The following is a 115,343-nucleotide window of genomic DNA, read 5'->3' as shown; positions in this document are numbered from 1 at the left end:
TGATAAGCATATAAAAGATTGTTGAATGATGAGAGAATATAGGGACTATGAGTAGTGATAATTATTTGATTATTATAAACATTTGCGAATAAACCAATCAGTTCTACAATATCGCTTTGAGTTTCAGGATAAAGGTGTGCTTCTGGTTCTTCAAAAACCATAAATACACTCGTTTTATCTAAAATATATCTAAAGATCAACAATAAAATCCAAACTGATTCTTGTTGTCCTGAAGAAGCATATTGTAGTTTAACATACTGATTATTTTTAAAATAAATTCTTTCTTTATCAATATCAGCATTAAATCTATATTCACCTTTGAGGATTTTTTTTACTAACTTTTGCAACAACTCTGTTAAATCAGAATCTAGATTTTTAGCAATGTTTTGATTTTGAATCAGAATATTTATGTCATCATTAAAGTAAGTTTTTAATAAATTAATTCTCTCTACAAAAGATTTGGTAAAATAGTCTAATGTATCTGGATTTTTTATTTCCTGAAGTTGATCTGTTAATGTAGACATCAAACTTCTACCCGCAGGAATAAATACATGAGAGTGTTTTTCTTCAAATATTGGGTCAATGCGGGATTTAAAATCATTAAACTGTAATCGTCTGTTTGATTCTAATTCTCGTAATTCTTCCAATGACTTACATTTATGCTGTTGTTCTTTGAAAAGAATTTTGTAATTTAAAATTTCTGTAATTAGAAAATTTAATTCATTTTCAAGCAAAAAACTCAATTTTATATCTATATTGTATACATTGTAAACAGATTTATAAATAGTTATATGTTTTTCAGTTGAATATTGATATTTTACGCTAAATTTTTCACAATCTGGTTTAAGTCCAAAATATTTGAGAAAATTATATTTGATATGATTTAATAACACATACATAGGATATTGAAATTTATCTAAACTATTAGCATAAATATGATCAAGTATTTCATCTTTCAGAGATTTAAATATAAAAATTGTCTTGCTAATTGTACTTTTCCCGCTTGCTTGGGGACCGATTAACAACATTACATCTGTTACATCAGCCTCAAATTTTTTAACTGTCCCAAAATTTTCTATAGATATTCTTTGCATAATTCTGATATTTAGATTTAAAATCCAACCATAAATCACTATTAACAGTGTAGCAAAGTATCTCTTGTGTATGGATATTTATATTAATGAAGTTGCTACTCAAATAGGAATAATTTTATTGCTGAAAAGTGAACATCCGTAAATCATTTAATCAGGAAATCAGTGAACACAGTATATCACCAGAATAGAAATTGTATTGAATAAATCCATAAAGTGCTTAATTTGTCAATACTTAAGTTTGAGTAGAAAATTTAAGTCTTTACTAGATGTAAAGATTTATATATTTTTATGAAAATAAACCTAAACTAAATGTAACATTCAATAAAAGAAGATAATTAACAAGGAATTGCTTCATGCCCTATACCAACGAAGAAGGCGGTCTGATCAACAATTTTGCCCGTGAACCCAAGGTTTATCAAGCCGAACCTCCTACGGATGGGCAGAAGCGTACTTATGTTATTTTAGGACTTGCTGCTGCGCTTTTGGTCGGTGGATTGATTTTTGTTGCCTTCGCCGTGTCAAACATTAGTTAAACTCAAACTATTTTAATAAAATTTAATTTTTTGGCATCTCAGGTTCTCATATTAGGTTGAGCCTGATTTTTTTATTTTTTGTTAAAATTAAAGAGTTTATAAGTATAATTCAATACAAATTGTCTTGTCAAGCTTTGAAAACTCGATTTATCCTGAGCAGAAAACATTTACTTGAAAATCAGAAATATGAGATTTTCCAGTTAAGTTTATTTGCCTGACTTTAGAATCTATAGTGTATTTCGGCTTTTGTAGCCACCATGAGAGTGAATGAAACCCTACCTCCAGATATTTTTGCTTGGAATCGGCAAGTATATCAACGCCTAAAATTTGCCCTGAGTATTGGCTTGCGACGACAGATATTTTTTGCTGTATGTGATGACTTACATTTAAGAAATCAAATAGCTACTCGGTTGCATTCAACCTTGGCTTATCCCGTGGGACAAGTGCTATATCAACCAGCAGAGACTGGGGGAATTAGCACTCCAGCTTATCCAAGGTTAGTAACATTGCGGTTGAATTTAAATGATCCCAATCCCATAGCGCAGATCAATCAATGGTTAGCTAATTATCCTCCACCGATTGTTGGGGAATCAAAAGATACTCCTGGCCGTCCCTTACCAATACCAGCATTTCAGATTGTTGGTGTGGAGTTGCTAACTAAACAATCTGTAGCGGTACAGCGTTTATTTCTGCACTATCTTCGTTTAAGCGAGCAGTATTTTGCTACCCAAGAACCTAGTTCATTTCTAGAATCCAGCCTATTATTTTGGATTCCCCGTCCTTGGCTGTCTGCTATCCAGCAATCAGCACCAAAATTTTGGCAGTGTCGAACAGGTCTATTTATCTTTGTTGGAGAACCGACACCAACTGTTGATAATCGAGAGCATCACAATTTCTCTAGTTTACGAAGTGTAGATTTAGGAAATCTGGAAAAATCTATTCTTGATGAATCAATTCCTTCAGATGAATTCCTAGACAAAACTGTTCAAGAATTTCATTTTATTGAAGATGATGATTTTCTGAATGAGACATCAGAAGGTTTTGAAAATAAATCACCGAATGCAACAATAATATCTTCTGAGAAAAATAGTATTCCTCAGATTTCATCTTTTTCACATATTAACAATGAGTTAATTTCTTTAGTCAAATCAACATTTGACAAAAATATTGCTGAAGATGCAGATGAGAATTTGCAACCACAACAACTTCTGTGGGAAATTGAGCAATTACAAATACAAAAGGCTAGTGGGGAAGAATTAGCAACAGCTTATAATAATTTAGGGAATTTATATCGGCTTCGCATTGAGCAAGGACAGTCAAGTCTGGAAAACTTAATGGTGGCCATTATTGCCTATCAGGAAGCTGTTAGCTATGATGACACTTCACCGCAACTCCCAGATACTTTAAATGATTTGGGAACACTTTACTGGATGCTGCACCGCACACCAGGAAGTGGTGATGATGGCAAAACGTATATCGAGCAAGGAATAGAATTTTATCACTTGGCAATTAAGCTGATTTCACCTGATAGTCAATCGGAAATTTATGCTCGTGTGCAGAACAATTTAGCGACAGCTTATGGTGATTTAGCGAGGTTTTCTAACCCGGTTGAGAATTGGCAGCAAGCGGTTACAGCTTACAATGAAGCACTTTTATACCGAACAGAGGAAACTGATCCTTTGAAATATGCTGCTTGTCAAAATAATTTGGGTACTGCCTATTGGCATTTAGGGCAACATATCCAGCCAGTGGAACATCTCAAACAAGCGATCGCAGCTTATAATTCAGCACTTACTTACTATCAACCTGCTGATGAACCTCTCAAGTATGGCATGATTCAAAATAACATTGGTACTGCTTATTGGAATTTATCCCAATATGAAACACCATTGGAAAACTTACAATTGGCGGTTGATTTTTACCTGGAAGCTTTAAAATATCGGACATCGGCTCATGTTCCCAATGCTTGTGCAGCAACTCGCAATAATTTGGGTACTGCTTACTGGCACATAGCTAACCTGCCACAAGTAACTAAAGAAATTCGCCAAAATTTCCTGCAACTATGTATCAAAACATATCAAGAAACTTTGAAAATTGCTGATTCTCTGAGTCGTAAAAATCTCAGTTTTGATGTGTTAGCAACACAGAATAATTTGGGTTTAGCTCATTATCAATTAGTCACAGATCCATCTTTTACTGGTGATAAAAAAACTCTTTCTCAGCATTTAGAAACCTCTTTGGATAATCATGTTCAATCATTAAATAGCTTAGATAAAAACACAGAAGCTTATTACACAACTTTTACTCACATAGTCAAAATTATTCGGACTTTCCATAATGAATTAGGTATTCAAGGACAGAATCTGGCTTTATCGAAAGTTCCCGGTCATTTAATTCCAGAGATTTTACCTAAGTTATAGGGAGCAGGGGAGCAGGGGAGCAAGGGAGTAGGGGAGCAGGGGAGCAGGGGAGCAGGGGGGCAGAGTAGCAGGGGACTGAGTAATCAATTTTATATTTCCCAATCAACTGTCACCTGTCACCTGTCACCTGTCACCTGTCAACTATCAACTATCAACTATCTAAAATCGTGTAACAATCGGTAAAATTACCGCTAGAGGTTAACAAAAGCGGAAAAAATCTTTTGTTATAGCAACAGACAAGGTAGTTAGGACATGAGCAAATTCTAAAAACCAGACACAAACAGACTTTCAACTCTGTCACCTGTTACCTGTCACCTGTCACCTGCTATATCTGTTCCCTGTTCCCTGTAACTACTACCCCAGACCTATGAAAGAAACTATCTTAGAGGTTCGCAATCTACAAGTTGAATTTTCCGGTGATGAGAGTGCAGTTAAAGCTGTAGATGGGATTAGCTTTGAATTAAATCGAGGTGAGACTTTAGGAATAGTGGGAGAGTCTGGGAGTGGTAAATCAGTAACGGCTTTAGCTGTGATGGGTTTGTTGCAATATCCTGGTAAAGCTAATCAAGGGCAAATCTGGTTTCGTCCCCAAGAAAATGCCGAACCGCTGGATTTATTGGCTTTATCTGCTCAGGAAATGCAGCTTTACCGGGGTGGTGATATTGCTATGATTTTTCAAGAACCGATGAGTTCTCTCAACCCGGTTTATGATATTGGGTTTCAACTGACAGAAGCAATTATGCGTCATCAAAATGTCAGTGTGGTTGAAGCCAAGAGAATTGCGATCGCAGGTCTACAAGAAGTTAAACTTTTACCTAGTGATGAAGAAATTCAACAGCAATATCTCGATAGTAGCCAGTTAACTGACTCTAAATTCTCTTCCAGCAGTGATTATCAAATAGCGCAGTTGGTGAAAGAACACAAAGAAGCCATGCTGAAACGCTATCCCCATGAACTTTCTGGAGGTCAGTTACAACGGGTGATGATTGCAATGGCAATTTCTTGTAACCCATCACTGTTAATTGCTGATGAACCAACCACAGCTTTAGATGTGACAGTACAAGCAACTATTATTGATTTGATGCGGGAATTGCAGCAAAAACGCGACATGGGGATGATTTTTATTAGTCATGATTTGGGTTTAATCGCGCAAATTGCTGACCAAGTAGCGGTGATGTACAAAGGTAAAATTGTGGAATACGGTGCAGTATCGCAAATTTTTAGTAATCCCCAACATCCCTATACTAAAGGTTTGGTAGCTTGTCGTCCTACTCTACATCGTCGTCCGCACAAACTCCTCACAGTTTCTGATTACATGACTGTTCAGGAAGATCAAGGTGGAAAGGTAGTAATTCAAGCAAAAGAACCAGCACAACCACCGCAAGTTACTAAGGAAGAATTTAACCAAAGATTAATAAATTTGCAAGAGAAATCACCCCTTTTACAAATTCATCATCTCAAAGTAGGGTTTCCTGTGCGGGGAGTGTTTGGCGGGACAAAACGCTACAATATAGCAGTGAATTCTGTTTCCTTTGATGTTTATCCAGGGGAGACTTTGGGATTGGTAGGAGAATCTGGTTGTGGTAAAACTACCTTGGGTAGAACTCTGCTCAGATTAATTGAACCAATGAGCGGTAAAATTACTTTTAAAGGGCAAAATATCACTAATTTGAAAGGAGAATCGTTGCAAAAATTGCGGCGAGAAATGCAAATTGTTTTTCAAAATCCTTTTAGTTCCCTTGACCCCCGGATGAAAATTGGTGATGCGGTCATGGAACCATTGTTGATTCATGGTGTGGGTAAATCAAAACAACAGCGAAAAGAAAGAACTATTGAACTTTTAGAACGGGTGGGATTGAGTGCGGATGATATGAAACGCTATCCCCATCAGTTTTCTGGTGGTCAACGTCAACGGATTTGTATTGCGCGGTCGTTGGCGTTAAATCCTCAGTTTATTATTTGTGATGAGTCGGTTTCGGCTTTGGATGTTTCGGTACAAGCGCAAGTTTTAAATTTGTTAAAAGAGTTGCAAGCGGATTTTAATTTGACTTATATTTTCATTTCCCATGATTTAAGTGTGGTCAAATTTATGAGCGATCGCATTTTGGTGATGAATCAAGGGAAAATAGTGGAAGAAGGAACAGCAGAAAGCATTTATCTTCAACCTAAAGAAGAATATACGCAGAAATTAATTGCAGCTATTCCGACAGGTGACAGGTGACAGGTGACAGTGAAGAAAGCAGGGGAGCGGGGGAGCAGGGGAGCAGGGGAGCAGAGGGGCAGGGGAGCAGGGTAAAAATTAATTCGTTCTTCGTTCTTCGTTCTTCTGACTTCTGACTCCTGACTCCTGACTCCTGTAACTCCTGACTTAATCGGCTTTTATATTGAGTGCGTATTCTTTGAATCTCTCCAAATCTGCTTGAATTGTGGATTCTACAACTTTTCCTAGAAATAAATTATCCATCAGTTTGCCCAAAAAACCAGGGATAGCGTAAGAAATGGTCATTTTTACAATACTCCCAGCATGACGATCATAAAAGCGAATTGCACCTTGATTTGGCAAACCATCCACAGATTCCCATTGGATAATTTGGTTAGGAACAACTTTGAGAATTTTGGATTTCCATTTAAATTCCAAACCTCCTGTACTCAACTTCCACAGAGAAATATCTGGATCATCGGGTGAAATTTTCACTGAATCAATCCATTTCATCCACTTAGGCATTTGTTCCAAATCAGACCACAGGCTCCATACTAATTCCATAGGAGCCGCCACTTCTACCTGTACGCTATGTTCTAACCATTCAGCCATTGGATTTTTGATAGTTGATAGTTGATAGTTGATTGGGAAACATAAAAATTGATTACCCAGTCCCCAGTCCCCAGTCCCCAGTTCCTATTTCTTCACACTTTCCAGAATCACTTTAGCCGCACGTCTTCCAGAAATAGTTGCACCTTCCATGCTGTCAATGTAGTCTTGCTGAGTATAACTACCAGCTAGGAAGAAGTTGGGTATAGGTGTTTTTTGATCAGGACGGTAAGCGTCCATTCCTGGTGCTTCTCTATACAAGGATTGAGCCAGTTTAACTACACTGTACCAGGTCATGTTCAATTCTCTTGACGATGGGAACAGTTCATGGACTTGTTTGAGGACGTGCTGTGCGATCGCTTCATTACTTTCTTTAATAAAAGGATCTCCCGGTGTCAATACCAGTTGCAACAAGGAACCCTCCCCAGGACGATAATAATCTGCTGGACTGGTTAAAGCTAAATCAGCAAAACAAGAAAAATCTGCATCGGCGGTATATAACAAATTATCTATCCCTTCGGCTTGATTTAACTGTTTCCGTTTTTCCTCATCTTCCAGTTCTGTCACCCAGCCATCAAATCGTAGCTGCACTGTAGCGACTGGGACAGCATCAAGTTTATAAATGTTATCAAATTCTGACCATTTCCGCCATGCTTGCGGTAAAACGCGCTGAATTCCAGGTACGTCACAAGCACAAACGTAAGCGTCAGCGGTAATTATTTCTTCTGTATCGCCTTGGGCAACAACTATACCAGTAACGCGGGTTTCTGCTTCTGCTTCAGCAAACTGAATTTCCCGGACTTGACGACGAGTATATATTTTCGTGCCTCTGGCTTCAAGATATTCAATAATTGGCTTGTGTAAATATTCGTGGGGTGAACCTTCCAGCATTCGCAGAATAGAAGCTTCTGTTTTGACTGCAAAAAACTGAAAAATTGTCAACATACAACGGGCAGAAATATGATCGCAGTCGATAAAACCGAGAGCATAGGCGATAGGATTCCACATCCGTTTGATGCTGCCTTTACTGCCTCCGTGACGATAGAACCAGTCAGAAAAACTGATGTTATCCAAATCGCGGATATTTCTCATTGCTCCCTCAAAGTCTACTAAACCCCTAACTATGGGGCTAGTTCCCAATGCGATCGCATTTTGTAATTTATCCTGTAGGGAAAGTTGGGAAGTGGTGAAAAATGCCTTTAAGCCATTAAAAGGCGCACCAGTGATGAAACGAAAATCTAAAGCCCCAGTTTTTCCACCTTTGTTGATAAAAGTGTGGGAATGTTCCTTCAGACGTAAATTGTCACCTGCTCCTACCTTTTCCATCAACTCAAACAGATTGTAGTAGCAGCCAAAAAATACATGCAACCCCATTTCAATGTGGTTGCCATCACCATCTACCCAACTACCGACTTTACCACCAACAAACGGACGAGATTCAAAAATTTGTACCTCACAACCCGCATCAGCTAAATCTACAGCAGTGGACAGTCCAGCCAGTCCCGCACCTACAATTGCAACACGCATTACCTAATTCCTTTATGGCTTACGCCACTCCGAGCTATCAGTTTCTTTACAAATTGTAACTGAGTTGATGTCGGAATTTGCGGTTGATTGGGGATGGGGAGATGGGGAGATGGGGAGATGGGGAGATGGGGAGGATGAGGGAGATGGGGGAGATGGGGAGATGGGGAGGATGAGGGAGATGGGGGAGATGGGGGAGATGGGGAGGATGAGGGAGATGGGAGGAGGGGAGAAATTTTTCTAATAATGCCCAATGCCCAAAGCCCAAAATCAGAATTTTTCCCACCCTAATCCCTAAACCCTAACCCCTATTCATTTTTGATCACCTATCACTTATCACCTCTTCTGCCACGGGTAAACTTCTAATCAGTTCTCGAATCACATCAGTAGCAGGTCTACCTGTCTGCTGACAATATTTTTCTAGTTTTTCCGCTTCTTGCGTTGCTAGATTAACAGTTATACGTTTAACAGCCCATTTTTTATTTGTCATTATCATGCAATTTGCTGTATTTTAATAGGTTCACACGAATCGGTCTACAAAATGAAAAAATGATAATATCAGAGTTAGCTTCCAGAAAATAGCAAGGTCATAAATAAATACAGTTCATTGTAGAAAAATTATCTGTTGAAGTAGAATGTAGAAACACAGGGTACAGGACTAAAAAAAGCTTTTTTCCTGTCATCAACTTACTGAAGTTAGTAGGCTGGATTACCTATCTTAGAATATAAGCAGTATCAAAATACCAATCTACTACTCTAAGTTACTAGAACCTAGATAATAACATTTTGGATTTTAAATTTTGAATTGTTTGATAAAGTCTCTCATTTACTTCAAGTAAATTTTCTTTACGTTCCTTGCATCTGGATGTCTATGCTTTACTCCTCATTATGGGTATTCATCTGGATGCAATATACAGAATTCACTGCTCATCGCATACAGGATTGTTTTTGTGGCAATCATTTTTTTGATTAACATTACTCTCTTTAAAAAAATTATGCAGCAAGAAACCCTCTAATGTAATTGTAGAAATCCACAGATAAATCTAAAGTATTGATGTAGTGATAGATATTACTCTGTGGTAATTACATAGACTACAAAACTACTACGATTCAGGGAATTCACAACAAATCAGAGGGAAAATTTTTAATATTCTCCATGTTAATAACAAGCAACTTGCCTGGTTACTCAAATTCTAGTTGAGGCATAAGTTGGAGTGTACCAAGACCTAAATCTTGAGGAGAAAGCGATCGCGCTTCAAACAGAGCCATCATATCTTTTAACTGTGGATTACCACGTGAAGCTCCCGTTAATCCCTTAGCGATAATCACACCGCAATAACCATTGGTATTTTGACACCGCTGAGTCCATTTTTTTCTGGCTTCTAAATGGATGGGGTCATTATCTAAAAATTCTCCAAATATGAACAGTTCGCCATTTTCAGTTTGTAATAGCCCTAAATCGTATTTTTCACCATCCAAGGGATTTGCACCTGGATTAAAGCAAATAGCGTTTAATCCACCAGCATCCTGAATATTTTCAATGACAGTTTTGGCCTTGGGACGGGAAGTTTGAATTAAAATCACGGGTAAACCATCACCAACTTCCTCAATTTCCTGTTCTGTGTGGTAATTCACTTCCTGACGTAGCGACTTCAACATTTCCCAAGAAATTACACCCAAACTGAGAAAAGAATCTTCAGGGATGAGGTCATCTCGCAAAGACCGAAACTCTGTAGTATCAAACTCATCTTCATCGGAGATATCAAAACCTGCCATTTCTTCCAACTCTGCTGCTAATTCGGGCATAGTGGAGACAGTCACAGATACTGATTTGGTGGCTTCATCTGCATTTGGTACAGAAATCCGATAACGACGGTTGATAGCAGGGAAGTCTTCTTCATATATCTGATGACGGTAATCTCGGATAAAGCGAAGCAAACTTTCCAAAGCCACAAACATTACTAAAGCTTCATCTTCATACAAAACCGATCGCAGTCCTTCCAAGGGATGAATATTCCCAAAGGTGGGTTCAATTTCCGATAACGGTAATTCTGCTAAATCTTCATCTTCGTCTTCATCTTCGTCAACTTGCTCAAAGGTCAGAAATAAGCAGTCTTGCTTGAGAAAAGCCTCTTCTAAGCCTTTATTTGATTCTTCATCATCCTGTAACACATCTGCGCGAAAACGCTTAAGAGAATCCTCAGACCGATACAACAAAATCCCATACTCCATCCCCAGCATTCCCATGACTGAAGCGTAGAGTGTGCCTACATCCCATTTATTAATTTCTATGGACAAAATTTGCTGTTCTTCCAGAAAATTCCAAGGTGCTGCTTCCCAGGTAGCAAAAGCCTTCTGGTGGAGGAGTTCTGCATACTGTGGCGGTAAATTGGGAACTTGGCTATCAATAATATCTGCAAAAGAGCGAAATAGCTCATCAATTAAAGGTAGTTCTGATACATAGTCAATGGCAATATCCAAATCTTGCAATACCCCGCGCAGGTAAAATTGGATTTCTCTATCTCTGACTACAATTCTTTGTGGTCTAGCTGGTTTAGCTGGACTGTGAGGATGCTCAATTGCTCGCATTAAGGTGCGAACTATGGCTTCTGGTCCGAGTTCTGGAGATACCATGTCCATAGCTCTAACAATACCTTGAGAGCCATCCACCCATAAAATACATTCTCCCTGGGATTCTTGGGAGTCTCTGGTTTCAGTTTGTGATGATAATAACGGACGGCGATCGCCCTCCCATATAGAAGGAATTTGGGGTAATTTCTTCAAACGACGACTGGTAGAGCGATTAAAACTTGTCATAGAGTAAGTTAATCAAAAAAAATCTATTTAGAAGTTAACTGTAGGGAATGGCTAAAATTCGGATTCCCTGCTGTACGTTAAGAGTGGTTGCGGCTCAGACTGCTTGTGGCTGAAACTGGAAATATACCCCATCTCTCAATACACCGAACCTCTCAATTCTAGAATAAAAATCCTTAGCTGCTGTTGACAAAGTGTTGAGAATTTAGGTCTATACCTATCAATGCAGTTAGAATAGAACAAAATATTCAAAGAGCAGCCCCAAAGCTAATAACAGCATATACAGGGTATTGTTTAAAATAATTTAGGAGTGGAAACAGCAGATGACACAAGCAACTCAAACTCAAGAACGTGGCATTTTGTTGAGTGAAGCAGCATTACGCCAGGTAAAATCTCTCCAAGCCAGTCAAGGCCAAGACCTATGTTTACGGGTGGGAGTTCGTCAAGGTGGTTGTTCTGGGATGTCTTACATGATGGATTTTGAGGACATTAGTAAGATCACCCCACAGGATGAAGTTTTTGATTATGATGGCTTCAAAATTGTGTGCGATCGCAAGAGCTTATTATATCTCTATGGCTTAATGCTCGATTACAGCAATGCCATGATTGGTGGGGGTTTTCAATTCACTAACCCCAATGCTTCCCAAACCTGCGGTTGCGGCAAATCCTTCGGAGTGTAATATATCAATGGTCAGATGTCAGTTAACAGGTGACAGGTGACAGGTGACAGGTGACAAGTGACAGGTTACAGGTGACAGGTTACAGGTTACAGGTGACAGGTTACAGGTGACAGGTTACAGGAAATAATTTATCCCAATTACCAATGACCAATTACCCATCACCTATTAGCACTGACTAATGACCAACGACCAATGACTAATGACTAATGACTAATGACTATCACAATTGAAGAACTGTTTGATACAGGTTTAGAACGCTATAAAGCCGGAGAATCACCCGAAAGCCTCATCCCTGTATTTAAAGAGGTGTGCGATCGCTCTCCCAAAGCCAGTTCAGCTTGGATTTGTCTAGCGTGGTTGTATCTACTAGACAACAAAGGCAAATTAGCTTACACAGCCGCAAACAAAGCAGTAAAATTAAACCCCCAAGACCCACAAGCCAGAATTAATCTCGCTTTAGCTATGCTGGAAACCGGTCAAAAGGGTTTGCGCGAACACATTGATTTTGCACAACAGTTGATTTTTGTCAACGAAGAATGGAAAGAAGAAGTTAAAAACAGCATTGAAGATGGTTTAGCCAGAAAACCCGATTGGAAAAGTTTGGCTAAAGTTAAAAAATGGCTGTTTGAAGAATAATTGGTAATGGGTAATGGGTAATGGGTAATGGGTAAGTCATTATTCCCTATTCCCTATTCCCTGACTCACCAAAAAATTCATAAATCAAATCAGATTAATCTATGAAAGATAAACTATTAAATTGGCTCAACTTAATTTTAGTTGCTGATGTTTTCCTGGTGATTTTAGGTTTTATTTGGTTTGCTGTAGCCGTTGCTGGTAATGCTTCAGGAATCAACTTGGGTTTAGATTTATGGCATAAACTGTGGATACCCGTATTTAACCCAGCTATTGGCATCCTGATGGGTGGGGCGCTTTTGAGTGGGATTACCAGTTGGGTTTCTAAGAAATTTATGAAAAATTAGTTAGGATAAAAACTGATCCATTTCTTGTAATAACATTTGACTGTCTTTCCAAAGACTTATAAGGTAATTGATTGAGGTTCGGTCATGCAACAGCAGGTAGCTCACAGCGGATAGCTTCTTCAATCTTAAGGCGATCGCAGTCATAATCATAGGCCAGATCCTCAATTGACTCACCAGCCTGATAACGTTCTGCCAAAACGCTGGTAGCAATTCCTGTCTCAGCAATCACAAGACGACCAAAAGCTATTCGAGGATCAATTACGACAATGCGGGGGTTATCTTCTTCATGAGAGCGAGTAAAGGGAAAAAGTTTAATAGCAAGTCCCTTGTCGTCAGGTTCAATTCTTTCAAGATGAGCATTAAAAGCATCTTTCATGTCTGTTTGCCCGCATTGTGAGGCATTAATCAGAGAACCATACCGCTCAATAAATAGATCAACTCCATCAGTTCGGAATCGTTCACGCGCTAATGGGTGTGGTACTTGAAACTGCTCATCAATGTAGTCAAGAGCCATTCTTACCTTATCTAGTTGAATTTTGTGATGTTTGCGAATCGCCCTAAGAATATGAATTTCAACCAGGTTGGTAAATGAAAGCAATCTGGGTTTAAGGTCTTTAGTTAAAATAAGTGGTTTGAAGAAGTTAGAACCATTTGAGATTGGGTAGTACCGCCCAATTGTCCAAGAACGAATAGTCCCTGGTGGAATGCGTAAGTATTTAGCAGCATCACTAATGGAGTAAGTGGGAATATCTCTAGGATCAGTTCTTCCATAAAGTTTGTTCATAATGGTGTCTGTCAGAGACGTTCTTCTTTATTATTAAGTATATTGGACATTCAAACCAAATAGCCTGGGGAGCATCCAAACTTGATCATCAGCCCGGAAATCAATTTCCATCTGCGTAGAGGAGTTATGAGGATGCTCCTGGAGACTGTGTTAAGAAGGCGGTTTGATAAGAATTACCAATTAATTCAAAATTTGCGTCAATGCTGATTGTAAATTAGGATACTGATACTGAAAACCTGACGCTTGAGTGCGTTGAGGGATAACTTTTTGACCCTCTAAAACCACAATTGCCCCATCTCCCAACATCGCTTCTAAGGCAAAGGAAGGTACAGGCAACCAAGAAGGACGATTCATCACCTGTCCCATTGTATTGCTTAAATCTGCCATCCGCACAGGATTAGGGGCAGTAGCATTATATGTGCCTTGCATATTAGGCTTGGTTAAAGCTTGCAGAATCAAATTAACGATATCATCTATGTGAATCCAAGAGAACCATTGCCGACCACTACCAATTGGACCACCTGCAAAAAGTTTGAAGGGAGTAATCATTTTTCCTAGCGCACCACCGTGACCCAAAACAATACCAAAGCGCAAAATTACCAAGCGCACATTAGCATCTGTTACTTTTTGTGCTTCTGCTTCCCACTCTTGACAAACTTGGGCTAGAAAATCTTGACCTGAAGGGCTATTTTCATCAAAAGTAGCAGTTTCACTAGTTCCATAGTAGCCAATAGCTGAAGCGTTGACTAGCACAGTGGGTTTAGGGTTAGCCTTGGCTATTGCTTCGACAATTTTTTGTGTACCCAGTTTGCGGCTGTTGAGAATGGCTTGCTTGCGTTCTGGTGTCCAACGTTCCTCAGCAATAGGTTCTCCTGCCAAATTTACCACACCATCACAACCTGCGATCGTATCTTGCCAAGCACCAGATACACCCGGTGTATAACCCATAATTTCTACATTTGGGAAAGCCTGAGAGGGAAAAACCTTGTGGGCAGAATTGGTATTCCGGCTTAACACTAATACTCTATTCCCTTCATCTTGCAGCCGTTTTACCAAACGACTACCGACGAATCCTGTTGCTCCCGTGATTGCTACTTTCATTTTTAACTTAAGCTAAAGCACATTGTACAGTCTTAACTGTTAACTTAATTTAACAATTTTTGGGTCTGTACTGTCTTCCTGTTAAGTTAATTTCTCTTCTGTCACCTGTCACCTGTATTTTATTAACTAGCGTGTTCCCAGTCACTGAGTGATTCACGTTCTTGCTTTTTGGCTTTGCTTTTGCGGACTGGCACTTTAGGAGTACCAATATCAACAGGAGGAAAAGACTGTTTTGTCTTTTTACCAGATTTGTTTTCTTGTGTGTTTGTCATGGTTCGATACCTTGGAGAAAAACTTCAGTTCTAATTTATAACATCAATTTTGGATAGACACATTCCGGAAGAAAGATTTTATTTTTTTGGATAAATGCCTCAATTTCCAGAATGTGGAGAAATGGTGGGATTGGCTACAGAAAAACCTTGTCTTGTTGGTTGAATAGTTCCTACTTCGACTTGAAATTTTATTTGCTGATGAGTCTTACCACTTCTGGCTTCCAGCGTCCAATTTCCAGGGCGTAATTGCCAAAATATCTCATTGTCTGATTGTGTATTTGATTGTGCAGATAATTTTTTCCCATTTAGCCACCACTCTATAGACTGATGAGAATTACCAGCGACTTTAAATTTTAGTTTTTGCTGTCCTTCTGCACTGGGGGAAAGCAGAAATAAATCGCCGTTACGGGGAGATAAAATCCTTAATTCATCAGATGAAAAATTTGCTTGTGGCTGTTTTGCTAACCATTGATCATACACAGGAGATAAATGAAAATCCGTAGAATTTTCGTAAGCAAGTTTATCTTCTAAGGAAAAATATTCCTGCACTACTGAACTACAATCAGGTGTAGGCTTTAACCCTGTGTTAGCACAAATGGGTAACTGCACTAATCCCTTTGGTGGTGCAAAATCTGCGGGTGGTTGATTTTCATGCAGATGTAACATGATGCGGTTCCATAAAGGTGCAGCCCCGGTAACACCAGATACTTGACGCATTAGTTCACCGTTGAAATTACCCACCCAAGTAGCGACAGTATAATCTGTGGTAAAGCCGACAGTCCAAGTATCCCGGTAATTTGAGGAAGTGCCAGTTTTAACAGCGACAGGGAAGGGCAAGTTTAATACTGAGTCTACACCAAAAGCAGTTGCACGGGCATAGCGATCGCTCAACATATCAATAATTAATTGCCAGTTTATGGGATTAGGGACTGGAAACTGAGGACTGGAGACTGGGGAATGATTTAATCTCGTTACCAATGGTGTACTTTTCCCCAACCTAGCCATAGTTAAATAAGCCCTTGCAAGTTCCCATAAACTCACCTCACCACTACCCAAAGTTAAACCCAAACCGTAAAATTCAGCACTTTGATTGAGATGAGTAAACCCTAACTCATGCAACCGATTTAAGAAAGTTTGGACACCAACTTTTTCTAACACCTTTACAGCAGGTACATTTAAGGAATTTGCTAAAGCAACTCTTACCCGCACAGGACCGAGAAAACTGTTAGTATAATCTCTAGGGCTATATAATTTCGCCCCCGGAATTGCATAATGAGAAGGAACATCAGCCAAAATGGAATTAGGTTTAATTACACCTTTTTCCAAAGCTAATTCATAAAGAAACGGCTTCAACGTAGAACCAGGTTGACGCAAAGCTTGAACTCCATCATTTCGCCCTAATTTCACATCATTAAAATAATCAGGGGAACCGACATAAGCTAAAACCTCCCCAGAGTAGTTGTCAATTACCACAGCAGCTGCATCATGGACATTGTTATCAGCAAGAGAAGCAATAACCTGCTGTACCTGTGCCTCCACAAATTCCTGTAAAGGTCTATTTATCGTAGTTTGAATAGTCAAAGATTCCAGTTCCTCTCCTTGCTTGCGGGTTGAAGTGCTTTGCTTTGCTAACCAAAACAAAAAATGTGGTGCAGCAACAATTCCCTGTTTACGAGATTGAAAAACAACCTTTTCTTTATATATACGTTCAGCTTCTGAACTAGAAATATATCCATCTTTTATCATTTGATTTAAAACATAATTCTGCCTTTGTTTTAATCTTTCCCAATGTTGATAAGGGTTAAAATAATTAGGATTATTAGGAATAGCTGCTAACAGCGAAGCTTGGGCAAGATTTAAATCACTCGCAGAAGTAGAAAAATAAATTTGTGCCGCTGCTTCTACACCATAAATATTTCCTCCCATGGGCAGACGATTAATATAAGCAGCAAGAATTTCATTTTTATTCATGCCAGCAGTTAAACGCCAAGATAACCAAACTTCATGTAATTTTCCAGATAAAGTTCGTGGTGAATTATCCAACATTCTGGCTAACTGCATGGTAATTGTTGAAGCACCAGAAATAATTTTTTTCTGTTCGACTGCATCTTTGATAGCGCGAACAATGGCTTTTAAATCTAAAGCACCATGAGCATAAAAATTGCCATCTTCAGCCGCTAAAATGGCGTTAATAAATTGCTGTGAAACTTGATTTAATGGTACAATTGATGTATGCTCTTGGTCGTGAGTGAGGATAGTTCCTAATGGTAAACCATGACGATCTGTAAATTGCATTGCTAACTGTTGTTGGGCAATATCTTGACTATGAATTGGTGCGAAGTAGGGCAATAATCGCACAATTAGACAGACAATGATTACAGTCAGAATATATTTATTGAGATAACGGAAATAAGATTTTATCTGACGCAGATTCCTAAAGACGCGGAAAGTCAAAGTTTTGAGTTTCATAGATTTATGTTTCAATTGCTGTTAAAGAGATTTCGCAAACAATCAATATTTCTTAATCATTAAGAATTGTATTCATTTTGGGAACACATCATACCTGATTGGTTATCTATATAAGTAGCTTGGTTTCTGTAGGTTGGGTTGACGTAAGGAAACCCAACATTGTGTACATTTTCTTGGGTTGTAATATTGCTTAACCCAACCTACAAATTTAAAGTTTTTTATTTATTTAACAATATGAACAGCAAATTAGGAAAATTCCTATTGATCATTATCTTAATATTAGGTATAGCCGGTTGTAATTTTGTTGGTATCACCCCAGGTAAGGAAAAATTACCCACAGTGGCACAACTTACACCACCAAAGTTACCAGACTGGATAGAACAAATTAGTCCTTTAGGAGATGCAAATACTCTTAGTCAAGTTCGTGTTCGTTTTAAGGAAGCTTTAATTCCCGTTGAAAGTCTTGATAGTCCAGAACAACAGAATTTATTAACTAAATTTGCCATTTGGCCACCTTTACCGGGTAAGTTTCGGTTTTTAACACCACGTATGGTAGGTTTTCAAGCTGATAAAGCTTTACCTAAAGCCACGCGAGTGCAAGTTACTCTTAAAGCGGGTCTAGCAGATTTAAAAAATCATCGTTTAGTAGAAGATTTAGCTTGGACTTTCGATACAGAAGCAATTAAAATCACAAATTTACCTGGTGTTAACCCAATTGAAAAAGCGGAAATTGAACCGATAGATTTACAGCCTAAGTTACAATTTACATCAAATTTAGAGTTAGATTTAGGTTCGGTAGAACAGCATTTACAACTAATCCCTGATGGGAAAACACAAGGGGTAGGATTTAAGGTAGAGTTAGCAAAATCAGAACAACCAGAAAATTTAGATCCTTTAGAAAAATTTGACCCTTCGGCACGGAATTGGATTTATAATATTACTCCTCGTCAAAATCTAGAAAAAGCAAAATCCTATCGTTTAACTTTTTATCCTGGTATTCTTCCTGCTGATGGAAATTTACCCAGTAATAAAGAATTTGTGAGTAAATTAGCGACTTATTCACCATTAGCATTTCAAGGAATTAAAGCTTACGGAGAACCAGATGCTGGGGGAACTTATGGGAGATTTGTTAAAGGGAGTCCTCAGCTAGAATTTAATAACATCTTATTACCAGAATCTGCAAAAGCACATATTAAAATTAATCCAGCACCCAAAGACATTGATAGAGTCTTGCAAATTTATGATGAAGATAGAATTGTGAGTATTAATCCCTATGCTTTAGAACCAGCTAAAACTTATACAATTAATATTGACAAAAATCTCAAAGATAAATTTGGGCAAACTTTAGGTAAACCACAGAAAATTACATACAATACTGGTGATTTAGCTGGGGATATTTCTGTTCCTGCTGATTTAAATATTTTTCCGACGAATCAAGATTTACAGTTAAATATTAATACTGTCAATTTACCAGAATCTAAATATCAAGCAGATTATCGTGTTGTTAAACCTACGGATTTGGTTTATACAAATAATGCTAATGATTTATTACCAAAACCAGAAACATGGAAAAGTTTCAAAGTATCGGGTAGAAAAAATCAATTAGTTAATGTAACTGTTCCCCTGAAAGAAAAATTGAAAAATAATCAGGGAATGTTAGCTTATGGTGTGCAAGCAAGAACTAATAAATATCAAGAAAATAATAAACAATTATGGAGAGAAGCAAAGACTTATGGAATGGTGCAATTAACCAATTTAGGTGTATTTAGTCAATGGTTTCCAGAATCAGGTTTAATTCGTGTACATCATTTGAGTGATGGTTCACCAGTTAAAGCAGCTAATATTGAAATTTATCAATCAAAATTATCGGAGAAATCAGTTTCTGACCCTATACCCTGTGCAACAGGTAAAACTGATAAAAGTGGAATGTGGAAAATAGAAAATGATCAATTACGACAATGTTATAGTCAGGATGAAAAACTGCCAAAATTATTAGTAATTGTCCGTGAAAATAAAGATTGGGCTTTTGCAAGGACTCAAGAATATAGTGGTAGTTATGGTTATGGTATTGATGCAGGTTGGGATGATGGTAAACCGATATCACGGGGTGTAATTTTTTCCGATAGACAGTTATATCAACCAGGTGAAAAAGCTGCATTTACGGCTTTTGCAGATTATTTAGAAACAGGGGAAATTCAGCAAGATCAAGATGCAGTTTACAAATTGACTTTGGTAAATCCTAATGGGAATAAGTTGGATTTAGGGACACAAACTACAAACGAATTTGGTACATTTTCTCTAGAATTACCAATTCAAAAAAATCAACCTTTAGGATATTACAGAATCGAAGCTAAAGGTAAAAATGGACAAGAAATTTCTGGTGAATTTCGGGTTGCGGAATTTAAACCACCGAATTTTAAAGTTGATTTACGGCTAAATAAAGAATTTGCGTTAATTGGTGATCAAATCAATGCTGATGTAACTAGTAATTATTTATTTGGTTCACCAGTAGAAGGGGGAGAAGCCAAATATTTTGTGACTCGTCAGCAAACTAATTTTATTCCCAAAGGTTGGGAGGAATTTGGTTTTGGTAGACAGTGGTTTTGGCCTGAAGAAAGTCCAAATGTTTCTAGTGATGTTTTACAAACTAAGACCCAATTAGATGTTGGTGGTAAAAATAGTCAAGTGGTAAAGGTAGCAAAAGATTTACCCTATCCGATGATTTATCGTGTAGACGTACAAGTTGCGGATATTTCTAATTTATCGGTTGCTAATTCTCAAACTTTCACGGCTTTACCTAGTAACCGACTTATCGGTTTAAAAAGTAATTTTGTAGCTGATGCTGGAAAGGCTTTCCCTGTAGAATTTATGGTGACTGACGCAACAGGAAAACCGTTAGAAAATGAACGAGTAAGTTTGGAATTACAACAGATCAAATATAGTAGTGTTACTCAAGTAGTTGAAGGTAGCAGAACTCCCAAAGATCAAATTGAATATCAGACAGTTGCTAAAACTGAAGCTACATCTGCTAGTAGTCCCCAAACAGTAAATTTGACAGCAAAAGAATCAGGTTCATATCGCATTCGTGCTAATTTTAGCGGAAGTAGAAATGAAATCACGGCTACAGATTTACAAATTTGGGTAACGGGAGACAATCAAGTTTTTTGGGGTGGAGATGAAAAAGATAAATTGGAAGTTAAGTTAAATAAAAAAGAATTCAAAGTTGGGGAAATTGCAACTGCTTTAATTCAATCTCCTTATTCAGAAGGTGAATTATATTTTGCGGTGATTAAAGATAAACCTCTCTATCAACAAGTTAGTCAAATTAAGGGTGGTGCGCCCCAAATTCAGTTTACAATTACACCAGAGATGTTACCTAATGCTGCTGTAGAAGCGGTGTTAGTCAGACAAGGAAAACCAATAAACCAAGTAGAACCACAAAATTTAGCAAGCTTAGATAAGTTAGCGCGGATTGGTTTTGCACCTTTTAAAGTTAATTTGTCAGATAAATATTTGCAAGTGCAAATTAAGCCAAATCAAACTTCCTTAGAACCTGGGAAAGAAGAAACTTTGCAACTGGAATTAAAAGATCATCAAGGAAACCCCACTTCAGGACAATTTACTGTCATGGTGGTAAATGAAGCGGTGTTACAACTTAGTGGTTATCGTCCTCCCAATTTGGTGGATACTGTTTATGCAGAACAACCAATTTCTACGCGGTTTAGCGATAACCGTCCTGATGTGAGATTAAGCCAAACTGCTGCAATGTTACCCAAAGGTTGGGGTTATGGTGGTGGTTTATCCAGTGCTTTAGCAAATACTCGCATTCGCAAAGATTTTCAAGCTTTAGCTTATTACAATGGTTCTGTAATTAGTAATGAAAATGGCCAAGCTACAGTTACTTTTAAATTACCAGATGATTTAAGCACTTGGCGGGTGATGGTTGTCGCTACTGACGGAAATTTGCGTTTTGGGAATGGTGAAGAGACATTTGTTACCACCAAACCATTAATAACTAATGCTATTCTGCCACAATTTGTCCGGTCAGGCGATCGCATTTTTGCAGGTTTATCCGTCACCAACACCACTGGAAACACTGGAACTCTCAATATTAATGGTGAACTTAGCGGTTCTCTCAAATTTGCAGAGAACAACCCGACAACGAAAACCCTACAAACTCAAGCTGAGTCAGCAACCCAAGCTTATCGTTTTCCAATGGTTGCAGGAAGCGTCGGAGAAAGTAAAGTTACCTTTGCAACTGGGTTAAATAATCTCACTGACGCTTTTACAGTACCTTTGGAAATTAAACCTTTAGAAATTACAGAACAAGTTGTAGAAACTGGAGTTAGTGAAAAACAGGTAAAAATTCCCCTCAATGTTGATAAAAATACCTTCCCAGAAACCGGAGGTTTAGAAATTCAATTAGCTAGTACCTTAATTCCCGAAATTAAAGCACCAGCAAAACAAGTTTTAGCGGATAATGATTTACCCTTCGCAGAACCAGCAGCGAGTCAATTATTAATTGCTGCAAATTTACAAAACCTCAGTCAAAAATATAATCAAACCTTTGCAGAATTTAATCCTCAAAAACAAGCTAACCTATCCATAGAAGAACTGCAAAAACTACAAATTGCTGATGGTGGTTTTGCAGCTTTTCCCGGACAAGAAAAATCTGATCCTTGGGTTTCTGCTTATGCTGCGGAATCCTTATTCAAAGCAAATCAAGCTTACCCCAATTTAGTCGATAACAAAATCCTATCTCGACTGAAAACTTACTTACAAAAAGTTCTGGCTAACCCTGGACAATATGATTTTTGTAAATCCAAACTTTGTAAATCCCAACTGCAACTTAACTCTTTAATTGCCTTAGCACAATTAGGCGACAAACGCAATAGTTTTCTTTCCGATATCTATCAACAACGTGACGCTTTTGATCTAGTCACACAAATTAAATTAGCACGATATTTATACCAGTTTCCCGAATGGCAAGATGAAGCGCAAATTATGCGAATTCAGTTACAAAAAAACATCTATGAAACTGGACGTACAGCAACTGTAAACTTACCACGCAGTTGGAGTTGGATGAATTCACCGACAACCACCCAAGCCCAAGCATTACGATTATTTATTGACCAAAACACACCACCAGAAATTATTGATAAACTCTTCCAAAGTCTGCTGAATCTACGTCAAAATGGTACATGGACAACAACTTATAATAACGCCCAAGCCTTAACAGCTTTGGTTGAATATAGTCAACTCCAACCCACACCACCTAATTTTGTCGCCACTGTCAAATTAGCAGGTAAAAAATTAGGAGAAACCAGATTTAATGGTTATCAAAATCCGAGTTTACAAGTAAATGTAGCAATGAATAAATTACCGCGTGGTCGTCATGATTTGGTTTTACAGAAATCTGGAAAAGGTAATTTACATTATTTAGCTGCTTATAGTTATCGCTTGCAAGGAACTCAACCAGGCAGATTTAACGGTTTAAGAGTGACGCGAGAAATTAGCAAAGTAAATTCAGAAAAAGTGATTCAAAAAACGGGAATGTATGCTTTTGATAAACCTTTGACTTTAGCACCAGGAGAAGTGTTTGATATTGGTTTAGAAATCATTACAGATCATCCTATAGATCATCTGGTGATTAAAGACCCATTACCCGCAGGATTTGAAGCAATAGATCAGAGTTTTCAAACTGCCACACCAGCATTACAAGCAAAAGCTGATAGTTGGCAATTAGGATATAAAACAATCTATAAAGATACAATTATTTCCTATGCAGATCATCTGGAAGCAGGAGTTTACAGTTTGCATTATTTAGTCCGTTCCGTGACTCCGGGAACTTTCCTTTGGCCTGGTGCAGAAGCACAACTTCAATATGCACCAGAAGAGTTTGGACGTAGTGCAGATTCGATTTTGATTTTAATGGAGTAACACAAAGAATGGTTTTATTCAAACAGAAATTATTAACATTTTATACAGGGAGAAAATGTCTAATTTCCTTAGAGGGTTGTATGGTCAATAAAATCACATTTATTCCCGACATGGAAGGAGAATATTTTGAAACTAATTATTTGCATGACCAAGCTGAAGCTGATAACTTATACTTGGCAATTCTTCGTAAATCTGAACCTGTTTGTGTTTCTTCTACAGAGGAAATTTCTATAATCCCTCCCATAACAGAAGCACTATTAACACAGAAAGTATATCTGGAATTTTCTGACAGTAAATCTCACAAGTTTTATGAAGTCGTCGTTAAGCAAACAGAAGTAGTCATTAACTATGGTCGAATTGGCACAGCAGGACAGTCTTTAACTAGCACTTATCCTACTGTAGAAAAAGCACGGTTAGCAGCATCTAAAAAAATTCATGAGAAACTAAAAAAAGGATATGTGCAAACAGTAAAGAATAAACGAGATCTTGCTGAAAATAAAGATTTAGATATATCTCAATTCATACGTCCAGCTTGGAAACCTCTAGTCAAGTCAGGAGATGATTCGCTACTATCCTCTAAATTCGGGGGTCGTCCTTGGTTAGCTGAAAATGAATCTTGGCCGACTTGCCCTTGTTGTGGTCAATCATCATCTATGCAACTCTTTCTTCAATTGAATTTGAGTAAATTGCCAGAAGCAGTAACAAGGGAATATGGTAATGGATTAATACAAATGTTTGAGTGTACATCTTTTGACTGTCAAGGAATGGTCAAACCTGCTCAAGTGTCCTATGGTAGAGTCGCATATCTTGTCTCCAATGTGCTGATTCGGATGATTTCACCAACTTCAGAAGCAGCTATGCCACCTTTGCCACAAGTTTATGACGAATATGAAGATTTTTTTCCTGCTACAACTATTCTCGGTTGGCAAGAAGTTGAAGATTATCCTGAGTTTGAAGACCTTGTAGCCTTGATTTATGGTTGGGATCAAGTGGGAAATGAGACACTGAAAGATGAAGTGGTGGAACGATTAGGTTTTGAGTATTTGGATGATTTGCGGGATTTCTTCCCAACTGTACTTGGATGTAAACTAGGGGGTTATCCAGGTTGGGCGCAGGGAATGGAATGTCCTGGCTGTCCTATCTGTCAAGAACCTATGCGTCAGGTTTTTCAACTAGCTATTGAGAATGACTCTAGTATACCTGATATGTTTGGAGACGGTATTGGACATATTCTTCAGTGCCAGTCACACAAGCATGAGTTTGTCTTTGTTTGGGCTTGCTGAATAAAGCTAAAAGCATCACAGGGAGAAGATTTTAGCCTTTTTTATCCTCAAAAAGTGCCAAGTCTTTTTCTCGTTCCCATATTCTGTATGGGAATGACTTTTAGAAGGCTCTACTTTCTAGTAAAACAGAGGCCGAGCCTCTATAATCGTATTCCCAGTCAAAGACCGGGAACAAGATAATAGTATATTTTTACCATCTTACGAAAAATCTACTGATAAAGAAAAATTAATAATGCACAAAAATCACAATACAAAATTATTAGGTTCACCATTCAACAAGAAAAATGGACTGATTCTGTATTAACCGAAGTATTTCTAAAAACAATGTATTAAAAGATTCACTAAAATATTACAAATTATTTTATCAAAAATCGGCAGATGCGTGTTAAGGTTTTAATCTCGTTGTCTTCCCACATCTCTTTTTGAGTGCTTCTGCCCATGATTGTGGATTATTTACACCCCCAACACCTTGAAGAACTTGTCAAGGATAGTTGTATAGATTTACACTTAGCGCGATTAAATTTTAGATCGTTGCAAGGTGCGATCGCATATCAGTATCTACTCATTTCTGAACAGCTGCCGCGCACCAATACGGGCATGATCAAAAGTTCATGGTTGCAGCGTTACAGCCATATTACAGCAGGTGGTTGGTGGTGTTCTGGAAGAGATCCTCTAAATAATTGGCAGATGATGGAATGGGGATGTTTTAAACCAACCCAACCGCGACAAAATAAAAATGGTAAGTCTATTAAATATGAACATCCCCCCAGCACAGCAACAAGGGTATTTTGTTTGCGGGTAACTTTGCAAATTTGGCAGCAAGTTTCCCAACGTTATAACATTCCCATGCCTGAAAATATCATCATTTCTGAAGATGGTGAAGCAGAAGGTTTTTGGCAATGGATAATGGAATGTAATCTTTCAATTATTATTTGTGAAGGTGCGAAAAAAGCGGCTGCTTTATTAACACAAGGTTATGTGGCTATTGCTATTCCTGGAATTACTAGCGGTTATCGAGTTGTGAAAGATGCGTTTGGTAAAGTTACCCGTCGTCAACTCATTCCAGATTTAGAAGTTTTTACTAGCAAAAATAGAAATTTTTATATATGTTTTGATTTTGAAACTCAAGCAAAAACAATTGCTGCTGTTAGTAATGCAATTTCTCAACTGGGTTGTTTGTTACAACAACAAAATTGTGCTGTAAAAGTTGTGGAGTTACCGGGAAAAGAAAAAGGTGTTGATGAGTTTATTGTTGCTAAAGGTGCGGCTAGTTTTGAAAAAATTTATCGTCAAAGTGTAGATTTAGAAATTTACCTTGCTCAAACTAAACCTCACACGGAATTAACAATTACTCCGGCACTGATTGTTAACCAGCCTTATTTAGAAAAAATCCCCTTTCCTACTTCTGGTTTGGTAGGAGTTAAATCTGCTAAAGGTACAGGTAAAACTACGGGACTGCAAGCCGTTGTCAATCAAGCTAAAAGTCGAAATCAACCAGTTTTATTAATTACTCATCGCATCTTGCTAGGAAGATTTTTATGTGAGAAAATTGGCATTCAATGGGGTATTACCCATGAAGCATGGAGTATTGAAGAAGAACCAAAATTACCAATACATAACTATCAATTATCCATCAATAAATCTTTTGGTTTGTGCATTGATTCTATTTGGAAACTGAATCCAGAAGATTGGCATGGAGGCATAGTTATATTAGATGAAGTAGAACAATCTTTATGGCATTTACTTAATAGTAATACTTGTAAACAGAAGCGGGTTAGAATTCTCAGAGTTTTTCAGGAACTAATTGCTAAAGTTCTCACCACTGGGGGTTTAGTAATTGCCCAAGATGCAGATTTAACAGATATTTCTTTAGAATATTTACAAGGTTTAGCAGGAACTAAAATCACGCCTTGGGTAGTTCTTAATCAATGGAAACCCCAGCAAGGTTGGGATGTAACTTTTTATGATTCACCTAACCCAACACCTTTGATTCATCAATTAGAATTAGATTTAATTGCTGGACGTAAATGTTATGTAACTACTGATAGCCGCACTGGACGTTATAGTTGTGAAACTATTGAACATTACCTCAAAGAACGATTGCAGAAATTAAGACAGCAATTTCCTGATACTTTGGTTGTTAGCAGCCAAACTACTAATACACCTGGTCATGCAGCGGTTGATTTTATCACGGCTATTAATCAAAAAATTACAGATTATAATACTGTATTTGTTACTCCTAGTTTGGGTACAGGAATTAGTATTGATGTCCGACATTTTGACCGCGTTTATGGGATTTTTCAAGGGGTAATTACTGACTCCGAAGCCCGTCAAGCATTAGCACGAGTGCGGGATGATATACCTCGTGTGGTTTGGTGTGCTAAACGCGGTATTGGTTTAATTGGTAGTGGTAGTACAAATTATCAGTTGCTATCTCATTGGTATCAAGAAAATCAAAAAGAAAATTTAGCTTTGTTGAGTCCTTTACACAAAATAGATGTAGATTTACCTATGGTATATGACCCGGTGCATTTACGCACTTGGGCTAAATTATCAGCTAGGGTAAATGCTTCTATTCGTCTTTATCGGCAATCTTTGCAAGATGGTTTGATTGCTGATGGACATCAAGTGATGATGCGGAGTAATACGGTTCAGAATAATATTATTCGGGATTTACGTTTGGCTTTCTTCGCAACTGATGCTAGTGATTCAGAAACTAGAAAAAGGTTGATTATGGAAATTGTGAAAGTGCAGAAAGATTGGGCGCAAAGTCGTCAAAAAGCTAAAGATATTAAGCGCAAAATTAAGGAAATTAAACAACAAAATCAATTATTAGCTGCGAAGGCTGTAGCTAATGCTAGTGATATTGATTATTGTGAATATAATCAATTATTAAATAAACATTCTCTCAGTGATGAGGAACGTGATCAAATGAATAAATATTTGCTCAGAGATATGTATGGAATTGAAGTCACACCTACGCTAAAATTGCGCGATGATAAGGGTTATTATGGACAATTATTAACTCACTATTATCTGACCCATGAAAGTGAATATTTCCATGTCAGAGATCAACAGGAGTGGCATCAACAATTATATTGGGGTGAAGGAAAGGTTTTTTTACCAGATTTAAGAACTTATACTCTCAAAGTTGAAGCGATGCGAGCATTGGGTATGTTACAATTCTTGGAAAATGGAAGAGTATTTAAAGAAAATGATGCTGATTTGATTTGGTTGAAAAATGTGGCTATGCAAAGTAATAAACATATTAAACGAGCGTTGGGTATTGATGTGGTGAACGGGAAGGAAGTTGTTTCTGGTATGAAAATATTGGGCAGACTTTTAAATTTATTAGGTTTGAAGTTACAGCAGGTAAATGATGTTTATCAAATTGATTCAGCAACTTTAAATGATGGGAGAGAAGATATATTTAATGTTTGGCAACAACGTGATGAGTTGCGGTTGTACCATTTGTATGGTGATAATAGTACAATTTTTGATGATTCTTTAAATTCGCGGTCAATGGCACTGCAAGAGGTCTAATTTATATGTTGGTAGCAAGGTTAGAAAAGTACAAATGCTATGAATGGTGATGAGTTGATAAAACAGGGGGTACAGAAAAATTTATATGGAGATTATGAAGGGGCAATTGCAGTTTTTAATGAAGCTATACAGCTAAATTCTAACTTGGCTGAAGCTTATTATCACCGTGGTTACTCTTTCTTGGAGTTGGCAGAATTTGACCAAGCGATCGCAGACTATCAAAAAGTAGTAGAATTTCTCGATAGTTCCCCTGATTTACCTGAAGGTATCAATTTTAATATTGCCAAAGCATTCCATAATCGGGGTTTGGCTGCTTTTCAACGCGGAGATAATCAAGCCGCTGTTACAGATATCAACCAAGCCTTAAAATTCTATCCTGAATTTATCGCTGCTTATAGCAATCGTGGTAATATTCTGCACATTCTTGGCAAGTATACAGAAGCAATTGCTGACTATAACCAAGCAATACGACTAAATCCTGATCTGGCAGCAGCTTATCATAATCGGGGTAATAGTCGCTATGCTCTCCAGGATGATGAAGGTGCGATCGCAGATTATAATCAGGCATTAGCAATCAATCCTAACTTTGGTGAAGCTTTTTATAATCGTGGTTTAGTAATGTCTCATCGTCAAGATTATCCCAAAGCGATCGCAGATTTTACCCAAGCAATCCGACACAATCCTGAAGATATTCAAGCATACTACGAAAGAGGTTTAATTTACAGCACATTACAAGACTATGAAAGCGCCATTCAAGACTATAATCGAGTATTACAAATAAATCCCACCTTGCCCACAGTTTACGGCTTACGGGCTAATGCACGTCGTCACCAGAGAGATTATCACGGTGCAATTGCAGATATCAATAAATTATTACAACTTAATCCTAGTCTAGTAGAAGGATATTGCGATCGCGCAGTCTCTCGGCGTTTTGTAGGAGACTATGAAGGTGCCATTCAAGACTATAACCACGCATTACAAATAAATCCCAACCTAGCAGCCGCTTACTATGCTAGAGGCGAAATTTACCAACATCTAGGAGACATTCAAACCGCCATTGACGATTTCCAAAAATCTGCTCATCTCTTTTCTCAACAAGGAAATAAATTATACTATCAAGAAATTATCAATTTAATTGCCAAAATTCGGAAATAGGGTATAAGAGTGCAGAGGTAAAAGTAATAATTAAGAAGGGTGTGGAATATGGGGTATAGACTGTAAAGTATGGAGTAATATGCAGCATATAGCGTGAGAATTTTAGATGAAAGTAGCAGTTTTCAGCACAAAAACTTACGATAGGCAGTTTTTAGAAGCTGCAAATTCTCCGATTCAACATGAATTGGTATTTTTTGAACCTCTTCTGAATCGAGATACCGCTATCTTAGCCGCTGGATTTCCCTGTGTTTGTGTATTTGTTCATGATCAAGTAGATGCTGCCACCTTAGAAATTCTGGCTGCTGGGGGAACTCATTTGATCGCTTTACGTTGTGCAGGTTTCAATAATGTAGACTTAGCAACCGCAGCCAAATTAGGAATTACTATTGTTCGTGTTCCAGCTTATTCACCTTATGGGGTAGCAGAACACGCTGTAGGATTAATTTTAAGCCTAAATCGCAAAATTCACCGTGCCTATAACCGTGTACGAGAAGGTAATTTTTCTCTGAATGGACTGTTAGGATTTAACTTGAATGATCGGACAGTGGGAATTATCGGTACAGGTAAAATTGGTCTAATTTTGGGACAGATTATGAAAGGTTTTGGCTGTCATCTATTAGCCTATGATGTTTATCACAACCCAGAATTAGAAGCATTGGGTGGAAAGTATGTAGAACTGCCAGAAATCTTCGCCAAGTCTGATATTATATCCTTGCATTGTCCCCTGATGCCGCAAACTCATCATTTGATCAACAGCAGTGCGATCGCTCAAATGAAACCAGGTATGATGATCATCAACACTAGCCGGGGTGCATTGATTGATACCCAAGCAGTAATTGAAGGATTAAAATCAGGTCAAATTGGCTATCTCGGCGTAGATGTTTACGAACAAGAATCAGAATTATTTTTTGAAGACTTGTCTGGCGAAATAATTCAAGATGACGTTTTTCAACGCTTGACAACCTTTCCAAATGTCCTCATTACCGGACATCAAGCTTTCTTTACAGAAGAGGCTTTACGGAACATAGCCGAAACCACTTTTGCCAACATAACTGACATAGAACAAAGTCGTTCCTGCAACAACGAAATCCGTCATCAACCCGAAAAAACCTTAGTTGCTTAATATTTAGAAATGGAAATACGATGGCTACACACAGCGCAGCCATCGTTGTTAAAATTAGTTTTTACTCAATTAATTGGCGTTGCATAAATGCGGGATGTTTTTTGAGTGTAGAGACGTTCCATGGAACGTCTCTACAAGGGTTTTGAATATATGCAAAATTGTTTTCATCCCCAAAATCAGCAACGCCAATTAATTTTCATCCCTACCATGAACCTGAGCCGGCGGACTAGTAGCCTCAATTGCTGTAAATGTTTCCAGAATTTTATAAGAGTGTCTAGCACCCTTTGGTACTAACCAAGAATTTCCCTTTTCTAGCAAAATCTTTTGCCCCTCAATGTCCAACTCTGCGCGGCCATTAATTACAAAACCAACAGTTTCATATTCTCTTTGTGTTGGCTGCTTATCTTCCTCTGGTGGTTCATTTTCCCATAATCGCATCGCCACATTTTTACCAGATGCAAGATACTTTTGACCCAGTTGACCAGTTGGTGAATAACTAGAATCAACTTTTTTAACACTCGTATCACTCATAATATTTTCACTCCTATCACCTGCTATAACTATCTGTTATTTCTAACCGGACTTTCTGGGATATTGTCTTGGTAATACCCACGGTTACTACCAGTAATTGGCTTAACAGTTTTTTCAATATTTGTTTGTACATCCTGTAAAAACTCTTTTGTGGAATCAGGAATTGGTTCATCAAGATTGAGTTTTTCTTTCACATTTTCAGTAGTTTCTTTAAGTCTTTCCTGAGCATTTTCTAGCTGTTGATTATTTCTAATTCTTCCCGTATCAGGAGTACCTTTGTAATAAATACCTTCTGGAGTCCTCACCGTATCAGCTTGTGCAACTGGCATAAATTTACCAATGTTCACAGATTGGATACCAAAGAAAGTCAAAACTAACAGAGAAATAATCACTATCTGACGGAAAATATTCTTCATAAAAAACCTCAAATCAATTATACAAAAGCAATACGAGCATGGGAACTGCTCTAAACTTGAGTTACAGCCGCCCTAGAAGTTGGTTTAGGAGGCTTCACACCAGCAGTAATCCGCGCTCGATAAAGCTCAATCAATCGCTGTTCATATTTACCCAAATCGTTGTGAATTTGTTTAAAAATTGCCGTTGCTACTGGGTCAGTAAACATTGCAGACAAATTGCTGATATCACCAATTCCGGTTTGTAGATCACCCAATGCACAACGAATTTGATAAATATCATCACTACCCGTCAAAGCCGTTTTGACCTTAGCATATTGATTAGCAATATTTGCAGTCAAAGATGGTTTTTCATGCAAACGATGAAGATAACTTTCCAGCTTTTCAACGTGCTGATGTTTATTAATTATCATCTCTTGAAACAGATTTTTTACTTCCTGATCTGATTCTTTTTCTAAATATTTTTCTAAAGCTTCTAACGAATAACGCTCACCACTTAAAGCCGTATTCAAACCTTTAACAATTTCGTTTTTTGTTGAACCACCCCAAGCATCAGCTAATTTCCACCATTCAGCACCAGTATCTTTTTCATTAGGTAAGGCAGCATCTTTACCACCATAACCTAAACGATTTAACAGTGCAGTTGTAAAAATTGCCAAGTCTCCAGGTTCACGGGATGTAATCAAATTACCATCCACAACTACTGGTTCATCTAGATAATTTGCACCAGCATTAGTTATATCTTTGCAAATAGCAGCAAATCCTGTTACTTGTTTACCTTTGAGTAAATCACCTTCAATTAAAACCTGTGGACCGTGGCATACTGCGGCTATTAATTTACCTTGCTTCATAGCCTCCATGACAAAGCAAACTGTATTACAATTGCGGCGCATTTTATCAGGAGCCATACCACCAGGAATTACCACCGCTGCGAATTCATCAGCCACAACTTCCGTTGTCGTTGCATCAGCTTGAATGCTGAGTTTACCTCGTTTACCTTTATATTTTTCATTCATCCGTGAACCAAGCACTATCACCTCTATTCCTGCTTGTTTCAAACCATTAAAAGGAACAAGAAATTCTAAATCTTCTACTCCTTGTTCAATCAGGATAGCGACTTTTTTATTTCCAGAAACATGATGATTGTTTCTCATTGCTTTTCTTCCCCTGGTTAATTTTTACTGGTTAATTTTTAAACTCAAGTTGCCAAATATTGGATTAAGCAATCCTCAAGCATTAAACAAGCATTTAATTTGTTGGTGATACGGCAAACAATTCTTCATAATCATGTGAAAAATAAGCATGAAATTTTTTAAATTTCTCAGGAGTAACCGCATTTTGTAAGACTGCAAACACCGCTCGGACGTGCATTGCTGCTGTCGTAGGTTCTATGTTTTCTTTATGACTGGCACGTTCAATAAATTCTTGCAAATGGAAAGATTGACTAGCTTCAATTTCTCTTCCTTGCAAACATCCGCTTAATTCTGGAGGTATTTGTGCTGCTAATTCTTGTGCTTGATGTTTAGGTATAAGTTCTTTTAGGGTTTCTAATGTTGCACGAGTAGCCATTTCTGCTTCTTCACGGGAATTTGATTGAGCTAGACTTTGTACATGGGTAATAAATTCTGTATATTCCACTTTATTTACCTCCTTGGTTTTAATTCAAAATTAAGAGTCATTATTAATGATTAATTAGATTAGATAATTCCAGAAATTACGCAACTGGCAAAAATTTATTGATATTGACCAATTTATAGGTCTGACTTACCCTGGAATTTAAACTTTACTTTATAAACCTTCTCTAAAAATCATTTTTATGAATTACCACTTACCAGCCTAATCTTTAATAATTGAATTCTCTTCGTTCGCTGGGGATAGATTTCTTCTAACTTAAGTTATAAATCGCTAGTTAGAGCAAGATATTTTAGTCAAGCGTTATAATCAAAATACTGAAAGTGGCTATTCTCATGAATAAAAAACAAGAGCAACATGAAAATAAATCAGATGATTTACCACAGCAAATTACTGAATCCTATAGTACGGGTGTAAAAGATTTACCCGGTTATAATTTTGGTGAATGTTCCCGACAAGAATATACAGAAAGCAGTCCTGAATTTCCTGTTGAATTCACCATTGCTGATAATGGAATTGATACTTATTGGCAAGAAACTGTAGGAGATGAAGCAGTTGGAGGTACTGTTGCTACTCCTGACAAAAATGTAACTGAAGAATTAGCGAAAGCAGTCGGTTTAGAAATGAATGATTATGCCTTTCTTCGCACCAACGAGATTTTAGAACATCGTGATGAGGCTCGTTGGGAACTAGACCCAACTTCCGCTGAAGATTATCAAGAAAGACAGGAATAATATAGCGGTTTTCAGTTCAATAAGAACAGATAAGGTCTTGATATTTAGATACAAAAAATTTTCAAACCTATGCCCTATTCTTTCCTATATCAACTTTGGATTGGATGGGGAATAAATCTATCTGAACAGCCACAATAATTCTTTAATAATTATTTTTAGGTACAATCAATCCACTTCCCCGGATTTATCCGTGGTGTAAATCCAAAATAGGATAACTCCTCCACCTTGCCCAGCATTATTTATGCTTTAAAAAGTATCTCTTTAAGCAATTAAAAATGCTAATATTTTGGCAATCACTCCGCCCAATTTAATTCCTGTTCTTAGTTTAATTTTTCTCATTTCTAGAAAAAATATATCTATCTCCAGTAGGGTTTTAAATAAGTGGAATTTTGTATAAATGAGTAGTATAATTCCTTAATTTTGACAGATTGGAGCAGTAATGACATTTACACAAACAAGTGATCCTGTGATTCGTGAACATATCCAATCTTGGCGTACATTGGATGTGGAACAACAACTAGGTTTGTTTTGGTTTATTTATCAAGAAATGGGTGATTCAATTACACCAGCCGCCCCTTATGCCAGCACTGTTTCTTCAGAAATTGCGGAAGGTTTATTTCATCAAGTTGAACAATTATCACCAGAAGAACAGTTACAAATTCAACGGGATTTAATCAATCAGACAGATAACCTAATTTCTCGTGAATATGGTTCTTTGAGTGATACCACTAAGTTGTTATTTTGGTATCTCCTAGCGCAAGGAATGGACGCTCAGACGATTATTTCTATTCCTCCTAATTTTCAACTTTCTTCAGCAGCAGAGAATCTACTCAACCGAATTAAAGAATTATCTTTTGAACAACAAATTACTCTTTTCCGCGATTATGTTTCCCCAATGGGTACTGAACCAAAAGCTGGTGCTGATATTTAAACGGAGTTTTGTATGTCAACGCCACGCAAGCTATCAATAATCAAATAGGAGTTCTAATTGCGTAAGTTCTGTAAATAAACACAGAAAAACACAGAGTAAATACTATGCTTATTACTCCGTGTTTTTTATTTTAGTGCTTGAATCAACTGCACCCTTAAATCCTAAACGCCCTTTGCTTATTATTTGCTAATTTAAATTTATTTATATTTGCCTTCATCTGTCCTTTGGCTGGTTTTACTATATTAGATTTAAATTCCTATTTTGCTTTTTTATACTTTACTAGATATTGCTACATCTCCAACTTAAAAATGGTGAAACCTAAAAATATAAGAAGTTTTTAGGTTTCAAATTTGTGTTATTTAGCCTATTTTTTATAAGTAATTAACTTTCCAACTTGCTAAATCTGCCAAAGCGCGATCGCGATAACGTCCATATTTTTCCGGTTTACTCTTGATTTTTACTCCCAAATCTGGCACAATGCCAAAATTAGGAGCCATCGGTTGAAAATGCTTAGGTGCAGCGGATCTGATAAATTCAAACAAAGCCCCCATCATTGTTGTTACAGGCAGAATTAGAGGTTCTTTACCCAAAGCTAATCGCGCTGCATTTGTTCCCGCTAACCAACCACCCGCAGATGCAGCAGTGTAACCTTCTGTGCCGATTAATTGTCCCGCAGCCAGTAAAGTAGGACGTTCTTTAAATTGCAAAGTTGCGGACATTAACTGTGGTGCATTTAAAAAAGTATTGCGGTGCATTACTCCCAATCTGACAAATTCGGCTTTTTCCAAACCAGGTATCATTTGAAAAACTCGTTTTTGTTCACCCCACCGCAGATTTGTTTGAAATCCCACCATATTCCAAAGTTGACCGGCTTTATCTTCTTGTCGCAATTGAATTACCGCATAGTTGCGTTCTCCGGTGCGAGGATCAGATAAACCCACAGGTTTGAGGGGACCGTAACGCATGGTATCCTCCCCTCTTCGTGCCATTTCTTCAATTGGTAAACAAGCTTCAAAAAATTTCGCGGTTTCCTTTTCAAAGTCTTTTAATTCTGTTTGTTCAGCTTGACGTAATTCTTCCCAAAAATGTAAATACTGCTCTTTATTCATAGGACAATTCAGATATGCTGCTTCACCTTTGTCATAACGAGAAGCCATAAAAGCAATATCTTTATTAATAGAATCTCCTAAAATAATCGGACTAGCAGCATCAAAGAAATTGAGATATTCCATCCCCGTAAAACGCTGTAAATCTGCGGATAAATCGGGACTAGTCAGGGGACCACTAGCCAAAACTACAATACCTTCGGGAATTGCTGTCACTTCTCCCCGGCGAAAATCAATTAAAGGATGATTTGCTAAAGTTTGGGTTAAATCTTCGCCAAATTGTCCTCTGTCTACGGCTAAAGCCCCACCAGCGGGTACTGCGTGTTCGTCAGCTTTAGCAATGATGATAGAACCGAGTTGACGTAATTCTTCGTGTAATAATCCTGCCGCGCGATCGCTCGCCATAGCCCCGAAAGAGTTACTACAGACCAATTCAGCCAAATTTTCCGTATGATGGGCAGGGCTGAAGCGTTTAGGGCGCATCTCGTGGAGAATTACAGGAACACCGGCTTGGGCTATTTGCCATGCTGCTTCTGTTCCCGCCAGTCCACCGCCTATTACTTGTATTGGTTGTTGTGTCATAGTGATTTTTTTTAATTACTTGGTTTGGTTAAAGATAATTTTCTATTTTATCAATAAATTATATTATCATTTAAATTCACTTAACTTAACCGCATTCTACCTTAATTGCTTTTTTATCACCTATAAATCATCTGCGGGAATTTCTTTTAATTGAATTCTCGTTTTATTATTAGAACAGACATCTGGGTTATTTTTACAAATTTCTTCCACCGAATCAAATCTATTTTCAGAACAAAAAACAAATCTATTACTGCCATACACTTGCAACTGATTATAGAAATTTACATCATTTAATGTAAGTGGAAAAAGATTACTATCTAGTTTCGTAAACTTATCAAAATGGCTTTTTTCTTTCATAATTAATATGGCTTTGCTATTAATCGGAAATGCTATTTCTATACCTGGAGAATTAATACCTTTCAATCCTAGATGTGAGTATTGTACAACAGGATGATCAGATGTAAATAGTGGTTGATCTGTATCATTAATACCTATTAAGTAAATGTGTTTTCGTAGAATTTGAGATGCTGGTTCATAGTAACTGAACATAAAATTAGAGTGTATTGCAGATAGTCCTTCTTTATACATAAAACTTAATTTATCATCTGTTATCTCAAAAAGCATAGATTTGATTTCAGATGCAGATTCTTCATTAAGTGGAATAGAGTATTCCGCTGCAAATTGAGTAATAATTTCATTCATTTCTTGCTTTATCAATTTATCGAATAAAGGTTTATTTACCTCACGCATCTCTAACAAAAAATTTCTAAATTCTCTGGTTCTAAACCACTGAAATGCTACAACGTAGGATAAATCTATCTTTTGGCTTTGATTTAAAACTTTTTTCGAGTAAGCGTTACTTTTTTTTCTTAGGCTAAAGATCCAATCAATCTTTTTTTGAATATGTTTAAGTAATTTCTTTTGCTCGCCTTCTATCTCGGTGAATAAATTTTCTACTATTTGCGGGTCTTCTCCTGGTGATACGAGAATTTCATGAAAATCATAAAAATATCTTTCTAAGGGAATATTTTTTATATTAGTAGAGAATTTCGTTTGGTTAAATTTGTCAAAAACAAAAATCTGCTTTTCCTTTTTCTTTGGGTCAAGGCTAAAATTTTCTAGATAAGATTGAGGAACATAGTGTTGATTTTTTTTAGGTTTTTCCATTTTTAATAACTCGCTTGTATTATCCAAATATGGTGATAATATTTTTAAACTTTTGCAGAACTTCCGTTACAATAGACTGATTTAAATCAGCATCGGCTTGATAGCGAATATTCACAATCTCACCTGCTGTCTTGCTGTTTTCGCTGCCTTGAGTTTGTCATATAAAATAGGATCACTGGTTTCTAGTGGTTGAGGCATAGCATCAAAAGCCGCTTCCTCATCTGCCAAGTAAGTATCAATCTCAGCGCGGTTAGCTAGATAAAACGTGATTCCTCCATAAACCTGTTCTAGCGTTAGCAGCGGAAAAGATTGAACGATACTTTCAGGTGATAAGCCTTTTCGGAAAGCATAGACAATCGAATCTAGAGAAATCCGTGTTCCTTCCACCCAATATCCATCGTTCCGATACTCTACGTAAGTTTTAGCTGCGATAACTGACATAAATTTACTCGCTTGTCTAGCTATTTATAATCATAATATGATTTGTTTTCTTAAACTTTCAGAAATATATGTAGACACAAGAATTTAAGGATTTGGTAAACTATATCCTCGCCAACGAAGTAAAACTGCGGCTGGGGCTTTACGTAACATAAAGAGATCAGATTCGTGTCGGAGAGATATTAAATTTAATCTTTCTGTTTCTGTCAATGTACCACTAGAATTTTTCTCTAGTAAAGTATTATATTCTTCCATATCTCCTGATGTTTTCTGGCTATGGAAAATTTGCCAGAGAGTATTATCATCTAATTTATCTAAAGCCGCAAGTTCGGCTTGAAATTCCTCTGGTACATCATCCCATGCTGGTGGACTACCCACTTGTAAAGCATGAAGCATGACTTCTTCTAAAGGGCGTTGAGTAGCATGGGCAGTATTGACTAACCGTTGATAGATAATTTCGGGTATTTGTAGTGTAACAGTTTCACTAGGCATATTAAATTACTACTTTTAAGGACATATCATAATTTTAAATCCTCTACCCTGAATTAAGAAACAGCGTATTCTGAATATTGTCTCAGTGCAGGATAGTGAAAACCACCGACAATCTCTTTTTTAGCAATTCCCATTTCTTCTAGTTCTTCACCTACATCAATATCTGTGTTATTTTCCTGAAGCCATATTTTACCATCTTTGATATCAAAATGAAATATACAGGAGTGAACTCGGCGTTTTTTATCCCAACCAGTTCGCAGTAAAAGATAATGATCATTTTCTGTATCAAAGATCAATTGGGTTTCCATATTTTGATCTTTTGAACCATATTGAGCATATTGGGTGAGAAATTCTCGCAAACATTGGCGATAGTAGTTTAGTTTATCCATGATTTAAGTACCTCCGTTATTTCATAATCAATTGTATATTTATTTTTTACCATATCTCCGTTTTATATATTTAATTTCTTCTCGTAAACCATCAGCATGAATAAGACCCACATAACCGCGAAACTGACATTTATATGTGGGATCATAAACAGTAACATGAGGAGTTTGAGCGAGATTATCCCTTAATCTTAATCTCCCACTACCATCTAAAAATGTAAAATCTTCTGTAATTTGGTGGACAGAATTAAACAAATCCATAATATTTTTTGTCCCTGGAAAAGTTTTTCCTATGTTTTCTGTTACCCCATGAAAAACACTTGTCATACCCGGAACTTTCTCTAGTCGCTTAATTACTAAATTAATGATTTTTTCCTGATCATCTAAAATATGTTCTGTAATCAGTTTAGCTGTTTGCAGACAATTCCAGTAACCAATATGAGCGTCTGCTGCACCAGCAGCAACAGCACCTAAATCAAGAACTTTATTTATAGAAGTTATATCACTTAATGTTTTAATAGCAGGTAAATTCATTATTTGACGCACAGAACTTTCTAAATTATTTGCATTATCAACAATAAATTTATCTGTGACAGAGAGATTAGAATCTGCTTTGATTTCCAAACTGGAACTAATCGGATAAGCAATCATATCTGAAGAATGAATAATATTTAACCATTTCAAAGGATATTTTTGTGATTTACACCTTAATTTTACTTGTTCAGATTGAATATCTAAAAGCATATTAAATAAAATAATTGGTGAACCCATTGTTGTAATACTTTTTAATTTTACTCTTTCATTAATTAATGACCTAAACTTCAAAGCTGCATCGCTGGGTTCAAATTTGTCTGAAAACAACATATCCCATAAAATTACAGTTCCCATTGAATGGGCAATTATATGTAACTCTGTTTCTTGTGAGTGATTTTTAATAAAATCTTCTAAATGTTCAGTAATTGATTTTCTGATTTTCGCTCCTTTTTCATGATTCAAATAAGTAAAAGCATCGCCTACAAAATCAGATATAAAACCTTGTCTTAATTCTTGACCACGTAAGATATCCTCAGTATTAATATAGGGATTTTCTTTTTTAAATTTTTCTAAGTCCTCATGAATTAAATTCCAGATTTTACCTTTATTATTTATAATATCTGCATAAAATCCAGAATGAAAATGAGGTAATTTTTGTCTTCTTTGGGAGAACTCTTTTTGAATTAACGTTTTGAGAGGTTCAGCAAATTTAACCTGATATTCTGCAACACCGTGGATAAAAAGTATAAGCATTGTTATAATAACGGAAAAACAAAAATATTATAAGTTAATGGGTAAGAATTTATGAATATATGTATAAATAAATTAATAGATAATAGGACTTATGCACTGTACAAACTTTTTCCTCGTTCCCAGTCTCAGACTGGGAATGCAAAATTGAGGCTCTGCCTCAGCATTTACATTTTACACGCTTATATATTTTCTTCCCAATCCTCAAGTTGTAAATTTTCTACTCTTTCAAACTCCCTAACATTATGAGTGACTAAAATAAGATTATTAGATAATGCAATAGCAGCAATTTGGAAATCATAAGCACCGATAGGAGTCCCTAGTTTGGATAACTCAGCGCGAATTGCACCATAAATTTTAGCTGAATTTCCATCAAAAGGTAAGCTAACATATTGAGAAAAAAATAACTCATATAAAGCTAAGTTTTTTTCTTTTTTGCTACTGCGACAAGCTCCATAGTATAATTCTGCTTTAACAACATCACACAAACAAATGTTTTGACGAGGAGTAGTTTTAAATTTATTAATTACGTTTTCACTACGTCCGGTTAAATATTGAATACAGGTATTAGTATCTAATAAATAAATCATTATTCAATATCCCAAATTCTTTGATCACAATCAACTAGATTTTCCCTAACTAAAATTTCACCTTCCCATTTTCCCGCAGTTTTATCAAAAAAATCAGCAGGATAACCTAATTCTTCTGGTGTTGGTATTGTATCTTCAGAAACATCACTAATAATAATGACTAATTCTTGATTAGCTAAATGTTGAGGAAGTTGTAACAACAATTTACCATCAGCGTCAACTTTTGATTTCAGTGTTAATTTCATAAAATTACCTTCTTAACATCTGTAATTATTATATTTTAGACCTTTACTCTAACAACCACCCAAACAAATCACGAACCGTCAATTGTAAATCACTAGCAAAAGACGGTACAGGAATCAACATATCTAATTCATCAAATACTTCAATTTGCTGATTTGCATGATAAACAAAAATAGTCCTTTCACCTGGATCAATTAACCAACCCATTTGAGTACAATATTTTAAACAATGCAAAATATTTTTAGTTACCTTGGTCTGATTTTGATCAGGTGATAAAATTTCAATTGTCCAATCAGGATAGGAGAGAAATGTATTAGCAACTTCTCCATTTTCGTCACGGGGAATTCTATCCCAAACAAAAACCGCAAGATCCGGTACTATTGAACGTCCACCAAAGGTACAAAGTAACTCAGGAAATGTACGAGCGATTTTTCGAGGTTTAACAATAACATTAATTACAGGTACAAGTTCACCTTGAAGTGTACTATGTTTTCCCTGTGGCATGGGTTTCTGAATAATTTGACCTTCAATATACTCACTAGCTGGTTTCGTTTCTGGTAGTTGCAGAAACTCATCTAAGGTGAGAGTTTTTTGTATTGCGTGTACCATTTTAGTTAATTTCTAGAAAATATTTGTCTTTCAATCTTAAATTTAAGAATTTTTCTACTTAAATAAACTACCTACAACACAACTAAAACCAGGCAATAAAGGCGATATTAAATCATCATTAGCAAACAGAGTTTCTACTAATACTAACATTGCCCTTTCTCTGCGATAAACTTCTATTTGTTGTAATCGCCAATTCATGATCCAATATTCCTGTACACCTCTAGAAGCATAAAGTTTTAATTTCACTTCTTTATCTCGGCGTTCATTTTCCACACCAGCAGAAAGCACTTCAATTACTAATTCTGGCGCACCTGTTAAATGTCCATCATCATCTAATAAAGTTGCTAATCTTTCATTACTTGCCCAAACCACATCAGGAATAACATTATCAGCATCAGTAAAAATAATACCGGGAGCAATTACAGCTTCTCCTAATCCTGTTGATAGTGACCAAGTATCCAGTACGTTAGCAATTCTAGTACCAGCTTTTTGATGTTTCCAATGTGGCGCTCTTGTCACAAATAATTCTCCATTAATTATCTCATAACGGTTGCCGTTATCTGGCAATAGTTCAAGGTCTGAGCTTGTCCAGCGTACTCCCTCATATATCTGGGTCATACGGACTCCTGTGGTGGTGTTCAATAATTATATTATAGACTCTGTAGCAATTTTGTTATTATTTCAATTTCAAGAATTTTGGCAGTTAAGAATTGCGTGATTAGGGGTAGGTAAAACACTACCCTCAAAAATTTAATTTCTAAGCACAAAAATTTGAGCATTATCCATACCATGCAATGCTGTTAACTCATGTCCAATTATGTGCGTTATGTTTATTTTCTATAGTTAGTAAATATTGAGGATTCAGCCATCAAGATAATTCACTAACAAATGGAGATATTGCCGCTACAAAATCAACGGTTGATTCATAAGGTAAAACATTTCTACCCTGGATTTTTATTCCTCTTCCTTGCGGTAAACAAGCCAGATAATCAGCTATTCTTTCATCTGGAGTTTCTGTTTTGCTTTCTTTGCTAATAGCTGATGCTGTATTGCCCAGAATTACTAATGTTGGTTGTGCGATCGCCGCAATATCACTACTATAATCCCGTTGCCAAAATCTAGCTAAAAAGGAAAACACCGCATAGCGTCCACCCATATTTTTAGCATCTGCTAATAATGTATTTAGCCATTCTTCATCTACATTCTCACTGGATGCAAACAGTCTTTCTTGGGAAAAAGAAATTAAAAATTTACGGGTGCGTGCATAGCGAAAAAAAGCATTTCCTATGGGTGAATCAAAGATATTCCAAAGCAGCTTTTGTCGCCATTTAGCTGAATTTTTAGTGGTTACATTCCAAGCGGTTGGACCAGAAAGTATCAGTCCAGTAATTAAATTTGGTGCTAATTTAACTAATTCAATAGCCACTGGTGATAAAGCACCTTGCGCTATTAAAATTACAGGTTTTTTAACTACTGTTTGTAAAAAGTATTGTAACTGTTCTGCCCAATCAATTGGATGATAAGCTTTTCGGGGTGTATCACTTTCACCACATCCCAATAAATCGGGATTGTAAATGATATTGCTATGATTGGTATGATACCATTCGCGGCAAAATCGCTGCCAAAATTGACGTGATAATCCTACCCCAATGGGATGGATTAACAGTAAGGGGGTTCCTTGTGGATCAGAGTTGATCGGTTGATGTACTTCATAAGCACAACGATAATTTTGCCAAGTATAAAACTGGGTGGGTGATGCTGTTAAAACAGAGGAATTATTTAAAATTGGCGATCGCATAAGCCTAAATTTCCATAGCTGCTAAAAAATGATATGGGGATGGAGAAACTCATATCCTGCGTCTTTTAGCTTTTGGTTAGACACCCACGTATTATAAGGGCGGTTACTCTTGATTGTTACATCCCAAATCACATTAGGTAAATTATTTTTTTTCAGTACATTATCAATTAATTCTCGACTGGTGAGATGGGAATCATCAACTAGGTTATAAATCCCTTGTAAGCGGTGATAGCGAGCAAATTCTATGGCTCTAACAATATCTTCTAAATGCACCCAATTTGATATATCCTCCCCTTTACCAGGACGGGTTGTACCAGCTACTCGTCCAAATATTTTTACCAATTCTCTACCGGGGCCATAAATTCCACCTAACCGCAAAATACAAACTCGGAGGGTTTCATTTTCTGCTGAAAGCAACACATCTTCTGTTTTTCGGAGAATCTGAGCATTTAAATTAGGTGGTGCAGGTGGTGTTTCTTCATCGACCCATACACCATTTCTATCTCCATATACAGAATAACTACTTGTATATATTAATTGCTGAATATTGGGTAATGTCCGCAATACTGAGACTAGATTTTTGGCAGTTTGTAAATAAGTTTCTTCATAAGTAGTTGCTGCTTTTGCCCCTACACTTAAGAGGACAACATCTTGATTTTGTAATACTGATTTTAGTGATTCTAGATCATTTCCTTGGGTAACTATCACTTTTTGAGCTACTGTTTTTAAACCTGGGACACGCTCAGGTGTAGTTGTGGTTGCAGTAATGATAAAGTTTTTATTTTGCTGCCAATATTGAGAAACTGCATAACCGACATAACCACAACCAATTATTGCTATATTCATGATGTTCTAAACAAAAAATTAAATTTCTTATGAGATTCAATGGACAAAAATTGATATCACAAGAGTTTATAACTAATGATTGTTGCTACTTTTTATAGTATTACTTACATAATACCAAGTAGAAAAATTATCATAACAAATGGATGGCGTAAAAGCATTTTTAGTTTATGTTTTACAATTCAAAATCCCCAGTGTAAATTTGTTTGACTGAAGCTCCCGAATTTCTAACATCCAAAATGCTATGATCCCCTTCAAGTAGCTTTCTACAAAATATTGTAGGCATTTGGTTACATAAGATACCATTTTTTCGCAGATTATTCTATCAGGAATATTACCAAGTTTCCCATATTGTAGGTACTCTTGACAGCGTTTTTTATTTTTTATTAAGTCTTGTGTGGTTCAGCGATGAATTGCGCCATCAGGCATAATAGCTCCAGCTAAGTTGGCTCCAATCAGTTTGACTAGCAAGCGATCGCCTGAGCGAATTCTAGCACCTGTCAAGTCAGCACCTCTTAAGTCAGCACCACTTAAATCCGCACCAATCAAATTAGCCGAGCGTAAATTTGCTTCTCGCAAGTCTGCTAACAGCAGGTTTGCTCTAAACAAGTTAGCTTCTGATAAATCCGCACCTCTCAGATTAACTTTGTGCATAAAAGTATCACTGAGATTAGATCCGCTCAAATTGGCATAACTGAGATTTCTACCTGATAAGTCTCTATTACTTAAATTAGCTCGACTAAAATCTTTACCACTCAAGTCTGGATTCTGATTTGGTTGTTGATAGTTTGTTTGTGGTTGTTGATTGTAGCTGGAAGATGGTTTTTTTTGTTGAGTTGGTTTAGAATTATTTGCAGCTTGGGATTTATCCCTTGAGGAACGTAATTTATCACGCGCTTCATTAAAGGCTTTGAGCTTGTCTTGAGCTTTTTGTTGCAAGCGGTGGTTGTCTTTAGGGAGTCTATCAGGATGCCAAACAAACACTAAATCTTTGTAAGCCTGGTTTACCTCTTCTAGTGTCGCTCCAGGCTCTAATTCCAGGACTCTGTAATACCGCTCCAGTTCGCTCATACAATGTTGGGGAAAATCAAATAATCATTAAATTAATTATGAGTGAAAAGCCATCGTTAATGCTCTAACAGGATTTTGGATTGACCCCAAGGACAAATCTGGGAGATGGAGTCATCTGTCGCCTACTATCTCCCTAGAATACTAATATACTGTGTTGATGTATATTAAAATTCCATGCGATCGCTCAAATAATAAATCTTCTATCGATCTAATTTTATAGCCGCCCAAGCTTTTCTCCACGCTTACACGGGTATTTGAACAGCGATCGCACAGACAAAAAACTAAACTGCATCCAGTTCTATTCTGGCATTGAAAATTTTCAAATTCAACAAATCACCTGATTACACCATCTCTCCAGCGATTAATTGCTCGTAAATATGCCCCAATTGGTATCTGATAAACTTCAATAAAAATCCAAATCATAATTGATAAATGTAACAAAAAAGTGAGTATTGTCCAGATATATGGTATCCACGAAAATGGTACATTTCTATCTGGAGGAAAATAATAAGCTCCTATACCAATTAGAGTCGTAGGAAAAATTACAAAAGCAATTGCAGCCACCACATATCCCCAGCCTAATTCCACACCTTCTAATTGAGCTTGAGTCCACTTATAGCCATCCCACCGCCAAACTAGAGGTGGTTGTCGAGAAGGCATTTTAATTTGCTGTAATTCCGAATTGACAGTAAAAATCTCTTGGCAAAAGTCACAAGACATTGCTTCCATTAACGGCATTTGGGAAATTTTACCGACTCGGCAAACAGGACATGGGTAATCTTCTTGATAATTTAAAGATGATGAGAAAATTTTGGCATTGGGCATAATCAAATTATTGCTTATAACTTAATTAATTTAATATTGTTAATAATAAATCACCTAAAAATAATTAATTGTCAGATTTTTCACCATTTAAGTGCAGAGCTTAGAGAAATAATAGCATAGAAACGCATAGATTGAAGAAGGCAGGAGGCAGGAGGCAGAGGGTCTTGTTTAGCAGTTGACTTTTAGAAGAAATATGGCATACTAATATTTAGATAGCCTAATTATTTGAATAAGGAAGTAAATCCTACTCGTGACGAAACTTACGGGAAGAATAGAATTTGCGGAAACACCTGCACAAGTTCCAAAGTCGGTAATATTGCAAACATTGGAACTGACGCGCCGCTTTGAAAAATTTACAGCCGTTGATGCTTTGAATATCTCCGTTGCATCGGGAGAAGTTTTTGGTTTACTCGGTCCTAATGGTGCGGGAAAAAGTACAGTAATTAAGATGTTAACTACCTTGCTACCAGTCAGTAGCGGGAAAGCGTACTTAGCAGGTTATGATGTGACTCGTCAACCTGAAGTAGTCAGAAGAGTAATCGGTTATGTACCCCAGGCTTTATCAGCGGATGGAAGTTTGACGGGTTATGAAAATCTTTTAATATTCTCTAAATTGTATGATATTCCCGCTCGACGCAGAAAACAGCAAATCGCTGAAGTGCTGGAGTTCATGGGTTTGGAGGATGCTGCACATCGCTTAGTAAGCACTTACTCTGGGGGAATGATTCGGAAATTAGAAATTGCCCAAGCTATTTTACATCAACCGCAAATCTTATTTCTGGATGAGCCGACAGTGGGATTAGATCCAGTTGCGCGATCGCAAGTATGGCAGTTAATGGAACAATTGCGAATTGAGTACGGTACAACTATCTTTTTAACCACCCACTTTTTAGAAGAAGCAAATACTCTCTGTAACCGAGTCGTGATTATGAATCAGGGTAAAGAAATTATCACCGGTTCACCGACAGAGTTAAAAGCAGCCATAGGGAAACCAGACGCAACTTTAGACGATGTATTTATCCACTATGCAGGAAATCAATTAGTATCAGGAGTGAGCTACAGTGAAACCGCAAGAACTAGACGTACCACTCAACGGTTGGGCTGAAAAAAGATATAATCGTCCAAAAGGTATTTTTTCTGGCATTAAAGAACTATTTACCAAAACCCTGGTAATTACTGAGTTAGAAGTAAGAAAACTGCGCCATGATCCTAGTGATTTAATAATTCGGGCTGTACAACCGGCTTTATGGCTGCTCATTTTTGGACAGGTTTTTACTCGTACTCGTGCTATACCCACGGGTAATATACCTTATCTGGATTTCATGACACCGGGTATTCTCGCTCAGAGTGCGCTGTTTGTGGCCATTTTTTCTGGGGGGATGACGTTAATATGGGAACGTGATTTAGGTGTTGTCCATAAATTTCTAGCAGCACCTATACCTCGTGCAGCGATTGTGATGGGTAAAGGTGTGGCTTCTGGTGTTCGTTGCTTTTCCCAAGTAGTATTTATTTACCTTTTAGCTTTATTGTTGGGTGTACACCTAAATCTCAGTCCTTTGGCTTTCCTACAAGTTGTGCTGATTGTATTTTTAGGTGCAGGTTGTTTTTGCACTTTTTCATTAATCATTGGCTGTTTGGTGAAATCACGGGAAAGATTTACGGGAATTGGGCAATTAATCACCATGCCGTTGTTTTTTGCTAGTAATGCCATATACCCTATTTCACTGATGCCGGGTTGGTTAAAGCTGATTTCCCACTTAAATCCTTTGACTTATGAAGTCGATGCATTACGGGGTGCGATGCTGGCCAATGGCTCAAGTATTTATGGGTTTGGGTTAGATTGTACAATTCTCTTGCTAACATTAATAGGTTTAACCTACATCTGTGGCCGACTTTATCCACGGGTGGCAATGTAATCTGGAGAAAAACGGTCTTATGAGTTTGGATAAACCCTCTGAAGAATGTGCCGCAAGGGTGATGGAAACAGTTCCCTTATTGATGCGGTTTATCCGAGCCGAAATGCGATCGCACAGTTCTGACTCTTTATCTATACCACAATTGCGATCGCTCGCTTTTCTTAATCGCAATCCTGGTGCTTCCTTATCTGAGGTAGCAGAACATCTCGGAGTTACCTGTGCTACAGCTTCAACAACTATAGAAAGATTAGTCCAACGCAATCTGGTGCAACGCACTGATAACCCTCAAGAACGGCGAAGAGTAGTCCTGAATTTGACGAGAGAGGGAAAGCTGCTTTTAGAGCAATCCCAGGAAAAAACTCGCGCGGAAATTGCGGAGATTCTAGAGGGTTTGACACCAGAGCAAGTATCACATATTGAATCCGGCTTGACTCTACTAAAAAATGTCTTCGAGCAAACAGAAACCAACTCACCATAACAACAAGGCTGCACAACACGATCCTTTGGCAGCCATGAGATTTCGAGATTATCGGCTATTTACCATTGGGCGTGTAGTCCTCTTCACAGGGGGACAAATGCAGACCGTGGCGCTGGGCTGGGAGCTATATGAGCGGACAAATTCAGCGATGGCCTTAGGTGGCATCGGGCTGGCACAAGTTTTACCAATGATTGCCCTAACTTTGATTACGGGACACTTTGCTGATAAAAATGACCGGAAAAAGATTACTTTATTGGCAATGCTGCTATTAATGTTTTGTTCTCTAACTTTAGCGGCTATTTCCTATTATCAAGGTGCAGTTTTTCTAATTTATGCTTGCTTACTGTTAACAGGTGTAGCCAGGGCATTTCTCAAACCTGCGGGTGATGCGCTGATGTGGCAGTTAATACCCACGAGTGCTTTTACTAATGCAGCGACTTGGAATAGTAGCAGCTTTCAATTAGCCTCGGTAATTGGGCCAGCGTTGGGAGGGTTCAGCGTTGCTCTTTTTGGAAATGCGACGGGAGTATATATATTATCTGCGATCGCAGCACTATCATGTTTTTTCCTCACCGCAGCCATCAAACCCCAAAAAACCAACTTTAAAAAAGAACCAATATCTTTAAAAACCCTAGCTGCTGGGGCTGAATTTGTTTGGAATAATCAACTCATTCTCGCAGCCATTACCCTAGATTTATTTGCAGTTTTGCTGGGTGGTGCAGTGGCATTATTACCCGTCTTTGCCAAAGATATTTTGCAAGTCGGTCCTGTGGAATTGGGTTATTTACAAGCAGCCCCATCCATAGGTGCGTTGATTATGGCAGCATTGTTGGTATATTTGCCACCTATCCGCAAAGCTGGGCCAGCATTACTTTGGTCAGTTGTCGGGTTTGGGATTGTGACAATTATCTTTGGTTTATCCCGTTGGGTGTGGTTGTCGTTGTTGATGTTGGCATTAAGCGGGGCATTAGACAGCATTAGCGTGGTCATTCGTCACACTTTGGTGCAAATTCGCACTCCTGACCATTTGCGGGGTCGAGTGGCGGCTATCAACAGTGTATTTATCAGTGCTTCTAATGAATTGGGGGGTTTTGAATCTGGTTTGACTGCGGCTTTATTTGGTCCAGTGTTGTCTGTAGTTGGTGGCGGTATTGGGACAATTTTGGTGGTGGTTGCAACAGCCGCAATTTGGCCGGATATTCGCAAGTTAGGGGCGTTGCATGAGGAGGAATATTAGGAAAAGCTTACCTCTTATGATTTGGCAACTCTTTAATAATTAGTTTGGTACTAGTGAAGTTATTATGCAAAACGATACACAATATCTTTACTAGAATTTCTATCTAAGCATAGTGTAAAATTTAAACTGCTTGTATAGAATCAATGCAATGATATGTCAAAATACTCGTTCGCCCGTATGCAGCCATTAGAATTTGAAGGTATGGCACAAGCACTTCTAGAAAAGACATACCGTATAGGTGGAAACCTAATTCAGTTTGGCGGTGGAAAAGATGGCGGACGAGAAGCGACATGGACACAGCCTCCAGATCATCCTGGATATACCAGACCAGCTAACCAAAATACAGATCTACCAAAGGAATGGGTTTTTCAGGTTAAATACCATGACTCGGATCAACGTGGTTGGTCTGTTGCTAGAGATGCGGTAATTGAGGATTTAGAAAAAGAACTAGAAAAAGTCCATAAAAATAAATTGCCTTGCGATGCCTATGTGATGATTACTAACGTACCATTTACAGGAGCGTTAAATGTTGGTACTCGCGATAAAGTAACAGCTATTGCTAAAAGGTGGAAGAGATATATTCCAGATATCTTTGTGTGGGACGCTGCTGATCTTTCGCGGATGCTAGATGCCAATGAGAGTGTTCGGGTTGCTTACATAGACACAATACTACCAGGAGATACTCTCAAAGCCATATACAAAGACGCTAATTTTAGGGGAGATCGCAGAAAAAGTGCCTTTAAAGCTTATTTAAAATATGTTATAGACCAAGAGGGGGCAGCTAGAGCAGAAGAAGCAGGAGACAAACCTGATCCACTACCATTGGCTGAAGTGTTTATTGATCTAACATTAAAAATTCGGAACAGTAAGCGCGAACGTTCTATTGAATGGCTCAAAGAAGAAAATAGACTCCAAGATTCTTCCGCTCTATTACCAGAAAATTTGATGCAAGTACGTGCATCATTTGCCTTATTCTTTGCAGATGAACCTTATATTTTACTTTTAGGTGGACCAGGATTAGGAAAAAGCACTCTAACTCAGTTTTTGACTCTTTATCAAGCAGCACGTACCTTTACTTCTAATTTAGCTTTACGTCTTGCAGGTCGACTCAAATTACCTGATAGGGTAAGTTGTCAGGATCTCGACGCTTATGTTCGTCCGCGGTTTCCTTTTCGAGTTGAACTTCGTAGCTATGCACGATGGATAAGTCAGCAACAAAAAAATCAAAATACTGCTAATGAAATTGAAATTGCTCGCTATATATCTGAGGTACTCATCAATGCCAATACTTCATCACAACTAGAAATGGATGATGTATTTGATTTAGCATCAAAAGACCCAATTTTGCTAATTCTTGACGGTTTAGATGAAGTTCCTAATCCAGAAACACGACGGCAAATTATAGAAAATTTGCAGATTTTTTTGCGTCGTATTGACTCAGAACAGGGAGACATACAAGTAATACTATCAAGCCGTCCAAAAGGATATTCTGGTGAATTTGACGGATTTGAACCGCTTACATGGGAACTTAACGAACTCGATAGGTCAGATTTTGATGAATACTGTGATCAATGGTTGAAAAAAAGAATTCGTGACGTAGATAAAAGAAACGAGGCAAAAGAGCGAATTAGTCGTGGCATGATGTCTGAAGCAGTTCAGCGTTTAGCTCGGTCACTTTTACAGGCAACAGTAATACTCACTATTGTAGAGAGCAAGATTGAAATTCCCCATCAACGACACTTACTATACAAAAAATATGTTGAAGTCATATTTAATAGAGAAAAAAATAAATCACTGATTGTAGATAAGTGGGAAAAAGAATTACTGCGCCTTCATGAACGAGTTGGTTATGAACTGCATTGCAAGATGGAGAAGACTCGGATTGAGGCTCTAGATCGTGAACTTTTCCGTAGTTATGTTTTAAACGTTTTAGAAGATTATTCTTGTGCTGAACTTGGAAACAAAAAACTGAGAGAAGTAGCACAAGAGATTATTGATGCAGCAGAAGATCGTCTCGGCTTATTAGTTGGAAAAGGTAAAGATCAGAGGGGTGTAGATTTTGTTGTACAACAATTTCGTGAATATTTTGCGGCTGTATATCTTTTTAACCATCCTAATGCTGACCCAGATAAAGTTTTTGCCATGTTGGTTCGTCGCGGTGCTTACTGGGCTTACGTACTTCAGTTTTATGTTGCTCAAGTAAGTCCTAATCAACAACTGGCCTGGGTTAGAAATATCGCCGATCAAGATGATAATGAAAACTTTGTTGAAGCAATTATTGAGGCTACTAGAACTCGTCGATCTGTTCTCAATATTTTACCTGAATTCAGCCTTCAGCAAAATAATAGTTTAGCAAGTATTCTAAAAATAATCTTTAGCAAGAAAACTAGATGGACATGGTTAGAACAGGAATCAGTTATAGAGATTTTACAGCTACGTTCAGATTTTAATCGCAAAATACTTTGGACATTATTTGATAATCTCTCAACAGAAGATAAAGCAACCCTATCTGTAGAACTTTGGCTCTTGGCTAAATTATCTTCTAGTCAACCAGAAGATTTGACAAAACTTTGTAATAGAATTCAAAATCTTTTAGAAAGAGAAGATACACAAGATGTTGCCCTAAGTGTCGCTTTGCAGAATGATTTAAAAGTAAGATTGACCAATTATTGCAGTATATCTGAATTAATAACAGTATTTGAAGAGCATCGCTATAAACAAATAACAAAACTACCTGGTCAAGATCACAACAATTTACAAAAATTATGGTCTAATCAGTCTAAAGAAAAACAATGTGAAATGATGCTGATGCGCGTGGGGTCATGGTATGATAAAAGTTTTACTATTATCACACAAAAAGCATCAAAAATTCTATTTCCAGAAATAGAATTATCATTTTTTAATAGAGAAATAGTTTTAGAAATTAGTCCTTATTTATGTCGAGATTATGAAAAATTAGAAGTTCTAAACTTATTAAACAATCAACTTCGTGAAATTAAAGGTATATATGCAGAGTATTTAAGGCATATCGTGCAAGCATTACAAGATCCAAAAAACAGTGATTTAGATAACAAAACTAGGGAAATAGAGAATCAAATTCGGGAAGAGATTAGTTTTAACTGGAGAACAGAAAGTGTTTTAGGTCCTCCAGTATCAGCATTTCATTCAGTTGAAAAATGGGAGGAATTTAAGGAAGAACTGAGTATTATCTCCAAAGGAGATTCTAAGTGGATTGCTAAAATTTCTCATCTCCAAGAAAAACCATTATTCTGGACAGTTTTGTTCTTTCATCCAGATCACTGGCCATTGCTAGTTGAAGCAGAAATAATTAAAGAAAAGGAATATCAGTACCTTGTTAATACACCACTAAGTCGTCTTCTAAAAATACCCACAATTCCCCTTAGTATTTTTGAAAGTGTAGCTATGGTGTCCTCTAATATACCTGATATTCCCTTGCACAAAATATTGCGCGTGGCTTTCAATATTGTTGAAAGTGAAGGTATTGAACGTATCAGCAAAGCCAGAGCATTACATGGATTCTTATGGAGACGCAAGTTACAATTAGTCACAAGAGAAGAAGTGGAAAAGTTGTTATGTCAAGCAAATAGTTTGCCACCGCTATCCTGTGATTGGGCAGGTGCTACTTTAAAGTTATGTCTTGATACACCTACAATGAATGTAGATATTCTACTTGACTTTTGGGAGAAGAATGAGAAAGTAAAACCGCGTTTCATATACTTCCCAGATAATGAACTCTCAGAAGATCATAATCAGCTTCTAGAAAAACTTTTAAATAGTAGTCGTGCTAGTGCATTAAGACTAGGAATAGCAATTGTTGCTCATGGAAAACCTAACAAGAAGATACAAAACCTTTTAAGAGATCAGTTGTTAGCTGAGTCATCTAGTTATCTAAATAGCGAGGATACACCTTATGCCTTTTATCAAGCACTATTCAACTTAGATCCTAGCCTGGAAGAGTTCTCAATTTGGTTAAAACCAGAGATTGTAAACAGTATATGTAATAAACCTTGGATTTTAGGTCAAATCCGTAGGCGTTTTTCGAGTGCAACGGATTCTAAATACCAACTTGATCATAAGCAACTGCAACAGCATTTATCCTATTGTATTATCCATAGAAGTAAATATCCTGAAACTGTAGTTTTAGGTGCGCTTGAGGCAATTTTAAAGATCGATGAAATTAATCTTCCCCCATTAGATAACACTGTGTGGCAACAGTGTTTAGAAGATGATGAAATTTAAACTTACTTTTAATCCTGACAAATACAAAGAACTATTAACAGCCTATCTTCCCAAAGTTATCAGGACTGAAGCAGAAAATGAACAAGCTTTAGCCATTGTCGAAGATTTAATGCACCGAAAACGCAGTCCAGAAGAAAATGAACTTTATCAATTATTAATTACTTTAATTGAAAAATTTGAACAAGAATATTATCAACCTAATCAGCAAAATAACCCTCAATCTATGTTGTTATTTCTTTTGGAACAATCTGATCAAACTAAAGCTGATTTACAAACTGTGTTAGGTTCAGAAATTCTGGTTGATGACATTTTAAATAGCAATCAGAAAATAAATCCAGAATTAACCCAAAAATTAGCAGAATTTTTCCATGTAGAAGCAAATTTATTTCATAAATAGGATTATTTTGTAGAGACATTCTATAAAACATCTCTACATTAATTAACAGTTACAAAAAATCCCTAACTACCCAACCGCTACCGGAACTTTATAATAAACCGGCTCATTCCCTACTTTCCATTTAATATTACAACCAATACTCGGCTTTTGCTCCCAAGTAATTACTTCATCTGCTAAAACATAATTAATCGCTTTCCGTAAATCTTGTCCAGTCACAGGTAAACCATTTTTTGGACGGCTATCATCTAACTGTCCCCGATAAGCCAACTTTCTGTTTCTATCAAATACAAAAAAATCTGGAGTACAAGCTGCAAAAAAATCTTTAGCCGCTTTTTGACTTTCATCATAAAGCAACGGATAGGATAAATCTATTTCTTGGGCAAAATCTTTAAGCAATTCTGGTGCATCATCAGGATGAGTATTAATATCATTAGAACTAATAGCTACAATACCCACATTTCTATTTTTGTAATCTTGTCCTAATTTTGCTAATTCAAATTTGATATGTTGTACAAAAGGACAATGACGACTCAGAAAAATAACTACTAAAGCTTTTTTATCAGCAAAGTTCGCTAATGAAATCGTTTTACTGGAAACCACATCTGGGAGATTAAAGTTAGGTGCTAAAGTCCCTAAAGGTAACATTGTTGAAGGTGTTAAAGCCATAAAATCCAACTTTTGAAATTTTGAAATTACAGTTAGTGAAATTCCTGAAATGGTGTAACCAAATTAAACTTAAAACCTCTCTCCAAACCTCTCTCCTACAAGGAGAGAGGCTTTAATTTACTTTCTTCCCTCTTAGGGAAGGAGGTTAGGTTAAGCTGCTACAAGATTGGGAATATATGCGGAAGAATCTCCTTTAATGGCTTGACTATATTTACCGTCAATACCTAAAGGAAGATCACCAGCAATAGTTACACGCTGCACACGACGGGGTTGATCTCCATAATCAGCAACGGCATAATGTTGAGTAGCGCGGTTATCCCAAAATGCCACATCCCCAACTTGCCAACGCCAACGCACTGTATTCTCAGGTCGTGTAACATAAGATTGTAATAGTCGAATAATCTCCCCTGATTCAGTTGGATATAAACCCCGAATCTGACGCACAAAACCACCAATAAATAAACCTTTTTCCCCAGATTCAGGATGAATTCTCACCACTGGATGCAAGGTTTCATACACTGTTGAAGTAAACACATCTCGGTAAGATTTGACTTCTTCAGGTATATCAAAGGCTGTGGCATAATCATAAGCATTGCTATGTACAGCCCAAAGTTTATCAGCTAAATTACGCAAATGCTCCGGCAAATCTTGGTATGCAGTCACAGAATTTGCCCAAATAGTATCCCCTCCCGTTGGCGGAATTACCAATGCCCTCAAGACCGAGCCAAGGGGCGGACGATCTACAAATGTAACATCGGTGTGCCAGTTATTTGCACGGGCAACAGTGCGACTATAATCTAAATCCAATACTTCTGGATGTCCAGGAAGTGATGGAACTGTGGGATGTGCGGTGGTGATTTCACCAAAACGACGCGCAAAATCTACTTGTCCATTAGCATCTAGTTCTTGTCCACGGAAGAAAATGACTTTATATTGAACTAAGGCTTTTCTAATTTCGCTGATGATTTCATCACTGAGGTTTTCAGCTAGGTTAACACCTTTAATTTTTGCACCGATGCGTCCAGCAATTGGTTTGATTTCTATGTTTTGATAACTCATAAATCTGTGTTCTCAATTTAGGAATAGTTGAATGCAGCGTTTTACTAAGCAGCCACAGGAACAGGAGTAGCAAATTTAGCATATCGCTCAATATAGAACTCTTTGGAGTGTGCGATCGCTTTCACTGAAGGACGTTCTTTGAGCGCGTGTTTCCACTGTTTCACACGAGTGAATTCAGCAGGGATACCAAAGCCACGATAATGTTTAAGAGCGCCCCATCTTTCAAACCAGGGGAAAAAGGTAAAATCAACCAAACTGATAGATTCACCAAACCAGTAAGGATCATCTCCCGAAAGTTTTCCTAAACCTTCATTTTCAATAAATTCTAGATGTTTGTAGAGTTCTTGTTTAGCTTCTTCTTGTTTTTGGAAATCTGGACTGCGTAACAGCGTAGAAAAAGCTGGAACTAATCTAGTATTAGCAAAATCTATCCAAATTCTAGCCTGAGCTTTTGCAATAGGGTTGCTAGGTAAAAGCGGTGGGTTGGGAAATACTTCATCCAGATATTCATTAATAACTGCTGATTCCCAAACTCGATTTTCTCCATGAGTAATTGCAGGTACTTTTCCATAAGGAGAAACTTCTGTAAAACCTTCTGGTTTATTCTGCAAATCAATTTCAATCAAATCAAAATCAATACCCTTTTCTTGAAGTACCAAGCGGGTACGGTGAGCATAAGGACAAACAACCGCACTATAAATCTTAATGTCAGCCATATTGAAGTTCCTTTGTAAATTAGGACTTGTGCTTGGGAAATGTGTTTAAATCAAAAACCCAAATCTTAAATAGACATCGACCGAATTTAAATATGCGTTTTCCAGAACCCTTGTAGAGACGTTCCATGGAACGTCTCTACATTCTTTTTCACCAGATGTCTAATAGCAAAACTAGCGCAGATATAACTGTTGCCAGTTATCTGTGCATCATCCTTGACGGGGTTGAATAATTTATTGATGACTTGGGACAAAATAAAAACTACAGTTTGTTGACCGATTTATCGGTGATTATGTTAGTAGTATTGCATGACCCCAGGAAAAATTCAAGTGGTTTTACAAAAAAATCTGTGTTTCACTAAATTTATGACTTACAAATGATTAGTATATCTAAATAATTATTGAGTTATACTTATGAGCAACAGAGAAATCAAGAACTATGAATAAAAATACTGATATTACTGGTTTTCATGCACATATTTATTTTGATACCGTCAGTCGTGAAGCTGCTGCTCGTGTAAGAGAAGGTTTAGGTGCTAAATTTGATGTAGGATTGGGACGTTGGCATGAACAACCTATAGGACCACACCCAAAATCAATGTATCAAGTAGCATTTTTACCACATCAGTTTGGTGAAGTTGTGCCTTGGTTAATGGTTAATCGAGAAGGTTTAGATATTTTGGTTCACCCAGAAACGGGAGATGATGTCAAAGATCATACAGATAATTCTCTGTGGTTGGGAGAAAAACTACAGTTGAATATTGAGTTTCTGCAAAGGTTGAAAACTATTTAAACTTACCAAAATGCTTTCTCGCACAGTCCTTTTTGACCTAGATGGAACTCTCACTGATCCTAAACCTGGAATTACTCGCTGTATTCAGTATGCTTTATCGGAACTTGGTTATCAACCACCAGATGCTAATGAATTACTTTGGTGTATTGGACCACCACTGAAAAGCAGTTTTTCCCAGTTATTGCAAACCTCTGATGATACAGTGCTTGAGGAGGCAATTTTACTTTATCGTAGTCGCTTTTCTACAATTGGGTTATTTGAAAATTCCCTTTATCCGCAAATTCCCGAAACCCTAAAAATTATTCGTGCTGCTGGTTATCAAACTTTTGTAGCGACTTCTAAACCTCATCTTTATGCTACGCGCATTATTGAATATTTTGATTTAGCACCTTTGTTTGATGGTGTTTATGGTAGTGAATTGGATGGGAATAGAAGTGTGAAAGGTGAATTAATTTCCTACATTGTAGACAGGGAAAGCCTTTTAGCTTCTACTGTAGTTATGGTAGGCGATCGCTCTCATGATATCATCGGAGCTAAGAAAAATAATATTGCTGCAATTGGTGTGACTTATGGCTATGGAAGTAGGGAAGAATTGGAAACTCATAAAGCTGATTTAATTGCTGATTATCCAGAAGAGATTCCCACATTACTGCATTTGATTTGATTAAAATAGCAAATTTAGACCTATTTAGTAATAGCAAGAAATGAAAACAAATTCATGATTAAGGAACTATTACTAATTCAGCAATTTGATTACTCAATCGTATAAAGTCTTTAGCATTCAAAGTAACTATCTGATCAATATTATGTTTAATAGCAATTTGAGCAATTAAAGCATCATAAATTACACCACCCATAATATTTAACTTCACCATTTGTTCAACGACTTGCTGATAATCTTCCGTAGTTAGAGGAATAATTGCAAAATGTTTTAAGTTAGTATCAATCAGTTGTTTAGTGATTCGAGGAGATAGACGAGGTTTAATAGGAAGACTTGTTAAAACTCGATAAAGTTCTGCTAATGTTTTAGTACAAATTATTCCTTGAATTGCTTGTGTTTGTACTTGTTGTAGCCAAGGCAAACATTTTTGATGTTCTGGATGTTCTAACCATAACCCTGCTACAATCACAGAAGTGTCAAATAATACTTTTACCATCTAATTTTTTAGTATCGTAATTTCTCAATCAGTGTATTAATATCTTCATCAGTAGTTAAAGTAGCAGAAAAAGTTAATATACCGTCTTGTTCTAATAGTTCGACATCTTCCGTAAGAGGTGTTAAAATTAGACTTCCTGCTTCTATTTTTAAAGATAATTTAGACTCTTCATTTAGTCTTAATTGTTGTCTTAAATTTTCAGGAAGAGTGATTTGTCCATTTTTAGTGACTGTTATAACTTCCATTGTTTTGTTTGATTTTTTTTGCTTATTTTAATTATACAATAAATTTATATTATGCCATCATCAATGCCTATATTTTGAATTGTGGTAAATTTACCCTAGATATCATAAATACAAAAAAGCGAATTGATAAGTTTATCAGCGTTTGAATTGTAATATCCTAAACTAAAGTGCGATGCCTATTCTAAAAAAGCAGTAGGTTGAATAATAACCTGGTAATTCATGAGCGAGGAGGAATATTAAATTTGTTTTTTAGGGTTGCTAATGCTTGATCTGCTGGTATTCCTTCACCTTGCTTAAATTCATCTAGTCCTTTACGAATACCTACTATTGTTTCTAAGTAATCAATTCGTTCTAAGAGTTCTTGATATGTGCTTAGTGGCTGTTGTGGAGTTGTTTTCAGTGATTGTAAAAAACTCAGCAGATCCTCTAGAAGTTCGTTGGGGGTGTTGTCAATTTCTTGTAAGAGTAATTCTTTGACAGTCATTACAGTTAACTGTGAAGATTGATGTTTCTATTATAGTGATATCTTTGCTGTGATCGTGTAAGGAATATGGTAAGCGTTCGATAACTGTATAATCCGTAAGTTCTTGTATAATTAAAAAGGCGATTCCATTAAGTTGCCTGTTCTGTGGTATATTCGCTATAGTTCTAAGAGCGTAGCATTTGCTCTGTTATTTATTACAAATGTAGTAATAAATTTAACAATTATGTGTTAAATTTTACAATAGCAAGTATTAATACTGGAGTTACAAAAAAATGGTGAGATTTGTACGCGGGTCTTTAGAAGAACAAGCAAGATGTCCACACTCTCATCTGTCTAAGGAAAGAATTATGGACAATTGACTGGTGAGTATGTATGTGATTATTGTGGTGAAACTTTCATGACAAAAGAAGTTGATGAACCACCTCCAGAATATCGAACACAAATGATTGTCACTACTCACGCATTGTTGATTGCTCTCAAAGTAAATAATAATCTTAAACTTGAAAAAGAAGTCAGTAGCAGTGGATTCATATATGATTGGGCATTAGTAAATAAAGAAACCGGTGAGTTTGTAATAACTGTTGCTTACGATATAGCTACAGATTGTATAGTTAAAGGCTATGTAAAAATAACTTAAAACATATAAAATATACTTACCAAAGTATTAATTAACTGATTTGGTTAGGCTGCATTTTGATATCATAATTTCTGCTTTTTTAATTAGTTATTAAAATAGAACGAGTGTTGATATTAAATATTAAGTTTACATAGCTAGTCTAGGAGAGCCAAATTTATAAACCAAATCTAATCTATCAAATTATTTATAAAAATTACGGATTACTTTATGTATGAATAGTAAAGAATTTCAATATTGGGTTGCGTATTTACTTGATTTAATGCTTGATTTAAAAAATGCTGAAAATTTATTTAATAATAAGGATGATAATTTTTCTCGGAGAACTTATATAAGAACTCTATTTGCTACTATTGATGGTACTTTATATTTACTTAAGCAAATAGTTTTAATAGAAACTTTAGATAAACCAAATGTTTTACAAGAATCAGATAATCATTTTCTAAAAAAGACTAATATAGGCCAAAAAGAAAATTTTAAATCTACTATAGGAATAGTTGAAAAAACTTTTGATATTCAATTAGATATTGAAACTCATAAACATAATGAAGAATGGAGAGATTTTCTTACTGCCATTAATATTAGGAATACCGTAACTCATCCAAAAAGAAAGGAGGAATTTGTAATTACAGATGATAATATTCAACTTATTATTAGAGTTAGCAAATGGTATATATATTTGATATGTCGGGCTTTAGATGCAATAGATTTAGTAAAAAAAATCTCAAAAAATATTTAAGATATTTAAGATCGAAAAATAAAACTTTCGACAATACTTCTACCCAATTAATAATACTGATATAGCATCCATCAATCAACACATTTTCTACAATTTCTGCTCCTGGTTCATCTCTAAGATAAGCTAAAAAGGCAGAAGCATCTAACACAGATTTATTCACTTAAATACTCCTGTCTGCGTTCCTGGATGAGTTCATCTACCAAGTTTTTATCAGGTGATTTATCTTTTAATAAACCTCTTAATTTTTTAACTTGTTGTTTGAGACTTACTAATTGAAGTTTTCCGTTATCTTCCAGAGTTAAAATTAATCTATCTCCAGATTCTAAATTAAGTATTTGTTGGATTTCTTGGGGTAAAGTTAAACGTCCTTCCGGTTCAATATCAAGTGTATAGTGTTGAGGAATTGATAAATTAGGAAGTGTCATAGTTTGATATTTCCTTGTTTTCTACCTATTTCTAGTTTAGCAAAACTCTAAAAGTTAAAAAATAAATCTCAGCTTTTGCTCTATCTTCAACCCCTAATCATCAATCTCCATCGCCAAATCTTCAAAATTAGTAATTGTTACTTCCACATCAGGAAATATTGCCGTTATTTTTAATTCTCCTCCCATTGCTTCAATAACTTGTCGCAGATGACTAACATACATATCAGTACGATTCTCTAATCTAGAAATAGCGGGTTGTTTAACCTGTAATTTTTCAGCTAATTGAGCTTGAGATATTTTTAAAGCTTGGCGTAATTCAGCCAATGCCATTTCTTCTTTTAATTTAGCTGTTTGAGTAGCAATTTTGGCTTTTCTGTCTGCCGAGAAATCTTTAGTAAGATTGCTAAACTTTTTATGTCCTGTCATATTAAACCCTCCCGAATAATTTCTTGAAGATATTCTTCATAAAGACGATCTGCTATAGGGATATATTTTTCATAAAATCGTTTATCTCCTGTTTTATCTCCACCAATAAGTAAGATTGCTACTCGTCGCGGGTCAAAAGCATAAAATATTCTGATTGGTTTACCACCGCTTTGAATACGTAACTCTCTTAGGTGGGAATTTTTTGCACCTTTAACATCGGATGAATAAGGAAAGGGTAATTGAGTTCCTTTTTCTTCCAGTAGTTGAACAACACTGACAATATCATCTTGTTGTTCCTCTCTAAGAGTTTGCCACCAAAGTTCAAACTCATTTGTATATTCTATTTCCCAACTCACTTTCTATTATATTACGTTGATGTAATAAATCATAACTCTAATTTATCAATTTTCACAACGAATAAAAATAAAAATTTTTCCCTATATTGAGTGATTATTTTAACTGGCATACCACTCAGCAAAATAGTACATTGGTTCTGTATATCTGTTCAAATTGAGCATCACACACCCTAGAATCATCAAATGCTTAGAACACCTAACAATTAGCCACAAATAAATTTAGTTAATCAATTTTTTTTCTTAAAAGGTACTTGCTTTTTCATGAGAGTTATGAGATTCTACTATTAATCTACGATAAATCAGTCGAGATACAGTAGTTTTATCAGCAACCCACAACTAACGCTAATGCCTACAGTGGCTAAGGAGTTGAAAAAGTTTTGCTAACAACTAAATATGCAGCGGTTACAGCGGCATAGCTGACAACTGCTATACCAAAAAATCATTATTATCCTATATTGATTTGTAAAAAATATTACTTGGAGTCTAGTATGGGCAAACAACAAAAACAACTAAGACTAGGTGCATTTTTACCCGGTGCAGGTCAGCACGTTGCAGCTTGGCGACATCCCCAAGCACGGAGTAATGGCGCTCTCAACTTTGAGCATTATAAACAAATAGCCCAGACAGCCGAGCGCGGTAAATTCGACGCATTTTTTCTAGCTGATGGTTTAGCCTTACAACAACGGCGTGGTGCAGAAGGACGGACTGCCTTTGGTGGAGACTTTGAACCTCTTACCCTATTTTCAGCCTTGTCTGCGGTGACAGAAAAGATTGGTTTTATCGCCACTGCTTCTACTACTTATGAAGATCCGTATATTCTCGCACGGAAATTTGCTTCCTTAGATCATATTTCTGGGGGAAGAGCAGGCTGGAATGTAGTCACAACTGGTAGTAGTGAAGCTGCTGGAAACTTCGGGTTGGAAAACCATCCTATTCATGCAGAACGCTATATCCGCGCCCACGAATTTATTGATGTGGTGAAAGGTCTTTGGGATAGCTGGGAAGACGATGCTTTTGTCCGTGATAAGGAAACAGCTTTTTACTACGACCCCAATAAAATACACGAACTTAACCATAAAGGCAGATTCTTTTCCGTGCGCGGACCATTGAACATCGCCCGTCCGCCCCAAGGTTATCCTGTAATAGTGCAAGCAGGTTCTTCTGAAGATGGTAAAGAACTTGCTGGTAAAACTGCCGAAGTTATATTTACTGCTCAACAAACCCTAGAAGATGCTCAAGCCTTCTATGCAGATGTTAAAGGTAGATTAGCAAAATATGGACGCACACCAGACCAACTCAAGGTTATGCCCGGTGTCTTTCCCGTAGTTGGCATCACAGAAGCAGAAGCAAAAGCCAAGTATCAGGAATTACAAGATTTAATTCATCCCCAAGTTGGTTTGGCTTTATTACAAGGACTCATAGGTACGGATCTTTCCGCCTATCCTCTGGATGGATCACTACCAGATTTACCAGAAACCAATGACAACAAAAGCCGCCAAGCATTATTAATAGATATTGCTCGCAAACATAATTTTACCATTCGGGAACTTTATCAATGGATTGCGGGAGCGCGTGGACATTGGACAATTATCGGTACACCAGTGCAGATTGCAGATCAACTGGAAAGCTGGTTTCTCAATGACGCTGCTGATGGCTTCAATATTATGCCTCCTTATCTTCCTGGTGGATTAGATGATTTTGTTGATTTAGTAATTCCTGAATTACAACGTCGGGGCTTATTCCGCACTGAGTATGAAGGTACAACTCTGCGGGAAAATCTGGGTTTATCTCGCCCAGTTAATCAATATCAAAAGGTATTAGCAGCAGTTTAATCATTGCCATTACACAAAAAGCGATGACTTACGCAAAATATCTCTCAAAACCTCATTTCTCTGTGAACTCGGTGCCTCTGTGGTATGTATGGCTAACGCCACGCTCCGCGAACGGTTAAAAAAAGATTTTGCGGTTTAACTGAACCGTATTGGGGTCTAAACCATCCCGTCAGCACAGACGTTAAAAGCCTACCGGAGTCCATGCAGACTATCGGAAAGTTAGGCTTGTCCAAAAGACAAGAATCTTCACTCTCACTTTCAAAACTCAAGTCAAAATCAACAGCACGTTCTCCCACAGATCCCTGATTTTTTGAAAATTCATAACTTTTAGATTCTGCAATTGTTTGAGAAGTCAGGGATCTAAATTGTCTTGTAACTTTTCTAAGGAAAATATGAGTAAATATAGCAAGTTGAAAAGCTCTCCCTCCGCCGCAGTCAGAGCCAATCTCGATTATCCTGTCATTGATACTGATGTTCACACTAATGATTTTACTCCTGCCCTTGAGGATTATATTGCTCACTACGGCGGTGTGAAACTGGTGGACGAATTACGAAAAGCCGAATCTTCCCGTCTAAATCCTAAAACAGAAGGTAAAGACTGGTATCAACAAACTCCAGAAGAACGCCAATATAACCGCACATTGCGATCGCCTTGGTGGGCTAGAGTTACCCGTAATACCTTAGATTTGGCTACTTACACCCTTCCGGCACTCCTCTATGAACGTCAAGCGGAGCAAGGCTCAGATTATTCGGTATTATTTCCCAATAATGCCTTAGCTGCGGCTGGTGCAAGTAAGGAGAATCGGCAATTATTGCAACGGGCGATTAATCACTATCATGCTGATATTTACCGTCAATATAGCGATCGCTTGACTGTGGTAGCTGGTATCCCCATGACTACTCCCCAAGAAGCAATTGAGGAGTTAGAGTTTGCAGTCAAAACCTTGGGATTGAAGGTAGCAAATATTCCTGGTGGTGTGAAACGTCCAATTAAAGCGATCGCTGATAAATACCCAGCCGATCAATTCCCTGAAATCGGCAAATATGCCTCTTACATTGACTTTTTCGGACTAGATAGTGAATACGACTATGATCCTTTCTGGGCTAAAGCCGTTGAATTAGGCGTACCTCTCACCACCCATTACGGTAGTCAAGGATGGACTGGACGTTCCTCCATTAGTAACTACATGAACAACCACATCGGTCACTTTGCTGATGGTTCTCAAGCCTTTGCCAAAGCCTTGTTCTTTGGTGGTGTCACCAGACGCTTCCCACAATTGCGTGTTGGGATGCTGGAAGGTGGTGCAGATTGGGGCGCTCATGTCTACATTCATTTAGTAGACCGTTTCTCCAAGCGGAGTTTAGAAGGACTGCAAAATTACAACCCAGATTTAGCTAACCCCGATGAGTTGTTTGAGTTGTTTGAACAGTATGGTGGTGACATTACTCAAGGACATTCTCTCAGCAAAGAAGAGTTAACTAAGAGTGTATTGGGAGCTTCCTTCAACCGTCATAGCCGTTCACCAGTGGGTAGCGAACTAGAAGATTTTGGTGCAGCCGGAATTCAATCAATTGAAGATATACGCGATCGCTGGGTGAACAGTTTCTTCTTTGGTTCTGAATCTGATGATCGTACTATAGCTGCGGCATTTAACGACAAAGCCAACCCCTTGGGAGTCAAGCTTAACGCCATTTACTCCTCCGATGTTGGTCACTGGGATGTACCCGATCTCACCGCACCTTTAGCTGAAAGCTGGGATTTGGTCAGAGAAGGCGTAATTTCCGAAGCTGACTTTAAAGCCTATGTATTCGGCAATCCCCATAAATTCTACACCGAAGCCAACCCCGATTTCTTCAAAGGTACAGCAGTAGAATCCAAACTACCTAAAACCGAATCTCAAGTAGAGAACAAAACCTTGGTAGCTGTGTAAATGACTTTGTGAGTAGCTATAGAGACGTTATATATAACGTCTCTACATTCATTTCCTAATGCTTATGTTTTGCTAACTTCAACGCCGACAACAAGAGGATGATCCCCAAAATTACATATAGGGAAGAACTTGCTATATAGCTCAAAAGATTACTACCAATAAATGCTCCCAATATTGAACCAAAAGCCATAAAAATAATGAATCTTTGCTCTGACTTCACTTCTTTCAATTTTTGCTGACTTCTATATTTATATAGACCCATGATGATTGTGGGAATGCTGATCGCCAGACTCAAACTTCCTGCTAATTTAATGTCAATTGCAAACACCATAATAATTGTTGGGATAATCAATTCACCACCTGCGACACCAAGCATACTGCTGAATATCCCAATCACAATTCCTGCTACAAAACCGATAACAATTCTGAGTAAATTGGGAATTTGCCAACTTGGAATACTGAAAATAAAATTATGTCCAATTAATATAAAACCGAGAAAAAATAGAAAAGATACAACAACTCGATTTAAAGTTTTTTCGTTGATTTTGGTGGCATAGTTAACCCCAATATAAGAACCAATCAGAGATCCTGCCAGAATATTAATGATTACTGTCAGGTTCGCAAAAATATTCTCAAGACCAACAACGCCACTTCTGAAAATGAATGAAAAAGATACAGTGACAAGGCTCACAATCAGATTAATAATGATTGCCTGTAGGGTTCGATAGTTAAAAATGCTAACTAAAACTGGTAAACGAAATTCTGCACCACCCAAACCGATTAATCCACCAAGAATTCCAACCAAAGCACCCCAAATAAACGCCCAAATATTTCGCATTAAATTCTCCACATCTACGAAAACATACGAAAGATTTTATGACATTACCAACAACTAAACTTGGTCAAACCGGACTAACTGTTTCCCGACTCGTTCTCGGTACAATGACCTTTGGACTACAAACCGATGAAGAAACTTCTATAAAAATCCTCGATACCGCAGCCGACGCTGGAATCAACTTTCTGGATACAGCCGATGTTTATCCTCTTGGTGGTGGTTTACCTACTGCTGGACGAACAGAGGAAATTATTGGTCGTTGGTTAAAAGGTAAACGAGAACATTTTATTGTTGCTACTAAAGCCGTCGGTAAAGTTGGTGCTGCACCTTGGGATCAGGGATCTTCACGCAAACATATCTTAGATGCCATTGATGCTTCCCTCAGACGACTGGGAACTGATTATGTTGACCTGTATCAATTGCATTCTGATGATGCTTCAACTCCTCTTGATGAAACCCTAGAAGCACTCGATACAATAGTTCGGGCTGGTAAAGTCCGCTATATCGGGGTTTCCAATTTCTTAGCTTACAGACTTGCCCGCGCTTTAGGTCGTGCGGATGTGCGTCATCTGACTCGTTTCGTCTCCATTCAACCCCGTTATAATCTCTTATTCCGGGAAATTGAACGGGAATTATTACCCTTAGCACAAGAAGAAGGACTGGCTGTAATTCCCTACAATCCTTTAGCGGGGGGACTGCTGACAGGTAAACATAAATTTGCTGAAGGTCCAACATCAGGGACTCGTTTTACCTTGGGGACTGCCGCAGAACGGTATCAAGAAAGATATTGGCGCGATCGCGAGTTCAATACTGTGGAAGAATTACGCACAGTGGCAGATTTGGCGGGATTATCTCTCACAACCCTATCATTGGCTTGGGTTCTGGCTAATCCGATTATTACAGCCCCCATCATTGGTGCTAGTCGTCCAGAACAACTTCTAGACAGTCTCAAGGCTGTAGAAGTCAAACTTGACGACAATTTGAAACAAAAACTAGACGATATCACCGCCGAATATCGCCGGGGAGATTCTCTGCGTTAAAAGAATTTTGGATGATAGACATAGAAGTGAAAAAGAATGTAGAGACGTTCCATGGAACGTCTCTACTATGGTTTGTGGAAAACGCATTATTTAATTTCTAGAAATGTCTATTTTTATTTTTTACAGCAGCTAAAATGATGAAAAAGGTCAGACTTTCCAAATCTTTTCAACGCGCTCCTAATGCGCCAAATTTGCCAGATACTCCTTTCCAATTTATTTGTTATTTCGTTAATCAGTTCCGCTGGTGGTATGTGTTAATGGTATCTCTAGAAATCATACACGCCACCTGTGGGATTATGTTGCCCTATGCGATTGGTGAGATGATCCGCAGCGTGACACGCTCCACAGGAGACAGCAAACTCATTTTTGATAGCTTGAGACAACCTCTAATCCTGTTCACATCTTTGAGTATAGGTGAAGTGGTATTTGGGCGATCGGCTGGACTGTTGCAAACTATTCTCCATCCCGTTCATAGACAGCATATTGTTCGGTCTTTATATGCTTACTTACAGCAACATTCCCATCGCTATCTGAGCAGTAGTTTTGCTGGAGCATTAGCCCATCGCATTGCGGAAACTTCCCTGGGTGTCACCCAAACAATGCAAATGATGATTACTGAATTTATGCCAGTAATTATCGTCTATATCGTCTCTACGGTGTTACTATATCGTGCCTATCCTCCCTTAGCTGCATTTGTGGGAATTTGGGCAGTTTTATTCCTCAGTATTTCCTTCTGGTTGGCGACTCGTTGCCGAATTTATGCCCGGAAAGCCGCAGCCGCTAGAAGTGAAACCACTGGCATTATTGTAGATTCGGTGACAAATCTCACCAGTAGCCGATTATTTGCCCGTTTGGGTTTTGAACGACGCTATTTGAATGACCAATTAAAGCGTGAACTCAAAGAGGTGAGAAAGTCTAATTGGTATTCTGAACGAATTCGCTGGTTTCAGTTTATCTCAGCAGCAATTTTGAAAATCGGTACTCTATATTACTCGCTTTCTCTGTGGAGTCAGGGAAAGATTGCTGCGGCTGATTTCGTTGTTGCCACTAGTTTGTCACTTTTAATCATTAGTGAAGCCCGCAATTTAAGTAAACGGTTTCTAGAATTTTTTGAACATATCGGTAATGTAGCTAATGGTGTTCAGACTATTGTTCAACCCCATGAAATTATTGATCGGGACAATGCCATAAATCACGCCATCACTAAAGGTAGCATTGAGTTTCGCCAGGTGCATTTCAGTTACTCATTAGAGAAGACTGTATTTACTAATCTCTCTGTCACTATTCAACCAGGAGAGCGCGTCGGATTGGTGGGTTTTTCTGGTTCTGGGAAATCTACTTTTGTTAATCTAATTTTGCGTTTATTTGACCCCCAATCAGGACAAATATTAATTGATGGGGTGGATATCAAAGATATGACTCAGGAAGCCCTACATTCGCAAATTAGTTTGATTCCTCAAGATCCCTCTTTGTTCCACCGCACTTTGTTGGAAAATATTCTCTATGGACGTTTAGAAGCATCACAGGCGGAATTGATAGAAGCATCACGGAAAGCCTATGCTGACGATTTTATTGCCCAAATGACGGAGGGTTATGATTCTTTGGTGGGTGAACGTGGTGTTAAACTTTCTGGGGGACAAAGACAAAGGATTGCGATCGCACGAGTTATCCTCAAAAATGCACCTATCCTAATCTTAGATGAAGCCACTTCTAGCCTTGATTCCATTACCGAAAAAGCAATTCAAGATACCCTAGATGCAGCAATGAACGGAAAAACTGTCATTGTGGTAGCTCATCGTTTATCTACTATCGCTCATTTAGACCGCATTTTGGTGTTTGATCATGGTCGCATTATTGAAGATGGTACTCACTCTCAATTATTGGCTAAGGGTGGTGCTTATTACAGATTATGGCAAATGCAAGCTGGTGGATTTTTACCAGTATTAGCCAGTAAAGAGACAGGGTTTTAAGCCAAGAATTAGGTTACTTTAATTCAAATTTTTTCCTTCTGCCTCCTGCCTTCTGCCTCGCCCGATAGCGCAGCGTGGCGTTAGCCATAGGGCTGTTAATTATTAGTGACTTCCAATTGCTAAACTGGAAGAGTGTAATGCAATAGAAAAACCAATTGAAAATATCAAATCCTAAAAACATGAACAGCTTTAAAACTTTATGTAAAACTCTAGCTATTAGTACAGGAATTTTTTTGTTATCTGTGCCTACTACCTACGGGATAACACCAAAACCGTTGTTAACTGCCAAAACAACTTACAATCAAACAGGTTCGTGGGACGCAAATTACTATTTTACAATCAAATTACCAACATCTCTGGCTAATTGGCAACTGCAACAGGTTGTTTTAACACAAATAGAAGGTGTAGAAAATATTGAATTCAATCAGAAAAACAGTTTTGCTTTCATAGAAGCAAATGGACAAAAAGAAAAGCTAGGTATTACCCTAACCAAGAATTCAACTCAACCACAAACTGTGATTGCTACTTTTGATCAACCAGTTTCTGCAAATCAAACAATTACTATTGCTTTAAAACCTTTTTATAATCCCACCAGCGAAGGTATTTATCTATTTCGAGTTCGTGTTATTTCCTCTAGTGAAAACCCAAATAATTTAGTTGTGGGAACTGCTCGGTTGCAATTTTACAATAATTTTGATGATCACCTATTTTATCAATGGTAAGGTGTTCAATTCTGTATGAAAAAATTACAAGTTCCCCTAATAGATATTAGTGCTTTAGTCTCTGGAAATGAACAGCAGCAAATAGTTGCATTTCAAATTAATCAAGCTTGCCAAGAATATGGATTTTTCTATATCACTGGACATGGTGTAGACGAAGATTTGCAACTACGCTTAGAACAACTTAGCCGAGAGTTTTTTACTCAAAATTTAGCCACGAAAATGGAAATTCAGATGGCTTTAGCTGGTAAAGCATGGCGGGGATATTTTCCAGTTGGGGGTGAACTGACATCAGGTAAACCTGATTTAAAAGAAGGTATTTATTTTGGTACTGAATTGGCAGAAAATCACCCTTTAGTTAAAGCTAGTACACCAATGCACGGTGCTAATTTATTTCCATCTAATATTCCCCTATTCCGTGAGACGGTTTTGGAGTATATGGACGCTATGACGCAACTTGGACATCATCTCATGGCGGGAATTTCCCTCAGTTTGGGACTAGAAGCATCATACTTTGCTGACCGTTACACCGCAAATCCTTTGACATTATTTCGGATTTTCAATTATCCCCCTGATTTGGCAGCATCAGATAATGAACCAAGATGGGGTGTGGGTGAACATACAGATTATGGAATTTTGACAATTCTCAAGCAGGATAACTCAGGTGGGTTACAAGTAAAATCTAGCTCAGGTTGGATTGATGCGCCACCTATTCCTGGTTCGTTTGTTTGCAATATTGGCGATATGCTAGAACTCATGACGGGAGGTTTATATAAGTCTACACCCCACAGAGTCAAAAATATTTCTGCCAAGAATCGCCTTTCTTTTCCGTTCTTTTTTGATCCTAATTTTGATATTGAGGTGAAACCAATTAAATTGGGTGAAGTGTTAAATATGGATAAAGAAGAACGCTGGGATAAAGCTAATGTTCATGATTTTCGTGGTACTTATGGTCATTATGTGCTGAGTAAGGTGTTTAAGGTTTTCCCAGAATTACGAAGGATAGTTTTGTAGGGATATTGGAAAAAGGAAGATGTATGACCCAGGTCAAGGTTTATGGAATCAGGGATTATCTAAACCCTATTAAACAGCAACTTTCAGATGCTATTCATGGCTGTGTTATGGAGGCATTACAATATCCAGCAGATAAGCGATTTCATCGCTTTTTTCCCTTAGATAAATCTGACTTTTATTATCCATCAGGACGTAGTGATAAGTATACTATTATTGAGTTTACTATGTTTGAAGGGCGGAGTATGGAAGCAAAAAAACAGTTAATCCGTTTGCTATTTGAACGGTTACAACCACTGGGTATTTCTTCGCAAGATTTAGAGATTACGATTTTTGAGACACCTAAACATAATTGGGGTTTTCGAGGACTACCAGGAGATGAACATGAATTAAATTATAAAGTTGATGTTTAATAAATATGCCAGTTAACTTTTATTTCTTAACTACTCTCCAAAATCTCCCTTATCCAAGCTTCTTGTTCAGAAGATAAAGTAGGTTTTAAAACTTGTGAATAATCAATTGCTAAGTCAAATCTAGCCCGTTCATAGATTTCATTAATTAACCTCTGCAAATCAATCACAGGTTCAACTTCTCCTGAACGCAAAGGAACAGGAAAACTAGGAATAGGGTCTTGTAAATTAAAACCGTAAAGGTCTGCATCTGGTCGTTGATGACTACGACTTACTAAAATGTGATAATCGCTTTTAGTTGCTCCTAAAATTGGTAAAGATTCACCTAATCTCAATAAATCAATTTCCACTAAATTAGTTGCAGATGCCAAAATTTTCTGTCGTTTGTTTTCGTAAACAGTTCTACCTTCCTTAGAGCGTTTATTTTTGGGAGAAAGTATTTCAATTACAGTCACTACTTCCCGACTTTGTGTGGCTTTCACTTCCAAAAATCGCTCAATTACCTCTTCATACATGGGAACTTTAACTTTACTAGGTTCTGCCAGTTTTGTAGTAGTTAAAGTTGTCCCAGTTTCTATATTATTATTTCTTTTCGCAACAGCTACATCGGCAATTCCCACTAAGAAAATATCATCTACACTTGTATAAACTCTCTCTTCAATAGAAACCCTGTATTGAGGGGCAATTTGAGGAGTTAAATCATCAGCTATAGCGACAATCAAACGATTATGTACTTGATGCCACAATTCAGGTTGTTCTAAATACGGATTCATACCAGGAAACGGATTTTGCATTTGCACTGTCTCCAAGTTATCTATATCTTCTTTTCTAGAATTATTTTATCTCATTTGTAACACTGCTAGACGACAATTATTCAGCAACACATTCAATTCTTCTGCAACTTGAAACGGATTTTTACTTAACATTACAGCTTCATAAGGATTTCTCCCAGTTCTTCTAACAGCAGAAATTGCATCTTGGTTAGAAAATCCCCGCACACTAACTAACCAAGCCGCTAATATATGTCCAGTCCGTCCAATTCCACCAGCACAATGTACAACTACTTTTTCGTTTTGTTTATCTGCTGTAATCAAAAAAGGTAGTATTTTCTGTGTGAGTGTTTCTAAATCGGATAAATGAAAATCTTCAATTGGTGTCCAACAAACTTGTTGATTACCAAATTCTTGTCGGTATATACCTAAAAGATGAACGTAATTAGCTAGTTGTTTTTCACTAAGCAAACAGCAAACTCGCTTGATGTTTTGGGATTTCATAAACTCAATCCAATCATACACCTGATTATCAGCATATCCAGGTCGAGAAGCACCAAAAACTATTGTTTCTTGTTCCCAAGCAGCAGCAAATTTGTACATTTTTAGCGAAGTTGTAAGGGCGAAGCATTCGGGATATAAATTATCGGTTTTTGCCCAAGGCTATTTTCCGTACATATATTAAGGGCGAAGCATTCGGGATATAAATTATCGGTTTTTGCCCAAGGCTATTTTCCGTACATATATTAAGGGCGAAGTATTCGGGATATAAATTATCGGTTTTTGCCCAAGGCTATTTTCCGTACATATATTAAGGGCGAAGCATTCGGGATATAAATTATCGGTTTTTGCCCAAGGCTATTTTCCGAATGCTTCGCCCCTACTGGGTAAATTTTGAATTTTTTTAATTGCTCTTTCTGCGTAAATAGAAACCTCTCGATCAGGATCATCTAGTGCTTGTTGGAGAGCATTTAAAGCATCAGCATTATCTAAATTACCAAGTGCTATTGCCGCCTCTTTTCTAACATCAGAATATTCGTCTGTTAACGCTTTAATTAAATCAGGTAATAAATTTTCATCTGGCGTTTTTTGTAATACCTGAAGACCAAATTTTCTCACTTGCCAATGCTCATCTTTTAGCGCAATTTTTAAAGCTGGAATTGCTTCTGAATTAGCGTGAATTGCTAAAGATTTTGCAGCATTTCTTCGCACTTGCCAATCAATATCAGATATGAGAGATTGAGTTAATAATTCTACAATTTCTTGATCTGTTAAATGTCCTAAAGTTAAAGCTGCTGCACGACGGACATTATCATCAGGATCGTTTATTAATGATAAAGCAGGTGGACATATTTGCACTTGGTTTAAATAGCGCAAAGTTGTAATAGCAGCTTCTCGCAGTTCTGGATATTTGGAATCAAAGAAAGATAGCACCGCAGGTAGAGATTGAGCATCATGAATTTTCCGCAACAAAATTAGTACGTTTAGCTGAAGGTTAATATCTTCTTTATGCAGTGCATCTAGTAATAACAAAAGATGATCTGCGGTGACAAGTTCACCTAAAGCTGATAATGCTTCCGTGCGAACTTCTATATCTGGGGAAGCGAGAGTTTTGAGTAAAGCGGGTACAGCAACGGGATTAGCAATTTCCCAAAGTGCGGATACGGCAATTTTTTGGACTGCGGTGCTTTCGTCTTCGAGAGCGATAATTAAAGCGTCAACTGCTGCGTCTTCTCCGAGATGCTGTAGAGATTTTACCGCAACTAGGCGATCGCTTAACGAGTGCGACTTTAACATCTCTAACCATTGATTTAACTCAGAATCTGTATCTGTAAACATTTCTGCACCTCTACCGCAATAAAAAAGGAATTTGTACTGTAATCGCGTTGGTTGGACATTCCTTTTCACAGGGTAGACAGAACCAACATTCATCATATTTCATATAGGCTTTTCCCGTCTCTGGATTTTTTGCTAATACATCCAAAGGACAAACTTCTATACAAGCTACACATTTTTCTAAACATTTAGATTCATCTACAATTACAGGGACATCTACTCTTTGATTAATTAAAGCCATAATTTTATTACTCCATTAATTAGTAAACTTTAAACAAAAAATTCCAATCCTTCCCAAGGAGATTCTTTAGCAGTTTTGATTCTAGTTTCTAAATCAGAAGCATGAATTTCCAGTTTGTGATCATTTGGGTCAAGGAAATAAAGAGAATCACCTTCACTTTTATTATCTTGCCATATTTTTGTACCTGATTGTTGAATTCGTTGGCTAAGAATAGGAAAATCTTCAATAGAAACAGTCAGACCAATATGAGTATATTCAGGTAAAGGACTTGCTCGAACCTTCTGGTCTAAAATCAATGCTAACCAGATATCACCAGCGGAAAGATAAGCACCTTTTGTCCATTTTGCTAATAAGCGAAAATCTAGCACATTGGTATAGAACGAAATAGATTCCTCCAGATTTCTAACGGATAAAGTAATGTGGTTAATTCCAGTAATCATTTTGTAAAATCATTTATTCTTGAGATGACAATTTTTTATAAAAAGTCACCGACTGTTTGATATTCGTGTAGCCAATTTTTTCATAAAACAAGTGAGCCTCTTGACGTTTAATATTAGAACGAAGTATGACTCCCTCACAGCCAAGAATATCAGCCCATTCTTCAATATGCTGCATTAAAAGTCTACCAATCCCATTATTTCGATAATTTTTATCTACAACTAAACCGAACAGAAGTGCTTGATTGGGAATTATTATTAAATCAGAAATATGAGCGTGCGCCCAACCAATGACATATTCATTTTCTAAAGTTGCAACATAGATAATATGGGAGTTGTTATTTTGGATTTTTTCCAGTCGCTGCTCTATTTGTTCCTTGGTAGCAGAATATCCCAGTTGCTCACACAAAATAGCGATTCGTTCTGAATCTTTTATTTTAGCTTGTCTAATTGTCATATTTTCTAAAATTTGAATTTAATAAATCAATTAACGTCTTAGCAATACGAGTATCGGGAATGCGAGATGTTGAATACTGTTTACCAATGGAATCGTAAATAGGTATTTTCCCAAGGATATAAAAATCTACAATTAAATTAAATATCTTGTTGTTTTCTAAAAGCAACTACCATTTCATTTAATGCTTCCATATCAATTAAAAAAGCATCATGTCCGTGGCTTGATTTGAGCAACCCCAATTGAGCATTAGGGATTAAATCTACTAATTCTTGTTGTTCTACTGGAGGATAAAGAACGTCAGAATCAATGGAAATAACTAAAGTTGGTTGTTTGATACTTTGCAAAACAGATTGATAATCTTTTCTATTCCAACTAACATCATGACTATCCATTGCATGAGTTAATGTAAGATAAGTATTAGCATCAAAACGTTCTACTAGCTTTTGACCTTGATATTGTAAATAACTGGCTATGGCAAACTGATTAGATTCATCCTGCTCTCGTCCAAAGCGATTTGTAAAACTTTCCCAATAACGATATGTAATCATTGCCATCATTCGCGCTACTGCTAATCCTTGGACTGGTGGTGCATCATTTGTATAGTTCCCACCTTGCCAATTTGGATCAGTATAAATTGCCTGTCTTTGGGCTTCACTCAAGCCAATAGACCAAGCTGAATGTCTTCCAGGTGATGCCATTGGTGCGATCGCTCTCACCTTTTCTGGATATAATAATGCCCATTCTAAAACTTGCATCCCACCTAGCGAACCACCAATTACCAATCGCAGAGATTTAACTTCCAAGTATTCTAATAATGCAGCTTGGAGATTAACCATATCCCGAATTGTAATTTTAGGGAAAGATGCACCATAAACCTTTCCTGTATTTGGGTTAATAGAAGTTGCTCCAGTTGTACCGTAACAACTTCCCAAAATGTTGCTGCACAGAATAAAATCCTGGTCAGGATCAAAGGCTTTCCCAGAACCAAATAAATCTCCCCACCAGTCGTCAGCGTCAGCAGAACCAGTTAAAGCATGACAAATTAAGACTCCATTATCGCCGTTTGCGTTTAATTTTCCCCAGGTACGATAAGCAACCTGAACACCAATTAATACTTCACCAGATTCTAATGAAAATGGTGTTGACAACTGATAAAACTGGGTTTTTGAGGAAATGAAGTCTGAATATTTCATAAAAAAGGTGATTGGTAATTGGTATTAGACATCGACCGAATTTAAATATGCGATTTCCAGAACCCTTGTAGAGACGTTCCATGGAACGTCTCTACATCCTTTTTTGCAGATGTCTATTCTCTGTCACCTGTCACCTGTTTCCAACCTTTCTAAATGCCTGTTCAAAGTCTTCTTTAATATCATCAATATGTTCAATTCCCACGGATACCCGCACCAAATCAGGTGTCACACCAGCCGAAATTTGTTCACTATTACTTAGCTGTTGATGGGTTGTGGAAGCAGGATGAATTACCAAGGTTTTTGCATCACCAACATTTGCCAAATGACTGGCTAATTTTACATTACTAATAAAAGCTTTTCCTGCTTCTAATCCACCTTTGATACCAAAATTAAGAACTCCCCCAAATCCATGTCGAAGATATTTTTTAGCGCGTTCATGATACGGGTGATTGGGTAGTCCTGGATAATTAACCCATGCTACCTGCTCTTGCTGCTCTAACCACTGAGCTAATTCTAGGGCATTGTTGACATGGCGATCTACACGCAGGGAAAGGGTTTCTAATCCTTGCAATAACAGAAAAGCGTTAAATGGACTTAATGATGCGCCTAAATCTCGTAATCCTTCTACTCTGGCACGAATAATAAAGGCAATGTTACCAAATTGACTACCTTTGCCAAATACTTCTTGGAAATTCAATCCATGATAACCGGGGGAAGGCTCAGTAAACAAGGGAAATTTACCGTTACCCCAATCAAATTTTCCAGAATCAACTATTACACCACCAATTGATGTACCATGCCCACCAATCCACTTGGTAGCAGATTCAACGACAATATCTGCACCATGTTCAATGGGTCGTGCTAAATATCCACCTGCACCGAAGGTATTATCTACTATTAAAGGAATGCCGTTTTCGTGGGCAATGTGGGCTAAAGCAGCAAAATCAGGGATGTTGAATTGGGGATTACCAATGGTTTCAACGTACAGGGCTTTTGTGTTTTCATCAATTGCTTGACGGAAATTTTCTGGATCATCTCCTTCCACAAATTTGACATTTATCCCTAATCGTGGCAGAGAAACTTTAAATTGGTTATAAGTTCCCCCATAGAGAAAACTGGTAGAAACAATATTATCTCCTGCTTGAGCGATCGTACTGATTGCCAAAAATTGTGCTGCTTGACCGCTTGCAGTGGCTAAAGCTGCGACACCCCCTTCTAAAGCCGCAATTCTTTTTTCAAATACATCCGTTGTCGGATTCATAATCCGGGTATAAATGTTACCAAATTCCTGGAGAGCAAACAACCGCGCTCCGTGGTCAGCATCATCAAAAACGTAGGAAGTGGTTTGATATATTGGTACAGCACGGGCATTAGTTCCCGGTGCAGGTTCTTGTCCAGCATGGACTTGTAGAGTTTCAAAACGATAATTTTCTGACATGGGTAGTTAAGTGGGTTGACTTCAAGAAATAAAGTAAATATTACGTAGGGTGTGTTACGGTTATGGGAAAATTTAGGAATTTGAAAGAGTGACAATTAGCCGTAACGCACCGATAAATATGGTGCGTTAAGCCATAACGCACCCTACAATTTAAAAACTCACACTCCATACTGTTTAAACCATTTCTGGAGACGTTGCCAACCATCCTGGGCTTCAGTTTCGCGGTAGGAAGGACGATAATCAGCAAAAAAGGCGTGAGGTGCATCGGGATAAACAATAATCTCTGATTTACTGCTGCTGGATTTGAGTTTTTCTCGTATTTGTTCTACTGTGTCCACAGGAATACCTGTATCTTGACCTCCATAGAGTCCCAGCACGGGGACTTTGAGTTCTGAAGCAATATCAATGGGATGTTTGGGCTGTAGTTCGGTTGCATTGCCTACCAATCTCCCGTACCAAGCCACACCTGCTTTTACTTGGGGATTATGTGCAGAGTATAACCAAGTAATTCGACCACCCCAGCAAAAACCCGTAATTCCTAACCTATCAGGATTACCTTTTGCTGATTTCACTGCCCAATCAACGGTAGCATCTAAATCTGATAGCACTTGAGCGTCAGGGACTTTGGCAACAATTGGGCGAATTTCATCAATATTGCTTAATTTTGATACATCACCTTGACGGATGAATAGTTCGGGAGCGATCGCTAGATACCCTAATTTAGCAAAGCGTCGCACAACATCCTGAATGTGTTCATGTACACCAAATATTTCCTGAATTACCAAAACAATGGGGAAATTTTCACCTTTTTCTGGTTGCGCTCTATAAGCTGGAATTTCCCCATCTTTGACGGGAATTTTTACTGCTCCGGCAATTAATCCTTTAGTATCTGTAGAAATCACTTTGGCTAAAACAGGTTCTACTGCTAGAGCAAAACCAGTTGTTAAAGCAGCAGTAGCAATAAATTTGCGGCGTGTTATTTCTTTGATCATTTTTAATTACCTTAAAAGAAACCTAACATTATCAATTTTTTTTAGGACTTACGCAAAAAACTCTCAAACTCTTACTTCTCTGTGTCCTCTGCGTCCTCTGCGGTTAGATATTCCATGACTATTGCGTAAGTCCTGTTTTTGTTGGGTTGCGCTGTCGCTTAACCCAACTTACTTTTTCTAATTATTGTCTTCATCTAACTGCAACATTATAAACTTCTTGCTGTAAATCCACCTCTACAACATAAGGCTCAATCTGACGTTTAAACAATATCATTTCTCCTAATTCATTCTTTTTCAAATTTACATGACAGAACCACTCTTCATTATTTTTATCTGGAAAATCCAACCGATAATGATATAAACCCCAACGACTTTCCCGACGATATAAAGATGCTCTTGCTGCCATTTCTGCACAGTCACGAATAAAATGCACTTCCATACACCGCATTAATTCATGAGGATCACACGCTCCCATTTGGGCTAATGTTTCGTGATATTGAACAAAATTATTTAGTCCAATTTCCATTTTATTACCGGATTTTGGCGGTTGTAGATAATCATTAACTATTCGACGTAACTTATATTCAACTTGGGTATGAGGAATGCCATTTGGCTGATTTAATGGTGCATAAATTCTGGTTTTTTCTGCTTCTAACAAATCAGCATCTGGTTCTGAATGTTCTAAATTTTCAATATACTCAATGGCATTTTCTCCTGCTAAACGACCATAGACAAATGCACCAATCATATAATTATGAGGAACGCTGGCCATATCTCCGGCTGCATAGAGTCCAGGTACTGTGGTTTCTGCTTTTTCATTCACCCACACACCAGAAGCACTATGTCCACTACATAAACCGATTTCTGAAATATTCATTTCTACGCCATGAGTGCGGTAGTTTTCTCCTCTACCCTCATGAAATCGTCCTCTACTTGGTCGTTCATTTGCCCATAAAATCGCCTCAATTTCCGAAATTGTATCCTCATCCAAATGAGTCATTTTCATCTGAATGGGTCCTTTACCAGAGTTTAATTCTTTCCAAATCTCTAGCATCATTTGACCACTCCAATAATCACAATTAATGAAGCGGTTTCCTTCAGAATTAGCTGTATACGCACCATAAGGCCCAGCAACATAGGCACAAGCAGGGCCGTTATAATCTTTAATTAGGGGATTAATTTGAAAACATTCAATATTGCTTAATTCTGCACCTGCATGATAAGCCATTGAATAACCATCTCCCGCATTTGTAGGATTTTCATAAGTTCCATAAAGATAGCCAGATGCAGGTAAACCTAACCTTCCACAAGCACCTGTAGAAAGTATGACGGCTTTGGCTTGAATAACTACAAAATCACCACCCCGGACATCAAATCCAACTGCACCAATGGCTCTACCATCTTTTACTAATACTCTGGTTGCCATAACGCGGTTTGTAACTTTTACTTGATGGCGTTTGACTTGGCGAGTAAGAATGGTTTTTAAGTCTTTACCTTCTGGCATGGGTAAGACATATTTTCCTACTCGATGCACTTGTTTAACATCGTAATTTCCTTGAGGATATTTTTGGAATTTAACGCCCCAACTCTCTAATTCTTGAATGGTTTCGTAACCTAATTTACCCGTTTCGTAAACTGCTTTTTGGTGCAGAATGCCATCGTTAGCAATGGTGACTTCGCGGACGTATTGTTCTGGGGTAGAGTTTCCAGGGATAACAGCTGTATTGACTCCATCCATTCCCATGGCGATCGCACCACTACGGCGAATATTCGCTTTCTCTAAAATTAACACTTCAGCATCAGGATTTGACTGTTTGGCTTTAATCCCTGCCATTGTCCCCGCAGTTCCACCACCGATTACTAAAACATCGGTTTTTAGCCACTGTGTATTGATGTTTGTTACCATATCAACTCTTTCAAGAATTCAAAATTTATTTTTCTCACGCAGAGGCGCAAAGAGAGTAAAGGCAGATTTTTAGAAATACAGGGGTTTGCGCTCTTATGAGTTACATCTTAGCCCCCTCATCGCTTGCGGGGAGGGGGTTGGGGGTGGGGTTCTTGTACCTCATAACATCGGGAAGTGCTGTAATTGATAATTACCAATCACTAAATTATTTATTGCCTTGCAAAACCACTTCTTTAACCTGAATTTGTTTAGGAATCAATTTGATTTTGTAGAAAGTATCTGCAATTTCTTGCTGTTTGGTAATTACTTCATCTGTCAGAGGTAATACACCATACTCACGCCGTTTTTCTGCTGCTTCTAAAACGGCCGCATCTATACCCAATACAGGTGAGAGTAACTTAGCAACTTCAGTTGGATTATTCTTTGCCCAATCGCTGACTTTATTTACTCCATCCAAAACAGTTTTTAAACCTTCTGGATTCTTATCTACAAAAGATTTAGCTGCCAGATAATAACCTAGATTGGGAGCTAATCCAGTTGCATCTGTGAGAGTGCGTGCGCCAGTTGCTTTTTCGGCTGCGGCTAAAAATGGGTCCCAAATTGCCCAAGCATCAACATTTTTACCTTCAAATGCTACACGAGCATCAGCCGGAGGGAGAAAAGTTGGTTTGATATCGCTGTATTTTAATCCAGCTTTTTCTAGGGCTTTGATTACTAAATAGTTAGTATTTGATCCTTTGGCAAAAGCAACTTTTTTGCCTTTAAGATCAGCCACACTTTTAATAGGTGAATCTTTATGGACAATAATTGCTTCTGCTTTGGGAGTCCAAGGATCATAGGCAACATAAACAAAAGGAGTACCTGCGGCTTGAGCAAAAATTGGCGGTGCTTCCCCGGTGTAACCAAAGTCAATACTGCCAGCGTTTAAAGCTTCTAGCATCGGCGGTCCAGCGGGAAATTCAGTCCAAGTGACAGAAGCACCAGAAGTTTTTAAGGCTGTTTCTAATTCCCCTTTTGCTTTCAGTGAATAGAGGATAGTTGCTGCTTTTTGGTAGCCAATGCGAATTACTGTATTGCTATTTGTTGCACGGGAAGTTGCACTGGGACTAGCTGTTTCGGTTGTTTGTGATGTCTGAGTTGTTCCAGTATTTTCGGTTGCACTGGGAGAACAAGCAGAAATAGCTAACGTCAAGCTTAGTCCAACTGCAAACAGTAAGGAAAAGGTGCAAATTTTCTGTTTTTGGTATTTTTTGAGGAAGGTGATTCCAGCTTTCAATAGTCGAAGTGGAGGGAACTTAGTCAACATAATTACTCTACTTCTAAAGGTCAATAAGATATTCAGACTTAAGTTAATTTACAATTAAACTACACTATGTCAATCGAATTACAGTATTTTATGCTTAAAATATCACATAGAGGTAATTGAAATGCAAGCTTTTCTTTAAAAAAAGCAATTATCTTGTTAGTTAGTTATTGTTTTGGTGATTTTATATACTTGATTTCCATAAAATGCTGAAAAAATCAGATTTGAACAATAGCCTTTTGCAAGAGGATGTACAAACAGATCCTCTTAATCTCCGACAACAAGAAGTTATCCAACTCCTGAAACAGGTAAGCGAACCCACTCTAAAAAATGACATCGTTAGTTTAGGAATGGTGCGAAATCTACGGATAGTTGATCAATATGTTTATCTGCGTCTGTATATAGGTTCTCTTCAGCAGCACTTAGAAGCAGAGATAAAAAACATTTTATCATCACTAACTTGGTGCAAAAAAACTTACATCCAAATTTGTACAATTCCCAGGGTAAAAACGACGTTAGCCATATCTAGCGGTAAAGGGGGAGTTGGTAAATCCACAACCGCAGTTAATTTAGCCGCAGCTTTGAGGTTAACAGGAGCAAAAGTTGGGTTATTAGATGCTGATGTTTATGGACCAAATGTTCCCCAGATGTTGGGACTAGGAAAATCGGAAGTTGCAGTTATTGATACTGCTAATGGTCAGAAATTTTTACCCTTAGAAGCTCATGGTATCAAAGTCATGTCTGTAGGATTGTTGGCAGAACCGGATCATCCTCTAGCATGGCGTGGGCCTGTATTACACAAAATTATTACTCAATTTATACATGATGTTGAGTGGGGAGAACTGGACTATTTGTTAATAGATTTGCCTCCTGGTACTGGAGATGCTCAAATTACGATTGTGCAAGAAAGCCCGATTTGTGGGGTGATATTGGTAACAACGCCTCAAGATGTGGCTGTTGCTGATGTGCGTCGCAGTATCTATATGTTTCGCCAAGTGGGTGTTCCTGTTCTCGGTATTATCGAGAATATGAGCTTTTTTATCGGTGTAAATGGTGAAGAAACTCCGATTTTTGGTAGTGGTGGCGGTGAAAAATTGTCACATGAACTCCAAGCACCGCTTTTGGGCAAAATTCCCCTTGATCCCCGTATCTGTAATGGAGGTGATACTGGGCAGCCACTTACCCTTGCTGATTCCAGTTCAACTACAAGTCAAATATTTATACACATTGCTGCGGCATTAGAAGCTACTTTTCTTGCTTTTTCTAGTTATCTGTGAGATGCTTAATTTTAAATCTACAGTAACTTTATCAAGATACAGTATTTTGAATTAATTAATCAATGGATGTTTACTATGGTAGGTAAATTAGACGGGAAAGTGGCTATTATTACCGGGGCTTCTTCGGGAATTGGTAAAGCCACAGCGATCGCTCTAGCAGCAGAAGGAGCAAAAGTAGTAATTGCAGCCAGAAGAGTAGAGCGTTTAGAAGCAGTAGCAAAATACATTACTGATAATGGTGGACAGGCATTACCCGTTATTGCAGATATTACCGATGAAGCTCAAGCTAAAAACCTGATCCAAAAAGCCAATGCAGAATTTGGGCGCGTAGATATTCTAGTCAACAATGCAGGTATATCATTTCCAGGCAGGATTGAAAATGCAGATCCCGCAAACTGGCGAAAAATGATTGATATCAACGTTTTGGGGCTAATGTACACCACTCACAGTGTATTACCTATCTTCAAAGTGCAAAAATCAGGACATATTGTTAATATTTCATCCGTGGCTGGCCGCATCGCTCGTGCAGGAATGGCAGTCTACAATGTAACTAAATGGGGTGTAAATGCCTTTTCGGAAGCATTACGGCAGGAAGTATATCAAGATAATATTCGTGTTACCATCATCGAGCCTGGCTTAGTAGAAACAGAAATTGATCAGCATATTACCGATGTAGTAGCAAAACAGGAAATTGAAGCCAGACGTAAAGCAATTACACCATTACAAAGTGAAGATATAGCCGCAGCGATAGTTTATGCTGTTAGCCAGCCACAGCACGTAAATGTCAATGAAATCTTGATTCGCCCAACTCAGCAAGATAGGTGATAGTCAGAATTATACCGAAAAATAGGTAATATTAATGTTACAAGAAAATAGCACATCATTAAAGAAAAGTAATAAAATATTTGCTTTTCTAGAAACTTTACCTGCAATTAAATCACCCAATTTATCTTGTTTTTTGATTGGCGAAAGCCTTTCGTTTTTCGGTTCTTGGATGACACAAATTGCCTTAATATGGATGACTTATCAATTAACCAATTCAGCTATGTTAGTTGGTATCGCTGGGTTTACAAATCAAGCTATGGGTTTGGTTATTACACCATTAGTAGGAGTATTGCTAGATAGATGGAATTTAAGATATGTTTTATTAACTACTCAGATAGTATCTGTTTTTCTATCTTTTTTATTAACTTTTTTAACCGCTAGTAATCAGATTAATTTTACACATATTATTATCATTGGTATTATTCAGGGCATAGTAAAAGCTTTTGATTTACCAGCACGTCAAGTTACTATTCCCAGATTAATAGATAATAGAAGTGATACTTATAGTGCAATGGCTGTGCATTCTTTTTTAATTAATACAGCTAAATTTGTTAGTCCTATGATTGGTGGTGTTTTAATTGCTAAAAATGGAGCAGCTTCATGTTTTTTAGTAGATGCTATTAGCTATTTGCCTTTTATCTCCGCTATCTTGACTATACAAATAAAAGCAAATATTAATAATCTATCTATATCCAAATCTGTAAAAATTTGGCATAATCTCAAAGAAGGATTTATTTTTGCATATAGTTTTATACCTATTAAATCCATTTTAATATTGCAAATTACAGTTTGCTTTATGGCAATGACCTATGTAAATCTTATCCCTGTATTTGTCAAAGAAGTGCTGAAGGGTAATGCAGAAACCATGGGTTTTTTGATGACTTCTACAGCTTTTGGTTCTATATTTTCTGGTATTTATCTAATGCGGCGTAAGCAAGTAATAGGACTAGAAAAGGTTATGGCAATTTCTACTTTAGTGCTTGGAGGCTCATTAATATTATTTTCTCTCTCTACACAATTAGAAATTTGTTTGTTATTAATTTTTATTGTGGGATTAACTAATACATTGACCCTAGCCTCAATTAGTAATTTTATGCAAGTAATTCTGGTAGAAGAAGATAAAAGAGGTCGTGTAACCAGTATATTTATGACTACTTTTTTGGGAATATTACCTTTTGGAAATTTATTTTTTGGAGGATTAGCCAGTCAAATTGGTGTTGCTAATGCCTTATCATTTGGTGGTGTTTTTTGTATTTTCGGAGCTTATTTTTTTACTAGACAAATCTCCAAAATTAATACAGTGCTAAACCCCATATATGAAGAAATGGGATTGATTTCTTAGTAAGCGTATAACATATCGGATCAATGAGTAGGGGTAATTCATGAATTGTCCCTACATTGGTGATTTTTTGCATAGGTCTTGAAGCATTTAGCCGTCAGCTATTACCTGAATACTTAAACTAAATCTTGAAAAAAATAATAAATGTATTAGCAAATACTTGATTTTTAGATTTTTTGTGTAAAAGTAAGATTTATAAATACGTAATTCCGATAGGAATACTAAAGTTTTTTTTGGCTTCAACAGAATTAACAGTATCAATTTCCTTAAACTCCAAATATTAAACTCCAAATATTTCAGCCATGAAAATACCATTTTTTCCACAACGTCGCCTATTTGTAAAACAGTTTGTTCAATATTCACTACTGGGATTGTTTACTCTATCTGTACCATTAACAGGTAGTTTATTACAAACAAGCCAAGCACAGACAAAATCGGGATTTAGTGCTAAAGTTATCAACTTGGCTTATCAAACATCTGGGGATATTGTCAAAGTCAAAAAAGTCGTTGAGCCACGTTTCCAAGCCTTGGGTGTAAAGGTGAATTGGGTAGGACCATTTCCAGCCGGTCCACAACTAATAGAAGCTATGAATGCAGGCAGAAATGTTGAATGTCGTTACAAAACTTTACATATTTAAGTATAGTAGTACTATCAAGGGTGAAAATGTCAACATTTCATAATATGTTCCATCCAATGAACATAACTGATTTGTTGACACATACAAGCTTGAAGATAGCGGAATTTATCTAACATCTTTTCACCCCATTCTTTCGGAACAGAGACAAGTTGTAAAATCAGATAAGCGATGAGACTAGCATAGATTTGAATGGCAATACCATTAACATTTTTGGTAATTAATCTATCCAGTTTTAAGTGCATCTTTAAAAATTTCCATAACAGTTCAACTCCCCACCGTAAACGATAAATATCTCTGATTTCATCATCTGTAACTGCTGCCTCTCCATCGGCAGGTAAATTCGTGACTAACCGAAATTCAGTTTTCGTTTCTAAATCACAAAAATTAATTACCCTGTAAGCGGGAGCATCGGTCGATGAACCGATTTTGACTAATCCAGTTTCTGATTCAAATTCTAGTTTCCAATTATTCTTAATTCGCACTACAAAATATTTGTCTTTTTGCACTAACTCTTGCATAAAATTTAGCCCCGCAAATCCTCTATCCATTACCCCAACTGCATCTGGTGGTAAATTAGACATCATTGATGAACCGAATTTATAATCATGGTCATGACCAAAATTTATCAAATTATCTTCTGGACTGCCTGTTGACAGATTAAGGGAACTAAACAGTTTTACTTGATGATGACCTAGCACCCATAGCAACTTACTTGTCAATGTAATAATTGTTGAATCAATTGGACATATTGCATATTTATCATGTAACTTTTTGTGGACTTTATTCTGGACTAATTGATTTAATTGATGATAAATTTTCTGGAATACTTCTTGACTTCGATGAGTGTTGGCTTTGGAAAATGTGGAAATATCTACATCAAATCCTGTATTATTTAATCGTTTAAATAAATCCCGCATACTCGTTAAGCTATTATCCAGAGCATAAGCCAACCAACACTCAACAAAAAGACGGCTGTTCAAAACAGGATAATCATTTTTGGGTAGCCCTCCCAGGATATTTTTGACAATCTTGGGAAATGAGTTTATGATCATGGTTAATCAAAATATTTTAATCCTTCGCCCAAAATTTAACATATTTTGGGCTATTTTTATCAGGCTTTTATTAACATTCAACACTTCTGGAATGCAGGTAAAGTTGACATTGGGACTGTGGGAGAAACACCGCCAATATTTTCTCAAGCTGCTGGTATTACGGAAGTCATTTATATTGCCGGTCGTGTACCAAGTAGAGGATTAGGGCAAGGTATTATTGTCAGAGCCAATTCTCCTATTAAGAAATTAGCGGATATTAAGGGTAAGAAAGTTGCCTTTCAACGGGGATCAAATGCCCACTATTTATTAGCTAAAGCTTTAAAAGAAGTGGGTTTAAAGATTAGTGATGTTCAAGTTGTGGGACTAACTCCATCTGAAGCTCGTGATGCTTTTATTCAAAATAAAGTTGAAGTTTGGGTAGGTGGTGATCCCTTTTTAGCTCTTGTAGAAAAAACCATCCCTATTCGTAATCTGAGAAATGCTTCAGGGATTAATACTCTCGGCGGATTTTATCTGGGTAGACGTGAATTTATTACTAAAAATCCTGAATTAGCAAGAGTATTTTTAGAAGAAGCAGATAAGATTGGAGAATGGGCTGATAAAAATCCTAAAGAAGTTGCTAAAGCTTTTGCGCCTGAACTGAAAATAGATGAATCAGTGTTAGAAACTGTGGCACGCCGACGGACATATCGGTTAAGAAGACTGACACCTGCTATCATTGCCGAACAACAACGAGTGGCAGATTTCTATTTTGAAGAAAAAGTTATTCCCCGCAAGATCAACGTCAAAGATGCCACTCTACCTGCTCAATTAGCTGAAGCCATCACACCTAAACGGCTAAAGTAGCTTTTGAAATCTTTTTGCCAAAAATTTGAGAGATTGTTAATCATTTTTACTTATTCCCAATATATCAGGGTTAACTACTGTTGACCCTATATTTGTTGAATTTATGTTTATTGTACATCTAGTAAAAAACCGTGTAAAAAGTGCTAAGGTCAACGCAAGTTGACCTGTACTTGTTTTATATTTATGCTTATTTAATAACCAGCAATTTTATCTACCACATTGCGTAATGGTTGCCCTTGACAATAGCGTGTGAAATTTTCAAGAAATAGGGCGAGTGTTCTTTCTTTAACTCTAGGAGAATTACCAGAACAATGGGGTGTAATAAACACATTTGGTAATGTCCATAAAGGACTCTCTGCTGGCAATGGTTCAGTAAATACTGTATCTAAAGCCGCTCCAGCAATCCAACCTTGTTGTAAAGCCTGGGTAAGTGCTGATTCATCAACAATTGCTCCCCGTGCAATATTTATTAAATAAGCATTGGTACGGAATAAACGCAGGGTTTCTACATCAATCATTCCCTTAGTTTCCCAAGTTAACGGTGTGGCAATAACCACAAAATCTGCTTCTGGGAGTAGTTTTTTCCATTCGTTAGCACCGACTACTTTATCGAAATTTGGTAATGGTTTAGGATGACGAGAACTACCAAAAATTCGCATTCCAAATGCTTTAGCACGGACAGCAATTTCTTGACCAATTCCACCTGCGCCGATAATTAATAAAGTTTTATCTAGTAATTCTTGAAATTGCCACCCCCTTTGCCAGTTGTGTTCAGCTTGTAGCTTGTATAATGTTGGTAATTGCTTACTGTAAGAAAGTAAATAAGCAATCACAAATTCGGCGATGGGAATAGCATGAACCCCTGCGCCGTTAGTTAAAATCAAATCCCGTTCTAAATATTTTGGTGTCAAAATATGATTTACACCTGCATTTGGGGCATGATGCCAACGTAGGAAGGGTGCAGCGTCTAATACTCGATGTAAAGTAGTTGGTTTGAGATAAAACCAACTAAAATAAACTTCAGCATCTGTTGCATCACCATCTAAATTGCCATCACTATCTACACGGACTACAACAGTATTGTCAGGTAAATGCGGCTCAATTTCGTGAGCAATTTCTACTGGTAAAATGAGTTTCATCATTGATAACTCCGATTGTTTTTGATGTTCTATTTCATCTTTTTCAAAAGTTGATATGTTGAATCTTCTTTAGCTTTATTTGTGAGAGACTTTCCCCAACCAATATTTTTCCGATAGCTGCCTAAAAGTTCAGCTTCTTGTAATGACTGTTCGTTGATTCCTGTTAATGGTTCTACGTCTGGAGCAACATACAGGGCATCTACTGGACAGTATAATTCACACATAAAACAGGTTTGACAGTCGCTTTGTCTGGCAATTGTTGGCGGTGCATCTGGTACTTTGTCAAACACATTTGTTGGGCAGACTTTGACGCAGATGTTACATTCAATGCAACGCGATTCACTAACTAATTCAATCATAATAAAAAACCAAATTAATATTGATGTAGGTTGGGTTATACCAATTTTATGTGAGGCTGCACATAATCCTGAAATCCCTTGATTAATCGATCTTTATCTGTGTTCATCTGCGTTCAATTCAAGTTGTAATAATGTTGGGTTTCCTTGCGTCAACCCAACCTACGATTTACACAGTTACCAGTTCTTTTGGTTTTACTTCCTGTATAGGTGCAGCCTTTACCCACACTTGATCTAAGCCACCACTAATTAAATGATGTTGTTGATTACCATCCTGTTGTGGATAATCTAAATGTTTGTGCATACCTCGTGTTTCCTTGCGTTCCAAGGCGCTGCTGTACATCCATCTAGCTGTAGCTACCATTGCGGCTGCTTCTCTGGTGCGAACAATATTGCTATTATCTGCAACTTCGCTGTTGCGAATTTTATGCCAAAGGAAATGTAATCTTTGCAATGATTCGATCAAACCTTTTTCATTACGGAAATAGTTGCGATTATAGGGGAATACTTCTGCTTGGGTAGCTTTGATAATTTCTTCACTGTGGATTTGCTTCTGGCTAACAGATGTAAAACCTACACTACCCACAGCCTCAACTCGCCGTTGGTTGGCTTGTACACCTAAATCACGGGAATATGTAGCCGCAGACTGTCCTGCCCAGTAGCCTGAAGATAATGCCCAAGCGGCATTATGACTACCACCACCTGTAAAACCACCACATATTAATTCTCTTGTTGCTGCATCACCTGCGGCATAGAGTCCACGGACTGAAGTAGCACAAGTATAATCGGTAATTCTAATACCACCTGTACCACGTACAGTTCCCTCTAAACGCAAGGTGACAGGGAAACGTTGAGTAAAGGGATCAATACCTGCACGGTCAAAAGGTAGGAAGAAATTGGGTTGAGACAAACGCATTGTCACCCGCATTTCTGCTGAAGCTTTGTCGATAATGGCGTAAACAGGTTGAGTTAATAAGGTTTCGGCAATGACGGAACGCCCTTTTTGTGAACCTGCACCGGGGATAGGTGTTCCATCTTCGTAGATGAAAGTTGCCCAGTTGTAGAATAAGGTTTTGGTGACAGAAGAAAAAGCAGGTGCGATACCGTAAGCATTGGAAAACTCCATTCCCGACATATCAGCACCCGCTTCGGCTGCCATCAGGTATCCATCCCCTGTTAGCACATTGCAACCCAAGGCTTTACTCAAGAAAGCACAGCCTCCAGTAGCAATGATTACTGAATGCGATCGCACAATCCACTTTTTCCCAGTCTGACGGTTAACCCCCGTTGCCCCAGCTACAGCCCCTTCCGCATCTACCAACAGCTGCAAAGCCGGACTGTGATCTAAAATTTTCACCCCTACCCGTTTTACTTGCGATCGCATCAACCGCATATATTCTGGGCCTTGGAGACTGCGCCGATAGGGTCTACCCTCCTCATCTACAGGAAAAGGATAACCCCAATCAGCTAATTGGTTAACGTTTGCATAAGTTTGATCCAGCACCCGTTGCATCCATTCACGGCTAGATAAGAAACCCCCTAAAGCTTCCCTAGAAGCCATCGCCGCTTCTCTACTGTCCTGTTCAGGTGGCACATACCACACACCATTACCCGAAGCGGCTGCACAGCCACTAGTGCCACAATAGCCTTTATCTACCAAAACCACCTTTGCACCAGCATTAGCAGCACTCCAGGCTGACCAAGTTCCAGCAGGCCCACCACCAATTACTAATACGTCAGCTAATAAGGTTTGGTCAACATCGCTATCTTGCGAAAATAATTGTTTTTGAGTCATGGAAATTCCTCTTTTTTGTAACATTAATTTATTGAAAAATAGTAGGTTGGGTTAAGCGACAGCGCAACCCAACAAAATCCTAAAAATTTTGGGTTTCCTTAATCCTGAAGATGTTGGGTTTCCTTACCTCAACCCAAACTACGCAGTAGTTCAAACTCCAGGTGTACTTCCACCATCAACTTGAATTTCTGCACCAGTAATAGAAGCAGCTAAATCAGAAACTAAAAATAAAGCTAGTGCAGCAATTTCTTCAGGTTTAACTATTCTTCCTAAAGGAATTCCTTTCACAGCTTGCGCTTTGTATTCCTCTACACTAATACCCAAACTTTGAGCATTTTGTTCTGCTAAAGTTTTAGCTCTTTCTGTGTCTGTTAAACCAGGAGAAATGGCATTAATTCTAATATTCTCTTGGGCTAATTCTTTAGAAATGCCCCGTGTAAAGTTGAGCAAGGCCGCATTTGTTGTTCCTCCGGGTAAGAAGTTAGGACGGGGTGTACGTCCAGCACCGCCAATAATATTAACAATGCGTCCATCGTGCTGATTTTTCAAATAGGGAACAACGGCTCTAACTAATCGAATGTAACCTAACAGTTTTAAATTCCAAGCATCTAAGAATGCTTCATCACTCAATTCTAAAAACGATCCAGCACGGGCTGAACCAGCATTATTAATTAAGATATCAATTTTGCCGAATTTTACAATTGTTGTAGAGACAACTTTCTCAACATCTTCTACCTTAGTTAAATCGGCACTAATGCCAATGATTTTAGTTCCAGTTGTGGGTAAAGATTGAATATCAATTACTGCTTGTTCTAATCTTTCTTGATTGCGGGCTGCAATAACTACATTTACACCTTCACTATACAAAGCTTTGGCTGTAGCCAAACCAATTCCGGCACTACCACCTGTAACAATAGCAGTTTTACCCGATAGATTCAGTTCTAAACTCATAAAAAATTACACCCCAATAGGTTTTACTGTGAGAAAAGCGACCAAATAGATGTAAAAAACTAAATTTGCCTAGCTGCAAACTTTTCTAACAAGAATTGCTTCAGATGTGGCTGCTCCAAATTGATACCTAGTTCAGTTGCTTTCTGTGCAATCTCCTCATAAGTTAAACCTGCTTGAATTGCATCAGCAATCAAGGCTATTCCCCCCGCTCTTGCACCACCAGCACAGTGAATTAAAATGGGCTTGGGTAAATGATCAATTTCTAGAATTGCCTCTGCTGTTAGCTGTTGATTTGGCTCTTTAGAATTTAATGGCACATTTACATATTCCAATCCTACAATTTCTGCTTGTTGCTTTTCATCATGGAAAAAACCATTTTCATCAGGATTCCGTAAATTCAGAACAGATTTAAAACCCTCAATTGCTAATTTTCGTAATTCTTCAGCAGAAATTTGTCCAGCGATACTTAAATCATCATTAACCTTTTTTACGTCACTCATTTTATTCCTCTTGGTGTGAAAAAAAATTAATAAATAGATGTCAAAATTTTATCTACTGCGGCTCGAAATGCAGTTGCAGCACCAGCACTCATATCTCGTGGCGCACAAATCCTATTTCTCACATAAGCCAGCGTAATCGCTCCTGTAGCAGCAAGAATAGGATCTATACTTTCCTTACCCCCAGTTCTTCCTCCCGGTAATAGTTGACCATTACCATTAATCAGATAATCAGCTAATAATCGCAGATGAAAATCAACAGAGTCCTTGATTATTGAGATATCACCTAAAGATTGCACCCCTGAATTTTTGAGAATATCGCCAATAGCAACTTCTCGATTATCACTCAATCTTTCTGCCGCTTCTGCCCGATATTCAATCAACTCAGCATCAGCTAAATCTAAAGGTAAGGGACTACCAATAGGTTCTACGCCAAATCTACGCCGCAAAAGCAAATTGTTGGTAATATTGTCTGACTTAACTCTGTTGTAAGCAGGACGTTGATTAAGGGCTACAAACCAAGCATTTATTAGAGGAAAGCGAGGATTTTCTTTAATGTGATATCCCCTATAAACTGGTAAATTAGCCGCCAATCTATCTAAATGGGGACTATACATAATATCTACCAGGCTAAATGTTGATAAAAAGTAAGAGCCAGGATATCTACTCAAGGCTTGCTCAATTTCGTCTAATTTAGCTTCAAATTCTGCTTGTAAGTTTGCTAACTCATTCGCATCTTCTGGAGGTTGTCTCAAGAATTTGTAGGCAATATCTCGAAAACCATTGGTTTCTGCATCATCAACCCATTGCCTAGCGACAGCATTTTCTTGCAAATTTTCAGGCAACAAAGTTTCGCCAAATCTTTCTTCTAATTCTAAAAGAATGTCCTTAGATTCATAAACTAATTTACCCTCAATATATGCTGCGGGTACAAGGGTTGTGGGAACTAAATCTGTATACCATTTAGGTTTGTTACTCAGATCAATAAATTCTGTTTCAAAGGGAATTTCCTTTTCTTCCAGAGCAAACCAAACCCGTTCGCAGAAAGGACACCAAGAGTTACTATCTCTATATAACAATACTGGCGGTTTTCTATCAGGGGGAAGTTTATGTAGACTACTAGGAATAGGAGCAGTAGAAGGTGCTTGTCCTGGTCTTTTGACTCGACGGGCGGGGGTATTTTGTCGAGCTTTTTCTAATAATTGCTCCCAACTGGATATGGTAGTGCTTGCAATGGCCATTTCTTACCTTGCCTTATTTGGAACGCCAGAAAATACAAATAATTTTTCTTCTTTGGGTGTAGGTAAATTTTCACCTAAATAATGATGAATTCCTACTCCCATATCTCCTGTGGCTGTGAGTTTAAAGTTAACTTCTTCAAATCCAAAATCACGGAAGTATTTACGCACGGTGTCTGAGTAAGCAATACCGTGAGAATGTCCACGAGTCCAGAGAACAAAAGCACCTTTTTTACTTAAAAAACTCAAGTTTCCTAATAAGCGGTTGAGTTCGTTTTCATCAGCTAAATTGCCAAAAATACCACAGACAATGACAATATCTGCTGGTACTGCTCCTACATAGTTATCAGCAGCAGTTGCATCACCATTGATAAACTCAATTTGTTTTGTTAAACCCAATGATTCTATAGTTGCACGTCCACGTTCAACTAACTGGGGATTGATTTCAACCAATCTTGCATATACATCTTTAGCGCGAGAATGATTTGCTAAAGTTCCTAATAAATCTCGTCCATCACCAGCGCAAGCACTAACTACCCGAATAGCTCCAGTTGGGGAGTGTTCTAAACTATAGGAAATATATTCCCTAACGATTTCTAAACGCTGCTGTAATTTGGCTTCAGTATTGTAAAGATCGTGCCATTCTAACCAATCTTTTGGCATAAAAGAAGATTTCCGATTGCTAAAAACTCAGATTCTCAAGAGAGTATTTGCTCACTTCATTATCAAACTACTACAACTCTATCAAAAAACCGTAGTTTAAATATAAATACAGAATAACATATCAATTTGGAGAAAATCAAGTAAGTAGCGCCAAGTATTTTCAGGTCAGGTGGGTGGGAATATTTATAGTTAGGATCAGGTAGGAGACAGAAGGGAAGAGGATTTTAGCCTCGGTAATTTTTCTTCACATAGTTATGTTTATTTGCACCCACCTACTTAAAGCAACTCTCACCACCACTAATATGAAGTGAGGTGAGAATCTCGCTTTGTATTTTTTACTAAACCCAGTTAGGGTGCTGGATTAGGATAACGAGTATGAATTGCATCTATTTCTGCAAAAATCTCTTTATCCAAAACTACATTCACACTATTGATATTTTCTTGCAATTGTGCCAAAGTTGTTGCCCCAATAATCGTGCTTTTCACAAACCAACGACTTTTGACAAATGCGATCGCTAATTGGGCAGGTGTAAGATTATACTTTTTAGCAATCTCCACATAAGCTACTACAGCTTCTTGTACATTGGGTTTTAAATAGCGTTGTCCAAAACCAGGAAACAAGGATATTCTTGTATTTTCTAATTGCTGATTCTCGATATACTTACCAGTCAGAAAACCAAAACCCAGAGGACTGTAAGCCAATAAACCAACATCTGTATAACGAGAAACTTCAGCTAAACCTGAATCAAAATTACGATTGAGTAAATTGTAAGCATTTTGAGTTGTCACAACTTTAGGTAATCCCAAATCATTAGCAATGCGAACAAACTCACTCACCCCCCAAGGCGTTTCATTACTTAAACCAAGATAGCGAATCTTTCCAGCTTTAATCACATCAGCAAAAGCCTTTAACTGTTCAGCAATAGACACAGTTTCTCTTTCTAATTCTGGATTATAAATTGTCTGTCCAAAAGTAGGAACATAACGATCAGGCCAATGGATTTGATACAAATCTATATAATCAGTTTGTAATCGCTGCAAACTATCATCAACAGCCTGATTAATATTCTCACGATCAACCTTGTTATTTCCGCCTCTCAACCATGAAAAAGGACGACCCGGCCCAGCAATTTTTGTAGCAACAATCAATTTGTCCCTTTGCTGTTTCTTCAACCATTCACCAATATAAGCCTCTGTTTTTCCTTGGGTTTCACCACGAGGAGGAACTGGATACATTTCCGCAGCATCTAGAAAATTTATCCCCTGAGAAACAGCATAGTCAAGCTGTTGATGTGCTTCCTCAATCGTATTTTGATGACCATAGGTCATAGTTCCCAAGCAAATTTCTGAAACCTTGAGGTCGCTTGCACCAAGTTGGTTGTATTTCATAATGTTTGAATGAATCTCCTGAATTACATTTTGCTACAAAAACGAAGAATATGACTATCTTATACAACTACACTAAATCTACTGATTTATCGGAGTTAATAGTTTAGAACGTATACTATCATACCAAAATGATATACACAACCCTGGATAGCAATTAATTCAAAATTATTAAAATTGTATCCACTAATACTCAAATTTAAGTTTTTTTATGAAATACTGCTACCTATCAACCATTAACTACAGTATCTTGATCAAATTACCGTATATTATTTTAATACATGACGTAATTTTATCGCTACTATAGGCTTTCATGTCATTAAGAATACAAAACTAACCTAGATAGACCAATTACAGGAAAGTTCTATCTGAGAGATTCCATTTTTTTCCTGTAGTAAGTGCGAAATTCTATGTAATTTGGTGTCGGCTTGAATTCTGTGTGTGTGGAGTTATCAATCAAAATGAAAAAAATTGCTGGTAATTTATTGCTTACTTTGCCAATATCTGTATTTTTGTTAGTCTTAGCAGCTAGTACAAAAACGCTTGCTAGTGAAAAAGGAAGAGAAGACCAGACAACAGATAAAGAGGCTTTATCACCTGTCAACATAAATATTTCTGGCTCTGAAAACGTTACTCAAATAACTGCTCAAAAAGAATCTGTAGAAGAATTTTCCTCCTCTTCATCTGATGAGTCACAACTTACATCCGTATCCCAACTTTCAGATGTACAACCGACTGACTGGGCTTTTCAAGCTTTGCAATCTTTAGTAGAACGCTATGGTTGTATTGTTGGTTATCCAAATAGCACATTTAAAGGTAATCGTTCCTTAAGTCGCTATGAATTTGCAGCAGGATTAAATGCTTGCTTAGATCAAGTCAACAAACTTATTGCATCATCCACATCTGATCTGGCTGTAAAAACAGATTTGGAAACCATACAGCGTCTAACTGAAGAATTTAATACCGAACTTGCTCAATTACGTGGGAGATTAGATAGCTTAGAAGCACGGACAGCAGAAATAGAAGCCAATCAGTTCTCGACAACAACCACACTGAGCGGTCAGGTTCAGTTCGTACTTGGAGGTGTTCTAGCAGGTAATAACGTAATCACCAAGCAACCTGCACCCCGTACCATCACATTTCAAGACCAAGCTCGCTTAGTATTAAACACCAGTTTTACAGGTAAAGATCAACTACGGTTAACACTCTCAGGCGGAAATATTGAGTCTTTAGGGACTACTAGAAGAGGAATTTTTGGAACCTTTGATGGCAGAACAGCCGATAATCGCAGCCCTCGTTTTGAACCCAATCAGATTATTCTTGGTGGTGTCCGTTATCGTTTTCCAATTGGTAAAAAGACACAATTTAACATTTTTGCTCAGTCAGATGGAGCCAATGAAATTGGTTTAAGTGGTCCAACTAACCCATTTGAAGGTTCTGCTTCTAATGGAATATCACGATTTTCCCGGCGAAATATGGTCTATAACTATGGAGATACAGGGCCGGGAATTGCCATACTCCATAACCTAAGTGACCAGTGGCAATTAGGAGCATCATACAGTGCGCCGAATGGTGATAATCCTCTACCTAATAATGGCTTATTTACAGGCAGATATGTGGCTTTTGGGCAAGTAACATACTTTAGCCCCAAGAAAAATTTTCGCCTTGGTTTAAGTTACGCTAATACCTACAGTCCACCGGGTGCAACTGGTCAAAGTGGAACTAATTTCGGACCAGCCGCTGGTAGTAACTTGGCAAACAGTACCGTAGCTGGAGCAGGAACTGTGGGAAATCTTTATGGCATTGGAGCATTATATAAAGTTAATCCCAAGTTAGCAATCAATGGTTTTGTAGGCTATTCAGCCCATCGTTATTTGGGACATGGAGATGGTCAAGTCTGGAACTGGGGAGCAGGAATAACATTTCCCGACTTGGGAAAAAAAGGCAGCTTAGGCGCTCTTTTTGTGGGTCAGGCACCAACACTAACAAGTCTGAGTAAGAATGTAGATTTGGGAGCAGGTAAGGGTCAAGCGGACAAAGATACCTCTCTGCACATAGAGGGATGGTATCAATATAAACTCACTGACAACATTGAAGTTACTCCTGGATTTATTTGGGTAACAGCACCAGACTCGGATGCCAGCAATCCAGCGAGTTTAGTTGGTTGGCTGCGTACCACCTTCAGATTCTAAAGCATCTGCATCAGAATTTACAGGATTTAAGGATGTACAAGATTTTGTATTCAAATAAATTCCTTAATCCTGTCCATAAATGACAAAAATTATGAACTACGAACTACGAACTACGAATTACGAATTATTACCAACAATTCCTTGAGCGTCACAATCCCCCAAATTTATTAGTGTGGTCAATCCAAAATCTAAAATCTAAAATCGAATGACTAACCCAACTGAATTACTCAATTATCGTTATGGTAATGGCAACTTCAATCCAGATATTCCCTGGAGTGAAACATTAGCAACTCTCTTATCCCATCGTTCAATTCGTGCTTACTTACCTGATGCTTTACCCCCAGGAACTTTAGAAGTTTTAATTGCTGCTGCCCAATCTGCTTCTACTTCGTCAAATCTCCAAACCTGGAGTGTAGTAGCAGTTGAAGATGCAAATCACAAAGAAGAGTTATCAAAGCTAGCTAATAATCAAGCACATATTCGCCAATGTCCTCTTTTTTTAGTGTGGTTAGCAGATTTGGCTAGACTAACTCACATCGCCGAAAATCGCGGACTACCATATCAAGGTTTAGATTATTTAGAAATGTTTTTGGTGGCGGCTATAGATGCAGCCTTAGCAGCACAAAATGCGGTAATAGCAGCAGAATCTATTGGTTTAGGAACTGTGTATATCGGTGCATTACGGAACAAACCAGAAGAGGTAGCCCAAATCTTGAATTTACCTCCTCATGTAGTTGCTATTTTTGGTTTGTGTGTGGGCTATGCTGACCCTGTTGTAAATGTGGCAATTAAACCACGTTTACCACAATCAGTGGTGTTACACCGAGAAACATATCAACTTGCAGAACAAGAGCAAGGAATATCAGAATATAACCAAATAATGGAAAAATTTTACAATTCACAACATATGAATATTCCTGGTGATTGGTCGGAACATTCTAGTAAAAGGGTGGCATTTCCTGAATCGTTATCAGGACGAGATAAGTTACAGCAATTGTTGAAAAAATTGGGTTTTGAATTACGGTAAAATTGTGTTTATAAATGAATTTATTTATGGAAAAATTGATTTTATAGTTCTAGCCTAAAATAACAAATACAATAATAATTATCATTTTTTGTATTGAACAATACAATTTCTATTCAAATTTATAGTGTACTAATCCCCACTAGTTAGTGGGGATTTTAGTAGGTAAAATTTTTATCATTTCTGATCAAAAATACTTGCCTTTTTACTTTTTATATGGCAGAATAAAAACAATATACGGTAAATCTATCAAGTTACTGTAATTAATGCCTGAAAAGTCAGAATTGGACTAAATCAAGCATATTGCTAGCCCGGCTTTATGCTTATTGACTAAACGTAATCACATAAAGGGTCAATTTTTCTAATTTGATTGGCACATAGTTCTAGAAGTTTTGGCTATTTTGACTAGATAAAGTTTTTAACTTGATTAACGAAGATTTTCAATTTGGAGGTTATTGAGATGGTATCTGGAGTCAACGGAATGGAATTGAGGTTAGAAGGGTTAAGCAAGTCTTTTGACAAAAAGACAGTTTTACAAAACATTGATTTAGAAATTCAACCAGGGGAATTTGTCGCTATTGTTGGTCGAAGTGGCTGTGGCAAAAGTACGATGTTGCGCTTGGTTGCCGGACTAGAAACACCCAATGAAGGTAATGTCATTTTGAATGGCACATATACCGATCAACGCATCAACCCAGATATCCGGATGATGTTTCAAGATGCACGGCTTTTACCTTGGCAAAGAGTTTTGGCAAATGTGGAGTTAGGTTTACTAGGTTCTAATTCCAAAGTTTATGCCAAGCAAACGGCTTTACAAATTCTGCGGGAAGTAGGTTTAGAAGACCGCGCCTATGAATGGCCTGCTGTGTTATCTGGTGGACAACGGCAACGGGTAGCTTTAGCCAGGGCTTTAGCAAGTAAACCTTCTTTATTATTGCTAGATGAACCCTTGGGTGCGTTGGATGCCTTGACAAGAATTGAAATGCAGCAATTAATAGAACGTTTATGGCAGGAACAAGGATTTACAGCCTTATTAATTACCCATGATGTTGAAGAAGCAGTTGTATTAGCAGACAGAGTGGTGTTAATTGAAAACGGAAAAATTGCTATGAATGAGAAGATTTCTCTGCCACGACCACGGTCTAGAGGAGATGCAAAATTTGCTCAGACTGTTGAGAAAATCCTAAACCGAGTTATGGGTCAACCAGAATATCAACATCCAGAAGTTGAATACATTTTTAGTTCTGCAAATGCCTAAATCTCTACAACACAAACTACAACAGCATTATTAAAAAATTGAACATAGAGAAAGATATCTACTCCTTGCATTGTCGCTTCTTCTCAATTCAATTTTCAATTTATTAAGGCTATCAACTTTCAGCAAATATAGCTTTAACTCACATATTCTACCTTCTTAATCAGGGTTGATTGGCATTTTTCAACCTACAAAAAATCAGATTTCTGGGCTTTGATTTGTTTTCCTTACACCTTAATGGGGTGGGTATTTCTTTCCCACCTCACTTTCTTCAAACAGTTTGTCATTTTGTGACTGACTCAATCTATAAAATAAATAAAAGGTAATTTAATAATGCCAAATTGGAAACATAATCTTGAATCATGGAAGCGCCGACGTATCACTCGTCGTCATGCCTTATTTGCTTTTGGCTACAGCTTAGTCCTATCAACGACCCTCTTTAGTTGCAATAATCCACAAAACAATACTCAACAACAAAGTAATTCATCCTCAAGTGATACAGCATCTAATACAACTACTACATCTGGGAATAGCTCTAATACTAACCAAAAAGCAGTGAGGATAGTTCGTTCTAAACAACTCACAGCCTTGGCAGTTCTGGAAAAACAAGGTACTTTAGAAAAGCGACTAGAACCTTTAGGTTATAAAGTTGAATGGCCAGAATTTGCTGCTGGTCCACAACAATTAGAAGCTTTGAATGCAGGTGGACTTGATATTGCTTCTACTGCTGAATCACCACCTATTTTTTCCCAAGCTGCTGGCGCACCACTTGTTTATTTAGCAGCAAACTCTTCAGATGGACAAGCTATTTCTCTTTTAGTTCCAGCTAATTCACCTGTTAAAAGTTTCAAAGATTTGAAAGGTAAAAAAATTGCTTTTCAAAAAGCATCTATTGGGCATTATCTTACAGTTAGAGCCGTAGAAAAAGAAGGGTTAAAGCTAACTGATGTTGAGTCTGTTTTTCTAGCACCTCCAGATGCTAACGTCGCTTTTAGTCAAGGTAAGGTTGATGGCTGGTTTATTTGGGAGCCATTCGTTACTAGAAATGTGCAGAATAAAGTTGGTCGTGTATTGATAGATGGTGGCAATGGCTTAAGAGATACTAATAACTTTTATTCTACAAACCGTAAATTCTATCAAGAAAATCCTCAAGTAATTAAAATCTTTTTGGAAGAATTACAAAAAGCACAAACTTGGTCTAAGAATCATCCCAAAGAACTTGCTCAATTACTCGCTCCTGTCACTCAGCTTGATGCAGCAACACTGGAAAAAATGCACAGTAAATATGATTTTGCTTTAGTTCCTATTACTGAAGCAGTTATCAACAAGCAGCAAGAAGTTGCAGATAAATGGTACAGCCTGGGATTAATACCCAAGCAAGTTAATGTTAAAGACGGTTTTTTAACACCTGAGCAGTATGCAGAAATTACTCCCAAAGAGGTGTTAGCTAGTAAGTAATAATGGGGCTGATTTAGTATTTTGCTTAAATAGCTGATTCAATTTGTAAGTATTGATTTTGAAATTTAAACTATGACAACTCTAACTTTAACCAAATTTCAAATTACTCCTCTTAATGCTCCCTTGGGAGCAGTAGTTACTGGACTAGATGCTAGTCAAGCTGTTGCACCTGAAGTTATTTTGCAATTAAAACAAGCACTGCGGGATTATCATATTCTCATCTTCAAAAATCAAAATTTGACGAATGAGCAATTTTTAAACTTTAGTTTTTATTTTGGTTCTCTTTTTGTGCCTCCTGATGATGTTCCAGTTCTAGCTTCTCAATCAGGAGTTACACCAGTAATAATTCCTGTTTCTAATGTTGATGGTGGCTACACAGGTACAGGTGAATTGGCTTTTCATTCTGACCATAAATGGACTCCTTATCCTTCCAGTGGTTCTTTACTCTATGCTTTAGAAGTTCCATCTCAAGGGGGAGATACTTCTTGGTTAAATCTGAATTTAGCGTATGAAACTTTGGATGAATTTACAAAACAACGAATTGCTAATTTACAGTTAATTACTTATAACCCGTTTTTAAACAAACCAGGAGAACCCCGGAGAAAATATCGTGAGGATAAGAGTATTCCTCTTATTAGTCCTGTTTATCCTCACCCATTGGTTAGAACACATCCAGAGAGTGGCAAGAAGATTTTATATTTAGATTACGCCACAGAAGTTGAAGTTGTAGGTTTAGATCCCCAAGAGGGTCAAGAATTAATTGCACAGTTACGATATCATCTGCATCAGCATCAATTTTATTATCGACATAAATGGGCTGTGGGAGATATTGTTTATTGGGATAATCAATCTACATTACATTATCGCCAAGCTTTTGATCCTAATCAGCGTCGGGTTATGAAACGGATTAGTTTAGCGGGTAGTCGCCCATTTTAGATTTTGTAATAAAACAGCAAGAAAACCATTTGAATTGAAATTGAGTGAGGAGACAAAATCATGAACTTTAACCTACCACGACGCACAGTTTTACAAAAATTCGTTCAATACTCAGCCTCAGCATTAGCTTTGGTTTTTCTTTCTGCTCCAATTGCTAGTCACATAGTCCAAGCCCAAAATACAACTGCTGTTAATAAAACAGGTATCAAAACAAAAGTAGTGCGACTTGCTTATCAAACTTCTGGGGATATTGTCAAGATTAAAGGAGTAGTAGATAAGCGTCTTCAACCTTTAGGTATAAAAGTTGAATGGTCTCCATTTCCTGCTGGACCCCAACTCATGGAAGCCATGAATGCAAATAGGGTTGATATTGGTTCGGTAGGAGAAACACCACCTATTTTTGCTCAAGCTGCTGGCGCTCAACTTGTCTATCTTGCTGGACGTAAACCCAGTAAGGGTGAAGGTAGTGCTATTATTGTTCAGAAAGATTCTCCTATTAAGACAGTTAAGGATCTTAAAGGTAAGAAAGTTGTTTTTCAAAAGGGATCTGCATCACATTATTTACTACTGAGAGCTTTAGCTGAAGTAGGTTTGAAATATAGCGATATTCAAGCAGTTAGTTTAACTCCTGCTGAAGCTCGTGATGCTTTTATTCAAAAAAAGATTGATGCTTGGGTAGCTTGGGATCCTTTTATTGCTTTTGTTCAAAAAACTGCTAATGCTCGTGTTTTGAGAAATGCGTCAGGAATTGCTACCCAAGGTGGATTTTATATGGCTAGACGTAGCTTTGCTGTTGAAAACCCGGAAGTTGTACGTATATTTTTAGAAGAAGTGGATAAGTTAGGGGAATGGGCAGAATCTAATCCTAATGAAGTTGTGAAAATTCTTGCTCCTGAATTAAAACTTGATCCGTCACTTTTAGGTGTCGTAGTTCGTAGACGCACATTCCGTTTACGTCCAATTAACTCATCTCTGATTGCTGAACAACAACGTATTGCTGATTTGTTCTATAAGGAAAAAGTTATTCCTAAACAAATTGCTATCAAAGATTCAGTTCTCACTTCTCAGCAATATGCAGCTATTACACCCCAAAGAATTAGTAAAAGGTAATCTATTTTTTCTAATTCTTCCATTCTGACGGCGGCTAAATACCGCCATTAACTATCCTGTTTATCACTTAATAAATTGTTATGAAACTTTCTTCTTCTACCGATTTTTCATCAAAGTATTTACAGAAAAAAAATAAATTCTATTTTAATTTTTTCAAAAATCGTTATTTGCAGTCTTTCATACCTTGGTTTGTACCCATAACAATAATTATAACGTGGCAATTCTTGTCTTCTATTGGCTTTATTCCTACGAGAATATTACCAGCACCTTTAGCAGTTGTTGGCGCTACTATTAAATTGGCACAAACAGGTGAACTTTTCAGAAATATTGGTATTAGTTCTCTACGGGCAATATCTGGGTTTGTACTTGGAGGAGGTATTGGATTTAGTTTAGGTTTACTTAATGGGATTTCTCCCATTGCCGAAAAATTGTTAGATACATCTCTGCAAATGCTGCGGAATATTCCTAACTTAGCATTAATTCCCCTGGTAATTTTATGGTTTGGCATTGGTGATGAAGCGCGATTATTTCTGGTATCTTTGGGTGTAATGTTCCCTATTTATTTAAATACTTTTCATGGTATTCGCAGCGTTGATGCAGGATTAATTGAAATGGGGAAAATCTATGGTTTAAATACTTGGGGGTTGTTTTGGCGAATTATTCTTCCAGGGGCTATGTCTTCTATCTTAGTAGGTGTACGATTTTCTTTAGGAATTATGTGGTTAACACTTATTGTTGCTGAAACTATTGCGGCTGATTCTGGTATTGGTTACATGGCTATGAACGCCAGAGAATTTATGCAAACAGATGTGGTAGTTTTGAGTATTTTAATATATGCTTTGTTTGGTAAGCTGGCGGATGTTGTAGCTAGAGCTTTGGAGAATTATTGGTTGCAATGGAATCCTAATTATTTGAAGGGTTAAACTACTAATATTTGGATAAACTTAAAGTATATATTGTTAAAAATATTGCTTTCTTGATTTATCTATGCAATACTAAATTTAGCAAATATACGGTTTATCTATAGACATATCGTAGTTACGTCAACGGCAAATTTTTACAGCTACATTAAATAGAAATTATGCAAGTTCTTTGGTTTATTCCCACTCATGGTGATGGGCGTTATCTTGGTACTGCGATAGGCGGAAGATCAGTCAACTTTGATTATTGGCGACAAATTGCCCAAGCAGTTGATCAATTAGGGTTTACAGGTGCTTTGTTACCTACAGGTCGTTCCTGTGAAGATGCTTGGATTTTAGCCTCAACTTTGGTAACGCACACCAAGAAAATGCGTTTTTTAGTAGCAGTTCGTCCAGGATTGATGTCTCCAGGAGTAGCTGCAAGAATGGCAGCAACGTTTGATAGAATTTCTGGGGGACGGTTATTAATTAATGTTGTTACTGGTGGTGATCCTGTGGAATTAGCAGGTGATGGTTTGCACCTAAATCATGATGATCGCTATCAATTAACAGATGAATTTTTAACAGTTTGGCGGCAAATTGCCGCAGGTGAAATTTCTAACTTGGAAGGTGATTATCTCAATATCAAAGAAGGTAAACTGCTGTTTCCCAATGTGCAGAAACCTCATCCTCCTTTGTGGTTTGGTGGTTCTTCTCCTATTGCCCAAGAAATTGCTGCCAAGCACGTTGATGTGTATTTGACTTGGGGTGAACCTCCTGAACAAGTAGCAGAAAAAATCGCTTCTGTTAGACGTTTGGCGGAAGCAGAAGGGAGAACATTACGTTTTGGTATTCGTCTTCATGTAATTGTCAGAGAAACGGAGAGTCAAGCTTGGGATGCGGCTAATGATTTGATTCGTTATGTAGATGAAGAAGCTATTAAAAAATCCCAACAAGCTTATTCTCGGATGGATTCAGTCGGACAACAACGCATGAAGGAATTACATAATGGTAGTCGAGACGCTTTAGAAATTAGCCCGAATTTATGGGCGGGAATTGGTTTAGTGCGCGGTGGTGCAGGAACTGCATTAGTAGGTGATCCTGATACAGTTGTTAGAAGAATGCAGGAATATGCAGATTTAGGAATTGATACTTTTATCTTCTCTGGTTATCCCCATTTAGAAGAAGCTTATCGAGTAGCTGAATTGCTTTTTCCTCGTTTACCTTTGGATAATTTACCCACTGTAGAACCACAGTTATTAAGCCCTTTTGGCGAAATTATAGCTAATCGAGAATTTCCACAACAACAAGTTAAAGAAAAAGCTGTTGCTACTGTAGATTAAGTCTTGATAAAAATCAAGCTTTAGATATTCTAGTTACAGAATAGAGAAAATAATTTAAACAAGAGGTTTTTGGAACATGGCTTATATTTTAGCAATTGCTGGTAGTCCTTCTCATCCTTCTAGAACTTATGGACTTTTAGAGTATGCAACTCAATTGAGTTCCCAACAAGGCTTAGAAACAGATATTATTTCTGTTCGAGATTTACCTGCTGAGGATTTAGTTTATGGACGTTACAATAGTAGTGCCTTGGAACGTCCAAAAGCACTCATAGAACAAGCAAGTGGTATAATCATTGCTACACCAATTTATAAAGCTGCATATACAGGTTTACTTAAATCTTTTTTAGATTTGCTACCACAGAAAGCTTTGACAGATAAGATTATCTTACCTTTAGCTACTGGTGGAACAATTGCTCATTTGTTATCAATTGAATATGCTTTAAAACCAGTTTTAGGTGAATTAGGTGCAAGGCATATTTTAAGTACAGTTTACGCAGTGGATAAGCAAATTCAAATTCAAGCTGATGGTAGCTTGCAGCTGGATCAAGACCTTGAACAACGCCTACAAGATGTTGTAAAAGACTTTGTGGAAGCTGTAAATAATACCCAATCCGATGTCAAAAAGTTTGCTTATGCCAATTAATTAACTTTCTCTATACGAGTTGCTTGCTACTTAATGGATCATTACAGCGATGCTAAACCTATAATTGTATCAGAAAGCCGTCTCCGGACGGGAAACCTCAAACCCATTTTTTCGGTAACGAAAAGTAAAATTGCCCAAAACCTTTTCCCTATTGCCTTTTGACTCTAGTCTCTTGCCTTGTCATATTGTCATAACGACAATTTTTAACGCCCACTTACTTATATTGCTGCAATTACATATTGCTGAGTTAAACTGACAAGCAAGTTAATACAAAAAATTCATCGGCTGCTCTTCGGTTTGGGCATTACTCACAATGGCACACTGGCAATTTCTGATACAGAAAAAAGGCGATCGCGCTTGGCAAACTTTGGAATCGCCAACTCTGCAAATTTCAGCAGGTAAATACAGGGTTTTGGCTCGTTCACACCTACCAAATACAGATGTAGAAGTACGGGTAACTCACTCCTCTATCCAGGAAGTTCCACCCAAACGGCGCATTTTTAAACGTTTGCGCCGCACTAATGCAGATGGACTTATGGCGGTAATTCCCTTTACTGAACTCAAACCTGGCATTTGGGAGTTACGATGCTCTGGCGATTTAATGACGGATATGCTGGGCAAATCCTGGCAATATAGCTTGCTAATTAAAGTCTTTCCCCAAGAGACTACTGAGCAGCCAGATCTAGATAATGATGATCAATTTGACAAAGAACTCGACGAATCTGCCATTTCTTTGTCTCCTGACCTTGATATCAATACTTTATTAACACAAACAGAAGAAGATATAATTATTAATCAGCCTGTCAGCCCAGTTTTATTCAAAGGCGAGACAGCGGAACAGCTTTTACAAAGCTTGATAGATTTAGCTTTACCCAACCCAGAATCATCAGAGGAAGATCCCAGGTTGGAGGATTTTCAGCCTGTATCCTCACCTTCACTAATTCACCTATATCTAGAACAGGACAACTACATTGCTCCTTGGGGAAAAACTTTTATATTAAATGGCCGTGCAGAACTAGCAGCAACGGAAAACCCAGAAGATCCAACAATATCGATCGTCAACCTTGATCAACTGCAACTATTCGTTGAACTGCGATCGCCCTTAGAGTCAAAAGTATTGACTCAATTCAGCCAGCCTTTACCAAATAAAATCTTGCCCTTTACCTTCGCTACTTCAATTAATATTCCCACTGAATGTGAATCAAAATTGATTTTGGCAGAGATTAATTTATATGGCGCTGTTAACAATGACAGGGAAGTTAAGCTTTTAGGTACTCATGCTTTCACAATTACAGCCAATGTCACAGAATTACTAACAGTTACTTTACCAAAATCTCATCCACCATTATTATCGGAAAGCAACCAACCACCAATTTCTGCTGCTACACAACCAGAAAAACCGAATAAGGTGAGTTTAGAACTTTTTAATCTAGTCAAAACTCCCAAATTAGCTCAGTTCCATATTTTAAAGCCATCTACAAACAAACCACTACCACCACGAATTAAACCAGTGATTGTCTTAGATGGGGTTTCGCCAGAACTGCCGAAATTGCCACGAATTAGCAAAAATCTCATTGCAGAATCTCGCATATCTGAAGTAAATATCAAGACACCTGGTGCGATCGCCCCCATAAATCTGCAAAAATTAGTAATCAAACCAATTAAAACTGGTTTTCCTTTCCTGAAACGCTTAAAATCGACCCCAGAACCAGAACAAGAAGCACAAACCCATCTCCTAAATACCCCAGAAACTCAGTTAGATGAAACAGAAAACGTACTGGAATCATTACCCAGTTATGAAAATGAAGATCAATTTACTGGGGAATTAATCACAAATACTATTCCTGAATTTTATACCCCAAATAGTGAAGAATTAATCACAACAGAAACACCTGCAACATCTCCTCTCATTCAAAAATGGATGAAAAACCAAGGATACTTGTTACCAGAAGGTATCACTTTGGAATACGAAGAGGATGATAGTGAAGAATCAACTTCAACAATAAATGCAGAAGAACAGAGTGTTGAGATTGAGTTACCTTTAAATTTAGATGTAAATTTAGATGGGGAAATAGAAACTGAGACAACTAATTTAGAATTTCTTGATTTAGACACCAGTGAACCAACTCCAGAACCTGAAAACATACCTTCTTGGTTGTCTCAAGAAATCGTGATTGACGATATATATATGAGCTTAAGCAATGAGGAAAACAATCAGTTGCTTGAAGAACAGCAACCAGAACTAGAAGATTTATCTCCTCCTGCGCTTAATTCCTTACCAACACCCCAACTCTTTCTACCCAGTGGTGAATTATTAGCTGGTGCATCGATCAAAGTCCGTTTAGAAATGTCCGAGATAGCTTCTACTGTAGCGATCAAGTTATGGGTTGAAGACTATCAAACGCGAGCTTTACTAGATGGACCGCATCTGATCAAAGACTTACGGACGACTCCGTGGGGAAATTGGGAAGCGATAACTCAATTAATTGTACCTTTAGGCTGTGTAGAAATTCTTGTGGGTGCGATCGCTCTCGATTTAACTAGCCAACAGGAAAGTCATAAAGTAACAACAGTCAAAACTGTAATTCCTCCCAATTTACCAAGTATGCAAATAGATGAACTATTGGATCTTTGATTTTTCAAACATCCTCTTATAATCACTAAAACAAGAAACTCAATTAGTATTAAAGAAGGGTAACTTATCTCGAAAATCGGTGAACAGTATGAATCAATCGAACAATAGTGGAATGCTTGAAAAATTCGTCAACACAGTGATGGGAGTAAAACCTGGGAATCAACAACCATATCCCAATACATCACTAGCTAACACACAAGAATTAGATATTAAGGCAGTTTTAGTTTATAAACTAGGAACTATTCTGCAAATAGGAGTCATGCTTCTTGTCTTCTTGGGAATGGAAAAATTAGTATTGTTGATTGATAATAATTCTGCTTTTCCGAGTTGGTTTAGCACTTTATTGACCGGATTATTTTTTGCCCTATTAAGCATTCGTTCACGAATTTTTTCTCTATTAGATAATACCCGTTCTAGTCGCACCTATGACCAGGTAATCAGACCAAAATGGGCTCCACCACCTTTAGCATTTCCTATAGTTTGGATGATAATTGCCGTTCTGCGGGTTATTTCTTCCGTATTAGTGTGGCAAGAAATGAATCACCAATTTTTAGTGTTACCTTTAATTCTGTTTGTGCTACATCTGGCTTTAGGTGATACTTGGAATACGATCTTTACCGTAGAACGGAGATTAGGTGCGGCTGTTCCTGTGGTGATTTTAGGACCTTGGTTATCTGCAATAGTGGTGACAGCAATTTATTGGCAAACTGTTCCTTTAGCGGGAATGATTTTATCTTTTTCTTGTGTGTGGTTAACTGTAGCTGCTGCGTTGGTGTTTAGGATTTGGCAATTAAATGGATCTGAGCCATTGTATCCTTTAAAACTTGCACCTGTGGAGAAGTAAAGGAGTAAATTGACATTAGCGATCGCTATTTTTGAGTTTATATAAAATAAGAGCGATCGCATATTGACACCATAATTTTATCACCGATAATCACGCTCCATATCACCACAGAAAGAAACAGCAACTTTATAACCAATGCGAATCCCAAAAAGTCGAGCTAATGGATTTTTATTTCGTAAATAACGCGCTGATTCTATGCCTATTTTATCAACTGCATATTCACCAGTTTCTATATCAATAATTACCATTTTACCGATGTTTTCTTCGGTTTCGACTTGTTGACGAATGCTAGTTTCATATAATTCTTTGGCACGTTTGGCGACTTCTTCGCTGCTGAGGAGAATGGCTTGCATTTTGTTTTATCCTTTTGTTGTGATTATGTTTATTATACTGGATTTATAATAAAATTTATTCTTCTTCAACCCATTGTTCATAACCACAAACAAGCAATCTTTCTTTTAAATTATCAATTGCTTCAGATGTGGGTACATCAATTGATTGCACCCGATATACATCATTGAGAACAACACTATAATCTTTACCGCTATAGTAAGCTACAACTTCAGCTAAATTTCTATCTGACATTTCTTCACTGAGTAATGCTAAAAGCGGTAAATAAGATTGTGGTTCTATACCCTTGGGAAAAGCACATTGAATTAATTTATATGTACTTTGTAGATGTGGTGAAATAGTGATTTGCATGATTAATTACCAGTTAAAGGAAAAGGTGGATGAATATATACATGAAAATCTACACCTTGAGCATAAGCGGCTCTCACTGCTTTTGCATCTGCTGTGGTGGTGACAATATTTAATTGATCACCTGTACCTAATATAATAATATCGTTTATTCCTAATTTTCGTGTTGGTTGCAGGTTTAAAGCTCTAGGTGATGGGTTATCGGGGATGATAGTTACTCTTTGCAAAAAGCGATTAGCTCTAGTTTGTTCTGATAGTCTAGCAATAGTTTTAACTATGGTGGTGAACTCAGCAAAAGCAGTTTGAGTCATTACCATTTCTTGTTCATTTACATATTGTCGCAACACATAACGGATAGTAGAATTTTCGGCTATAAAAGCTATAGCAGTACCAGTATCTAAATTAATCATTCAAATATATTTCTCAAAAACAATGGTAAATAGGTTATTTATTTTACCATTAATTACCTTTTTACCTAAAAGGAACTAAGCTACCCTAACGCACTTCTCCCACCATCATCTAACTAAGAGCTATACTTTTGCTAAACTGGTATAAAAAGTGAAATTTAAGGGTGTTTTATGAATAGAGAAGTGGGACAAGTAAAATGGTATGGAGGTATAAACTCAAAAACAGGTCGTATTAATGATTTTGGATTTATATCTCATATAACTAAGCCCGATAATTTATACTTTCATAAGCGCGATATTAAATGTAATATTGAATTTATTGATAAAGATGTTATTGTTTCTTTTAGTTTAAAAACCATATCAGATAATAACGGGATACAAAAACTACAAGCTATTGATGTTGATATCATACAAAATGAAGAAGATATAGAAGCTATACAAACCTGTGCTTTAGCTAATAGAGTTCGGTACTGGCAGCCAGTTTTTATGAAATATTTAAAAATTGTTCTTGCTAACAAAAGTCAATCTCTCGATCATTTAGTGAATCTTTGTCTGAAACAAAACAAATTACTTGTTTCTGGATCAGAGTCATTCCTTGAATCACTTCCCATAGAACTTTATATCTATTCACAAAAATTACGACAATCATTAACCCCAAAGGGTTATTTTCAAAAATGCGCTCAACTGATGGATGAATATGAAGACATATCATTAATTAAAGAAATTTATGAATATCTTAGCCAAGAATCTCATCTTCATTCCCAAAGTATTTGGAAAGATTTACCTTTAAGATTCCTAAATTTTGCAGAAATTTATGAATTAGCACCCAATAAAATCAAAGCTGACTATATTATTAACAAACAATCTAACAATAATTTCAGTGAATCTCAAATTAATCAATTAGTTGAGATAATCAAAACGCTTAATATAACAGAACTTAAATCTATATGGAAAAATTTACAATTAACATTCCTTAAATATTTGGAAATATATAGATTAGCTCCTGCAAAAATCAAGGCTGATTATATTATTAGTATCGTTAAAAATGGTCAATTTAGAAACTTCCATTTACAAAAAATATTTGATATATTAGAAAATGCTAATCAGGAAGAACGAGATTATATTATATCTATAATACCATCAAATTTAAAATCAGAACCAAGAATATTTCCATTTTTAACCCCAACAGAGCAAGTAGATATTGTATGGGAAGAATTTAAATCTAATCCGGTTGATATATGGGATAAACTGTCAAGTACAGCAAAAGTATTTAGCTTATATCGAGCAGTTCAGGAAAACTTATATTTCAAAAATCTAATTACTAAAGTCAATTATCAAAATGATCCTATTGTATCTTTCGTTTTAAAAGTTTATTTATATCCTCAAATTTCGTTTCTTGAAATACATCAAGATTTAATGGAAATGATAGTTAAATTTGGTGGAGATATGTCTAAATTATTTCCAATAATGATCGGTGAAGATTCATACTATATGATAATTGGTGATCTAATAAGTAATGTAATGGATGATATCAAAGGAAGTTACAAAGAAACCAAAAGCATAAATTATACATATCACTTATATATTACGGATTTTTTAAATGCTAAAAATGTTCAGATTAAATTTCCTAGAATTACTTTAGATGTATATCAATACATACAAAAAGTAAAACATTGGGCGAGTTTTATAAAAAATAACTCAGAGAGATTAAAATGTAGATTCTGTGGAGATTTTATGACATTTAATCCTGAATACTCTAAATATTCAACTGTACAAGAAATAACAGTTTTTTGGTGTCCAAATGCTAACTCAAGAGAATATTCAGGTATTGCAGGGTTAGATGGTAGTAATCATAATTTTAATGTTTATATAAATTATTGTTGGAACTGTTTTAAAACAGTAGATAGTAGGGATAGTTTACAATTTTACGGACTTAATTATAAAAGTGATGGTTGGGTTAAATGTATTAAGTGTGGTGCGGGAAGAAAGCCAGGTTATTAAAAATAATAAATTAATAGATGATATTGATTTATTGTGATTATTCAACCTAATTTATTAAGTGTCAACATTTATATTAGGTTGAAAATACAAAAACTTGCAATTAATAAGGTACTAACTTTCTGTTAATTTTTCTCTAGTTTCTTCATTAGCAATACCAGTTACTGGTAGTCCATTTGCTCGCTGAAAATCTTTCACTGCTAATTCTGTATCTTCATCGAAAGTTATTTTAATATCCCGTAAATCATAGGATAGAAAATCAGGATTATAGTGATAATAGCCTTTTTCGTATAAATTCCTCTTAAGGCTAAGAACGTCGCTACCTTTATCACCTTTTGAAAGAGATGTGTGTGCCTCATATTCCTCATTTGTTAAAATTCGTCCACCACTGTGGTTGTTTTGCAAGAAATCTATTATTTCATTTGAATCTGTTTCTACTGAAATAATGGGCTTACCTGTATGTTTACTTTTGGAGTCTATTAGTTTATAAACAGATTCATTTGTTCTTGGTCTGTCTCGAAACATTTCTAAAACTTTTGAGATTAATTTAGTTGAAGCCTCGTTTTCGATTAATTCTATGTGTAGCCTCGTCATGTTAAATTTACCTCTATTTTAAAAAACCCTTAATAGCTTTAACCGTATCACTAAAAATAATAACTGAAAACTAAAAATAATAACTGAAAATATCTGCTATTACCTATCTGATATAACATTTTAACCTATACAAAAACCTCTTCCTCCTCTCTGCGACTCTGCGTGAGAAAAAAACAAAAAAAACGGTAGAGAACCGAAATCCTCCACCGTTCAATTAACAATTACAAAATCCTAACTAAGACTCAACACCTTGGGGTAACAACTCCCGTGTTTGTTGAGAACTAACTTGGACAATGCCATTTTCATCAACGTCAACAAGCGCAGTATCGCCGTCTTTGATGCGTCCAGACAAAATTTCTTCCGCTAAACTATCTTCTAACAAGCGCATAATTGCCCGACGTAATGGCCTTGCACCGTAGCTGGGGCTGTAACCTTCTTGAATTAGGCGGTCTTTGAAGCGGTCTGTAACTTCTAAGACAATGCCTTTTTCTGTCAATCGACCGAATACTTCCTTCAGCATAATTTCGGCGATTTGGGTAACTTCAGCCTTGTTCAACTGACGGAAGACGATAATTTCATCCAGACGGTTCAAGAACTCAGGACGGAAGTATTGCTTCAGTTCCTCGTTGACCAAAGAACGAATCCGGTTGTATTGAGATTCGGTCGCATCTTCAGCAAACTCGAAACCAATACCGCTACCGCCTTTTTCAATTACCTTAGAACCAATGTTGGAAGTCAAAATCAGCAAGGTGTTCTTAAAGTCCACCGTGCGACCTTTTGCGTCTGTTAAACGACCATC

Annotated in this window: 110 protein-coding genes (2 of these 110 running past the window's edge); 47 read left to right on the top strand and 63 right to left on the bottom strand. The window is 37.3% G+C overall.

The window, feature by feature from the left end; all coding sequences use genetic code 11:
- A protein-coding gene (locus ACLLO5_RS21295) for an AAA family ATPase (protein ID WP_413172492.1) crosses the window boundary here: on the bottom strand, positions 1-1,094 show its 5' portion. 223 nt of this gene lie to the left of the window's left edge; only the first 1,094 of its 1,317 coding nucleotides appear in the window; its start codon is at positions 1,092-1,094; its stop codon lies off the left edge, out of view.
- 353 nt (positions 1,095-1,447) lie between these two features.
- Between ACLLO5_RS21295 and psb34 the strand changes: the two genes are divergently transcribed.
- The 3 genes from psb34 to ACLLO5_RS21280 all read left to right on the top strand — a co-directional run bounded on the left by psb34 (position 1,448) and on the right by ACLLO5_RS21280 (position 6,268).
- Positions 1,448-1,627: a photosystem II assembly protein Psb34 gene (gene psb34, locus ACLLO5_RS21290; protein WP_413172491.1), complete on the top strand. Its 180-nt coding sequence runs from the start codon at positions 1,448-1,450 to the stop codon at positions 1,625-1,627.
- 257 nt (positions 1,628-1,884) lie between these two features.
- Complete coding sequence (locus tag ACLLO5_RS21285; RefSeq protein ID WP_413172490.1) at positions 1,885-4,047, top strand: tetratricopeptide repeat protein; 2,163 nt, start codon at positions 1,885-1,887, stop codon at positions 4,045-4,047.
- 367 nt (positions 4,048-4,414) lie between these two features.
- A complete protein-coding gene (locus ACLLO5_RS21280) occupies positions 4,415-6,268 on the top strand; it encodes an ABC transporter ATP-binding protein (RefSeq protein WP_413172489.1) in 1,854 nt (617 codons plus the stop codon).
- Between the two features lie 147 nt (positions 6,269-6,415).
- On the opposite strand, the gene ACLLO5_RS21275 is transcribed toward ACLLO5_RS21280, so the two are convergent.
- The 4 genes from ACLLO5_RS21275 to ACLLO5_RS21260 all read right to left on the bottom strand — a co-directional run bounded on the left by ACLLO5_RS21275 (position 6,416) and on the right by ACLLO5_RS21260 (position 11,197).
- Positions 6,416-6,859 (bottom strand): SRPBCC family protein, encoded by a 444-nt coding sequence (locus ACLLO5_RS21275; RefSeq protein WP_413172488.1) that lies wholly within the window; start codon positions 6,857-6,859, stop codon positions 6,416-6,418.
- Positions 6,860-6,943: 84 nt separating this feature from the next.
- Entirely contained in the window at positions 6,944-8,383 is a 1,440-nt protein-coding gene (gene zds / locus ACLLO5_RS21270; RefSeq protein ID WP_413172487.1) for a 9,9'-di-cis-zeta-carotene desaturase, read from the bottom strand.
- 319 nt (positions 8,384-8,702) lie between these two features.
- The gene (locus ACLLO5_RS21265; RefSeq protein WP_413172486.1) at positions 8,703-8,876 is read right to left on the bottom strand and encodes a CopG family transcriptional regulator; all 174 of its coding nucleotides are present in this window, start codon (positions 8,874-8,876) and stop codon (positions 8,703-8,705) included.
- Between the two features lie 686 nt (positions 8,877-9,562).
- Positions 9,563-11,197: a DUF6930 domain-containing protein gene (locus tag ACLLO5_RS21260; protein ID WP_413172485.1), complete on the bottom strand. Its 1,635-nt coding sequence runs from the start codon at positions 11,195-11,197 to the stop codon at positions 9,563-9,565.
- 320 nt (positions 11,198-11,517) lie between these two features.
- Between ACLLO5_RS21260 and ACLLO5_RS21255 the strand changes: the two genes are divergently transcribed.
- The 3 genes from ACLLO5_RS21255 to ACLLO5_RS21245 all read left to right on the top strand — a co-directional run bounded on the left by ACLLO5_RS21255 (position 11,518) and on the right by ACLLO5_RS21245 (position 12,854).
- Positions 11,518-11,874: an iron-sulfur cluster assembly accessory protein gene (locus ACLLO5_RS21255; protein ID WP_413172484.1), complete on the top strand. Its 357-nt coding sequence runs from the start codon at positions 11,518-11,520 to the stop codon at positions 11,872-11,874.
- A 213-nt stretch (positions 11,875-12,087) separates the two neighbouring features.
- Entirely contained in the window at positions 12,088-12,510 is a 423-nt protein-coding gene (locus ACLLO5_RS21250; protein WP_413172483.1) for a tetratricopeptide repeat protein, read from the top strand.
- 101 nt (positions 12,511-12,611) lie between these two features.
- A complete protein-coding gene (locus ACLLO5_RS21245) occupies positions 12,612-12,854 on the top strand; it encodes a hypothetical protein (protein ID WP_413172482.1) in 243 nt (80 codons plus the stop codon).
- 82 nt (positions 12,855-12,936) lie between these two features.
- Here the strand turns inward: ACLLO5_RS21245 and ACLLO5_RS21240 are convergent, their stop codons facing one another.
- The 4 genes from ACLLO5_RS21240 to pbpC form a co-directional block, all read right to left on the bottom strand.
- The gene (locus tag ACLLO5_RS21240; protein ID WP_413172481.1) at positions 12,937-13,638 is read right to left on the bottom strand and encodes a DUF433 domain-containing protein; all 702 of its coding nucleotides are present in this window, start codon (positions 13,636-13,638) and stop codon (positions 12,937-12,939) included.
- Between the two features lie 180 nt (positions 13,639-13,818).
- A complete protein-coding gene (locus ACLLO5_RS21235) occupies positions 13,819-14,739 on the bottom strand; it encodes a TIGR01777 family oxidoreductase (protein WP_413172480.1) in 921 nt (306 codons plus the stop codon).
- A 122-nt stretch (positions 14,740-14,861) separates the two neighbouring features.
- A complete protein-coding gene (locus ACLLO5_RS21230; RefSeq protein ID WP_413172479.1) occupies positions 14,862-15,011 on the bottom strand; it encodes a hypothetical protein in 150 nt (49 codons plus the stop codon).
- A 99-nt stretch (positions 15,012-15,110) separates the two neighbouring features.
- The gene (gene pbpC, locus ACLLO5_RS21225) at positions 15,111-17,480 is read right to left on the bottom strand and encodes a penicillin-binding protein 1C (protein ID WP_413172478.1); all 2,370 of its coding nucleotides are present in this window, start codon (positions 17,478-17,480) and stop codon (positions 15,111-15,113) included.
- Positions 17,481-17,714: 234 nt separating this feature from the next.
- On the opposite strand from pbpC, the gene ACLLO5_RS21220 reads away from it, so the two are divergent.
- From ACLLO5_RS21220 to ACLLO5_RS21200, 5 genes are all read left to right on the top strand, one after another.
- A complete protein-coding gene (locus tag ACLLO5_RS21220; protein ID WP_413172477.1) occupies positions 17,715-23,420 on the top strand; it encodes an MG2 domain-containing protein in 5,706 nt (1,901 codons plus the stop codon).
- A gap of 80 nt (positions 23,421-23,500) precedes the next feature.
- Complete coding sequence (locus ACLLO5_RS21215) at positions 23,501-24,703, top strand: WGR domain-containing protein (protein WP_413172476.1); 1,203 nt, start codon at positions 23,501-23,503, stop codon at positions 24,701-24,703.
- A gap of 438 nt (positions 24,704-25,141) precedes the next feature.
- Positions 25,142-28,246 carry a plasmid replication protein, CyRepA1 family gene (locus ACLLO5_RS21210; RefSeq protein ID WP_413172475.1) on the top strand — a complete coding sequence of 1,035 codons (3,105 nt, stop codon included), beginning with the start codon at positions 25,142-25,144 and terminating at the stop codon, positions 28,244-28,246.
- A 39-nt stretch (positions 28,247-28,285) separates the two neighbouring features.
- Positions 28,286-29,401, top strand: a complete 1,116-nt coding sequence (locus tag ACLLO5_RS21205; RefSeq protein ID WP_413172474.1) for a tetratricopeptide repeat protein — start codon at positions 28,286-28,288, stop codon at positions 29,399-29,401.
- Between the two features lie 106 nt (positions 29,402-29,507).
- Positions 29,508-30,524 (top strand): 2-hydroxyacid dehydrogenase, encoded by a 1,017-nt coding sequence (locus ACLLO5_RS21200; RefSeq protein WP_413172473.1) that lies wholly within the window; start codon positions 29,508-29,510, stop codon positions 30,522-30,524.
- 189 nt (positions 30,525-30,713) lie between these two features.
- Here the strand turns inward: ACLLO5_RS21200 and ACLLO5_RS21195 are convergent, their stop codons facing one another.
- From ACLLO5_RS21195 to ACLLO5_RS21180, 4 genes are all read right to left on the bottom strand, one after another.
- Positions 30,714-31,055 (bottom strand): cupin domain-containing protein, encoded by a 342-nt coding sequence (locus ACLLO5_RS21195; protein ID WP_413172472.1) that lies wholly within the window; start codon positions 31,053-31,055, stop codon positions 30,714-30,716.
- Between the two features lie 29 nt (positions 31,056-31,084).
- Positions 31,085-31,471 (bottom strand): hypothetical protein, encoded by a 387-nt coding sequence (locus ACLLO5_RS21190; RefSeq protein WP_413172471.1) that lies wholly within the window; start codon positions 31,469-31,471, stop codon positions 31,085-31,087.
- 50 nt (positions 31,472-31,521) lie between these two features.
- Complete coding sequence (locus ACLLO5_RS21185) at positions 31,522-32,622, bottom strand: DJ-1/PfpI/YhbO family deglycase/protease (protein ID WP_413172470.1); 1,101 nt, start codon at positions 32,620-32,622, stop codon at positions 31,522-31,524.
- A 94-nt stretch (positions 32,623-32,716) separates the two neighbouring features.
- Entirely contained in the window at positions 32,717-33,106 is a 390-nt protein-coding gene (locus ACLLO5_RS21180) for a DUF2267 domain-containing protein (RefSeq protein ID WP_413172469.1), read from the bottom strand.
- Positions 33,107-33,435: 329 nt separating this feature from the next.
- Between ACLLO5_RS21180 and ACLLO5_RS21175 the strand changes: the two genes are divergently transcribed.
- The gene (locus tag ACLLO5_RS21175; protein ID WP_413172468.1) at positions 33,436-33,834 is read left to right on the top strand and encodes a DUF6335 family protein; all 399 of its coding nucleotides are present in this window, start codon (positions 33,436-33,438) and stop codon (positions 33,832-33,834) included.
- Positions 33,835-34,273: 439 nt separating this feature from the next.
- Positions 34,274-34,765: an orange carotenoid protein N-terminal domain-containing protein gene (locus ACLLO5_RS21170; RefSeq protein ID WP_413172467.1), complete on the top strand. Its 492-nt coding sequence runs from the start codon at positions 34,274-34,276 to the stop codon at positions 34,763-34,765.
- A 371-nt stretch (positions 34,766-35,136) separates the two neighbouring features.
- Here the strand turns inward: ACLLO5_RS21170 and trmFO are convergent, their stop codons facing one another.
- From trmFO to ACLLO5_RS21100, 14 genes are all read right to left on the bottom strand, one after another.
- A complete protein-coding gene (trmFO, locus tag ACLLO5_RS21165; protein ID WP_413172466.1) occupies positions 35,137-36,453 on the bottom strand; it encodes an FADH(2)-oxidizing methylenetetrahydrofolate--tRNA-(uracil(54)-C(5))-methyltransferase TrmFO in 1,317 nt (438 codons plus the stop codon).
- Between the two features lie 120 nt (positions 36,454-36,573).
- Complete coding sequence (locus ACLLO5_RS21160) at positions 36,574-37,620, bottom strand: DUF4238 domain-containing protein (protein ID WP_413172465.1); 1,047 nt, start codon at positions 37,618-37,620, stop codon at positions 36,574-36,576.
- A gap of 111 nt (positions 37,621-37,731) precedes the next feature.
- Positions 37,732-38,061 (bottom strand): DUF433 domain-containing protein, encoded by a 330-nt coding sequence (locus tag ACLLO5_RS21155; protein ID WP_413172464.1) that lies wholly within the window; start codon positions 38,059-38,061, stop codon positions 37,732-37,734.
- An 84-nt stretch (positions 38,062-38,145) separates the two neighbouring features.
- The gene (locus ACLLO5_RS21150; RefSeq protein WP_413172463.1) at positions 38,146-38,550 is read right to left on the bottom strand and encodes a hypothetical protein; all 405 of its coding nucleotides are present in this window, start codon (positions 38,548-38,550) and stop codon (positions 38,146-38,148) included.
- Positions 38,551-38,603: 53 nt separating this feature from the next.
- Positions 38,604-38,939 (bottom strand): XisI protein, encoded by a 336-nt coding sequence (locus ACLLO5_RS21145; RefSeq protein WP_413172462.1) that lies wholly within the window; start codon positions 38,937-38,939, stop codon positions 38,604-38,606.
- Between the two features lie 39 nt (positions 38,940-38,978).
- Complete coding sequence (locus ACLLO5_RS21140; RefSeq protein WP_413172461.1) at positions 38,979-40,223, bottom strand: hypothetical protein; 1,245 nt, start codon at positions 40,221-40,223, stop codon at positions 38,979-38,981.
- 179 nt (positions 40,224-40,402) lie between these two features.
- Positions 40,403-40,810 carry a type II toxin-antitoxin system tRNA(fMet)-specific endonuclease VapC gene (gene vapC, locus ACLLO5_RS21135; RefSeq protein WP_413172460.1) on the bottom strand — a complete coding sequence of 136 codons (408 nt, stop codon included), beginning with the start codon at positions 40,808-40,810 and terminating at the stop codon, positions 40,403-40,405.
- Positions 40,810-41,055 carry a hypothetical protein gene (locus tag ACLLO5_RS21130; RefSeq protein ID WP_413172459.1) on the bottom strand — a complete coding sequence of 82 codons (246 nt, stop codon included), beginning with the start codon at positions 41,053-41,055 and terminating at the stop codon, positions 40,810-40,812. The genes vapC and ACLLO5_RS21130 overlap by 1 nt, the downstream gene beginning before the upstream one ends.
- A gap of 43 nt (positions 41,056-41,098) precedes the next feature.
- Positions 41,099-41,662, bottom strand: coding sequence for a Uma2 family endonuclease (locus ACLLO5_RS21125; protein WP_413172458.1), 564 nt, complete (start codon positions 41,660-41,662; stop codon positions 41,099-41,101).
- A 54-nt stretch (positions 41,663-41,716) separates the two neighbouring features.
- Positions 41,717-42,280 (bottom strand): Uma2 family endonuclease, encoded by a 564-nt coding sequence (locus ACLLO5_RS21120; RefSeq protein WP_413172457.1) that lies wholly within the window; start codon positions 42,278-42,280, stop codon positions 41,717-41,719.
- A 250-nt stretch (positions 42,281-42,530) separates the two neighbouring features.
- Positions 42,531-43,460: an alpha/beta fold hydrolase gene (locus ACLLO5_RS21115; RefSeq protein ID WP_413172456.1), complete on the bottom strand. Its 930-nt coding sequence runs from the start codon at positions 43,458-43,460 to the stop codon at positions 42,531-42,533.
- 21 nt (positions 43,461-43,481) lie between these two features.
- Positions 43,482-44,306, bottom strand: coding sequence for an SDR family oxidoreductase (locus tag ACLLO5_RS21110; protein WP_413172455.1), 825 nt, complete (start codon positions 44,304-44,306; stop codon positions 43,482-43,484).
- A 399-nt stretch (positions 44,307-44,705) separates the two neighbouring features.
- A complete protein-coding gene (locus ACLLO5_RS21105) occupies positions 44,706-45,374 on the bottom strand; it encodes a pentapeptide repeat-containing protein (protein WP_413172454.1) in 669 nt (222 codons plus the stop codon).
- A 333-nt stretch (positions 45,375-45,707) separates the two neighbouring features.
- The gene (locus ACLLO5_RS21100) at positions 45,708-46,199 is read right to left on the bottom strand and encodes a hypothetical protein (RefSeq protein ID WP_413172453.1); all 492 of its coding nucleotides are present in this window, start codon (positions 46,197-46,199) and stop codon (positions 45,708-45,710) included.
- A 250-nt stretch (positions 46,200-46,449) separates the two neighbouring features.
- Between ACLLO5_RS21100 and ACLLO5_RS21095 the strand changes: the two genes are divergently transcribed.
- The 6 genes from ACLLO5_RS21095 to ACLLO5_RS21070 all read left to right on the top strand — a co-directional run bounded on the left by ACLLO5_RS21095 (position 46,450) and on the right by ACLLO5_RS21070 (position 54,487).
- Complete coding sequence (locus ACLLO5_RS21095; RefSeq protein WP_413172452.1) at positions 46,450-47,304, top strand: ATP-binding cassette domain-containing protein; 855 nt, start codon at positions 46,450-46,452, stop codon at positions 47,302-47,304.
- On the top strand, positions 47,261-48,115 hold the full coding sequence (locus tag ACLLO5_RS21090) for an ABC transporter permease (RefSeq protein WP_413172451.1): 855 nt from the start codon (positions 47,261-47,263) through the stop codon (positions 48,113-48,115). The genes ACLLO5_RS21095 and ACLLO5_RS21090 overlap by 44 nt, the downstream gene beginning before the upstream one ends.
- Positions 48,116-48,134: 19 nt before the next feature.
- Positions 48,135-48,593, top strand: coding sequence for a MarR family winged helix-turn-helix transcriptional regulator (locus ACLLO5_RS21085; RefSeq protein WP_413172450.1), 459 nt, complete (start codon positions 48,135-48,137; stop codon positions 48,591-48,593).
- Positions 48,559-49,830, top strand: coding sequence for an MFS transporter (locus ACLLO5_RS21080; RefSeq protein WP_413172449.1), 1,272 nt, complete (start codon positions 48,559-48,561; stop codon positions 49,828-49,830). The genes ACLLO5_RS21085 and ACLLO5_RS21080 overlap by 35 nt, the downstream gene beginning before the upstream one ends.
- 153 nt (positions 49,831-49,983) lie before the next feature.
- A complete protein-coding gene (locus ACLLO5_RS21075) occupies positions 49,984-54,090 on the top strand; it encodes an NACHT domain-containing protein (RefSeq protein WP_413172448.1) in 4,107 nt (1,368 codons plus the stop codon).
- Entirely contained in the window at positions 54,077-54,487 is a 411-nt protein-coding gene (locus ACLLO5_RS21070; RefSeq protein ID WP_413172447.1) for a helix-turn-helix domain-containing protein, read from the top strand. The genes ACLLO5_RS21075 and ACLLO5_RS21070 overlap by 14 nt, the downstream gene beginning before the upstream one ends.
- A gap of 66 nt (positions 54,488-54,553) precedes the next feature.
- Here ACLLO5_RS21070 and ACLLO5_RS21065 read toward each other — a convergent pair whose 3' ends face one another.
- The 3 genes from ACLLO5_RS21065 to ACLLO5_RS21055 all read right to left on the bottom strand — a co-directional run bounded on the left by ACLLO5_RS21065 (position 54,554) and on the right by ACLLO5_RS21055 (position 56,928).
- Positions 54,554-55,153, bottom strand: coding sequence for a thioredoxin family protein (locus ACLLO5_RS21065; protein ID WP_413172446.1), 600 nt, complete (start codon positions 55,151-55,153; stop codon positions 54,554-54,556).
- Positions 55,154-55,303: 150 nt separating this feature from the next.
- Positions 55,304-56,212 carry a TauD/TfdA dioxygenase family protein gene (locus ACLLO5_RS21060; RefSeq protein WP_413172445.1) on the bottom strand — a complete coding sequence of 303 codons (909 nt, stop codon included), beginning with the start codon at positions 56,210-56,212 and terminating at the stop codon, positions 55,304-55,306.
- Positions 56,213-56,256: 44 nt separating this feature from the next.
- Positions 56,257-56,928: a glutathione S-transferase family protein gene (locus ACLLO5_RS21055; protein WP_413172444.1), complete on the bottom strand. Its 672-nt coding sequence runs from the start codon at positions 56,926-56,928 to the stop codon at positions 56,257-56,259.
- Positions 56,929-57,364: 436 nt separating this feature from the next.
- On the opposite strand from ACLLO5_RS21055, the gene ACLLO5_RS21050 reads away from it, so the two are divergent.
- Together ACLLO5_RS21050 and ACLLO5_RS21045 are read left to right on the top strand one after the other, a co-directional pair.
- Positions 57,365-57,718: a DOPA 4,5-dioxygenase family protein gene (locus ACLLO5_RS21050; protein WP_413172443.1), complete on the top strand. Its 354-nt coding sequence runs from the start codon at positions 57,365-57,367 to the stop codon at positions 57,716-57,718.
- A 10-nt stretch (positions 57,719-57,728) separates the two neighbouring features.
- Positions 57,729-58,382 (top strand): HAD family hydrolase, encoded by a 654-nt coding sequence (locus tag ACLLO5_RS21045; protein ID WP_413172442.1) that lies wholly within the window; start codon positions 57,729-57,731, stop codon positions 58,380-58,382.
- 58 nt (positions 58,383-58,440) lie between these two features.
- Here the strand turns inward: ACLLO5_RS21045 and ACLLO5_RS21040 are convergent, their stop codons facing one another.
- The 3 genes from ACLLO5_RS21040 to ACLLO5_RS21030 form a co-directional block, all read right to left on the bottom strand.
- Positions 58,441-58,875 carry a type II toxin-antitoxin system VapC family toxin gene (locus ACLLO5_RS21040; RefSeq protein ID WP_413172441.1) on the bottom strand — a complete coding sequence of 145 codons (435 nt, stop codon included), beginning with the start codon at positions 58,873-58,875 and terminating at the stop codon, positions 58,441-58,443.
- An 8-nt stretch (positions 58,876-58,883) separates the two neighbouring features.
- Positions 58,884-59,120: an AbrB/MazE/SpoVT family DNA-binding domain-containing protein gene (locus ACLLO5_RS21035; protein ID WP_413172440.1), complete on the bottom strand. Its 237-nt coding sequence runs from the start codon at positions 59,118-59,120 to the stop codon at positions 58,884-58,886.
- A gap of 217 nt (positions 59,121-59,337) precedes the next feature.
- Positions 59,338-59,604, bottom strand: a complete 267-nt coding sequence (locus ACLLO5_RS21030; RefSeq protein WP_413172439.1) for a prevent-host-death family protein — start codon at positions 59,602-59,604, stop codon at positions 59,338-59,340.
- 397 nt (positions 59,605-60,001) lie between these two features.
- Here ACLLO5_RS21030 and ACLLO5_RS21025 point away from each other — a divergent pair, with 397 nt between their 5' ends.
- Positions 60,002-60,241: a hypothetical protein gene (locus tag ACLLO5_RS21025; RefSeq protein WP_413172438.1), complete on the top strand. Its 240-nt coding sequence runs from the start codon at positions 60,002-60,004 to the stop codon at positions 60,239-60,241.
- 211 nt (positions 60,242-60,452) lie between these two features.
- Positions 60,453-60,977 carry a hypothetical protein gene (locus ACLLO5_RS21020; protein ID WP_413172437.1) on the top strand — a complete coding sequence of 175 codons (525 nt, stop codon included), beginning with the start codon at positions 60,453-60,455 and terminating at the stop codon, positions 60,975-60,977.
- On the opposite strand, the gene ACLLO5_RS21015 is transcribed toward ACLLO5_RS21020, so the two are convergent.
- The 4 genes from ACLLO5_RS21015 to ACLLO5_RS21000 form a co-directional block, all read right to left on the bottom strand.
- On the bottom strand, positions 60,898-61,125 hold the full coding sequence (locus ACLLO5_RS21015) for a PIN domain-containing protein (RefSeq protein ID WP_413176150.1): 228 nt from the start codon (positions 61,123-61,125) through the stop codon (positions 60,898-60,900). The two genes, ACLLO5_RS21020 and ACLLO5_RS21015, sit on opposite strands and share 80 nt — an antisense overlap.
- A gap of 4 nt (positions 61,126-61,129) precedes the next feature.
- Positions 61,130-61,402, bottom strand: coding sequence for an AbrB/MazE/SpoVT family DNA-binding domain-containing protein (locus ACLLO5_RS21010; protein ID WP_413172436.1), 273 nt, complete (start codon positions 61,400-61,402; stop codon positions 61,130-61,132).
- A gap of 93 nt (positions 61,403-61,495) precedes the next feature.
- Positions 61,496-61,828, bottom strand: coding sequence for an XRE family transcriptional regulator (locus ACLLO5_RS21005; RefSeq protein ID WP_413172435.1), 333 nt, complete (start codon positions 61,826-61,828; stop codon positions 61,496-61,498).
- Positions 61,825-62,184, bottom strand: a complete 360-nt coding sequence (locus ACLLO5_RS21000) for a type II toxin-antitoxin system RelE/ParE family toxin (protein ID WP_413172434.1) — start codon at positions 62,182-62,184, stop codon at positions 61,825-61,827. Before ACLLO5_RS21000 ends, ACLLO5_RS21005 begins: the two co-directional genes overlap by 4 nt.
- Before the next feature lie 488 nt (positions 62,185-62,672).
- Between ACLLO5_RS21000 and ACLLO5_RS20995 the strand changes: the two genes are divergently transcribed.
- Entirely contained in the window at positions 62,673-64,016 is a 1,344-nt protein-coding gene (locus tag ACLLO5_RS20995) for an LLM class flavin-dependent oxidoreductase (RefSeq protein WP_413172433.1), read from the top strand.
- Between the two features lie 392 nt (positions 64,017-64,408).
- Positions 64,409-65,947, top strand: coding sequence for an amidohydrolase family protein (locus ACLLO5_RS20990; RefSeq protein WP_413172432.1), 1,539 nt, complete (start codon positions 64,409-64,411; stop codon positions 65,945-65,947).
- 55 nt (positions 65,948-66,002) lie between these two features.
- Here the strand turns inward: ACLLO5_RS20990 and ACLLO5_RS20985 are convergent, their stop codons facing one another.
- Entirely contained in the window at positions 66,003-66,785 is a 783-nt protein-coding gene (locus ACLLO5_RS20985; protein ID WP_413172431.1) for a sulfite exporter TauE/SafE family protein, read from the bottom strand.
- 38 nt (positions 66,786-66,823) lie between these two features.
- On the opposite strand from ACLLO5_RS20985, the gene ACLLO5_RS20980 reads away from it, so the two are divergent.
- The 5 genes from ACLLO5_RS20980 (at position 66,824) to ACLLO5_RS20960 (ending at position 71,935) form a co-directional block, all read left to right on the top strand.
- The gene (locus tag ACLLO5_RS20980; protein WP_413172430.1) at positions 66,824-67,822 is read left to right on the top strand and encodes an aldo/keto reductase; all 999 of its coding nucleotides are present in this window, start codon (positions 66,824-66,826) and stop codon (positions 67,820-67,822) included.
- Between the two features lie 134 nt (positions 67,823-67,956).
- Positions 67,957-69,792 (top strand): ABC transporter ATP-binding protein, encoded by a 1,836-nt coding sequence (locus tag ACLLO5_RS20975; RefSeq protein WP_413172429.1) that lies wholly within the window; start codon positions 67,957-67,959, stop codon positions 69,790-69,792.
- A gap of 179 nt (positions 69,793-69,971) precedes the next feature.
- Positions 69,972-70,514 (top strand): DUF2808 domain-containing protein, encoded by a 543-nt coding sequence (locus ACLLO5_RS20970; RefSeq protein WP_413172428.1) that lies wholly within the window; start codon positions 69,972-69,974, stop codon positions 70,512-70,514.
- Between the two features lie 15 nt (positions 70,515-70,529).
- The gene (locus tag ACLLO5_RS20965; protein WP_413172427.1) at positions 70,530-71,525 is read left to right on the top strand and encodes an isopenicillin N synthase family dioxygenase; all 996 of its coding nucleotides are present in this window, start codon (positions 70,530-70,532) and stop codon (positions 71,523-71,525) included.
- A gap of 23 nt (positions 71,526-71,548) precedes the next feature.
- The gene (locus tag ACLLO5_RS20960) at positions 71,549-71,935 is read left to right on the top strand and encodes a tautomerase family protein (RefSeq protein ID WP_413172426.1); all 387 of its coding nucleotides are present in this window, start codon (positions 71,549-71,551) and stop codon (positions 71,933-71,935) included.
- 26 nt (positions 71,936-71,961) lie between these two features.
- Here the strand turns inward: ACLLO5_RS20960 and ACLLO5_RS20955 are convergent, their stop codons facing one another.
- From ACLLO5_RS20955 to ACLLO5_RS20905, 11 genes are all read right to left on the bottom strand, one after another.
- Positions 71,962-72,726, bottom strand: a complete 765-nt coding sequence (locus ACLLO5_RS20955) for a DUF4058 family protein (RefSeq protein WP_413172425.1) — start codon at positions 72,724-72,726, stop codon at positions 71,962-71,964.
- Positions 72,727-72,771: 45 nt separating this feature from the next.
- Positions 72,772-73,305 carry a dual specificity protein phosphatase family protein gene (locus tag ACLLO5_RS20950; RefSeq protein ID WP_413172424.1) on the bottom strand — a complete coding sequence of 178 codons (534 nt, stop codon included), beginning with the start codon at positions 73,303-73,305 and terminating at the stop codon, positions 72,772-72,774.
- Positions 73,306-73,560: 255 nt separating this feature from the next.
- Positions 73,561-74,541 carry a HEAT repeat domain-containing protein gene (locus ACLLO5_RS20945; RefSeq protein WP_413172423.1) on the bottom strand — a complete coding sequence of 327 codons (981 nt, stop codon included), beginning with the start codon at positions 74,539-74,541 and terminating at the stop codon, positions 73,561-73,563.
- Between the two features lie 10 nt (positions 74,542-74,551).
- On the bottom strand, positions 74,552-74,779 hold the full coding sequence (locus tag ACLLO5_RS20940) for a ferredoxin family protein (protein ID WP_027401230.1): 228 nt from the start codon (positions 74,777-74,779) through the stop codon (positions 74,552-74,554).
- A gap of 29 nt (positions 74,780-74,808) precedes the next feature.
- The gene (locus ACLLO5_RS20935) at positions 74,809-75,219 is read right to left on the bottom strand and encodes a VOC family protein (RefSeq protein ID WP_413172422.1); all 411 of its coding nucleotides are present in this window, start codon (positions 75,217-75,219) and stop codon (positions 74,809-74,811) included.
- 13 nt (positions 75,220-75,232) lie between these two features.
- Complete coding sequence (locus ACLLO5_RS20930; protein WP_413172421.1) at positions 75,233-75,673, bottom strand: GNAT family N-acetyltransferase; 441 nt, start codon at positions 75,671-75,673, stop codon at positions 75,233-75,235.
- 137 nt (positions 75,674-75,810) lie between these two features.
- On the bottom strand, positions 75,811-76,866 hold the full coding sequence (metX, locus tag ACLLO5_RS20925; protein ID WP_413172420.1) for a homoserine O-acetyltransferase MetX: 1,056 nt from the start codon (positions 76,864-76,866) through the stop codon (positions 75,811-75,813).
- A gap of 130 nt (positions 76,867-76,996) precedes the next feature.
- Entirely contained in the window at positions 76,997-78,304 is a 1,308-nt protein-coding gene (locus ACLLO5_RS20920) for an O-acetylhomoserine aminocarboxypropyltransferase/cysteine synthase family protein (protein ID WP_413172419.1), read from the bottom strand.
- Positions 78,305-78,462: 158 nt separating this feature from the next.
- Positions 78,463-79,293, bottom strand: coding sequence for a dienelactone hydrolase family protein (locus ACLLO5_RS20915; protein ID WP_413176149.1), 831 nt, complete (start codon positions 79,291-79,293; stop codon positions 78,463-78,465).
- A gap of 193 nt (positions 79,294-79,486) precedes the next feature.
- The gene (locus ACLLO5_RS20910) at positions 79,487-81,202 is read right to left on the bottom strand and encodes a fumarate reductase/succinate dehydrogenase flavoprotein subunit (RefSeq protein WP_413172418.1); all 1,716 of its coding nucleotides are present in this window, start codon (positions 81,200-81,202) and stop codon (positions 79,487-79,489) included.
- Positions 81,203-81,407: 205 nt separating this feature from the next.
- Positions 81,408-82,508: a sulfonate ABC transporter substrate-binding protein gene (locus tag ACLLO5_RS20905; RefSeq protein WP_413172417.1), complete on the bottom strand. Its 1,101-nt coding sequence runs from the start codon at positions 82,506-82,508 to the stop codon at positions 81,408-81,410.
- Between the two features lie 203 nt (positions 82,509-82,711).
- On the opposite strand from ACLLO5_RS20905, the gene ACLLO5_RS20900 reads away from it, so the two are divergent.
- The 4 genes from ACLLO5_RS20900 (at position 82,712) to ACLLO5_RS20885 (ending at position 86,584) form a co-directional block, all read left to right on the top strand.
- Positions 82,712-83,782: a P-loop NTPase gene (locus ACLLO5_RS20900; RefSeq protein ID WP_413172416.1), complete on the top strand. Its 1,071-nt coding sequence runs from the start codon at positions 82,712-82,714 to the stop codon at positions 83,780-83,782.
- Between the two features lie 75 nt (positions 83,783-83,857).
- Entirely contained in the window at positions 83,858-84,607 is a 750-nt protein-coding gene (locus tag ACLLO5_RS20895) for an SDR family NAD(P)-dependent oxidoreductase (RefSeq protein ID WP_413172415.1), read from the top strand.
- A 34-nt stretch (positions 84,608-84,641) separates the two neighbouring features.
- The gene (locus ACLLO5_RS20890) at positions 84,642-85,949 is read left to right on the top strand and encodes an MFS transporter (protein ID WP_413172414.1); all 1,308 of its coding nucleotides are present in this window, start codon (positions 84,642-84,644) and stop codon (positions 85,947-85,949) included.
- Between the two features lie 299 nt (positions 85,950-86,248).
- Entirely contained in the window at positions 86,249-86,584 is a 336-nt protein-coding gene (locus tag ACLLO5_RS20885; protein WP_413172413.1) for a hypothetical protein, read from the top strand.
- A 29-nt stretch (positions 86,585-86,613) separates the two neighbouring features.
- Here ACLLO5_RS20885 and ACLLO5_RS20880 read toward each other — a convergent pair whose 3' ends face one another.
- Positions 86,614-87,636 (bottom strand): IS4 family transposase, encoded by a 1,023-nt coding sequence (locus tag ACLLO5_RS20880; RefSeq protein WP_413171541.1) that lies wholly within the window; start codon positions 87,634-87,636, stop codon positions 86,614-86,616.
- 45 nt (positions 87,637-87,681) lie between these two features.
- On the opposite strand from ACLLO5_RS20880, the gene ACLLO5_RS20875 reads away from it, so the two are divergent.
- Positions 87,682-88,482 carry an aliphatic sulfonate ABC transporter substrate-binding protein gene (locus ACLLO5_RS20875; protein ID WP_413172412.1) on the top strand — a complete coding sequence of 267 codons (801 nt, stop codon included), beginning with the start codon at positions 87,682-87,684 and terminating at the stop codon, positions 88,480-88,482.
- A gap of 191 nt (positions 88,483-88,673) precedes the next feature.
- Here the strand turns inward: ACLLO5_RS20875 and ACLLO5_RS20870 are convergent, their stop codons facing one another.
- The 8 genes from ACLLO5_RS20870 to ACLLO5_RS20835 form a co-directional block, all read right to left on the bottom strand.
- Positions 88,674-89,621 (bottom strand): D-2-hydroxyacid dehydrogenase, encoded by a 948-nt coding sequence (locus ACLLO5_RS20870; RefSeq protein ID WP_413176148.1) that lies wholly within the window; start codon positions 89,619-89,621, stop codon positions 88,674-88,676.
- Between the two features lie 29 nt (positions 89,622-89,650).
- Positions 89,651-89,980, bottom strand: coding sequence for a 4Fe-4S binding protein (locus ACLLO5_RS20865; RefSeq protein ID WP_413172411.1), 330 nt, complete (start codon positions 89,978-89,980; stop codon positions 89,651-89,653).
- Positions 89,981-90,146: 166 nt separating this feature from the next.
- Positions 90,147-91,772 (bottom strand): FAD-dependent oxidoreductase, encoded by a 1,626-nt coding sequence (locus ACLLO5_RS20860; RefSeq protein ID WP_413172410.1) that lies wholly within the window; start codon positions 91,770-91,772, stop codon positions 90,147-90,149.
- Positions 91,773-91,922: 150 nt separating this feature from the next.
- Positions 91,923-92,723 carry an SDR family oxidoreductase gene (locus tag ACLLO5_RS20855; protein WP_413172409.1) on the bottom strand — a complete coding sequence of 267 codons (801 nt, stop codon included), beginning with the start codon at positions 92,721-92,723 and terminating at the stop codon, positions 91,923-91,925.
- 59 nt (positions 92,724-92,782) lie between these two features.
- Positions 92,783-93,223, bottom strand: coding sequence for a beta-lactamase hydrolase domain-containing protein (locus ACLLO5_RS20850; RefSeq protein WP_413172408.1), 441 nt, complete (start codon positions 93,221-93,223; stop codon positions 92,783-92,785).
- A 26-nt stretch (positions 93,224-93,249) separates the two neighbouring features.
- Complete coding sequence (locus ACLLO5_RS20845; protein ID WP_413172407.1) at positions 93,250-94,461, bottom strand: glutathione S-transferase family protein; 1,212 nt, start codon at positions 94,459-94,461, stop codon at positions 93,250-93,252.
- Between the two features lie 3 nt (positions 94,462-94,464).
- Positions 94,465-95,121 carry a class I SAM-dependent methyltransferase family protein gene (locus ACLLO5_RS20840; protein ID WP_413172405.1) on the bottom strand — a complete coding sequence of 219 codons (657 nt, stop codon included), beginning with the start codon at positions 95,119-95,121 and terminating at the stop codon, positions 94,465-94,467.
- A 348-nt stretch (positions 95,122-95,469) separates the two neighbouring features.
- Positions 95,470-96,510 carry an NADP(H)-dependent aldo-keto reductase gene (locus ACLLO5_RS20835; protein WP_413172404.1) on the bottom strand — a complete coding sequence of 347 codons (1,041 nt, stop codon included), beginning with the start codon at positions 96,508-96,510 and terminating at the stop codon, positions 95,470-95,472.
- Positions 96,511-96,968: 458 nt separating this feature from the next.
- Between ACLLO5_RS20835 and ACLLO5_RS20830 the strand changes: the two genes are divergently transcribed.
- The 11 genes from ACLLO5_RS20830 to ACLLO5_RS20780 all read left to right on the top strand — a co-directional run bounded on the left by ACLLO5_RS20830 (position 96,969) and on the right by ACLLO5_RS20780 (position 110,846).
- Positions 96,969-98,699, top strand: coding sequence for an iron uptake porin (locus ACLLO5_RS20830; RefSeq protein WP_413172403.1), 1,731 nt, complete (start codon positions 96,969-96,971; stop codon positions 98,697-98,699).
- A gap of 205 nt (positions 98,700-98,904) precedes the next feature.
- Positions 98,905-99,726, top strand: a complete 822-nt coding sequence (locus ACLLO5_RS20825; RefSeq protein ID WP_413172402.1) for an NADPH-dependent oxidoreductase — start codon at positions 98,905-98,907, stop codon at positions 99,724-99,726.
- 457 nt (positions 99,727-100,183) lie between these two features.
- Positions 100,184-100,981 (top strand): ATP-binding cassette domain-containing protein, encoded by a 798-nt coding sequence (locus tag ACLLO5_RS20820; protein WP_413172401.1) that lies wholly within the window; start codon positions 100,184-100,186, stop codon positions 100,979-100,981.
- A 330-nt stretch (positions 100,982-101,311) separates the two neighbouring features.
- A complete protein-coding gene (locus tag ACLLO5_RS20815; protein ID WP_413172400.1) occupies positions 101,312-102,436 on the top strand; it encodes an aliphatic sulfonate ABC transporter substrate-binding protein in 1,125 nt (374 codons plus the stop codon).
- Positions 102,437-102,508: 72 nt separating this feature from the next.
- Entirely contained in the window at positions 102,509-103,372 is an 864-nt protein-coding gene (locus tag ACLLO5_RS20810) for a TauD/TfdA dioxygenase family protein (RefSeq protein WP_413172399.1), read from the top strand.
- Between the two features lie 60 nt (positions 103,373-103,432).
- Positions 103,433-104,482, top strand: coding sequence for a sulfonate ABC transporter substrate-binding protein (locus ACLLO5_RS20805; RefSeq protein ID WP_413172398.1), 1,050 nt, complete (start codon positions 103,433-103,435; stop codon positions 104,480-104,482).
- Between the two features lie 80 nt (positions 104,483-104,562).
- Complete coding sequence (ssuC, locus tag ACLLO5_RS20800; protein ID WP_413172397.1) at positions 104,563-105,405, top strand: aliphatic sulfonate ABC transporter permease SsuC; 843 nt, start codon at positions 104,563-104,565, stop codon at positions 105,403-105,405.
- A 158-nt stretch (positions 105,406-105,563) separates the two neighbouring features.
- Positions 105,564-106,724 (top strand): FMNH2-dependent alkanesulfonate monooxygenase, encoded by a 1,161-nt coding sequence (ssuD, locus tag ACLLO5_RS20795; RefSeq protein ID WP_413172396.1) that lies wholly within the window; start codon positions 105,564-105,566, stop codon positions 106,722-106,724.
- A 76-nt stretch (positions 106,725-106,800) separates the two neighbouring features.
- Complete coding sequence (gene ssuE, locus ACLLO5_RS20790; protein ID WP_413172395.1) at positions 106,801-107,367, top strand: NADPH-dependent FMN reductase; 567 nt, start codon at positions 106,801-106,803, stop codon at positions 107,365-107,367.
- 313 nt (positions 107,368-107,680) lie between these two features.
- Positions 107,681-110,002: a hypothetical protein gene (locus tag ACLLO5_RS20785; RefSeq protein ID WP_413172394.1), complete on the top strand. Its 2,322-nt coding sequence runs from the start codon at positions 107,681-107,683 to the stop codon at positions 110,000-110,002.
- A gap of 88 nt (positions 110,003-110,090) precedes the next feature.
- Positions 110,091-110,846, top strand: a complete 756-nt coding sequence (locus ACLLO5_RS20780; protein WP_413172393.1) for a TspO/MBR family protein — start codon at positions 110,091-110,093, stop codon at positions 110,844-110,846.
- An 80-nt stretch (positions 110,847-110,926) separates the two neighbouring features.
- Here ACLLO5_RS20780 and ACLLO5_RS20775 read toward each other — a convergent pair whose 3' ends face one another.
- From ACLLO5_RS20775 to ACLLO5_RS20765, 3 genes are read right to left on the bottom strand one after another with little or no spacing between them, the layout of a single operon-like run.
- On the bottom strand, positions 110,927-111,199 hold the full coding sequence (locus ACLLO5_RS20775; RefSeq protein ID WP_413172392.1) for a hypothetical protein: 273 nt from the start codon (positions 111,197-111,199) through the stop codon (positions 110,927-110,929).
- A gap of 55 nt (positions 111,200-111,254) precedes the next feature.
- On the bottom strand, positions 111,255-111,548 hold the full coding sequence (locus ACLLO5_RS20770) for a DUF3349 domain-containing protein (RefSeq protein ID WP_413172391.1): 294 nt from the start codon (positions 111,546-111,548) through the stop codon (positions 111,255-111,257).
- A gap of 2 nt (positions 111,549-111,550) precedes the next feature.
- Positions 111,551-111,955, bottom strand: coding sequence for a DUF1308 domain-containing protein (locus ACLLO5_RS20765; protein WP_413172390.1), 405 nt, complete (start codon positions 111,953-111,955; stop codon positions 111,551-111,553).
- A 168-nt stretch (positions 111,956-112,123) separates the two neighbouring features.
- Here ACLLO5_RS20765 and ACLLO5_RS20760 point away from each other — a divergent pair, with 168 nt between their 5' ends.
- Positions 112,124-113,953 carry a hypothetical protein gene (locus ACLLO5_RS20760; RefSeq protein WP_413172389.1) on the top strand — a complete coding sequence of 610 codons (1,830 nt, stop codon included), beginning with the start codon at positions 112,124-112,126 and terminating at the stop codon, positions 113,951-113,953.
- 111 nt (positions 113,954-114,064) lie between these two features.
- Here the strand turns inward: ACLLO5_RS20760 and ACLLO5_RS20755 are convergent, their stop codons facing one another.
- On the bottom strand, positions 114,065-114,544 hold the full coding sequence (locus tag ACLLO5_RS20755) for a peptidoglycan-binding domain-containing protein (protein WP_413172388.1): 480 nt from the start codon (positions 114,542-114,544) through the stop codon (positions 114,065-114,067).
- Between the two features lie 235 nt (positions 114,545-114,779).
- A protein-coding gene (locus ACLLO5_RS20750) for an ATP-dependent Clp protease ATP-binding subunit (RefSeq protein ID WP_413172387.1) crosses the window boundary here: on the bottom strand, positions 114,780-115,343 show its final stretch. The gene runs 1,911 nt beyond the window's last position; the window shows 564 of its 2,475 coding nt (coding positions 1,912-2,475); the start codon falls outside the window, past its right edge; its stop codon occupies positions 114,780-114,782.

Origin of the sequence: Anabaena azotica SJ-1, from assembly GCF_047275885.1 — a bacterium.
Lineage (GTDB): Bacteria > Cyanobacteriota > Cyanobacteriia > Cyanobacteriales > Nostocaceae > Trichormus_B > Trichormus_B azotica_A.
This window is presented reverse-complemented; position numbering and strand designations above follow the sequence as displayed.

Bases quoted from the DNA above. Each gene is read 5' to 3' on its own strand.
- psb34 (WP_413172491.1), top strand. From the start codon at position 1,448: ATGCCCTATACCAACGAAGAAGGCGGTCTGATCAACAATTTTGCCCGT.
- ACLLO5_RS21285 (WP_413172490.1), top strand. From the start codon at position 1,885: ATGAGAGTGAATGAAACCCTACCTCCAGATATTTTTGCTTGGAATCGG.
- ACLLO5_RS21280 (WP_413172489.1), top strand. From the start codon at position 4,415: ATGAAAGAAACTATCTTAGAGGTTCGCAATCTACAAGTTGAATTTTCC.
- ACLLO5_RS21275 (WP_413172488.1), bottom strand. From the start codon at position 6,859: ATGGCTGAATGGTTAGAACATAGCGTACAGGTAGAAGTGGCGGCTCCT.
- zds (WP_413172487.1), bottom strand. From the start codon at position 8,383: ATGCGTGTTGCAATTGTAGGTGCGGGACTGGCTGGACTGTCCACTGCT.
- ACLLO5_RS21265 (WP_413172486.1), bottom strand. From the start codon at position 8,876: ATGATAATGACAAATAAAAAATGGGCTGTTAAACGTATAACTGTTAAT.
- ACLLO5_RS21260 (WP_413172485.1), bottom strand. From the start codon at position 11,197: ATGACAAGTTTTAATCGCTCTACCAGTCGTCGTTTGAAGAAATTACCC.
- ACLLO5_RS21255 (WP_413172484.1), top strand. From the start codon at position 11,518: ATGACACAAGCAACTCAAACTCAAGAACGTGGCATTTTGTTGAGTGAA.
- ACLLO5_RS21250 (WP_413172483.1), top strand. From the start codon at position 12,088: ATGACTATCACAATTGAAGAACTGTTTGATACAGGTTTAGAACGCTAT.
- ACLLO5_RS21245 (WP_413172482.1), top strand. From the start codon at position 12,612: ATGAAAGATAAACTATTAAATTGGCTCAACTTAATTTTAGTTGCTGAT.
- ACLLO5_RS21240 (WP_413172481.1), bottom strand. From the start codon at position 13,638: ATGAACAAACTTTATGGAAGAACTGATCCTAGAGATATTCCCACTTAC.
- ACLLO5_RS21235 (WP_413172480.1), bottom strand. From the start codon at position 14,739: ATGAAAGTAGCAATCACGGGAGCAACAGGATTCGTCGGTAGTCGTTTG.
- ACLLO5_RS21230 (WP_413172479.1), bottom strand. From the start codon at position 15,011: ATGACAAACACACAAGAAAACAAATCTGGTAAAAAGACAAAACAGTCT.
- pbpC (WP_413172478.1), bottom strand. From the start codon at position 17,480: ATGAAACTCAAAACTTTGACTTTCCGCGTCTTTAGGAATCTGCGTCAG.
- ACLLO5_RS21220 (WP_413172477.1), top strand. From the start codon at position 17,715: ATGAACAGCAAATTAGGAAAATTCCTATTGATCATTATCTTAATATTA.
- ACLLO5_RS21215 (WP_413172476.1), top strand. From the start codon at position 23,501: ATGGTCAATAAAATCACATTTATTCCCGACATGGAAGGAGAATATTTT.
- ACLLO5_RS21210 (WP_413172475.1), top strand. From the start codon at position 25,142: ATGATTGTGGATTATTTACACCCCCAACACCTTGAAGAACTTGTCAAG.
- ACLLO5_RS21205 (WP_413172474.1), top strand. From the start codon at position 28,286: ATGAATGGTGATGAGTTGATAAAACAGGGGGTACAGAAAAATTTATAT.
- ACLLO5_RS21200 (WP_413172473.1), top strand. From the start codon at position 29,508: ATGAAAGTAGCAGTTTTCAGCACAAAAACTTACGATAGGCAGTTTTTA.
- ACLLO5_RS21195 (WP_413172472.1), bottom strand. From the start codon at position 31,055: ATGAGTGATACGAGTGTTAAAAAAGTTGATTCTAGTTATTCACCAACT.
- ACLLO5_RS21190 (WP_413172471.1), bottom strand. From the start codon at position 31,471: ATGAAGAATATTTTCCGTCAGATAGTGATTATTTCTCTGTTAGTTTTG.
- ACLLO5_RS21185 (WP_413172470.1), bottom strand. From the start codon at position 32,622: ATGAGAAACAATCATCATGTTTCTGGAAATAAAAAAGTCGCTATCCTG.
- ACLLO5_RS21175 (WP_413172468.1), top strand. From the start codon at position 33,436: ATGAATAAAAAACAAGAGCAACATGAAAATAAATCAGATGATTTACCA.
- ACLLO5_RS21170 (WP_413172467.1), top strand. From the start codon at position 34,274: ATGACATTTACACAAACAAGTGATCCTGTGATTCGTGAACATATCCAA.
- trmFO (WP_413172466.1), bottom strand. From the start codon at position 36,453: ATGACACAACAACCAATACAAGTAATAGGCGGTGGACTGGCGGGAACA.
- ACLLO5_RS21160 (WP_413172465.1), bottom strand. From the start codon at position 37,620: ATGGAAAAACCTAAAAAAAATCAACACTATGTTCCTCAATCTTATCTA.
- ACLLO5_RS21155 (WP_413172464.1), bottom strand. From the start codon at position 38,061: ATGTCAGTTATCGCAGCTAAAACTTACGTAGAGTATCGGAACGATGGA.
- ACLLO5_RS21150 (WP_413172463.1), bottom strand. From the start codon at position 38,550: ATGCCTAGTGAAACTGTTACACTACAAATACCCGAAATTATCTATCAA.
- ACLLO5_RS21145 (WP_413172462.1), bottom strand. From the start codon at position 38,939: ATGGATAAACTAAACTACTATCGCCAATGTTTGCGAGAATTTCTCACC.
- ACLLO5_RS21140 (WP_413172461.1), bottom strand. From the start codon at position 40,223: ATGCTTATACTTTTTATCCACGGTGTTGCAGAATATCAGGTTAAATTT.
- vapC (WP_413172460.1), bottom strand. From the start codon at position 40,810: ATGATTTATTTATTAGATACTAATACCTGTATTCAATATTTAACCGGA.
- ACLLO5_RS21130 (WP_413172459.1), bottom strand. From the start codon at position 41,055: ATGAAATTAACACTGAAATCAAAAGTTGACGCTGATGGTAAATTGTTG.
- ACLLO5_RS21125 (WP_413172458.1), bottom strand. From the start codon at position 41,662: ATGGTACACGCAATACAAAAAACTCTCACCTTAGATGAGTTTCTGCAA.
- ACLLO5_RS21120 (WP_413172457.1), bottom strand. From the start codon at position 42,280: ATGACCCAGATATATGAGGGAGTACGCTGGACAAGCTCAGACCTTGAA.
- ACLLO5_RS21115 (WP_413172456.1), bottom strand. From the start codon at position 43,460: ATGCGATCGCCAATTTTAAATAATTCCTCTGTTTTAACAGCATCACCC.
- ACLLO5_RS21110 (WP_413172455.1), bottom strand. From the start codon at position 44,306: ATGAATATAGCAATAATTGGTTGTGGTTATGTCGGTTATGCAGTTTCT.
- ACLLO5_RS21105 (WP_413172454.1), bottom strand. From the start codon at position 45,374: ATGAGCGAACTGGAGCGGTATTACAGAGTCCTGGAATTAGAGCCTGGA.
- ACLLO5_RS21100 (WP_413172453.1), bottom strand. From the start codon at position 46,199: ATGCCCAATGCCAAAATTTTCTCATCATCTTTAAATTATCAAGAAGAT.
- ACLLO5_RS21085 (WP_413172450.1), top strand. From the start codon at position 48,135: ATGAGTTTGGATAAACCCTCTGAAGAATGTGCCGCAAGGGTGATGGAA.
- ACLLO5_RS21080 (WP_413172449.1), top strand. From the start codon at position 48,559: ATGTCTTCGAGCAAACAGAAACCAACTCACCATAACAACAAGGCTGCA.
- ACLLO5_RS21075 (WP_413172448.1), top strand. From the start codon at position 49,984: ATGTCAAAATACTCGTTCGCCCGTATGCAGCCATTAGAATTTGAAGGT.
- ACLLO5_RS21070 (WP_413172447.1), top strand. From the start codon at position 54,077: ATGATGAAATTTAAACTTACTTTTAATCCTGACAAATACAAAGAACTA.
- ACLLO5_RS21065 (WP_413172446.1), bottom strand. From the start codon at position 55,153: ATGGCTTTAACACCTTCAACAATGTTACCTTTAGGGACTTTAGCACCT.
- ACLLO5_RS21060 (WP_413172445.1), bottom strand. From the start codon at position 56,212: ATGAGTTATCAAAACATAGAAATCAAACCAATTGCTGGACGCATCGGT.
- ACLLO5_RS21055 (WP_413172444.1), bottom strand. From the start codon at position 56,928: ATGGCTGACATTAAGATTTATAGTGCGGTTGTTTGTCCTTATGCTCAC.
- ACLLO5_RS21050 (WP_413172443.1), top strand. From the start codon at position 57,365: ATGAATAAAAATACTGATATTACTGGTTTTCATGCACATATTTATTTT.
- ACLLO5_RS21045 (WP_413172442.1), top strand. From the start codon at position 57,729: ATGCTTTCTCGCACAGTCCTTTTTGACCTAGATGGAACTCTCACTGAT.
- ACLLO5_RS21040 (WP_413172441.1), bottom strand. From the start codon at position 58,875: ATGGTAAAAGTATTATTTGACACTTCTGTGATTGTAGCAGGGTTATGG.
- ACLLO5_RS21035 (WP_413172440.1), bottom strand. From the start codon at position 59,120: ATGGAAGTTATAACAGTCACTAAAAATGGACAAATCACTCTTCCTGAA.
- ACLLO5_RS21030 (WP_413172439.1), bottom strand. From the start codon at position 59,604: ATGACTGTCAAAGAATTACTCTTACAAGAAATTGACAACACCCCCAAC.
- ACLLO5_RS21025 (WP_413172438.1), top strand. From the start codon at position 60,002: ATGACAAAAGAAGTTGATGAACCACCTCCAGAATATCGAACACAAATG.
- ACLLO5_RS21020 (WP_413172437.1), top strand. From the start codon at position 60,453: ATGAATAGTAAAGAATTTCAATATTGGGTTGCGTATTTACTTGATTTA.
- ACLLO5_RS21010 (WP_413172436.1), bottom strand. From the start codon at position 61,402: ATGACACTTCCTAATTTATCAATTCCTCAACACTATACACTTGATATT.
- ACLLO5_RS21005 (WP_413172435.1), bottom strand. From the start codon at position 61,828: ATGACAGGACATAAAAAGTTTAGCAATCTTACTAAAGATTTCTCGGCA.
- ACLLO5_RS20995 (WP_413172433.1), top strand. From the start codon at position 62,673: ATGGGCAAACAACAAAAACAACTAAGACTAGGTGCATTTTTACCCGGT.
- ACLLO5_RS20990 (WP_413172432.1), top strand. From the start codon at position 64,409: ATGAGTAAATATAGCAAGTTGAAAAGCTCTCCCTCCGCCGCAGTCAGA.
- ACLLO5_RS20985 (WP_413172431.1), bottom strand. From the start codon at position 66,785: ATGCGAAATATTTGGGCGTTTATTTGGGGTGCTTTGGTTGGAATTCTT.
- ACLLO5_RS20980 (WP_413172430.1), top strand. From the start codon at position 66,824: ATGACATTACCAACAACTAAACTTGGTCAAACCGGACTAACTGTTTCC.
- ACLLO5_RS20975 (WP_413172429.1), top strand. From the start codon at position 67,957: ATGATGAAAAAGGTCAGACTTTCCAAATCTTTTCAACGCGCTCCTAAT.
- ACLLO5_RS20970 (WP_413172428.1), top strand. From the start codon at position 69,972: ATGAACAGCTTTAAAACTTTATGTAAAACTCTAGCTATTAGTACAGGA.
- ACLLO5_RS20965 (WP_413172427.1), top strand. From the start codon at position 70,530: ATGAAAAAATTACAAGTTCCCCTAATAGATATTAGTGCTTTAGTCTCT.
- ACLLO5_RS20960 (WP_413172426.1), top strand. From the start codon at position 71,549: ATGACCCAGGTCAAGGTTTATGGAATCAGGGATTATCTAAACCCTATT.
- ACLLO5_RS20955 (WP_413172425.1), bottom strand. From the start codon at position 72,726: ATGCAAAATCCGTTTCCTGGTATGAATCCGTATTTAGAACAACCTGAA.
- ACLLO5_RS20950 (WP_413172424.1), bottom strand. From the start codon at position 73,305: ATGTACAAATTTGCTGCTGCTTGGGAACAAGAAACAATAGTTTTTGGT.
- ACLLO5_RS20945 (WP_413172423.1), bottom strand. From the start codon at position 74,541: ATGTTTACAGATACAGATTCTGAGTTAAATCAATGGTTAGAGATGTTA.
- ACLLO5_RS20940 (WP_027401230.1), bottom strand. From the start codon at position 74,779: ATGGCTTTAATTAATCAAAGAGTAGATGTCCCTGTAATTGTAGATGAA.
- ACLLO5_RS20935 (WP_413172422.1), bottom strand. From the start codon at position 75,219: ATGATTACTGGAATTAACCACATTACTTTATCCGTTAGAAATCTGGAG.
- ACLLO5_RS20930 (WP_413172421.1), bottom strand. From the start codon at position 75,673: ATGACAATTAGACAAGCTAAAATAAAAGATTCAGAACGAATCGCTATT.
- metX (WP_413172420.1), bottom strand. From the start codon at position 76,866: ATGAAATATTCAGACTTCATTTCCTCAAAAACCCAGTTTTATCAGTTG.
- ACLLO5_RS20920 (WP_413172419.1), bottom strand. From the start codon at position 78,304: ATGTCAGAAAATTATCGTTTTGAAACTCTACAAGTCCATGCTGGACAA.
- ACLLO5_RS20910 (WP_413172418.1), bottom strand. From the start codon at position 81,202: ATGGTAACAAACATCAATACACAGTGGCTAAAAACCGATGTTTTAGTA.
- ACLLO5_RS20905 (WP_413172417.1), bottom strand. From the start codon at position 82,508: ATGTTGACTAAGTTCCCTCCACTTCGACTATTGAAAGCTGGAATCACC.
- ACLLO5_RS20900 (WP_413172416.1), top strand. From the start codon at position 82,712: ATGCTGAAAAAATCAGATTTGAACAATAGCCTTTTGCAAGAGGATGTA.
- ACLLO5_RS20895 (WP_413172415.1), top strand. From the start codon at position 83,858: ATGGTAGGTAAATTAGACGGGAAAGTGGCTATTATTACCGGGGCTTCT.
- ACLLO5_RS20890 (WP_413172414.1), top strand. From the start codon at position 84,642: ATGTTACAAGAAAATAGCACATCATTAAAGAAAAGTAATAAAATATTT.
- ACLLO5_RS20885 (WP_413172413.1), top strand. From the start codon at position 86,249: ATGAAAATACCATTTTTTCCACAACGTCGCCTATTTGTAAAACAGTTT.
- ACLLO5_RS20880 (WP_413171541.1), bottom strand. From the start codon at position 87,636: ATGATCATAAACTCATTTCCCAAGATTGTCAAAAATATCCTGGGAGGG.
- ACLLO5_RS20870 (WP_413176148.1), bottom strand. From the start codon at position 89,621: ATGAAACTCATTTTACCAGTAGAAATTGCTCACGAAATTGAGCCGCAT.
- ACLLO5_RS20865 (WP_413172411.1), bottom strand. From the start codon at position 89,980: ATGATTGAATTAGTTAGTGAATCGCGTTGCATTGAATGTAACATCTGC.
- ACLLO5_RS20860 (WP_413172410.1), bottom strand. From the start codon at position 91,772: ATGACTCAAAAACAATTATTTTCGCAAGATAGCGATGTTGACCAAACC.
- ACLLO5_RS20855 (WP_413172409.1), bottom strand. From the start codon at position 92,723: ATGAGTTTAGAACTGAATCTATCGGGTAAAACTGCTATTGTTACAGGT.
- ACLLO5_RS20850 (WP_413172408.1), bottom strand. From the start codon at position 93,223: ATGAGTGACGTAAAAAAGGTTAATGATGATTTAAGTATCGCTGGACAA.
- ACLLO5_RS20845 (WP_413172407.1), bottom strand. From the start codon at position 94,461: ATGGCCATTGCAAGCACTACCATATCCAGTTGGGAGCAATTATTAGAA.
- ACLLO5_RS20840 (WP_413172405.1), bottom strand. From the start codon at position 95,121: ATGCCAAAAGATTGGTTAGAATGGCACGATCTTTACAATACTGAAGCC.
- ACLLO5_RS20835 (WP_413172404.1), bottom strand. From the start codon at position 96,510: ATGAAATACAACCAACTTGGTGCAAGCGACCTCAAGGTTTCAGAAATT.
- ACLLO5_RS20830 (WP_413172403.1), top strand. From the start codon at position 96,969: ATGAAAAAAATTGCTGGTAATTTATTGCTTACTTTGCCAATATCTGTA.
- ACLLO5_RS20825 (WP_413172402.1), top strand. From the start codon at position 98,905: ATGACTAACCCAACTGAATTACTCAATTATCGTTATGGTAATGGCAAC.
- ACLLO5_RS20820 (WP_413172401.1), top strand. From the start codon at position 100,184: ATGGTATCTGGAGTCAACGGAATGGAATTGAGGTTAGAAGGGTTAAGC.
- ACLLO5_RS20815 (WP_413172400.1), top strand. From the start codon at position 101,312: ATGCCAAATTGGAAACATAATCTTGAATCATGGAAGCGCCGACGTATC.
- ACLLO5_RS20810 (WP_413172399.1), top strand. From the start codon at position 102,509: ATGACAACTCTAACTTTAACCAAATTTCAAATTACTCCTCTTAATGCT.
- ACLLO5_RS20805 (WP_413172398.1), top strand. From the start codon at position 103,433: ATGAACTTTAACCTACCACGACGCACAGTTTTACAAAAATTCGTTCAA.
- ssuC (WP_413172397.1), top strand. From the start codon at position 104,563: ATGAAACTTTCTTCTTCTACCGATTTTTCATCAAAGTATTTACAGAAA.
- ssuD (WP_413172396.1), top strand. From the start codon at position 105,564: ATGCAAGTTCTTTGGTTTATTCCCACTCATGGTGATGGGCGTTATCTT.
- ssuE (WP_413172395.1), top strand. From the start codon at position 106,801: ATGGCTTATATTTTAGCAATTGCTGGTAGTCCTTCTCATCCTTCTAGA.
- ACLLO5_RS20785 (WP_413172394.1), top strand. From the start codon at position 107,681: ATGGCACACTGGCAATTTCTGATACAGAAAAAAGGCGATCGCGCTTGG.
- ACLLO5_RS20780 (WP_413172393.1), top strand. From the start codon at position 110,091: ATGAATCAATCGAACAATAGTGGAATGCTTGAAAAATTCGTCAACACA.
- ACLLO5_RS20775 (WP_413172392.1), bottom strand. From the start codon at position 111,199: ATGCAAGCCATTCTCCTCAGCAGCGAAGAAGTCGCCAAACGTGCCAAA.
- ACLLO5_RS20770 (WP_413172391.1), bottom strand. From the start codon at position 111,548: ATGCAAATCACTATTTCACCACATCTACAAAGTACATATAAATTAATT.
- ACLLO5_RS20765 (WP_413172390.1), bottom strand. From the start codon at position 111,955: ATGATTAATTTAGATACTGGTACTGCTATAGCTTTTATAGCCGAAAAT.
- ACLLO5_RS20760 (WP_413172389.1), top strand. From the start codon at position 112,124: ATGAATAGAGAAGTGGGACAAGTAAAATGGTATGGAGGTATAAACTCA.
- ACLLO5_RS20755 (WP_413172388.1), bottom strand. From the start codon at position 114,544: ATGACGAGGCTACACATAGAATTAATCGAAAACGAGGCTTCAACTAAA.